Below are 115343 nucleotides of genomic sequence, written 5' to 3' on the forward strand. Positions count from 1 at the left end.
AAATTCCCTCGACATCAGGGTTTAAAGGTTTGTCCCTCTGAGGAAACTGTAAACAGACGAGCGCGCACTGCTATAACCCAGAATTTTCGGGGGGGGGGATTGACAAATCCTCCCAAATCTGCATCCCCCCCAATTCCCCATCTGCGAAAATCTGCGAAATCTGTGGATTGTGTAAGTATTCAAACGGACTTAATATCAGTCAGAGAAGCTGTGATTCGCTATCGCACTGAGGGGGAACAAATCTAAAAATCCCTAAAACTGATACACCGTCCCCACACTTTCCAATCCAATATCGGTATCCGGCGAACCGACGATCGCCCCCGTCCCGAAACCCGCCACGGCGGCGCCGAAACCCAAAACCCCGTCACCCGGACTCGGATTCGGGTGCAGGTAGGTGTCCAAAAATTGTCCCGTCCGCAGTTGAAATTGGAACGCCGCGCCGTAATCAAAGGGGCCGAAACCGGGTGCCCCGACGAGGACGCGGCTATTTCCCGTCATATCCAAAGACGTCCCGAAGCGATCGCCAGACCGCAATTTCGGCGGCGAATAATCCTCGAAAATCGTCCCGGTGATGCCGTCAAGCAGAAAAGCCGCCCCCGCATCCACTCCCCGCCGGTCGTCCCCCGGGGCACCGATGAGGATGTCCCGTCCGATCCCCGTCCCGGCGACAGCGTGGCCGAAACGGTCCGATCCGGGGTTGGGGTTGCGGAAGCTTTGGATCAACTCCCCCGTGGCACCGTTAAACATATAAGCCTCACCCGGACGGTTAGAACCCCCAGCACTCAGGCTTCCCGGGGCGCCGACGAGCACCCAGTCCCCCACCGCCGCGATCGCCGCCCCGAAATAGTCGTCCGGTTGGGGGTCGGGGTTGTTGAAGGTTTGCAATAATTCCCCCGTGGCGACATCAAATAAATAGGCAGTCCCCGATCGCACCCCGGAAGTGCCATCCGTCGGGGCTCCGATCGCCACCGTATTGCCGAAAGCCGCCACGCTGTAGCCGAAATTGTCAAAAGGATCGGGGGTGGGGTTGAGAAATTGCGCGATCGCCCCACCCGTAACCGGATTGTACAGATAAGCCGCACCCGTGGCGGGGGCGAGACTGCTATCCGCCGGCGCCCCGACGATCGGATTTCCCCCCCAAGTGGCAATAGACATCCCAAATTGAGAATTTCCGGCCAAGGACGAGGGATTGTTGAACGTTTGCAATAATTGTCCGCTAGGCACGTCAAACAGGTAAACGAGTCCCTGAGAACCGTTCCATCCCGGCGTTCCGACATAAACCTGGGTGCCCCCCGTTTCCACCGCCGCCCCAAAGCGGGAAAAGGCTTCCGCTGCGGGATTATCAAACGTTTGCACCGGATCGCGGGGCTCTTCGTCCGGGACAATTTCCAAAATGGCGGCGGCGGGTTCGACCAAAACGGCGGTTCCGGTGGGATCTTCCAGGGACAGTTGCAGGGTTTCGGGGTACTCCACCACGCTGTCATCCGCGATCCGGATTGGGACGGGTTTGGGGCCGAGTTCGCCGTTCTCGAAATTGACGATAATCGGGCCGAGATCCACGCCGTCGGGGGGGAGGGGTGTTGTGGGGGTGGGAACTACCGTGACGCCGACGGCGCCATCTTCGCCGCCGGAACGGACGACGGTGACGGGTTCACCGCTGCCGTTTTCCTGAATTTCAAATCGGGGGGACTCGAAGGCGAGGACACCGGGGACGAACAGATCCGATCGCGCAATATTATCTGGACGGACGCCCCGAACCACCGCGAGAATTTCCCCGCTTTCGGCTTCGAGGATCGTATTATTGGCGTTATCGGGTTCTTCGACAATATTTAACCCGTCGATGGGGGTGTCGCCGAGGAGGAAAATGGTATCTTCGCCGGGGGTAAAATCGAAGATCTGGTCCGCTTGGGCGATGGTGGTGACACCCAATCCGGCTTGGATAAAAAACGTGTCGTTGCCGACACCTCCGGCCAGGGTATCGCTGCCCAAATTGCCGAAGAGGCGATCGTTTCCGGCTTCTCCCAGGATGCGATCGTTCCCCCGTCCGCCGAATATTTCATCATCGCCGTCCCCACCCGTGAGGAAGTCGTCCCCCGCTTCGCCATAAATCAGGTCGTTTCCCTCGTCTCCGCGAATTGGGTCGCCCTCGGTTCCCCCGAATAGGGTGTCGTCCCCTTCCCCGCCGATCAGGTCATCTTCGCCGGCATCGCCGCTGATGCGATCGTTTCCTTCCCCCCCCGTCAAACTGTCCCCGTCCTGACCCCCGAAGATCACATCATTTCCGGTTTCCCCGTCTATTAAATCGAAACCCGTCCCCCCCGAGAGGGTATCGGCGCCGGGTCCCCCAAACAGCGTATCCGGGTCGAGTTCCCCCAATAGCTCATCACTGCCCTCATTGCCTTCTAAATAATCGCTTCCGAGTCCCCCGGAGAGAAAATCGTTGCCGCCATTTCCGAATAATTGGTCATCGCCCCCATTTCCCCGGATGGGTTCGGAATCTTGCGACCCCCGCACCGTGTCATTTCCCCCCCGCATGAAGACTCCGAGGGGGAACACTGCCAACTCGTTCTCAAAAAACGTCACATCTTCGGGGATGTCTTCCCCCACCAGGCGAAGTCGTCCGGTAATCGGGTCGGTTTCGGGTCTTAATACCATGTTAAAAGGGCGATCGCGGCTCATTAATCCACAGCAACCAACACGGTATCATCTTTGGGTGCCAATTGTCCGATCGCCCCCCCATCGCCCCGACTATTGCCTATTGCCTTTTGACTTTTACCTGTTTCCAAAACTCGTCAATACTGACAAAATTATACCCCCGCCGCAACAATTCTGGAACGATTTTATCGACCGAGGCGGCGACATCGCACCCGCCAAAGTAGCCGTCGTGGAGGACGACGATCGCGCCGTTTTTCGTCTGCCGCAACACCCGGGAAACCACCGCATCGACGCCCGGTTCCACCCAGTCTTCCGGCACCACCGACCACATCACCGTCCGGTAGCCCCATTCGGCGAGAAGTCCCAAGGTTTTCCAGGTGAAAAAGCCGTTGGGTGGGCGGACATATTGAAGCGTTTTTTGGTCGATGCCACAAGTTTTATGGATGGTTTCTTTTGTCCTTTCCAAAGTTTGTTTTAATTCCTCTTTTCTCAAACGGGTAAATGAGAGATGCTGGTAGCCGTGAATTCCGATAAAATGCCCCCGGCGATACACTTCTCGGGCGACTTCCGGATGGCGATCGACCGACACTCCCAGCCAGAAAAAGCTGGCTTTGATGCCGTATTTATCCAACACATCTAGTAGTTCGAGCGTGTACCGGGGATGGGGGCCGTCGTCAATGGTCAGGGCGATTTCTTTTCGCGATCGATTGCCCGTCCAGAGGCTGTTCGGAGAGATGAGTCTCAACAGGGGATAAAGGAGAGGATAGAAAAAGGCGAATTGGAGTTTGATTCTGGGTTTTAGCATTTTCGATGTTTCTCCAAATAGCCCTCGGGTCGATCGCCACAAATATTGGATTTGAAGATTTTCGCATTTAAAAAGTTAACAAAATGACCGATATTGTCAGCCGTATCGTTTTTGGGAGAGGCGCGAGTCGAGGGAAATGAGAGTGTGTCGTTTCATCCAGGCGCGGGAAAATTGGACCACATAGTTTTCCTGTTCGCGGGTTTCCACGGTATACTGGCGGACGCGGCGAACTTGGGCGATCGCATCTTCGGGGTCGCAGCCCAGGGCGACCAGACAGCAGGACGCCACCACCCCCGTCCGGCCCAGACCCCCCATGCAGTGGATGACCACCGTTTCACCGTCGCGCACGGCGCCGAGAATCTTCTCGACCAGATCCAGCAGGCCCTCCATCGAGGTGGGGACTTTCAGATCCGGGATCGGAAACCACCAACTTTCTATACCCCGGGCCCGCACTTCCGGCATCAAATCGGGGATGTGAACCCGTTCGAGTTCCGGCGCCTCGATCAGAGAAATTAAGATATCCGTTCGATACGCTTCTCCCAGGCGATCCAAATCTTTTTGCAAATTTCGTCGCCAGCAAAAGTGCATTCCCTGGTGTTGCTTTCCGGGGGCGAAGGTCATGCCAATTTTTCCCGGCAGTTCCACCCATTCGGAGGGCAAAAAATCGACGGCGATCGGGTCGTTTTCGGAGGTTCTGATACGGTTCATCGGCGGTTCGGGGGTGGATGTGAAACTTCCCCTCAAATTGTAATGATTTTCGTCAATTTGTCCACCTCCGTGGGGCGGTACTGTCGGGGGGACGTCGGCACCCCGGCGATCGCGTGGCGTCTAGGCCGGAATCGCCGTTACAATCCGCAGGCTTCGACCCGGGAGTAAAATAGGTGGCGAGCTTGAATTTCTTGGGTCGTGAGGGGGAGGGAATTAGGGGAATTTAACTGGAAGCCCGATTCCTCAATTTTTAAGCCCCGGTCTAGGTCATTTAAGCGGGGCAAGTGACCTTCCGGCGCCTCCAGAGAAAAGGTGAGTTTATCGTTGGGTCGCCAGCTTTCTTTTCCGTCCTCGCTGCCGGTTTCGATCCAGCGAATTAGGTCGATAAAATGAATGTACGAATCTAGATCGTATTTGCGGAGATTTTCCGGATTCAATTCGTTGCCAGTTTCCGTATATATTTCCTTCTGAACTTGGAAACCGAAGCGATCGCCAGAGGCCTCCCGCCACAGCATATCAATGACCTTGAGCTCCGGACAGGGAAAATTTCGGAGACTCTCGACATCCAGATAACCTTTCCGACCTTTGTCGCCAAATTCGAGCAGGATTTGATAGGTTTTTCTGTCGGCTTCTTTCCATTTTTTATTCCCCAGCATTTGTTCCAGAGATTGCAGCGATTCTGGCTGGCGATAACAGATTTTTTCGGGGCGCAGTAAATTGATTTCGACCCGGGCTACCTGGCCACCGACATCGACCAATTCCAGGGTTCCAAAGCCCTCGTTTAGCAGGGTATTAATTTGATTTTTAAAGGTCGTAAACTGGGCATCTTTTCTGATGCGATCGTCCTCGATTTCTTGATTCAGAGCGTCGATCTTCAAGCGATCGCCATCCTTGATGGCATCGCCGCAGGGGGAATTCGGCCACGTGTAAATCTCCAAGTTGTCCGGATTGACGGTAATTTCAATATCCTTGATATAGCCCCTGTACAGCTTTTGCCCTTCAAAATATTCCGGCGCAATTCCCAGCAACTCGCCGTAAAAATCGACCACATCTTCCGGGGAGTTGTCGCCCACATATCGATTCAAATTTACGTTTCTTAGCGTTCCATATACGGTGATCACAGATCCGAAAAATAGCCCCGCTATAAAAATCGGTAATGGGCTGAAAATTTGGTTGAAAAATGTTTCATTTTTTGTCGTTAATGACCGATATTTTTTCATGGGATATTGGGGTAGATGCAAACATCGCAGAATCGGGAATTTACTTGACATCAGTCCAATGAAAGCCAACCCCAATGCAGTCCGGTAAAACTCATTTTTTTAGGTGCTCCCCCCGGTCTTATCCCCACTCTCAAGGTCGAGTGATATGGGTCGCGGTGAGCTGGATTGAGATGAAGCATATTTCCAACCTCACGTTGAAAGGGAATTCACAAATTCGAGTTCCAGAAATCTTAGATTTGGATTGAGTCCCTGGGAATTAGACTGAATTGTAAACGCACCCTTCTCTGGCAAAATCTCAGATGACATCGCCCGTATTATACATATAACTCTAACATTTTGGAGATTTTTGTCTTCTACCTAAGAGTCGATTGTGGGGCGATCGCCACCCCCGGGGTCGATGCCGGGGGATTGTGGATTCGATCCATTTCCGTCACCTCATGAAAGATGCGATCGCCGTCCATGGGAGCGAGTACAATTGAAATGCCACCGCGTCCCCCGGACCCGCCAGTGTCGTGGCGGAAAATCACCCTTTAAAGGCGACGACCGACGATAATGAATTACCAGGGAAGTATCTCGCCGTTGGCGTGCCAAAACGTGCCACTATTCTCCAAATTGAGTTGCTCAATTCTCGCCAGCAATCCGTTGACGGACGCGGACGGGGTGATGCCGGTAAAATTGGTCATCCGCGTCTTCACCAACCCCGGGTGCAAAATGGCGACGGCAATTCCCCGGGGCTTCAAATCGTGGCAGAGGGACTTTCCCGCCATACTCACCGCCACCTTCGACATCCGGTAGCCGTAGGAACTGCCGGAGGTGTTGTCGTCAATGGAGCCCATGCGGCTGGTGATGATGGCGATTTTCGAGCCGGCGTGGAGGTTGGGGAGTAAGGCGTGGGTCACCCGCAGCGTCCCCAGGGCGTTGACTTCAAACTGGCGCCGAATACTTTCAAAATCGAGATTTTCCAGGGTGTTTCGCTTCAAAATGCCGGCATTGTTGATCAAAACATCGATCGCGGTGTCTTTCAACTGGCCGGCTAACTCGGCCACCGCCTCATCGGAGGTGATGTCGCACCCGGACTCAACCCGCACCCCCAGGCTTTCGAGTTCGGGGGTGGCTTGGCGGCAGACCGCGATCGCCGTGTCCCCCCGGTCCCGCAACTGCCGACAAAATTCCAACCCGATGCCGCCCGTGGCGCCCGTGACTACATAAGTTGCCATTGTGATCGATTTTTTTTTAACTCTCCTCTCCTGTTGTACCGGGTTTCGGCTGGTTGCGATCGCGCGATCGAGACAATTTGGCAAAGTGGCGACTTCGATGGGACGGCGGCGGACGGGCGCGACGGGGCTTTATGTTATTATGAATTCATTCTAGAATCCTACTGTTATCTCAACTCGGTTTCCACCTGGGCAACCATTCTCGCGCCACCGAGAGAGCGTCCGTAAATTTGCGATCGCTGAAAATCTCACCTTTTTCACAATTCTTTGTTACCCTAAAAATCGAAACCATTCCATCGCAGGTCCGACCGAACATGATCGAAACCGCAACATTCGGCGCCGGTTGCTTTTGGGGAGTCGAAACCGCATTCAAACAGGTCGATGGCGTCACCGAGACGGCCACCGGATACATGGGGGGACACTTCCCCAACCCGTCCTATTTGGATGTCGCCGCCCGGATCACGGGCCACGCGGAAGTTGTGCAATTGCAATACAACCCCGATCGCATTTCCTACGAACAATTATTGGAGATATTCTGGAAAATCCACGACCCCACCTCCCTCAACCGCCAGGGCCCCGATCGCGGCGAACAGTACCGCTCGGTGATTTTTTACCACACCCCGGAACAAGAACGGATCGCCCGACATTCCAAACACCGACTGCAACTCTCGGGCACCTACGATCGCGCGATCGTCACCGAAATTAAACCCGCGTCGGAATTCTACCCCGGCAAGGGGGGACCGTAGGGGGGCGGGGAAGGCGGAAGCAATTGATAATTATCAATTATCAATTATCAATTATCAATTGTCAGATTCGCGATCGCTGATCCGAATCACATAAGGATGATAGGTGTTGGGCTCGTAGGAACCGACCCAAATCTCATATTTCCCCGAAAGCCACTGGCCGGCAATGCCGGGGTTCATGTCCACGAAATCATCGTTACACCAACTGCCCCCCGGCCCCCGAATCACGATCACCGTGTCCTCGCTACTCTGAACCTGCAAACTCAGATAGCTAAAAAACTCGGTCAAAAATAGCGTGTGGTCCGGCTGCTCGTCCACGTAACCGATGCAGGGGCCCGTCGGCGTCTCCTCCCGGCCCGTGGTTTCTTGGGCGGATACCGGGCCGCCGCTGAGTCCCCGGATGGTCAGCGGGTCGGGGCTGAAATCGGGCGATAATGTCAGATTTTCAAACATCGGCGTCGCACTCGGCTGCTGCAATTGAGCCGCTCCGGGAGCGGCGATCGCCAACCCGAGGGTAACAATCATTGAGCCGAAGATGATCTTTTGCGTCTTCCCAACCTTCATTTTTTTGTATGTATTTACTGTAATGACCCAAAAATCGAGTCGAAAGCCTCCCCTTTTTAGGAGTGAGCAATGAGGAGTGAGAAAAAAGTTTCTCTATTCTCTTTTCTCAGGGGTAATACTTTTGACTTTTTCCTTTTTCCTTTTTCCTTTTTCCTTTTTCCTTTTTCCTTTTGCCTTTTGCCTTTTTAAAAGAATCCCCCATCTAGATTCAAGATAGGGGAATTCAATCCGGTGAAGTCCCGGGACTTTCACTTACGTTAAACAGAATTTAATGGAAGTGTAATGATTTAAGTGATACTCACTTCCACTCCATTTGAGAATTGGAAATGTGCGGGTGAGCCTCAAAGCCGAACGATTTCCATTTAGGATTCTTCCCCCAACACTTCCGCTTTTAAAGCGTTGAACTGGGTCACGAGTTCCTGGCGGGTTTCGCTGCGGAGCAAATAGCGGTAGACGAACCAGGCAGAAAATCCAATTCCCACTAATTCCAAGGTCGGTTGAACGAAAGGAATTGTGTTGATGATATCGATGACTCCCACCAAAACCCGCAGTGTCACCAACAACACCACGATCAGAATGACGGTGGTGAGGGGGCGAGAATATTCCCCGAAAAACTGGCCGAAAATTTGCGGTAAATTGGCGATAAATGCCATCACCCGATCCGTGATGGCGGCGACATCTGTGGCTGCCGTTTCCGGGGTTCCGGTCGTCGTTTCGGCGATCGCGGCTTTGGGTTCGGTGGCCGGTTCCAATGGGGGTTCGGGCGGTTTTGCCGCCGCTACGGGTTCGGGTTTGGGTTCGGGCGGTTTTGCCGCCGCTACGGGTTCGGGTTTGGGTTCGGCCGGTTTTGCCGCTACGGGTTCGGGTTGGGGTTCGGGCTTGGCTGGGGGCTCCATTTTGTTGGCAGTTCCCGATGTCGTCGGTTTTGCGGGGGTGGGTTCTGGATTTGAAGCGGGTTTTTGAGCCGCGGGGGAATTGGTTGTGGGCGTTGTTTTATCGTTTTCTGGTTTGGATTTAGAATCCGCCATAACATTCAGCCTCAATAAATTAACGGTCTAATATCTGTTGCAAGCGGGTCAGATCGACGCCGCGTTGGTGGAGGAGAACCCAAGATTCAACCAAATCCGGGCCGTGAACGGCCCCCGTGAGGGCGGCTCTGAGCGATCGCATGATCAGGCCCTTTTTCAGTTTCGTCTCTTTGGTCACGGTTTTGACGATCGCTTTCACCCCGTCGGTGTCGAGCGGCTCGTCGGGCTCCAGTTGGTCCCGGACGGCCTCCAGAACCGCGATCGCCCCCTCCTGTTCCAACTGCCGTTCGGCCTCTTCGTCGGGCGTCACCGTCGGGGCAAAGAACCCGGAAGCCATGTCCACCGCATCTTTGAGGCGGGTCAGACTCGGGCCGATCAGGGCGGTGAGCTGTTCCAGCCAGGGGCGTTCGCCTTCCGGATCGAACTCGTAGCCCGCCTCCTGCCAGTAGGGAATCAAGCGATCGGTCAACTCCGCAACGGGCAGATTGTGGATATACTGACTATTCAACCAATCCAGTTTATCCCAGTCAAATTTTGCCCCGGCTTTGTTGACGCGATCGAAACTAAACTGTTTTGCGGCCTCCTCCAGGGTAAAAATTTCCTGGGTGGAATCCGGCGGCGTCCACCCCAGCAGGGTCATGTAATTCGCCAACGCCTCGGCCGTATATCCCAGCTTTTGGAACTCGGAAATCGATGTCACCCCGTCCCGCTTGGACAATTTCCGCCCGTCCGGATTCAAAATTAACGGCGTGTGGGCGAACTCCGGAACCGTCCCCCCCAAAGCTTCGTAGAGTAGTATCTGTTTGGCGGTATTGGCGATGTGGTCTTCGCCCCGGATGACGTGGGTGATGTTCATGTCGATGTCGTCCACCACCACGGCCAAGTTGTAGAGGGGTTGGCCGACTTCCGTCCCCGTGGCGGCTCGGGCGATCACCATATCCCCGCCGAGGTCGCTGCCCTTCCAGACCACCGAATCCCGAACCCGGTCTTTCCATCGGATCTCGCGATCGTCGTCTATTTTAAAGCGGATCACCGGCTGACGCCCCTGGGCCTCGAACGCGGCCCGTTGGTCCGCCGTCAGGTGGCGGTGGCGGTTGTCGTAGCGGGGCGCCTGATTTTTCGCCTTCTGGGCCGATCGCATCTCGTCGAGTTCTTCCGGGGTACAATAGCAGCGGTAAGCGAGTCCCGCGTCCAACAATTTCTGGATCGCGTCCCGGTAGAGGTCGATCCGCTTGGACTGAAAGAACGGCCCCTCGTCCCAATTCAAGCCCAGCCACTTCAATCCATCTAAAATATTTTGGGTGAATTCGGGCCGCGATCGCTCCAAGTCGGTATCTTCGATCCGCAAAATGAACTGTCCCCCCCGATTTCGGGCGAACAACCAGTTGAACACGGCCGTTCGGGCCGTACCGATGTGTAAGTTACCTGTGGGACTCGGAGCCAGACGAACTCGGACACTCATATCGCAATTGTCTTTGAGTTGTGCTAAATATTTTATCGCAAAAGGTGGTAAGCCTAATTTATCGCCACCAAACTCAATTGACTAATTTGTTAGTCTATCGCATTCGGGGAGTTAAAGGAACCGGGAGTAGGGAATAGGTAATAGGGAATAGATAATGGGGAATCCCTGCCATCCGTGACGCGATTGGCAATAGGGAATTGCAGTCGGCAACCGGGGACGGTTGCCCCCACAGATCTGAGATCTGATCTCCTATTTCTTGGCCCCCAGGCGTAATAGGGAATTGCAGTCATAGGGAATTGCCGTCGGCAACCGGGGACGGTTGCCCCCACAGATCTGGGATCTGATCTCCTATTTCTTGGCTTCCGGGCGTAATAGGGAATTGCAGTCGGCAACCGGGGACGGTTGCCCCCACAGAAAGGTTTATTGACCCATGCTAGACAGGGATTATGAGTAACAAATGGGTAACGGTAGAGGACTGTGGCTCCTTCATGTGCGGGCTAAAGCCCCGGTATAAGGGGAATACTTTTGAACGGGACTGACGGGGCTCGAACCCGCAACTTCCGCCGTGACAGGGCGGTGCTCTGACCAATTGAACTACAGTCCCTTGCAGTTCGCTTTGCTTTTTCGCGCAGATTCTATTATTAACTCATTTTCCGGGATTGTCAACCCCCCCGGACAATATTTTTTGGATAAAGCTTGAAACCCTTTGAGAGAAAGCGTTTGGGCGACTGGAAAGGGGCCTGGCGATCGCGAAGGCGATGACCTGGGTTTGCTGGAGGGGGTTGAAATTGTTGTCGGCGACGAAAATGAGCGATCGCCGTCCGTCGGGTAAAATTGGCCCGAAGGTCAACCCCTCCACGTTGTCCACCGCCAGTCCCAAGGTATTGAAACTCAGCAGCAGGGTTTTGGATGCCGGGGAGACATCGCCGATGTGATTTTTCAGGCTATCGACAGATGCGATATCCGTCGCCGCCGCCAGGGACACCTCGAACAGGCGGATCGTGTTCCCCGTCCCCAATGCGAACGATCGCTCCAACGCCAGCAACCGGGTGTCACTCAACGCCAGCAAGTCCACCAACCCGTTAATTCGGAACCCGCCGGAAATGATCGAACTGGCGACAACCGATTCCGTCTCATAGAGAAATTCGCCCTCGGGCTCGGCTGCCGCCAAATTGTAGCGGAGGATGCGGCTGGGACTGCCCCGGTTTTCGTCGGCTTCCGGACCGTCCTGAATCAAGGCGTTTTCGGTGGCGGTGAACAGGGTATTTCCATCGGGGGTGAGGGTGAGACTTTCCAAAGCGAGGTTATTGCGAATTCCGATATTGCGATCGCCCGAAAAAAATTTGTCGGGAATCGGCAATTCCGCCACTTCTCGCCCTTGCAAAGAGAATTGTTTAACGAAGGGGGGATGCGATCGCTCCACGTTGCCCTCGGAAGAAATCCAAAGATGATTTCCATCGAATGCAATCCCCTCCGGATCGATGCTTCCGACGGGGAAAGATTGCCCCTCGGCATCCACTAAAAACGTCACCCCCACCACTTCGATGCTATCCAATTTTAGCGGCTCGGAATTCCAATTCAATTTGAGCGTATAAAATCGGGGGGGTCCGTTGTCGCCGCGGGAGTCGGAAACCGCATAAAACAGATCTCGCCCCGCGTCGTAGGTGATGCCCGAAAGTCCCCCCACCTCCGTCTGGGCAAATGTGAACCCCGTGGGAAGCGTCGCCGTTCCCAAAACCGTCAATTCCCCGATGCGATCGGGCGCCGGGGGTGTGATTGCGGGGGATTGCGTCAGTCCCAGAATTAGGGTGAGGGTGAGAATTGTGGCGATCGGAAATTTCAGGACAAACATGGGTGGGGATGGGAGTTTATTTTATTGTAAGGGGTGAAGTGCGATCGGCTTATCCGTCAATCAATCCGGCTCTGTCCAGGGTATATTTAAACGTCTGAAGTCTCTATCAAAAGAGGCGATAGATTCATTGGATTGGCGGGCAGTTTCGGCAAGATAAGCATCGACAAAATCAACATTTTTAGTCGCCATACTGTCGAGGGCAGCTATCACCCGTTCGGCAGATTCAAGGACAATCCCTTCCGACGTTAATAAAGAAATCAAAACATCCGCAACTTCCGTTTTAGAATAACCGTAAAAAGAGACGAGTACCCAAACCACTTCAGCCACCACCAGAGAAGAGACTTTGAGAAGCAATTCGCCCCGTTCGGCTTTCTCAATGAATTGGGTAGCTCGTTCGGCTAAATGGCTCGGATCGTTGGTGATAAACCTCAGTAAAACATTGGCATCCACCCAATAGCTATTCATCCTTCCGACTTTAAATTGTTAATGCCCAAAGATTCGGCGACAGTTTGTCGAATTTCCGCCTTTCCAGGATGGGGTCGGGTCGCCGGCAAAACTCCCCGAAATTCGCTCAGACGTTTTCTTTCAATTGGACGCAAATGGATTTCATTGCCGACAACAATAAAAAGTAACTCATCCCCCTCTTTGAGTCTCAAATGCTGGCAAATTTCGGGCGGTATTTTGATTTGCCCGTCGGATTCAATCTGTGTCTTCATAATTCGGCGATCGCTATCAATTACCCGAGGCTATTTTATCATATTTTTGCTAGTTCAGCAATTTTCCCGATTCCTTCAGTTTTGAGAAACCGGGTTTCTATGAATATTTTACATGGGAACTAGAGATCCTTCTAGAAACCCGGTTTCTTCCTCCCCATCGATAACTCTAGAAACCGGGTTTCTATGAATATTTTACATGGGAACCAGAGATCCTTCTAGAAACCCGGTTTCTTCCTCCCCATCGATAACTCTAAAAACCCGGTTTCTTCCCCCCATCTTTCGAGTCAACTCTGCACAAAATCCGCCAGCCACCGCTTCACATGATACGTCGCCCGACAATCATCTTCATTGTAGCGGACGATCGCATCCAATAAAGTGCGATCGCCCGTTTTCAACCATTGTTCGTACCAGCAGACGCACTGGGCGCCGTTCGCCTTCCCATCCCGCCATTCAAAACCGATCCAGCGGGCGATCGATTTGAGGGCGTAACTTTCCACCGGCAGCGTCACCGTCTGCACGACTTGATGATGAACGTCCACCAACCGTTTCATTAGCGGACGCCACAAATAGGATGGAGTCTTGTAGAGTTTAGCGAGGCGGGCGATGGTTTTGGCTTCATAGTCGCAAAAGTGAAAAATGGGGGCGATGGGATACCGCCAAACCAGCGTCAAAAATTGCTCCCAAATCGCCTCTTCGTCCGCCATCGTTTCCGCCAGCAGCGGATAAAATGTTTCGGTGTGCGATCGCCTGTCCACCACCAAAACGCCGTGCAGGTAATCCAAATTCAGATCCGGCTGGGCTTCGATATCGAAGTATAATTCCACCGGGGCTTGCAACCAAAATGGATCGGGTTCCGAACCGTTTCTGCTATTATTTTGATCGGGAATCGTTCCGTTTCCGTCGCCCTCCGATTCGCTCCGCAAAATTGCCCGATTTTGCCATACCGCCTCGGCTTGGCGGATGACTTGCTGGGCGATGCCGTTCTCGAATTCCGGATAGAGGTTCAAATCCTCCGGCGAGGTGCGGGCGAGGGATTCGACGGTGGTGAGATTCAATGTCTCAAGTCGGGTTTGGCGATTGGGGGTAATTCCGGGTAACAAACAGAGGTGATTTTGAGATTTTGCGATCGCGTGACAGTCGGCGTGCCACTGGCAGAGGCTGCACTTTTGGCGGCTGATAAAAATCTCCGGTTCCTGCCGCTCCTGCAGCATGGTAATATAGTCTAAAATCATGTCGTGAAGTTGGGGAAGTCGTTGTCCCAAATTCATCGAATAGGGTCTGCGATCGCGCAACAGTAAAACCGAGCGATCGGGCATCGTTCCTTGAACCCATGCCAAAATTTGGGCGTGCAGGGCGGCGACGAGTTGATAGTCCAATTTGGGGCGCTTTCCGAGGCGGATATCTTGGGGAATGTAAGTCCAATCTCCAAAGACGGAAACGCCGGGTATTTTTACCAACAAATCCGGGTGGCTGAGGAGGGTGATGCCGTCGGGGAGTCGGGATAAAAATTCGCGATCGCTATCTAATATTAGATCCGATTTGTGAGTCGAAAGATCCCCCCCCGCCCCCCCTTGAGAAGGGGGGGAGTAGAGATCCCCCGCCCCCCCTTGAGAAGGGGGGGAGTAGAGATCCCCCGTCCCCCCTTGAGAAGGGGGGGAGTAGAGATCCCCCGTCCCCCCTTGAGAAGGGGGGGAGTCGATCGCCCCCGCCCCCCCTTGAGAGGGGGCTTCTTCTGGGAGTTGGGCGGGGGGTCGGTTGGTGTGAAATAATAAGACGCCGCGATAGATGCGATCGGCGCCTTGTTTCATCAATTCCAGGGTGGCTTGAAATCCGGCTTCCCAGTCTTTGTAGGGGTATTCCGGCTGGGAATAGGTGCGATCGCCGAGAACGGTTTTTCGATAGGCGCCGCTATCGGCGATCAATTTCAGCAAAAAATCGCTGGGCGGTTCTTTCTGGGTGCGATCGCCGTACACATCCAAAAAAGCCCGTCGGTGGCAGCGTTGATAAAACAGAAGCTGTTGATCTTCGATGAGCATCAATACCCGTAGAGGATTCGGAGTCGAGGTTATCCGTTATAGTAGCACCAATCCCCGGAAAGGTGGGAAGTCGGGGATCGAGTCGGACCGTTGCCTATTGCCTTTTGCCTCTTCCCTGCTATACAAGTGGATTTGGCTGCAACCTCAAGAAGATGATGAACAATTTGCCACTCGAAACCCACCGACGAAAGTTCCCCGCCTTGGAAAATAAGGCCTATTTCAATTATGGCGGACAGGGACCGCTGCCGGGTCCCGCGATGGAGGCGATCGCCCGATCCTACGAATTCGTGCAGGTTGGCGGCCCTTTTTCCCAGAAAATCAACGGCTGGGTTCAGGAGGAAATCGCCCTGACGCGGGAGGCGATCGCGGCGGAATTGGGGGTAGAATCGGGAACCGTCACCCTCACCGAAGATGTCACCGTCGGCTGTAATATCGCGTTGTGGGGCATCGATTGGCAAAACGGCGATCATTTGTTAATCTCGGATTGCGAACATCCCGGGGTGGTGGCGACGGTGCGGGAAATTCGGCGCCGCTTCAATGTCGAAATATCCGTTTGTCCGCTGTTGGAGACGCTTAATGAAGGGAACCCCGTCGAAGCGATCGCGGCCCACTTGCAGGCGAATACCCGTTTATTCGTTTTCAGTCACATCCTCTGGAATACCGGCCAGGTGTTGCCCCTGAAAGAAATCGTCGAAACCTGCCACGCGAGAGGGGTGCGGGTGTTGGCGGACGCGGCCCAATCCGTGGGGGTGCTGCCGCTGAATTTGGCGGAATCCGGGGTGGATTTTTATGGGTTCACGGGTCACAAATGGCTGTGCGGCCCGGAGGGGTTGGGGGGATTGTACGTCAGTCCCGAGGGGCGATCGCATCTGAGTCCCACCTTTATCGGCTGGCGTGGCGTGGAGGTGGATGCCAAGGGGACGCCGTTGGACTGGCAACCGGACGGACGGCGGTACGAAATCGCGACATCCGCCTATCCGCTGTTGGGGGGGTTGCGGGAAGCGATCGCCCTCCACAACAACTGGGGGACGGCGGCGCAACGGTACGGGCAAATTTGCGACCTCAGCCGCTACCTTTGGGAACGATTGTCGGAACTTCCCCGGGTGGAGTGCCTGCGGACCGCACCGCCGGAAGCCGGGTTGGTGTCGTTCAAACTCACCGACGGCACCCCGCACAAACAGGCGGTGACGGCGTTGGAGGGGGAACAGATCATGGTGCGGACGATCCTCGATCCCGACTGCATCCGGGCTTGCGTGCACTATTTTACCGAAAAGTCGGAAATTGACCAATTAATTGCCCGGTTGAAATAGCAGCCAAATCGCAAATTTTCGTTACGAAATGGGGGCGAGTGGGCGATCGATTTGCCACAATAGAGGCGTCCGAGGCAGTTCGACCATCCCAAACTGGGGGAACATCATGACGACGCTATACATCATCTGCCTGACGGTCGGCGGCGTATTCGTGGCCCTGGCCGCTTTCGCGGGACTCGACGGCGCGGATTTTGAGTTGGAATTCGATCCGGATGTGGAACTGGCCGATCGCCGAAATCCGACCGAATCCGGCGGAGTCTTGCAACCCAAACGCCGGTCGCCGCGCCTGACGATCCCCTTTTTGAGCCTGCGCTTCTGGACGTTTGGGGTCTGTTTCTTCGGGCTGACGGGGACGATCCTCTCCTTTCTCAGTCCGAGTTTAACTCCGACGGCGATCGCGGCGATTTCCCTTGCCGTCGGGGTGTTTTGCGGGGCGGCGGTCGTGTGGATTTTCGATGTCCTGCGATCGCAGCAGGCCAACAGCATGATGCAATCCAACGACCTGATCGGCCTGGGGGGGACGGTGGAACTTCCCTTCGACCGCGACAGCCGGGGCAAAGTGCGGCTGTCCGTCAAGGGTTGCACCTTCGACATGGGCGCGATGACCGAGGAAAGCCGGGAATTCTCTCCGGGCGATCGCGTGCTGGTGGTCGGAATGGAAAAAAACCGGGTCTGGGTCGTCTCGGAAGATGCCCTGAAACAGTCCCCATCTTAACGGGCCCGCCACCGTCAAGGCGTCTGCTCACTCTTTCTGGAAACCGCCATGAACCAACAATTTGTCGCATCTTTCAACCGGGAAAACGAGGTCGTCGTCGCGGAAGTGGTGCAGGCTCAAGCCCCCTTTCCGGCGACCCGCAGAAATGACATCAGCGATCAGATCGTCACCGGCTTGCCCATCGCCCTCGGCATTTTCGGGGCCTTGCTGCTGCTGTGGTTCCTTAACACCTTCATGCAGATCTGCAAGCCCAACGAGATCCTGATCCTTTCGGGCCGCAAGCACCGCAGCAAAGACGGGCGGGAAGTCGGCTACCGGGTGATTTTCGGTGGTCGGGCGATCTGCTGGCCGATCCTGGAAACCGTCAAAACGATGGATCTGCGGACCATGCCCGTCCCTGTGGAGGTCAAAAACGCCTATTCCAAAGGGGGGACGCCGTTAAATATCCAGGCGATCGCCAACGTGAAAATTTCCAACGATCTGGAAGTGGTGGGAAATGCGATCGAACGGTTTCTCGATCGCGATCGCTCCGAAATCTCCCGGGTGGCGCGGGAAACCCTGGAGGGCAACCTGCGCGGCGTCGTCAGCACCCTCACCCCCGAACAACTCAACGAAGACCGCCTCCGCTTCGCCGAACGCATTGCCGAGGATGTCTCCCGGGATCTGGTGAAATTGGGCCTGCAGTTGGATACCCTCAAAATCCAGAGCGTCTCCGATGACGTAGATTACCTCAACTCCATCGGCCGGCGTCAGATCGCCCTGATCGCCCGGGATGCGGAAATCGCCGAGTCCAACGCCGTCGCCGAAGCCGAACAGGTGGAGGCCGACTGCCGCCGCCAGGCCGAAGTCGCCCAAACCCAGGCCCGCACCTTCATCCAGGAAAAGGAAAACGAACTGCGGAAAATTCGCGCCGAACTTGAACAGCAGGCGCGATCGGAGGAAGAACGCACCACCGCTGCTGGAAAAGAAGCCCGCGCCCGGGCCGAACAGGTACTGCAGACCGTGCGGGCGGAGTTGGAACGGCTGCGCCTGGAAGTGGACGAAGTGCTCCCGGCGGAGGCCGACCGCCAAGCCCGGGAACTGCGGGCTCGGGGCGAGGCGGCGGCCCTGGCCGAAGATGCCCGCGCCTCGGCTGAAGTCAACGACCTGATCAACGCCGTCTGGCAGGAAATGGGGGCGGATGCTTCGGAACTGTTCTACTTGCAGCAGATCGAGATGGTGCTGCGGGAAGCGGCCCAGATTCCCCGCCGGGTGGACTTGCAGAATGTCAACATCATCGACAACGGGGACGGGAAAGCGATCGCCGGGTTGGTGCAGGCCTACCCCGAAATCTTCCGCCAATTCCTCGAAAGCGTCGATCGCACCCTCGGCATCAACGTCTCCCGCACCCTCGGCGACCACCGCAACGGCAACTCCTCGCCCGTTGTCGAAACGCAAAAGTAAAACCTCCTGGAGAGTCGATTATGGGAATTGTCATCGCCATACTGGCTGCATTGGGTCTAGGTACGGGGGCGACGGTGTTTATCATCCGCAACCTCCTGTACATCTGTCAGCCCAGCGAAGTGCTGATTTTCGCGGGCGGACGCCGCCCCACCGAAGGCGGGCGGGATGTGGGCTACCGTCTGGTCAAGGGGGGTCGCAGCATCCGCAAACCCCTCCTCGAACGCGCTTTTCAGATGGATCTGACCAACATGATCATCGAGTTGAAGGTGTCCAACGCCTACTCGAAGGGCGGCATCCCCCTGCGGGTGGACGGGGTGGCGAACATCAAAATTGCCGGGGAAGAACCCACCATCCACAACGCGATCGAGCGCCTGCTGGGCAAGAGTCGCAACGAAATCGAGCAGATCGCCAAAGAAACCCTGGAGGGGAATTTGCGGGGCGTGTTGGCGAGTTTGACACCGGAACAGGTGAACGGCGACAAGTTGGCCTTCGCGAAAAGTTTGCTGGAGGAGGCCGAAGACGACCTGGAACAACTGGGGCTGATTTTGGATACCCTGCAAATTCAGAATATTTCCGACGACGTGGGATATCTCGACTCCATCGGACGCCAGCAGCGGGCGGAACTGCTGCGGGATGCCCGCACCGCCGAAGCCCAGGCGAAGGCGGACGCGGCGATCCGCACGGCGGAAAATCGCAAGATGACGGAGTTGAAGAAGCTGGAAACTGAAGTCGAGGTGTCCAGGGCCGAGGCCGATCGCCGGGTCAAGGATGCTATGACGAAACGGGGGGCGGTGGTGGCCGAGTCCGAGTCGGAAATCGCCTCGGAGGTGGCGAGGACTCAGGCGGAGGTGGCGGTCCAGAAGGAACGTATCAAACAGGTGGAACAGAAGTTGCAGGCGGATGTGGTGGCCCCGGCGGAGGCGGAATGCAAGCGTGCGATCGCCCGGGCGCGGGGGGATGCGTCTCAGATCGTGGAGGAGGGGAAAGCCCAGGCCGAGGGGATTCGACGGCTGGCTGAATCCTGGAAAGCGGCCGGCCCCAACGCCCGGGAAATTTTCTTGTATCAAAAATTGGAGGTGCTGTTGAAGACGATGGCTTCCACCATCCCCGAGGTGTCCGTGGATAACGTCACCATCGTCGATGCCAGCCAGGGCAATACCGCCACCAAAATGGCCGCATTTTTTGAAGAGTTGCGCCAAACTACCGGCATCGACGTGGCCGGTGCCGTGCAGAATTTTGGCGGTCGCGCCCCCGAACCTCCCGTTCCCCCGGCGACTCCCCCGAAATCCATCAAATCTTCCCGCACCAACGGCCAAGCCGTCCGCCACACCCCGGCCTCCCCCCCTCCCAAACCGGAGGAGGCGATCGGATCGCTGCAATTGGAAGTCAAACAACTGCTCGATCGCGTGGCACAAAATACGAAGAATAACGCCGAGGCGGAGCAAGCCGTCGAACGGGCACTCCAACAGTATCCCAATTTCAAACGCCGCCTGCAAACTGTCCTGAAAACTCACGGTTCCCAGGCGGTGCGGACGCTGTTCAACCACCCCACGGTTTACATCCCCACGGCGATGTTGGAAATGTGGCTGGAACAGGATTAGCGATGGCGTTTTGAGACACTGGGTTTTGACGAGAATTGTCGGGGGCGATCGCATTTTGAGAAACCGGGTTTTTATAACCCTTGTCGGGGGTTATCAAAAACTATCATAAAAACCCGGTTTCTTCCCCCGGGCGATCGCGTTTTAGTTCGAGTCAACAATGGAAAGTTCCGAGGAGTGCCGGCAGCGATTATATGTTACACTCGTCGAGTCTCGGCGCGATCGCCACCTTTCCCCCACCCTCACAACCCGACGACGGAGCCGACAATTTCCATGTATCTTCCCCCAGAGTATTTAGAAAAATACGATATCGACATCGACCGGGAAGCCATTCTCCGAAAGCGAAAAGCCTTTCATCCCCGCCTCTTCGATCGCAAACTGCAACCCTACCGAGAAGCGGTTGAAGCCGTCGCAGACCTGGGAAGCGATGAGTTTGACGCGGCCGGTTCCGTGGTGAAAGTCGGCCGCGCGGGGGAACTCTCCGCCGCGGATCGACAACGATTTGAAGCCGCCCTGAAAACCTTCTGTCCCTGGAAAAAGGGGCCGTTTGAATTGTTCGGAACGTTCATCGATGCGGAGTGGCGATCGGACTGGAAGTGGGAACGAATCCTGCCCCACATCAGTTCCCTAAAAGGACGAAAAGTTGCCGACATCGGCTGTCACAACGGCTATTTCATGTTCCGGATGGCGCACGAAAAACCGGAGTGCGTCGTCGGTTTTGAACCCTACGCCAAACAGTTTTGGAACTTTCAACTGATTCAAAATATCGCCCGACAGGATACCCTCCACTTTGAACTGTTGGGGGTGGAAGATATCGACGACTATGCCAATTTTTTCGATACGATTTTTTGTCTGGGCATCCTCTACCACCACACCGATCCGATCAGGTTGCTGCGGAAAATGCGGCGAGCCCTCGCCCCCAAGGGAGAAATTGTCATCGACTGCCAGGGAATCCCCGGAGAAGATGCGATCGCCCTCACCCCCCGCAAACGCTATGCCAACGCCCGGGGAATCTGGTTCCTCCCCACCCAATCTGGCTTGGAAACCTGGATGATTCGGGCTGGTTTTGCTAATATCCGCGCCATTTTCAGTGCCCCCCTCTCCCCGGAGGAACAGCGACGGACGCCCTGGGCGGATATCGACAGCCTGGGGGAATTTCTCGATCCCGGCGATCGCACCCGCACCGTCGAGGGCTATCCGGCCCCGTGGCGATATTATCTCATCGCCCGACGGGGGTGAGGGGGGCGATGGTGGGGGGCGTTCGCGGGGACGGCGGCGGCTGAATTTTAAAAGTTTTGTAAAAAATGTGGATCGATCTGAAAAATTACTGATGAATCGTGTATAAATTGTAGATATTAGTTCGCGAAAATTCTCCGTCGTGATGCGGAGAGCTGTCTTCTCGGGAAAGACAATGGAATCACCGATCGAGCGGTTTCGTTTGTCCGAAGCCGCCAAAGAACAACTGATTCGACTCAAGCGCAGTACGAAAATCGAACAGTGGAACATCTTGTGTCGCTGGGCATTTTGCCGGTCTTTGGCCGAGCCGAGTCTTCCTTCTCCCGTCTCCGACTCGACAAAGGGCGGTATCGAACTGACGTGGCGAGTATTTGGCGGAGAACTGTCCGACGTCTTGCTGATAGCGCTCAAGCAGCGCTGTCACGAGGACGGTTTGGCGACCGATCGCCCAACCCTGGTGGAGCAATTTCGTCTGCACGTCCACCGGGGAATCGGCTACTTGGTTGGGGATGCCGAATCGCAGACCATTGACACTTTAACTCATTTGCTGCCGCCACCAAATCCGTAACTCCAATTACCCGAACGACTCGGTTGCTGTTGTTGCCGGAAAAGATCGCCTTCTTGGCCTCAGATGTAGCACCAGACTCATGTCCTTTTGAATTCTAAAATAATCGGCATGGCACCATCTAAATCCAGAAAATATCATAACATTATGGAAGATCTGGTCGCCGAAGAAGTGCGGCGCCAGTTGGCATTGCTGTCTCCGCGGCTGACCCAGTACATCAAACGGGTGGAGGTGGAAACCTACGCCCTGAACCGTTTGCCCCCCCTCTACGCTTCCAGCAAAGAAGGGTGGCTGCACCAAAAGCGCAAGGCGGGGAACGAATTGCCAGATCAAATTAAACAGTCCGTGCGCCAGGCGATCGCGGCTGTGCAGCGGGATCTGTTGAGAAACTCCACGCCCCTGGTGCCAGAAGAGAATGATGCGTCGTCCCCTGCCACCGCCGCCAAGACGGCCGAAAGCCGGTCGAGATCGGGTTTCAAGTCCGCCAGCGACGAATACCTGTACTGGCGCCGCGCCCGACCTTCCCACTCGGGTTAATCGGGTGAATTAGGGAACCGCCCCCGCAACAGGGGGAAAAAATGTCCGACCGGCCCCTGGCCGCGGCCGATGTGGAGGGAAAAGGCGAGGGCTTCGGTGACGTACTCTTTCCCCCGTCGTGCGGCGATCGCGGGGGGACGGCCGAGGGCGAGGTGGGCGGCGATCGAGGCCGAGAGGGTGCACCCCGTGCCGTGGGTGTGGGGGGTGTCCACCATCGCGGTTTTCAGGGTTTGAAACTGTTCTCCGTCGAACCACAGATCCACCCCCCGCAGTTCGCCTTCCATCCCCCCGCCTTTGACCAAAACCGCCCGCGGCCCGAGGGCGTGAATTCGCGCCGCCGCCTCCCGCATCTGTTCCATCGACTCCACCGCCATCCCCGCCAAGATCTGCGCCTCGTAGCGGTTGGGGGTGGCGATCGTCGCCTGGGGGAGCAACTCGTGCTTGAGGATGGAGATGGCGCGATCGTCGATCAACTGCGCCCCCGTCCGGGACACCATCACCGGATCGACAACCAGCCCCGACACCGGCAGATCCCGCAACCGGCGGGCCACCGCTTCGATAATGCCCGCATCCAACAGCATCCCCGTCTTGACCGCCCCCACCCCGATATCGGCCGCCACCGCGTCAATTTGAGCCGTCACAGCCTCCGGGGGGAGCGCATCGACCCGCATCACCCCCGAGGTATTCTGAGCCGTCACGCAGGTGAGAGCGCAGGTTCCGTGGACGCAGTGAAAGGCGAAGGTCCGCAAGTCGGCCTGAATCCCCGCGCCCCCGCCACTGTCCGAGCCGGCGATCGTCATCGCCACCGGAACCCCGGACAATCCATTTTCGACCCTTTCCATCGCCACTTGATATCAAATCCCGACAATCGACCCCAAAACACCTGCGGGCAAGGATGCCCGGGAAAATGGAGCAATTTTGTTCCGCACCCCTCCCGAATACCGACTTCCGAGTCCCGATCTCGGGTCAGCCTGCGTACCCAATAACCGGATCTGATGATTACCGGGTCGGACGGCGGCGGCGCAGGAAATCGGGGATGTCGAGGTCCGGCTGCTTGGGTTGCTGCGGCTCGGGTTGCGGTGTCGGTGTCGTTTGGGGACGCTGGAACAGCGGGTTCGTCGGTTTGGGAACCGGCGCTTCCCGTCCCGGAGGCGGCATCGTCCCCTTGTTCTCGCCGCTGAATCCGGTGGCGATCACCGTGATCTTCACTTCCCCCTGCATCCGCTCGTCGATCACCGCCCCGAAGATAATATTGGCGTTGGGATCGACCACCTCGTAAATCGTCTCCGCCGCCGCGTTCACCTCGTGCAGGGTCAGGTCGGTGCCGCCGGTGATGTTGAACACCACCCCCTTGGCGCCCTCGATGGAGGACTCCAGCAGGGGCGAAGAAATCGCCGTCAGGGCTGCTTCCCGGGCGCGGGACTTGCCCGATCCGAGCCCGATCCCGAGCAGGGCCGAACCCGCGTCGGCCATCACGGCCCGCACGTCCGCGAAGTCCACGTTCACCAGTCCGGGGATGGTGATGATGTCCGAGATCCCCTGCACCCCCTGGCGGAGTACGTCGTCGGCGTAGCGGAACGCATCCTGCACGGGGGTTTGCTCGTTGATCACCGAGAGCAACTTGTTGTTGGGGATCACGATCAGGGTATCCACCCGGGTCTGGAGGGCCGCAATCCCCTCGTCCGCCTGGGAAATGCGCCGCCGGCCCTCGAAGGTGAACGGCCGCGTCACCACCCCGATGGTCAGCGCCCCGATTTCCTTGGCCACCTCGGCCACGATCGGGGCGCCGCCGGTTCCCGTGCCGCCGCCCAAACCGGCGGTGATGAAGACCAAATCGGAGCCTTCCAAAGCCTGGGCGATCTCGTCCCGGGATTCTTCCGCCGCCTTCTGGCCGATCGCCGGATTGCCCCCCGCACCCAAACCCCGCGTCAATTTCTGACCCACCTGCAACCGTTTGGAAGCCCGGGACTGGGTCAGGGCCTGGGCGTCGGTGTTGACGGCCCAAAATTCCACCCCCGAAACCTCGCTCTCAATCATGCGGTTGACCGCGTTGCCCCCACTTCCCCCAACGCCAATCACCTTGATCTTGGCCGCGTTACTGGGAACAATATCACTACTCCAGGACTCTTCGTGAGACATGGCGTTACCATCACTATTTAAGTTTCCTAATCCTTCGTTTTTGCGAAACGGATTGGCCGATTCTGCTGCCGTCCACAAGTTGGCTTTTCCTTCTGATTGTCGTTCGCTTGGGGTGGAACCCAGATTGCTCTTATGAAGCATGATTTGATTAAGCGGTTGGGGTAGATGAATCAGTTTCAATATTGAGGCAACTCAAATTTAACTATAGGGTAAGTCGGACGAGAAACCAAGACCGAAGGTCGGGCGAAAGGGGGATTCAATCCGAGGTTGACTCGGGGGTAGAGGTGAGGGATTCCGACTGACTATCCGAAACCATCAAAACCAGGGGAGAGCCGGGATTTTTTAAGTCAATGTAGTCGATTTGACTGACATCGAGTTGTTCCGGCAATTTTCTCATCCGATCGAGAACCTGTAATTGTTCCGAAAAGCGACTTCCGTAGGACCCCAAGTGGACTGCCCCGATCTCAGTCATCAAAATAATATTAGCCGGATCTTGCCAATCAATTTCATAAACGTCAACCGGGGAGCGGCTCAGGGTCTCGTACAGTTGTTTCCAGTGCGGGCGGTACTGTTCGACCGGGCCGACGACCTTTAAATCGGGCAGTTGGTCCGTTTGTTTTAGCTCAGTATAGCTCGAGAAGGGCATCCAATTCCCCTCGGCGTCGAGCCATCCCAGGTCGGCGTCGCCCCCCCTGCGGTTCGTGGCGATCGCCGAGGAGGCGATCGCCACGGGACGCCGTTCCGTCACTTCGACGGTCAGGCGGGGGGGGAACACCTGGCGGCTGACGATCGCCTCCTCGATGGGCTGTTCCCGCAACAGGGCCTTTTCCATCGCCCGGGGTTGGATCTGCCAGATGGACTGGGGGTAGGACAGGGGCAGGCTGGAGCGGATCATCCGGTCGGAGAGCAAATAGTTCCCCTCCACGTCCACCTGTTCGGGTTGTCGGATCTGCCAGATGGGTTGGCCGATCGCCCACACCACCCCCCCCGCCAAACTGCCGACGGCCAAAGTTTGCCAGAGGACCTGAACCAATTTCAAACGGCGCTGACGGCGCAGTTGCCGGCGGCGATTCCCCAATTCAGTTGTCGAAACGGATACGATATTGGTCATTGATCCACCGAATGTCTGGTCACATCTATCTCAGAAATCGCCGCGATCGCGATCATATGGGGGGCGAAGCCGATCGGCGACGGCTCCCTTCCCGACAGACCCCACCCCCCGAGGATTCGCTCCCCCGATGCCCATCTCCCCACATCCCCAGCGCTTCGGTGTCATCCTACACTCAAAGTGAGGCATCCTAACACGAGATAGTGAATTTATGGTTGAGCTGAACCTGAATCAATTTTACAAAGCTTGCAACCCCAGCAAAACCATCGACATGGCAAATCCGGAGGATCGGCAGTATTATATCGATTTTTCGGCGGTCCGGGGCAGCGATATCGTCCGGGAGTTGAGTCGCACCATCACGTTGCTCTCGGGGGACGAACCCACCTGCCAACTGTTCTCGGGCCACATCGGCTGCGGCAAGTCCACGGAATTATTTCGTCTCAAAGATGCCTTGGAGCGCCAGGGATACCACGTTGTTTATTTCGAGTCCTCCCAGGATCTGGACATGGCGGATGTGGATGTCAGCGATATCGTCCTGGCTATCGCCCGCCAGGTGAGCGAACAGATGCAGGCGGCGGGGATACGGTTGAAACCGGGATATTTCGGGCGGCTGTTCGGCGAAATTTCCGACTTTTTGCAGACCCCCATCGAGCTGGGAGCCGAAGCGGAAATCTCCGTCGGCATCGCCCGCATCACCGCCAAAACCAAAGACTCCCCCAAATTGCGATCGCAACTGCGGCAGTACCTCGAACCCCGGGTCAGCAGCATTCTGGAAGCGGTGAACTCCGAGCTGCTGAAACCGGCTACCGAGATGTTGCGACAGCGGGGGAAACGGGGTCTGGCGGTGATCGTAGACAACCTCGACCGGGTGGACAATTCCCCCAAATCCTGGGGCCGCACCCAGCCGGAATACCTGTTCGTCGATCGCGGTGAACAACTCCGGCGCCTGCATTGCCACGTCATCTACACCATCCCCTTGACCTTAATTTTTTCCAACGATTACGGCAGGCTTTCGAGTCGCTTCGGGGTAAAGCCGAAAGTGTTACCGATGGTCCCGGTCATCGCGCGCACCGGGGAAGATTACCCCCCCGGCCTGACCTTGCTCCGACAGATGGTTTTGGCGAGGGCGTTTCCCCAGATCCCCCCGGACGACCGCATGGCTCGCGTCCCGGAATTGTTTGAAACCCCGGAAGTGCTCGATCGCCTCTGCCGGATCAGCGGCGGACATATGCGCCGGTTGTTAATGTTCATGTACAGTTGTTTGCAGCAGGAAGATCCCCCCTTTTCCGCCGCCTGTCTAGAAAACGTGATCCGGGAATATCGGGACGATTTGCTCGGGGCGATCGCCGAGGACGAATGGAATTTGTTGCTGCAAGTGGTGGAACATCAGAGCGTGCGCGGGGAGGAAGAATGTCAGACCCTGCTGCGGAGTATGTTCGTCTTTGAATACCGCGATCGCTCCGGGCGCTGGTTCGGGATCAATCCCGCCCTGGCCGAAACCCGGCACTACCAAAATTGGCGTCGGAAACAGCCGGCCATTTCTCCCCCGTCCGAACTGGAAAAGGCCTGACATCAAAAAGACGATATTAAAAAATATTAAGTGGGGCTTGAAAAATCCCCTAAAATCATCGAAAATATTGGCAAAATCGGCGTTCCAGAACGTCAATTTTATCGGGGTTACTACGGGATAATTTTGGCAAAATTCCAGCTATCCCCAGATAGATATCGGGAAAATTTTGACCGGAACTGCCATCTTCGGGAAAAGGGATTCGGGAGTCGGTATTAGGGAGTCGGAGCGAGGGTTTTGACAATTAAGGTCTGTGACGACTCCAGCGCTCACTGCTATATTTCAGGGTTTTCAAAAAGTCAAAAGTGGGTGGGACAGATGGCTTGATCGAGCGGATTTTAAAACGGATCGGCTGGTCTTGTTTTATCCTTTCAAAGTGGGGGCTTTCGACCGGTTTATTCGGCTATTTTACCGGGAAATATCCTCCCACGCAAACCCTCATTTTTGGCAACAACGTGTCATGATAGACCAATTGACCCCTCCCCAAAGCCCGAGCCAAAACGAGCGATCGCTCGCCCGCCTGGTGCGCGCCATCTCCCTGTCCCAGGGACAATTTTCCCTGATTCTAGCCGGCTGCAACTACTCCGGCCTGCGGCGGCAAATGATCAGAAAACTCCAGGAACGGCTCTGCGAGCGCGAAACCGGACAAAAAAGCCTCGAAATTCAAACCCTGACCCTTTCTGCGGACGTCGTCACCCTCTACAGCACCCTAAAAGACGCGATCGCCGCTCCCCCCCCGTCGGCCCTGATGGTGGCGGGGTTGGACGGGGTGGAATCCCCCGACGTCCTGCTCAGTTCCACCAACCAAGTGCGGGACGAATTTCGCAAAACCTTTCCCTTTCCGCTGGTCCTGTGGGTCACAGATAATCTAGCCAAAAAACTGATCCGACTCGCCCCGGACTTCAAAAGTTGGGCGGCGGCCACCATCCACTTCGAGATGGCGACCCCCCAACTGCTGCAGTTCCTCACCTTACAAGCCCACACCCTCTTTTCCCTGGCGGAACTGCGAATCCGCGACTGGGAACCCGAAACTCCCCACCCCGGCGACCAGTCCGGCCCCCCCAAATACGACTTCGCCCCCGGTTCGAGCCGCCGTCGGGAACTCGAGGCGGCCTGGAAAGACCTGGCCGACCGTGGCGTCGAACTGGACCCCTTCCTAGAAGCGAGCCGCCAATTCATCTTCGGCCTCGACTGCGACGGGCTCGACGGGCCGGACCGGGCCCGCCAACATTACCGGCAAAGCTTGGCCCGCCTGCAAAACGCCGGCCCCGAAACCGGCTCCCGCCCCATCTCCCACCGAGAACGTCAGGGGATCATCAGATTCCACATCGCCCTCACCGACTGCCTCCAGGCCGCCCGCAGCCCCGCGGCCGACCGCCCCCCGCTCCTAAGCGCCAAAACCAACCTGGAACGGTGCCGGGACACCTTCGCCGCCGTCGGACGCCCCGACCTGGTGGCGGGGGTGCTCCCTCACCTGGGCGAAGTCCTCAAACGGCTGCAACAGTGGGAGGAGCTGCAAGTTTTGGCCGAAACGGGGCTGAAAATGCACCTCAGCTACGGCCCCGACCGCCAACTGGCCCGGGATTACGGCTTCATGGCAGAAGTCGCCCTCCGGCGCGGCGCCTGGAACGAAGCCCTGGAACTGGCCAAGCTGGCCCTGGCGATCCTCTCCGAGGGGGACTCCCAGAGCGAACGGGGAGCCTACCTGCTGCTGTCGGCCCGCAGTTGCAAACACTTAGATCGCCGGGAACAGGCCATCCGGGAATTGGAAACCGCCCGCCGTTCCACCTCCCCGGGCTACGACCCCCAACTCTACATCGACATCCTCGCCGAGCTGCGGGATCTGTACTACGAAAGCGGCCGATACCTGCAGGCTTTCCGGGTCAAGAAACGGCAGCGGGAAATCGAGCATCAATATGGATTCCGCGCCTTCATCGGGGTCCACCAACTGCAACCACCCAAACGGGTTCTCAACCCCGCCGGCGCCGGAGGTGAAGCCGAAATAGCGGTCGCCCGGGATCTGACCGTTTCCAGCCGCGAACGGGACATCGACAACCTGATCCGGCGGTTGGGGCGCGACGACCACAAATTGATCGTCGTGCACGGCCGGTCTGGGGTGGGGAAGAGTTCCCTGATCGACGCCGGGTTGGTGCCGGCCCTGGAACAAATCAGCCTCGGCGCCCGGAACCTGCTCCCCGTGGTCGTCCGCAGTTACACGGACTGGGTGCGGGAAGTCGAAGGCGCCCTAGCCTATGCCTTACTCCACCAAGATTACATCGAACTCGAAGATGTCAACCTGAAGCGGCTCTGGTACCGGACCGTCCGGGCTTCGCAATACGCCCGGGAGGAGTTCGGTGGCGACCGGGCCGCGTACATTTTGCACCCGGAATCCTTCGTGCCGGACCGGCTGCAAAAAAACGCCGACAAAAACCTCCTCACCGTTCTGATCTTCGACCAATTTGAGGAATTCTTTTTCGTGTCCCGGGAACGGGTGCACCGCCAAACCTTTTACGAGTTTTTGCGGCTGTGCCTGAACATCCCCTTCGTGAAAGTGATCCTCTGCCTGCGGGAAAGCTGCCTCCACTACTTGCTCGAATGCGAGACCCTGTGTCCTTTAGATGCTCTCAACAACAATATTTTGGACAAACGGGTCCGCTACCACCTGCGGGACTTTTCCCGGGCCGAGGCTCGGATCGCGATCGAGCGCCTCACCCGGCGGGCGAAATTTGAGCTCGAAAGCGCCCTGATCGACCAGTTGGTAGAAGATCTGGCCGACGAACGCTGCGAAATTCGCCCCATCGAACTCCAGGTGGTCGGGTCCCAACTCCAGGAAGAGGGGCAGGGGGGCATCCGGACGCTGCGGGACTATCAACGCCTCGGCCTGGACCCGAAAGCTACCCTGATCGGGCGTTCCATCGATGCGATCGTGGGAGACTGCGGGCCGGAGAACGCCGAGGCAGCCTGGGACGTGCTGTTCGCCCTCACCGACGACAAACTCGGCCGCCCGATCAAAACCCGGTCAGAACTCACCGCCGCGGTCCGCCACCCCCCGGCGGTCGGCCACTCCTTCATCGACGTCATCCTCGAATCCGGGCTGCTTTTGCGCCGCCGGGAGGAGCCGGAAGACCGCTACCAACTGATGCACGACTATCTCGTTGTGCCGATCCGATCGCGCTACGCGGTCCTCGATCGCCGGCGGCAGGGGACGATTCAAAAACGGCTCCGGCAGGCCCAGGTGGCCAAGAACGAGGCGGAAGCGGCTCGGAAATTGAGTCAGGAACAGCTCGTCCACCGCAACCGCCTCCTGAAACAACTGCTGTGCGTTGCCCTGGCGGCGGTGGTGGGGCTGGGGATCTCCACACTCGTCGCCTACCAACAGAAGCGCCTCGCCTACATCACCTCCCTGACGGCTACCTCCGACGCCCTGTTTTTCTCCCACTACCATTTCGACGCTATGCTCGAAAGTTTGCAAGCTGCCCGACAACTGCAGCGCCTGCGGCGGTTGACCCCGGGTTCGGCGGCCTTGCGGGATGCCCAAATGCGGGTCGCCGCCACCCTCGGACAGGCCGTCTACGGAACCCACGAGGGCAACCGCCTGGAGGGACACGGGGACGTGGTGTGGGACGTGGCCTTTAGCCCCTCGGGCGATCGCCTGGCCTCGGCCAGCGTCGATGGCACGGTGAAACTCTGGACGCGGGAAGGGGAGGCGATCGCGACCCTGGAAGGACACGGCGAAAGCGTGTCCGCCCTCGATTTCAGCCCGGACGGCCGGATGCTGGCCTCGGCCTCCCATGACCGGACGGTGAAACTCTGGAGTCGGGACGGGGAACTGTTGCAAACCCTGGCCGGACACGGGGATCTCGTCTCCAGCGTCCGCTTTTCCCCGGACGGTGAACTGCTGGCTTCGGCTTCCAAAGATGGCGCGGTGAAACTCTGGAGTCCGGGGGGGGAAGTCCTGAAAACCCTGCGATTTCCCGATTGGCCCCTCAAGTGGCTCGACTTGAGCCCCGACGGCCGGCTGTTGGCGGTGGCCGGGGACGGCCCGCAGGTGCAACTGTTCGACCGCCGGGGCCGGCGGCAGGGGCGCCTGAACCACTGTCCGCCCCAGCAGCAGGAATGTACCATTTACGCGGTCGATTTTTCGTCGGACGGCGATCGGATCGCTACCGCCGGGACGGACGGGACGGCGAAACTCTGGGACCGCCGGGGACGGCTGATCGGGGTTTTGGAGGGACACGAGGGGACTGTCTACAGCGTGGCCTTTTCCCCGGAAGCTGGGATGGTGGCGACGGGGGGAGATGACAAGACGGTGCGGCTCTGGAGTGGGGAGGGGGAATTGTTGCTGACGTTTCGGGGTCACGGGGACAAGGTGACGCGGGTGAATTTTTCCCCCGACGGGGGCACCCTCGCCTCGGCGAGTTACGACAAAACGATCAAGTTGTGGCGTTTGGAAAACAATCCCCTCGACATCCTGGAGGGACACCGACATCGGGTCCTGGATGTGAGTTGGAGCCCCGACGGCCGCATCGTCGCCTCCGCGTCTCAAGACCGGACGGTGAAACTGTGGAGCCGTTCGGGGCAGTTGCTGCAAACCCTCTCGGGCCACGGCGATCGCGTGGCTGAGGTCAGTTTCAGCCCGGACGGCAAGTGGGTGGCGACGGCCGGATATGACCACCGCGTGAAACTCTGGCGGCGCCTCGATGCCGACCAGGACTCGGGCCGGTGGGGCGATCGCCGGCCTTCCCGGGGGAGGCCGACCCGGGGGGTCGCTTCTTCCGCGATCGTTGCCCCCGAACCGGTGAAAACGTGGGTCGCCCACGGGGATAGCGTCATGAGCGTGAATTTCAGCCCCGACAGCCGATATATGGTCACGGGGAGCAAGGATCGGACGGTGAAGTTGTGGACGGCCGACGGCCGGCTGCTGCGAACCCTGCACGGACATCGGGGGTGGGTGAATCGGGTCTGTTTCAGTCCTGACGGCGACACCATCGCTTCGGCCAGCGACGATGGCACGGTGCGGTTCTGGAATTGGCGGGGAAAACAGTTGAAAATGATCCAGGTGTCGGACAGCTACGTTTTGGGCGTCAGTTTCAGTCCCGATGGCAAGGTGGTGGCGACGGCCGGATATGACAATAAAGTCAAGTTGTGGAGTCGGGACGGGGTCTGGCTCGACACGCTGTTGAAGGGAACCAGTGACAGCGTGACGGATGTGGCGTTCAGCCCCGACGGCCGGCTGGTGGCCTCGGCGAGTTACGACGGCTACGTCCGCATTTGGAGCACCCGCGACGGCACGTTATTGAAAACGTTGATGGCACACGGAGATAGCGTCATGGCCCTGAGTTTCAGCCCCGACGGCCGCATCCTCGCTTCGGCGAGTCGAGACCAGACCGTGATCCTCTGGAATTTGGATCTGGATGATTTGATGCGAAAAGCCTGCGACTGGCTCCGGGATTACCTGAAAACCAACCGCAACCTCGGCGATCGCGATCGGCAACTGTGCCGTCAGTAATTGAGAATTGACCGCCGACAATTGACAATTGTCAATTCATTTCCATACCCCGCCCCGGCGGGGTGCACTTCGGGGATTCTGTGTTGACATCCTCATAAAGCCGTCCTCTCAGGACGGGGTTTTAGACCCACACTTATGATAAAGTTAACAATTGTAACGAATATGAGTTTTCGATTATCTCCGGGTTAATAGCACTTCCCTATCGTTCACCTTTGAGAATTTGGTATAAAACATCCATGCAACAGACCTGGCCGCACAAACTCTTCCGATCGCTCGCCGCATTCTGTTTGGCCCTCTCGCTTTGGGCGATCGCACCCGCCGCAGGGGCCTACAACAATCCGGAACTGCTCCCGGACATCCAAACGCCGGTCATCGACCTGGCCGAAGTCCTCACCGACGTCCAGGAAAATCTCCTGGCCGAAGACCTGCAACAGTTTGAATCTGAGACGGGATGGAAACTGAGGGTCCTCACCCAATTCGATCGCACCCCGGGCCGAGCCGTCAAAGCTTACTGGGGACTCGACGACCGCAGTGTCCTCCTGGTCGCCGACCAGCGGGGCGGCAACATCCTCAATTTCAGCGTCGGCCGCGACCTCTACGACCTCCTCACCCGCACGTTTTGGGTGGAACTCCAGACCCGCTACGGCAACCAATATTTCGTCCGCGACAACGGCGAAGACCAATCCATCATCCAATCCATCGAAACCATCGAAGGCTGTCTGCTGCAAGAGGGCGGCTGCCGCGTCGTCCCCGGCCTGCCACAAGAACAGTGGATTTTGACATTAATTACTTCCGCCCTCGGCGGGGTCATTTGCGGGTTCGCCGCCATCCCCCGCAAACCCGGACAACTGGTGGCTTGGCAGTGGGCGTTAATTTTTTCTCCCCTCTGGGGCATCCTGTTTATCGCCTTCGGCATCGGTCCGGTGATCAGCCGCACGTCCGATTGGATTCCCTTGGTCCGCAATATTTCTGCTTTCTTGATCGGCCTCCTCGCCGCCTACCTGACCCCGATGTTCAGCCAGTCTTCGACCTCGGAATCGGAAACTTAAATCTCGATTTTAAAACTGTTGAAATTTTGCGATCGTCGGCGGGAGACTGCCGGCGATTTTGATTCGGGAATTTAAGAACCACAGAGGCACGGAGAACACAGAGAAGGAGTAGTGTACCGAATGAGTTGGGAATGATGAACGCTCCTCAACCCGTCTGAAAAATATTTTGCACCATTTTTTTATCCGTCCCCGCCGCCGCTTTATCCAGTTCCGCAACCTCCCCCGAGTCCAACTGCCAACCCAGAGCGCCGATATTCTGTCGCGCCTGTCCGACACTCTTCGCGCCGGGAATGGGAATGGCGCCCTTACAAATACACCAATTCAGGGCCACCTGAGCCATCGTTTTCTCCCGCGATCGCCCGATCTCTTCCATGCAGTCCAAAAGCGACCGACACCCCGGCAACAACCGTTTGAACAGCCAACCCCTGAGCCCTTTTGGAAACGGGCCGTTTTCGGAATATTTACCCGTCAAAATTCCCAACGCCAAAGGACTGTAAGCAATCAACCGGATGCCCAATTCGTCGCACACTTCTTTGACTCCCAGTTCCGTCACCGGATCAGTCGAAAGTAAGGAATATTGAACCTGTAGGGTGGCGATGGGAACGCCGCGATCGCCCAACCGACGATGCACCCACTTCAACCGTTTTGGGCCGTAGTTGGACAATCCCACCCCCTTAACTTCCCCCCGTTCGTACAGGTCCGCCAAACCGTCCAAAAGCGGCCCCTCCTGCCAGGGGGCGTAATTGGCGGTGGACCAGTGCATCTGTACCAAATCGACCTTTTTACCCAGGCGATCTGCGGAAGATAAACCGGCGGAAACCATAGAACCCCTCGTCAACCGCCAAGGATAGGCGGCGAGTTTGGTGGCGATACAAATATCCTCCTGATTCGGACCGACATACTCCCGGCAAAAACGCCCCAAAAGCATCTCGCTGCGACCGTTTAACCGACCGGTTCCGTAAGAGTCCCCCGTATCGAATACCGTCACCCCATTCTCGACACAAAGGTTAAAAACGGCTTGCAATTCTTCGTCCATCTTCGGGTCGTATCCCCACAGCAGTCGGTTGCCCCATGCCCAGGTGCCGCAACCCATTTTTGAGAGGTGGAGTTTTTGGTGATTCTGCATCATTAATTCCCTGTCGTTTTTGTTATTCCCTACTCCCTCCTCAAGCGATCGCATATCCGGTGTGGGGGCGAACTTCGGGGGGTTGAAATCCCAACACGATATCGGATTTGGGAATACCGGCTTCCAGCAATTCTTCGGTGATTCCGTCTTCGATGCCGTCCCGTTGAATCCAGATTTTGCCGTCGATAATCTGGACGTGGGTGATGCAGCCGTGGACGCGGCGTTTTTGCTGCCAACCGACATCGAATAATAAAAAATGATTGCGATCGCGATCGACGATCACATATTCATCGATTTCTCCGTAAGAATAGGGGATGGCGGCGTGTCGTTTGAGAATGTTTTCGATGGTGTCTCGATAGAATTTTAGGCGATCCATTCTGCGGCCTCCTCTGTTTCGGGATTGAAAATGAATAGGCTGATTTTATTTAACTCGATCATTAATTTCGGTAATTCCTCGGAAAAGAAATCCGAAAATACGGTTTCCGGGATGGCGAGATAAAGTTTGCGATCAGGTTCGAGTTTGGATAAAACTTGGGAATACATGATATATTGTCCCAGAGCTTGTTCCAAATCTTTGACGGGAGAAGGATTTAAAAAGCTTTTGACTTCGATCGCGACTTGATGTCCTTCTTTCTGTGCCGCCAACAACTTCTCGGCACCGAGATCCACATATGTCATCCGACCGCCAAACTTCAAACGGAGGGGATCGTGAGTGATCGTCCATCCGTCTTTGATCAAAGCGGTTTTGACCGTTTCGTGATAGATATCTTTCGCCATTCCACCACTGTCTGATTCGAGCCGATTTTGAGCGGTTTCTCTATTGTAGCGCGATCGCGGACAATTAAGCGATCGCATATCCGGTGTGGGGGCGAATTTCGGGGGGTTGAAATCCCAGGACGATATCGGATTTGGGAATACCCGCTTCCGGCACTTCTGCTGTCGCAACCGAACTCTCATCATCCACGACTCAGGGCAAATGTTCGGATCGCCCGGTCATCGAGAACGAAATGTTGGTTCAAGATAATTTTCAAGCGATCGCGCGTGTCAATAATCAGAATAATTGCTTCGTTAAAGTCGGGTAAAGTGGATGTGGTTGAACGCCATGTTCAGATTGGCGGGATAGACGGCGACAAACAGGGCGACTAAACCCCAGGCGGAAAGTCTGCGGGTGGCGGGTATCAACAGGCCGATGCCCAGCAAAATTTCGATGACACCGCTGATGTAAACCAGGGCGGCGGGGGCGGGTAAAAAGTCGGGGACGATGCGAATGAAGGGTTCCGACGCGGCGAAATGTAAAGTCCCCGCCACCAGCATACAAACCGCCAGAACGCCCCGCAGCGTCCGTTTATTTTGCTGAAATTGGTTTCGGATTTTGTCCAACATGGATAATTGTTCTCTCGGCTTTCTTTCAGTCCCCAGACGGCCAGTTTATATCGAGTCCGACGATGAAGAATCCCCCCCAGCCCCCCTTTGAAAGGGGGGAGAAGAATCCCCCCAGCCCCCCTTTGAAAGGGGGGAGAAGAATCCCCCCCAGCCCCCCTTTGAAAGGGGGGAGAAGAATCCCCCCCAGCCCCCCTTTGAAAGGGGGGAGAAGAATTCCAAGTCCACCTTTCCAAGGGGGATTTATGGGGATTTTCCCATCGCAAACTCCCAGACCCAACTTCCAGGTTGCCAAGAAACGCCCGATCCTTCATCCACCCCAAGTCATAAGATCAGATCCGATCATTTGCCCACATAATCTCCCCAATCCACGAAGCGAGGATTTTTGCTATTAGCTTGGGAATTAATTCCCAAGCGGTTTGGGTATTCGACTTTTCTCGAAGTCCCCCTTTTTAAGGGGGATTTAGGGGGATCGAACCGTATCGCAGCAGAACGAAAACTGCTATAATCGAGTTTGATAGAAGTCGCAGTTCGGCAATTCAAAAAAGATTCTATTTTTTCGGATAGTTGCCCCTGGCGGTCGTTCCGCCGTCAATGGTCAACACCTGACCCGTCATCCAGGCGGCGGCATCGGAACTCAAAAAAACGGCCAATTCTCCGATTTCATCGGTGGTTCCATATCTGCCCAGCAAAATTTTCGGCATCCAAAACTCGCGATTTTCTCGCAATCCGTCTTGATTTCTCTCCACCTCGACGGCGCCGGGGGCGATTGTATTGACTCGAATTTTGGGTTTGGAGGACTCCGTTATAATTGGTTTTATAATGGAGGATAATTTTAGTTTTGTGTCGGGCAAGCGATCGCGCAATCCCCGCCCCGATGCCGCTAGAGGCGCCCGTGATTAGAATGGTTTTATTGTTCAGTTCTTCGTACATCGCTAAATCTGGCAGTATCAAATAATTCGTAAACGTTATATCAGATCCGATTGTTTGACTGCAAATTGATCGTCATCCCCCCCAGCCCCCCTTTGTAAGGGGGGAGAATAGGTTTCAAAGTCTCCCTTGCCAAGGGGGATTTAGGGGGATTTTTCGATCCGGTTAAAGGTGTAGAATCCCCCCCAGCCCCCCTTTGTAAGGGGGGAGAATGGGTTTCAAAGTCCCCCTTTCAAAGGGGGATTTAGGGGGATTTTTCAGAAACTCAAATAGACTCAATTCAAGCTGATGGAGGAACAAACAGATGGAAATTCGACGGGCACGGACGGAAGATTTCGATCGCATTTGGCCGATCTTCAAAGAAGTGGTGAGTCGGGGCGACGCCTACGCCTTCTCCCCCGAAACCGATCGCGCCGCCGCCCATCAAATTTGGATGGAAATTCCCGCCGCCACCTACGTCGCCATTTCCGAGGGAAAAATCGTCGGCACTTACTACATCAAACCCAACCAACCCGGACTCGGTTCCCACGTCTGCAACGCCGGATTTATGGTCGCTTCCGACGCCAGGGGACAGGGGATCGGCCGATCGCTCGGACGTCACGCCATCGCCGAAGCGGTGCGACTCGGATTCCGGGCCATGCAATTCAACTTCGTCGTCAGCACCAACGAACCGGCGGTCAAATTGTGGAAATCACTCGGATTTGCGATCGCCGGAACCCTGCCGAAAGCCTTCCGCCATTCAACCCTCGGATGGGTGGATGTCTATGTGATGTACCAGTGGTTGGGGGATTAGGGATTTTTCGCCGCCTCCACCTGCCGCCGCAAGTCGGCGACTTTATCCAACAAATCGGATTGAGCGATCGCGCTCTGTTCCCCGGTTTTCAGCCATTTCAGGTTGACGGTCCCGGCTTCGGCCTCCGCATCTCCGAGCACCAGGCAAGCCGCCGCGCCGCTGCGATCGGCCCGTTTGAACTGCTTCCCGAAGGCGCTGCCGCTCAAATCCAGTTCCACGCGAAAACCCGCGCCGCGCAGCTTTTGAGCCAAAATCAAAGCCCGACTTTCGGCCTTTTCTCCCCGGGACACCAGATAAAATTCCGGGGCGAGATTGGGGGGCTCGTGGAGTTGCTGCAACAGGATGATCAGCCGTTCCAGACCGATCGCCCAACCCACCGCCGGGACCTGGGGGCCGCCGAGTTCCCGTACCAAACCGTCGTAGCGTCCGCCGCCGCACACCGTCGCCTGGGCGCCGAGGTCGTCGGAGATGATTTCAAACGCCGTGTGGGTGTAGTAGTCCAGACCGCGCACCAATCGGGGATTGAGGGTGTAGGAAATTCCCAATTCCGTCAATAAGTATTGGACGCGATCGAAGTGGGCCCGGGAGCGATCGCCCAGGTGGTCCAAAATGCTGGGGGCGTTTTCCGCGATCTCCCGAGTCCGCTTATCCTTGCTGTCGAGAATCCGCATCGGGTTGCGGGTGAGGCGATCGCGGGAGTCGGGGTCGAGTTCGTCTTGATAGGGAGTCAGATAGTCCACCAACGCCTGACGGTAACGCCGGCGATCTTCGGGATCGCCGACGGAGTTGAGGTCTAGGTGCAGATTTTGCAATCCCAACGTTTGCAGGATTTCCGTCGCCGCCGCGATGACCTCCACATCGGCCCGGGGATCGTCGCTGCCGAGCACCTCGACGCCGATCTGGTGAAATTGTCGCTGTCGTCCGGCCTGGGGGCGTTCGTAGCGGAACATCGGCCCGAAATACCAGAGCCGCTGCACTCCCCCGGCGGCGTGCAATTTCCGTTCGATGTAGGCCCGCACCACCCCGGCGGTTCCCTCCGGACGCAGGGTGATGGAGCGATCGCCGCGATCGGTGAAGGTGTACATTTCCTTGCCCACCACATCCGTCGCTTCCCCGATGCCGCGTTCAAATAAGGCGGTCTGCTCGAAGATGGGTGTCCGAATTTCCTGATAATTGGCCCGGGACAAGACGGCTTCGGCCACCGATGCCACCCGCTGCCAGTACCCCACCTCCTCCGGCAGGATGTCGCGGGTTCCCCGTAACGCTTGAATTGAGTCCATGTCTTCCTGAGTTGGCGATCGCGTCTGTTCAATAGAATACGACACACCCCCCTCCATAGAGAATGGGGCATGATCAATTGTCAATTATCAATTATCAATTTCCCAAGATCCGTGGCGATCGCCGTAATAGGTTAAAATTTCTTCGATTTGCCGGTCGATTTCCGGGTCGGCCGCTTCCGGAGACTCGATCCACAGGCCGGCGACTTGACTTTGGGTGTAGTCGAACGCTGACCATTCCGAATCGTCCGAAACGGCAGGCATGGGAAGCAAACCCGTCCGTACACCCCGCACCTGGCGGAGGTGGGCTGCAACTTCCCGATAGATAGCTAAGGGCAGGCGGGGACAGCGGAGGTGACGGCGGGGAGGGGTTTGTGCTATTGACATGGTGCTGAGTGAGGTTTGGTTTTCCTACTCAACCGAGGATACAGGATGTTCCGCACTTTCGGACGAGGGGGAGTCCGGCAACAGACAGCAGTTGATGCTGTCGATGCAGACTTTGCCCCATTGCAGGGCCCAGCGGACTAACTCTACCCGGTTGTCCGTCGCGGTTTTGGTCAGGATGTTGCTGATGTGGTTGTCCACGGTGCGTTTGCTGATTTCCAGCCGTTCCGCAATTTCCTGGTTTGTCAGTCCGATCGCGACGAGTTCGACCACCTGCAGCTCTCGCTCGGAGAGGGAAACCGGGCTCTTAGACTTACCATGCGACATGACGGTATCCTATCTCTGCATATTTACCTACTTATAATTCTAAATGGATCTTGACCAAAAACGTTATATAACGTGTTAGACCGGTGAGTTGGGGAGATGGAACTTTGAACCATTTGTAACGTCGGGGCGGGGGAATTTTAAGAATTAGGAACAGGACTGCAGGATTTTTTCGGTCTTTTGCCCGCCGCTCCCCGGGAGCTGCACCTGATTGAACTCTATTTTTTACAGTCAAGATGAATCATTCTCGCGTTCTTTGCCTCGGTGAAATTTTGTTCGATTGTCTGGCCGACGGATTGCATCAGTCCTGGGAGGCGGTGGAATCGTGGACGGCTTACCCCGGAGGTGCACCGGCTAACGTGGCCTGCGGGTTGGTGAAGTTGGGGACTTCATCCGCATTTGTCGGGGCGATCGGTTTTGACGAAGGGGGCGATCGCCTGGTGGCATTTCTCCGGGATGCGGGGGTGGACATTACGGGTGTCCAGCGCCACCCCACCGCCCCCACCCGGCGGGTTTTCGTGCTCCGATCGCCATCCGGGGAGCGGGAGTTTGCCGGCTTCGGAACCCTCGACACGACGGCCTTCGCCGACACCCGCCTGCAGGCGGACTGGATGCCCGAGTCATTGTTTCTCGACGCCGATTTTTTGGTGTTGGGGACTCTGGGGTTGGCTTACCCGGAAACCCGGGCTGCGATCGCCCGCGCCCTGAAATTGGCCGATCGCTACAATTTGAAAATTTTGGTGGATGTCAACTGGCGGCCGGTGTTCTGGCCCGATCCCGGGGCGGCCAAGCCGCTGGTGACGGACCTGCTCAAACGGGTGGATTTCGTGAAATTGTCGGAGGAGGAAAGCGAGTGGCTGTTTGACACGACCGATCCCGGCGCGATCAACTACCGCTTGGACTCCGTGGAGGGGGTGCTGATCACCCGGGGCGATCGCGGTTGCGCCTACTGCCTGTCCGACCGCGAGGGGTCGTTTCCGGCTTTCCCCGTGGCGGTCGAGGATACGACGGGGGCCGGGGACGGCTTCGTGGCGGGGTTCGTCCACCAGATCCTGGGGCGGGGTCTGGCTGGCCTGCGGGACCCGCAAACGGCGCGGGAAATCGTCGCCTACGCCAGCGCCGTGGGGGCCCTGACGGCGACGAAACCGGGGGCGATCGCGGCCCAACCCACCGCCGCCGAGGTGGAGGCGTTTCTCCAGTTCGGGGAGTAGGGAGTCGGGAGTCGGTATTAGGGAATTTTGACTTTCTCCACACCCGGCACCCGGCGCGAAGCGCAATATTTTGTAATCGGGAGGACACAGCGGCTTCCGAGTCCGCCGGAAACCAATCCGATGTTAGATGAAAAGAGCGTCCCGCCCCCGCCAGAAGAAGAGGTAGCCGAGACGATGGGAAAAAATGTCGAATCTTTGCAGATTTCCCATGCCGCCTCCCCGGTTGGGGAGTGGGTGACGTTGAGTCTGAGGGTGGTGGCGATCGCGCCCGCCCGGGACACCGAGCCTAAACATTTGATCGAAATAGCCGATCGCGCCCGATATCGCGCCCAAGCCGGTGGCTGAAATCCGGTCAGATCCGTTCTATGATATCCTGATAATTAAGCAGAATTTTCAGACGTCGGGAATTTCAGATTTGAGATTCTCCCTTGGGGACGGAGCTATCGGAATGAGGAGTGAGAAGTCATGGAGTTTCTCACTTCTCTTTTCTCGCTTCTCTTTTCTCCCTACACCCTACACCCCATCTTCACGATCTTACATCCGAGCCAAAGCCGCAATTTTGGCTCGCTTATCTGTCTCCAGACCCTGTAATTCCTCTAAAGTCAACCACTTCTCTTTGAGCAACTGAGCCAACACGAAAATTAGCACCGAATATCGACCGTCGTATTTACCCTCAATTTCGTGCCGTTTGGCACTCAAAAAATCGTGCAGCCGCCAAATGGCATCAATATCAGTAATTTCAACTGCTTTTTGTCGAACTTCATCCATCAACGTTTTAATTTCGCGATCGTAAGCTTTCTGCAAAGCTTCATCTGCGACTGTCTTTTCGGCTTCAGACCAATTAATTTCATTCACAAATCGTTACCCAAGCTGATCGTTATCTAGGGGTGCGTGTCCAGATATTGACAGATTAAAATCATCAAAAATAGCCCGACTCTTTGTTGAAAAAGCCGGCAATTTCAGTTTGCCTTTGATCCGGCACGAAGCACTTTAATCATTATAGAACAGTCAGTCATCCACTTCGCACCCCTCACGGCTTTGGGAGTTCGGTTTTGCCCGAACCGACGTTCATAGTGCGATCGAACAGGGAGCGTTCTGCAAAAGAAAACGTCTCCCTGTCCCCTCGTTCGATGAAAAACCTGATTCTAACGAACCAAATTGAGCAGTTCTTTGGGCGATGCCAACAGATCGATCGCCACGAAGAAAATTTGATTTTCCGGGTTGAGCAAGAATCGCCAAGCAATATTCATGCCGACGTTCCCTCCAAACCACGGCGTTTGCACCTTACCCGTCACTTTAACCTGGGTGTAGCCGTCTTCTGCGGGTTCCTCAACACCGCGCTCGGGGAGTAACTTGAGGTTCTGGCACTCCTCTCGGAAAAAGCGCAATACGTTCTCTTTGCCGACAATTGGTTTTTGGAAAGGAGGTTGCAGGGCGCCGTCAGAGACAAACAGTTCGATGAGCGTATCAAAATCGTTGGCATTTAGGTTGTTCATATATTCCAGCACGGTGGAATTGCTGACACCTTCAATTTTGACTGAAGTTCGCTGGGACACCTCTTGGGGGGGGACGACTGGCTCGGCAACGCGGGTAGAACTGCCTAAGTTACTCGCATCGAGGCCCATGCCAACGACGCAATTCCGCAACACCGTAATTTGCTGGCCGGGATCGAGTCCCTGAATCGTCGCTAAAACGGCAGTGGCATTGGCAGAAAGTTCGTAGCCTTCGGGAATCGGCGCCACACTGCCGTCATCCATCCACTGTCCGAGTTGATACCAGAATCCCAGTTTGATGTTGGGAGACCAGCTTCCGTAGGCGCGACAAATGGGGGTGTCGGCGCGGTTGGCGAGGTCGCACATCGCCTGGGTTTGTTGCATGGGGGTCATCTGCCGAATTTCATTGAGGGTATTCTCGGCAAACTGCATATTAGCCGCCCCGGGCGCCGCAATGGTGATAGTTTTACCCATTTCAAGATAGGCAAACCAGATCAGGGCCAGTTGATCTTCGGCATTGAGCTGCTTGAATCGGGCGATCGTCGCGGGAACGACATCGGCCGATAAGGTTTCGGGGAAAATGCCACGGGCCGAATCAATGGTAAATGGCATGGGGGTACCTCAATTGGTTGTAAAAAAATCCTACCACGGTTCGGTATCAAACCATGCAGAATCTTTTCAGGGACTCCAGTTACCCCGGGAAAGGGGAACTGAGGATGGTCACCGACTGGGGCGCGGGTGTTGCCCCACTGAATTGGGGGTGTTGATTTCCTATCCCCTCAAAGACAATTCAACACCCCTGAAAGCAAAACCAAAATTTTTCTGGGCGATCATCGCGGGCGTCGAAGCGCAACACCGATCGCCCAAAATTTTAAGCCCTCCTAAAACTGGAAGAAAGTTCGGATCACGACGACAAAAGTCGTATCATTTTGGAAATTGTCATCCGGGTTGGTGACGACGTATCCGTAACTCAAAAGATGACCTCTCCCGCCAGTTTTGTCGGGGTCGAAAATTGTTTGGCTTCCAGTTCCCCGGTGTCGGCGTTGAGGCGATCGCGGATCTGGGCTTCCGAATTCGGTTCCGGTTCGAGGGCTGTAACCGGTGCGCCGATGAAGCCGACGGACACGAGGGCTAATTTGACGGCCAAGAATTTTCCGAGGGTGTGTTTCACGTTCCGGGACACCGCCTGCCGGGGGGGGTGGCGATCCAGATTCGGTCAGTTTTCCGGCGGACGAGCGGATAGAATGGGGGCAAACGTTTAAAAATCAATAAAATATGGCTATCGAGATCGAGCGCAAATTTTTGGTGCGGGGGGACGGGTGGCGATCGCTGTCTGTCGGTAGCATTTATCGCCAGGGCTACATCACCAGCACCCCCGGAAAAACGGTGCGGGTTCGGGTTGTCGGCGATCGCGGGTATCTGACGATCAAAGGCACTACGGTGGGGTATCGGCGATCAGAGTTTGAATATCCGATCCCCGTCGAAGATGCGGAAGAGATGTTGGCGACGCTGTGCGATCGGCCGCTGATCGAAAAAAAGCGCTATAAAATTTCCCTGGGGGATTTGATTTGGGAAATCGACGAGTTTTTCGGGGATAATGAAGGGTTGATTTTGGCCGAAGTCGAGTTACTCGACGAAGGGCAAATCTTCGACCTGCCGGAGTGGATCGGCGAAGAAGTTTCCCACGATTCCAGATATTATAACGTCAATTTGATCCGGAATCCCTATCGTAATTGGTCTCTTCGGGAAGGATAAATATGATGAAATTTCAGACTAAAATTCAGCGGGAATGTTACGAACAAGTCGCCACCTGGATGGAAGAGATGTTCGACAAATATCCTTGGGAAAAACTCGACGAACCGGGGTTCGGCTTGTTCATGGGATCGGCTTGGGTGGAAGTGCGGATTCACCCCTGGCATCAGGATGCGGTGATCGAGACGCGATCGCCGGTCGTCAAAGGGGCCGAAATTACCCCGGAATTGATGCAATTTTTATTGTCTAAAAATGCTCAGATGGTCTTCGGCGCTTTTTCTTTGGATGAGAACGACGACATTTGTTTTGGCCATACCATCGTCGGCTCGACTTGCGACCCGGGGGAATTGGAATCTTCCGTTTTGTCCGTGTTAGAAACCGCCGACAAATTTGACGATCAAATTATCGGAAATTGGGGTGGAAAGCGGGCGCTAGATATCGCGCCTTAATCGCCACGTTGCGATTTTACTGTCGGGGCGAATCCGATTCGCCCTTTTCAATTTCTGCCGGCCGTTCGGTCAAATTTTAAAACGCCGCCAACCCCAAATATTTGACTCCTTCCGGACTCACATCAAACCGACAGGGTAGCACTTCCACACCCTTCAAGATCGCCGACCGCAACAGGTTCCCGTAAACCGGATCGGCTTCGTCCCCGGAGGCAAATTTAACGCAATCCCCGCGATTGATAAAATACAGCATCACCGCCCGAGATCCGGCTGCAACAATCCCCATTAACTCGGTCAAATGTTTCTGCCCCCGTTCCGTTACGGTATCCGGAAACAACGCCAACTGTCCCTGCGCCCAAGTCGTATTTTTAACTTCTACATAAATCGGTTTTTCGCCCCCTTCCAAAACAAAATCGACCCGACTTTTTCCCCCTAAGCCGTAGGGGACTTCCCGCCGAATTTTCCCGTACTCTCCCAACTCGGGAAAGAGACGCTGCTGGAGGGCGAGTCCCACAATTTTATTGGGCAAACTGGTGTTAACTCCCACCCAAGTCGGTTCGTTATCTTGAAGCTGAATTAACTCCCAGGTGTAAGCCAATTTTCGCTTGGGATTGTCACTTTTCGACACCCAAACCCGATTTCCGGGAATGCAAACCCCCGTCATCGGGCCGGTATTGGGACAGTGGGCGACGACCACTTCCCCGGAGGCGAGTTCGATATCCGCCATGAACCGCTTGTAGCGGCGGATGAGAGTTCCGGAAATTAGGGTTGGATAGGAGTAGAGAAAGGGTTCGGTCATTTTGGGGTGATGGATTTGAACGGGAGAGTCAAAAACTTGAAACCAAACTAGGGTATCATGTTAACAACCAGTTGGCTCGATGAGGATAAAAATTATGACCGCGACAGCATCTCCTTCTAATCTGCCGACTTTGGAAGAAATCCGCTCGGGTTGGCCCAATATTTGCGGTTGGGAGGCGGAAATCGCATCCGTCGTCAATCACGGCGATCGCATTTTCCAACCCGTCAACAACCTAAATCCAGACCAAATCACCGCCGGATTTGCCTGCGCCCTCCATCTGCACCAACCCACCGTCCCGGCGGGGGCAAATGGGGAACTCATCAGCAATCTCCAGTATATGTTTGAACATCCCAACGAGGGCGACAATCACAACGCCGAACCCTTCGCCTGGTGTTACAAACGCATGGGGGAATTTATCCCCGAATTGGTGGACAATGGCGACAATCCGCGCATCATGTTGGACTATTCCGGCAACTTGCTGTGGGGGCTGCGGCAGATGGGGCGAAATGACGTTCTCGACGCCCTGAAACGGATCGCTTGCGACCCCAAATATTGGCCCCATGTGGAATGGTTGGGGACGATGTGGAGTCACGCCGTTATCCCCTCGACTCCTATCCCCGATATCAAGTTGCACATCCGGGCTTGGCAACATCATTTTGCCTCTATTTTTGGCTTCGATGCCCTGGGACGGGTGAAGGGTTTTTCTCCCCCGGAAATGCACCTTCCCAACCATCCCGACAGTTTGTTTGAATACATCAAAGCCCTGCGGGAGTGCGGTTATCGCTGGCTGATGGTTCAGGAACATTCCGTCGAGCGTTTGGACGGTTCCCCCCTCCACCACGATGATAAATATATCCCCAATCGTCTGGTGGCGCGAAATTCCCACGGCGAAGAAATTGGCATTACGGCGTTAATTAAAACCCAAGGTTCTGACACGAAATTGGTGGCGCAAATGCAGCCCTACCACGAGGCGAAAAGTCGCGGACGGCAGCAGCTTGGAAACTGCGAAGTTCCCGGCTGCGTTACGCAAATCGCCGACGGGGAAAATGGCGGCGTGATGATGAATGAATATCCCCGGGATTTTAAACCGGTGTGGTCTGATATTAAGGACAATGGCCGGGGTTCGACGGGGGTTGTGGGGCTCAACGGAACGGAATATTTGGAATTGTTGGAAGTGGCGGGGGTGCGGCCGGAGGATTATCCCACCTGTCAGGCAGTTCACCAACATCGTGTCTGGGAAAAAGTCGATCGCGCCACGCCGGAAGCCGTCGAAAATGCGATCGCGCAATTGCGGGAAACTGACCCCCAATTCAACATGGATGGGGCATCCTGGACGAACAATTTGAGTTGGGTGAAAGGATATGAAAATGTGTTGGAACCGATGAACCAACTCAGCGCCGATTTTCACCGCAAATATGACCCCCTAGTTGCTGAAGATCCGACCGTGACGCGACGGCAGGATTATCAGGAAGCATTGCTGTATAATTTACTGTTGCAAACGAGTTGTTTTCGCTACTGGGGACAGGGAATGTGGACGGACTATGCCCGAGAAATTTACCGTCGGGGTGAGGCGATAGTCAAGGGTTAAAAAAAATCTCCCTCCCCTCTACCCGGGGAGGGTTCGGAATAGGCTTGACATTTTGAGGCTCAATCCGATAGGATGGACGGTGGTGTTGATTTGTGAAAAACTTTCCTTGAGAATGACAAAGAGTCCCCAAAAAACCGCCCAACCCTTTTTAAAGTGGGCGGGGGGCAAATCCCAACTGCTTTCACAGTTTGAAAATTTATATCCCCTCGAATTAAAGCAGGGTCAAATTCAACACTATATCGAACCCTTTATCGGCGGTGGAGCTGTCTTTTTTGAGGTTGCCCAGAAATATCAAATCGCCTCGGCATCAATTTATGATATTAACCCCGAGTTGATTCTAGTTTATCAGGTCATCCAAAAAGATGTAGAAAGGTTGATCGAGGAAGTTGGCAATCTTGCCAGGGATTACCATCAATGTCCGTTAACTGAGCGAAAATGTTTTTATTTTAAACTGCGCGATCGCTACAATTTACAGAAGCAAGAAATCGGCGATCGGCAATATGATAGCCATTGGGTTTCCAGAGCCGCTCTGTTAATTTTTTTGAATCGCACCTGTTTTAATGGCTTATTTCGCCTCAACAGCAAAGGGGAATTTAACGTTCCTCCCGGCAGCTATAAAAATCCTAAAATATTGGATGCAGACAATTTGCGATCCGTGTCGGAATTGCTACAAATTGCCGAGATCGCAGTGGGGGATTTTGAATTGTGCGAACCAGCCATCAAACCGGGAACGTTGATTTATTTCGATCCCCCCTATCGTCCCCTCAGCAAGACGGCTAATTTTACGTCTTATTCAACATTTACATTTTGCGATCGCCAACAGACTCGACTGGCTCAATTTTTTCGCCACTTGGACACCACCCATGATGTCAAAATGATGTTGAGCAATTCCGATCCCAAAAATGAAGATCCGACAGACGACTTTTTTGAGGAATTATATCAACCCTTCAAGATTCATCGCGTCTCCGCCAATCGCGCCATCAACAGCAATGGCAAAAAACGGGGTCAAATTGATGAATTAGTGATCACCAATTATTGATAGCCTCATGTCGGCGGGATCGTCAATGAGTGGCATTTGTTGTGATTTGGGTAACTGCAACAATCTAATCCATCAATCCGATATAAATGATCGGGTTTTAAGTGAAAATACTCAGATCACGCCGTGAGGCTGCAAAAATTGTGGCAGGTGGGCGAACTTGATCCCTCGTTTCTCCATTCTCCTTTGGGACATTTAATCTGGGGTTGACAATTTTTGATGATTAAGAACGGCAAAAATTGACCCTAGCATCTCTATCCAAATGGGCAGAATTGCTAGGGATAAAGCCGGTCAATCCATCCGATCAGCAGTTATGACTCACCGCTAAAATTCGCCTGTAGTTGTTCTTCCTGCTCGTTGGTCAAATTGGACTGAATCAGTTCGGCAGTTTCGCCTTCAAAAGCTTCTTGAACCTTATCCAAGGTGACATTACCCGTGAGTAAAAACAGGGCGGATGTTCCTTCCGTCACTTTGCTTTTGACATCTTTGATAAAATCATCATTGATACCGTAATCCGATAAAGAACCCGTCAAAGCGCCGACGGCGGCTCCGGCGACCACACCTAAAATGGGCACGAAAAAGAGAATGCCAAACAGCAGTCCCCAGAAAGCTCCATCTAAAGCTCCGGCGCCTGCCAAATCTACAGCTTGCTTGGTTTTGGGCTTTTTCTTGCCTGCGGGCCAAGACACGGTGGCAGCGTCTTTAATTTCAATGAGACGTTGTTTTTGTAGTTCGGCTAACTTGGCCAGGGCTTGCTTGGCTCCTTCGGCGGTGTCAAATTTCCAAACGGTTAATGTTGCCATAGTGGTTTTGATCCTCGATCAATTCAAACGCTACAATCATCGATTCTATCAGAAACTGGGCGAAAAGTTCTCTTTTGACGCGACCAGAATTTTGGGTGGATGTCATGGGTTCACGGGAGTGGGGACGCGCTTTTCACCCGTTGACTCGATCGAAAGTTGCGATCGCGTGTATAATGTTGGATTGGCAAAAAACATCAACTCTGAGCCTCAAAATCCAATCATTTCACAAAAGTCCATAATTCCGTTATCATGCGGGACGGTGAAATATTGATAAGGAGTCCCATGAAAATCCGGTGGAGGATTTTGCCTCTCACTTCGATCGCGATCGCCCTCACAATCCTGTCAAAACCGACACATTCCGAATCACCGCCCGCCAGTTCCTGTCAACCCCCCGCCTGTTTGGATTCCGCGTCGGAACCCGGGGAGATGCAACCCGAACGAGATCTCACCATCGAGGATGTCAAAACCGTCGGCAACTTCCGCAGCAGCTACGGTTCCCAGCCTCAAAAGCCGACTCATGTGCAATCCCGCAGACGCCGGAAACGTCAAATTACATCGGTGTCCCAACTCTCCGACGTCCAACCCACCGACTGGGCCTTCCAAGCCTTGCAATCCCTAGTCGAACGCTACGGCTGCATCGCCGGATATCCGAACGGAACTTTCCGGGGAAATCGCGCGTTAACCCGCTACGAATTCGCGGCGGGTTTGAACGCCTGTTTGGAACGGATAACGGAATTGATCGACGCTTCGACGGAGGGTTTGGTCGGCCGGGGCGACTTACTCGCGTTGCGGCGATTGCAAGAAGAATTTGCGGCCGAATTGGCATCTTTAGCCGGACGGGTTGATGTTTTGGAAGCCCGGACGGCGGAGTTGGAAGCCAATCAATTTTCGACCACGACCCAACTGAGCGGCGTGGTTATTTTTAATTCCATGAATTCTAACAACCCGGAATTTAACGGGAATCGAAAGAATTTCAGTCGCACGGACTCGGATTTAGACCAGGCGGTTTTTGGCAGTCGTTTCACGTTCGATTTTGACACCAGTTTTACCGGGACAGACCGCCTGCGAGTAGAGTTGCGGGGAGGCACGATTGTCCGACAACTCGGAGATCAAACCAACATGGGAGGGTTGGATTACGAATTTGACAGCACGAAAATCGTTCCCACTTCGGTCGAATATCGGAGAAACTTCGACGATCGCTCCTTCTTTTGGGTGAGTGCGTTTGGCGTGGGGTTAGATGCGGTCTTCCTCGACAACTTCAATCCCTACTTTCAACGCAACGGGGCGGCCTTCACCCAGTTTGCCGTCCGCAACCCCATTTATCGCCAACCCAGCGGCACTCAGTTGGCGGCGGGACACCAATTTAACGACTGGTTTGGAATGGCCGTCGCCTACACCCAGCAGGGACCGACAGCCGCCAATGCCAGACCGGGCGACGGTCTATTTAACGGCAGCTACAGTACGGGAGCAAATTTACGATTTACCCCCACGGAGAACTGGCGATTCGGTTTGACCTACATTTTTTCTTACTACAAGAAAGATGACTCATTTTTGCTGGGAAATACGGGAAGCGAACGGACCTTCGACCCCTTTTTTGGCAATCCCACAACCGCCCACAATGTCGGCTTTCAGACGACGGCATTGTTGACCCCCCACTTTAACATTGCCGGCTGGGTGGGTGCGACCTTTGCCCAAGATCAGCGCTCAGATAATAGCGCCAGAATTTATAATTGGGGTGTAGCTTTATCGTTTTTAGATCTGTTTCGGGAAGGGGATCAGATCGGCGTTTTTGTGGGAATGCCGCCGAAATTGGTGGACATCGATCGCGGGCCGGACGACCCCGATACAGCCCTGCAATTTGAGAGTTTTTACACCTTTCCCGTCAACGATTACATCACGATTAATCCGGGATTTTACGTCATTACCAGTCCCGAACACGACCGGCGAAATGATACCATCTTTGTGGGACTGATCCGCACGGTTTTTGCGTTTTAGCCGTTATAATATCGGAGATGATTTTGAAATTGGCGATCGCCGTCACTCCTGGGGGAACTTTAGAATGAAAAAAATTGTCCGTTTTCTGGGAATTTTATTGCTCGCGCTGTGCTTGACTTTAACTTGGGAATCCGAGGCAGTTGCCCAATTTCCGTTCCTTCCAAAAGCTCCCAATACGCGAAATCCCGAAACCCCTTGGTGGGATCTCAATCGGGCGAGGATTTGCGGTTCAAATTGGTGCAGCAATGTCGAACTCAGCGGAAATCTGAGAATCGGTACGGATTTGATCGTGGCAGCACCTCGAGATCTGAACAGCGACGATTATTCGACCGCGTTGAGTTTGGAAAAACGGGCCGTATTAATCGAGCAGTTATTTGCTCAAATCGTCAGGAATGTTACGCGATCGCAACCCTTACCCCAAGTCGCCCGGCAGGATGACTGGGACTTTTGGTGGCCCTACAGCTCGAAAAAAACCCTGCACCCCCTGACCCCGAAATTTAAAATCGGAACTCAAAATAAGCAGACCGTCATCTTTACTCCCGCACAACCCGAATTGGGGATACCAAAAGCCACATTTATAACGGTCAATCGTGCGGATGCGATCGCCAACGGTACGACGGTAAAAGCGCTGGCTCAAACTTGGCAAGATCGGATAGAACTGGCGGCAAGTCGGGCATTGTGGGGACGAGAATTTGACGCTCAATTTCCCTGGACGAGAGCCAATATTGCGATGATTATTGGCGGACTCGCCATCATGTCAATCGTGCTTCTCTCCGAATTTAGACATCTATTAAGTCGGTGGCAAGATCGGATCGAAAAAAAGCTGAATAGCCTGATTTTATCTCATCAATTTAATCCGGAAGCGGCATCTGGAGAAACGATCCCAAAGTCGGACGATCTGGGGGAAACGGAACCGACAGACTCTCCCCGGCAGATGGCGACGACCGACACCCCGATCGATCCCAAAGAGAAAAAGTACAATTTTTCGTTCGATTTCCAACAACCCATTGCCGATTTTCCAAAAGTGATCGCGACACATATCTACAGCCAAACTGCACTTCGGCAAGAAAAAAATGTGGTCGAGTTGTTGCGAAGATTTATTCTAGTTGGGAATCTATTTATTCTTTTGGTGGGCCTCATCGCGATCGGCTTTCTATTTCGCCAAACTCGCCCGTTTATGCTTCAGATTGCCATTCAAGCGACCGTTATATCTGCACTTTGGATCGGAATCGCCGTGATGGATAAACTGCTCGACTTTGCCATCGATTCCGCCCTGAATGACTGGGCAAGAGAAAAACAGAAAACCGATCTGAAATCGAACCGATACGCCATGCGGGCGAGTACCTACTCTCCGGCTCTTAAAAATGGAACGATGGCGATTTCTATCGCTTTGGGAGCTTACGGAACGATCCTTTTTCTCGGCATCAATCCGGCGATCTTGGCCGGGGCGGGAGCCTTCGCACTGTTGACCGCATTTCTGTCCAGACAGGGGATTCCCAGAAGACTCAGGACAAAAATTTTCAAAATGACGTGACTCAATCATAAATAATCCGCGATCGCCCCCCATTTCTCCGACAATTTTTGTGAGCTTGCACCGCATGGGGTTTGCGTTTGGGCCGGTATAATGTCTGAGGTTGTCTTTAAATTGGCGATCGCTGTCACTTTTAGGAGAACTGCCAAATGAAGAAAATTGCCCGTTTTCTGGGAATTACACTCCTCGCATTTTGCCTGACTTTCGCCTGGAAATCCGATGCGGTTGCACAATTTCCGTTTCTTTCCGCGGCACCCGATGTAGAAAATCCCGAAACCCCTTGGTGGGATCTAAATCGGGCTGAGATCTGCGGTTCCCATTGGTGCAGTCACGTTTATCTGAGTGGGAATTTACTCAAACACAATGGAGATTTGACGTTGGGAGCGGCTCGAAATTTGGAACGAGATGACCGGGAAATTGCCGTGAATTTGGAAAGACGCGCCAACCTCCTCGAAGAATCTTTCAACCGGGGCGTCCGCAACATCACCCGGGCGCAATCTTTGCCCCAGGTTTCCGAGCCCAAAGATTGGCACTTTTGGTTGCCTTACAATTCGGACAAACCCCTGCACCCTCTCACACCGAGAGCGGAAGTCGGAACTGAAAATCAGGAAACGGTCATCTTTACTCCCGAACAGCTCGACTTGGGAGTACCCAAAGTCACATTTGTAACCGTTACCCGCCCGGATGCAGTCGTCAATTCCACCACGGTTCAAGAGTTGGCTCTCACTTGGCGAGATGTGGTCCGACAATCGGCCAGCGAAGTCTTGTGGGGACGAGAATTTGATGCCCAATATCCTTGGGCGAGGTTACAAATTGCACTGGGTATCAGCGGGATTGCCATCATTGCAATTTTGATTCTGTCCCGGCTTCGAGAATTGCTGAGGCGATGGCGTCAGCGTGTGAAAAGAAAATTGGAAGCGCTGATAGTCTCCGCTCAATCGAATCCAGAAGCCGCGTCGGGGGAAACCCTTCCCGAATCTGACGGCGAAGAAACAGAGGGGGTCGATTCTGACCCACCCGAAACGGAGTCCGAGCCTCCACTGTCCGCCCCAAATAGAAAGGGAAAGTTCAATTTCGGTTTCAAACAAAAACTTGCCAAAGTTCCCCGAGCGATCGCGGCCCGTCTCAACAGCCAAACCTCGCTTCAGCAAGAAAAGAATTTGGTCGAATTGCTGCGGCGATTTCTCCTGGTCGGGTATCTATTTATCATTTTGTTCGGCCTGGGTCTGATCTTTTTTATCTTTCGTCAGACCCGCCCCTTTATGATTCTGATTGCGGTGCAGGCGATCGCCATCCCCGCCCTCTGGTTCGGAATAACAGTCATCGATAAGATCTTCGACTTTGCCATCGATTCCTCCCTGAACAGTTGGGCGATAGAACAACAAGAAGCCGACCCCAAATCCAACCGCTACACCATGCGGGCGAGTACCTATTCTCCGGCGTTGAAAAGTGGAAAGACCGTCATTATGGTTGTCCTCGGTATTTACGGGACGATTGTTTTGCTCGGCATCAATCCGGCGATTTTGGCGGGGGCGGGCGCCTTCGCACTGTTGACGGCATTTCTGTCTCGAAATATCGTCGAAAATATGCTGAACGGAGTTTTGATTTTGTCTACCGATCGCTATGCGGTGGGAGACGTGGTTGAAATCGGACAGTATGCGGGGGCGGTGGAAAGCATGAACCTTTACGTCACCAACCTCCGCAATTTGGACGGTCAGTTGATCGCCATCCCCAACGGTCAAATTTCGGCGGTCATCAACAACACCAAAGATTGGTCGCGGGTCAACTTCGGCTTGCAAATTTCCTGGGATGCGGACATCCGAAAAGCGATGGAAATTATTCGGGATGTCTCTCAAAAAATGCAAAGCGAACCGGAGTGGAAAGACAAAATTTTGGACCCTTTGGAAATTTTGGGGGTCGATGAAATTTCCCACGAAGGAACCGTGATTCGCTTTTTGATCAAAACTTTACCGGGCGAACAGTGGCCCGTGGGGCGGACGTTTCGATTTCGACTCAAAACGGCTTTGGATGAAGTGGGAATTGCCCTCGGCGTCCCCCAGCGATCGATCTGGTATTGTCAGGATTCGGGATATTCTCTGAAGTTGCCGAAGCGATCGGACTCCAAAGATACCCCGGACAAAAAGAGTCAGAACGAAGTGACTCAATCTTAAATGATCCTCTATTTTCTTTTGCCTTTTATGCCCTCTCCCAGACTCGATATCGGCTACATTCCCACCCCCCAAGATTTGCTGGGGGACGTCCTGACTTGGGCCGCAGTGTGCGAAGATGATATCCTCTACGATCTCGGCTGCGGTGACGGACGGGTGACGATCGCGGCAGCGAAACGATTCGGAGCCCGGGGGGTCGGCATCGACATCGATCGCGATCGCATTTCGGAAGCCGCCGAAAACGCCAAAATAGCGGGCGTTGGCGATCGCGTTCAATTCCGCCAGGGAAACCTATTTGAAAGCCATTTCGGCGAAGCGACCGTGGTTTTTCTCTACCTTTTACCCCACCTCAATCTCCGCCTGAAACCCCGATTATTCGAGCAACTCCAACCCGGAACCCGCATCGTTTCCCGAGACTTCGACATGGAAGATTGGAAACCCGATCGCACCCTACATTTACCCCATCCCGAAGAGGAATGCACCTTCTATTTTTGGCAAATTCCAATTCAGTAGGGAGTCGAGAGTCGGGAGTCGGGAGTCGGATTCAATTCTAAAAAAATGGATTCAAAATTATGACAAATAAAGCATTTAAATCCTATCGAGATTTGAGGGTATGGGGAGAAGCGATGAATTTGGCTCAGATGTGTTATCAGATCACTCAAGCGTTTCCGCCCGCTGAAATTTACGGAATGACTTCACAAATCCGCAGGGCAGCGGCATCGGTGCCAGCCAACATAGCAGAGGGATATGGTCGAGAGAACAGAGGAGAATATATTCAATTTTTGAAAATAGCTCAGGGCTCTCTAAAGGAACTCGAAACCCATTTGCTCCTGTCAGAAAGAGTGAAATCGATCGATAATCAAACGATTGAACCGCTTCTGCGACAATGTGATGTAGTGGGTAAAATGCTACGTTCTCTGATTCGCTCGCTCCAGAAAAAAACTAAAGAGGAAATCCTAAAAATGGATTTCGTATCGACGCTTTCCGACTCCCGACTCCCGACTCCCGACTCCCCACCCCACTCGGCGCGATCGGTGAGATAATAGTAGACGTTGAAGATAACCTGCGGGAGTCCAATGGCGTGGGGTTTCGGATGTTGGGGGAACGGACAAACTGGGGACGTTGTGACATCCTCCCGAACCGCTCGAAGCACGGTTGCTCCTCGTTCGATCTGCAACCCAGAAGACTTGAGATATTTGGATTATGAAAATCGCGATTCTGTCCCAAGATAGTTCCCTGTACTCTACGAAGCGACTCAAAGAAGCGGGAGAACAGCGGGGTCATGAGATGTACGTCATCGACTACCTGCGCTGTTATATGAATATCACCTCCCACAAGCCGATGGTCATGTACGGGGGGAAACCCCTGGAAGGCTTCGACGCCATTATCCCCCGCATCGGCGCCTCCAAAACCTTCTACGGCACGGCGGTGGTGCGCCAGTTCGAGATCATGGACGTGTTCACCGCCAACGAGTCCCAGGCGATCTCGCGATCGCGGGACAAGTTGCGCTGCCTGCAATTGCTGGCCCGGGAGGGGATCGGCCTGCCGGTGACGGGGTTCGCCCACTCCACCAAGGATATCGACGGGTTGATCAATATCGTCGGCGGGGCGCCGCTGGTGATCAAATTGCTGGAGGGAACCCAGGGGATCGGGGTGGTGCTCGCCGAAACCTACCAGGCGGCCAAGTCCGTGATCGAGGCGTTCCGGGGGTTAGATGCCAATATTTTGGTGCAGGAATTTATCAAAGAAGCGGGGGGAACGGACCTGCGCTGTTTCGTGATCGGCGATCGCGTGGTGGCCTCGATGAAGCGGCAGGGGGCCGAGGGGGAATTTCGCTCCAACCTGCACCGGGGGGGAACGGCCGAGAAGGTGAAATTGACCCCGGAGGAGCGATCGACCGCCGTCCGCGCCGCCAAGATTATGGGGTTGAAGGTGGCGGGGGTGGACCTGCTGCGATCGAACCACGGCCCGGTGGTGATGGAGGTGAACTCGTCGCCGGGACTCGAAGGCATCGAGAAGGCGACGGGGGTGGACGTGCCGAGGAAGATCATCGAATATCTGGAAAAACACGCCGGAAAAGGCAACCCCCGCGATCGCACCCAAGGTTAAACTGTGATTATGGGGTCAAGACGGTCAATCTAATGATATCCTGGGGAAGTGATAGTCGCTTTAACAAGGCTGGATAGTTATGGACGTTAATGACCTCGGATTTGTTGCCAGCATCCTTTTTGTGCTGGTTCCTTCCGTATTTCTTCTGATTCTGTACATTCAGACCCAGAGTCGCGAAGGAAAGGAAGGGTAAACCTGATTTTTCCCTTTTTTATCAACCCCAAAAAAAGCGCTGTCGGCAATTTGCTCCAGCGCTTTTTTATTTAGGGCTGTCTGAAAAAGTCGCCTCGTTGAATTTAGAGGCTGTACAGATGAAAAGTCGGGTCGGGAGTGGCAGTCACGTCCAATCGGGCGTCAAAATACGGTGCCGGAGTATTTCCACCAATTGCCTTTGACGGGCGAAGCGGTGATAGAGTCCATGTACCGGGTGGTCTGGACGCAGGCTTCCTTGCCGTCCGGGACGTAGACGTAGCCCGCCTCGCCGAAGAATTCTTCGGTGACGAAAAAGACGCAGGTTCCCTCCCCCTCCAGGTTGTGCCCTGCCTTCCAGATGTAGTGGACGCGCAGCCAGCCGATGTGATCGTCTTCCCGGCAAGACGACGGGTTTCCCGCGCACTTTAACAGAGCCGCTTCGGAGCGATCGAATTTCATCGATTCGATGTCGGGAACCGCCACCAGGAAGGTGAGCGCGATCAGTGCGGGGATGCCGAAGATTTTAGTCAGGGTTTTGAGTGGCGGATACTTCCACCGGGAAATCATCACCCGATCCAGGAGAATCAATCCCACCTCTCCAACCCAGAAGACGAGAGCGGCGGCGAAAGCGAGCAGGAGGATGAATCCTTCGAGAGAGTAAGCCAGGGACAGCCAGCGGCCGACTTGTGAGAAGCTGCCCCATCGCACGACGGCATACATCAGAAAGTGGACGGCCAGCGACGCGACGATGATCAACAGCAGCAGTATCTCCTGCCAGTAACCGCAGGCGGACCCGAGTTGGGATTGGGATTGGGACTTGGATTTGGATTTGCGTTCCACGGCGATAACTCCGAAAAATGTTTCCACCCCACCTGTTCCCAAAATTGCATCCAAATTTCCCGGTCCTATTCGTCCGTCCCCCCCAACCCGCGATCAACGTCCAGTTGCACGGAAAAACCGAACCGGCGATCGCTGTACTTCAGCCACAATCGATCAATAGTGCGGAGGTCTTCGCAGGGGAAGTTGTAGACGCCGAGCAGTCCGGCAATCAGCCCGATGGCGAAGCTTTCCTCCCGATTGCCGATCGCCGAGATCAGGCGCCTTGTCTCCGCGTCCGCTTCTTCCCACCGCCCCGCCGCCAGCAAGTCGCGCAGTTCGGTGTAGTCCATCCCCACCGCCGATTCGAGTTCGACGGTTTCCAAAAAGTCGGGTTCGGCTTTGGACTCCCAGTCGGCTTCGGATTCCAACCGCCCCCAATGATCGAGGGCGATCGCGGTAGACAACAGCGACAACAGCGAGATGGCGGCTGCCGAGTGCAGTAATTTTTTCCGCTTCATGATGCCCTCCGATGAACGGTGCATGGTGCGCCCGTCCCCCCTCACAGTCCGCAGACAGTCCGCAGGTATCGAGGCGTTCGACACGGCCCGCGATACGCAGACCGCGATCGTCGCGCCCGGCGGTCTATCAAATTCACGGTTCCTCTGCCACCCAGACCCCCGAAACCCCTAAACCCTCGGCGTCGCGATCGCTTCCCGCTGATAGCGGATGTTCGCCTCTTTGAGCCGTTTGACCGCTTCGGCGAGGCGATCGCAATCCGCGATCAGACTGATGCGGACGTACCCTTCGCCCCCCGCACCGAAGGCATTTCCGGGCGTCACCACCACCCCCGTCTGCTGCAACACGGAGAGGGCGAAATCCGTGGAATCCATCCCCGGCGGACAGGGTGCCCACAGGTACATCGCCGCCTTCGGTTTGGGGATATTCCAGCCCAACTGGGCCAATTCGTCCACCAGAAAATCCCGGCGCGATTGGTAACGTTCTTGAACCTGATGCAGGTAGGAATCCGGCAGATTCAGGGCCGTTTCCGCCGCGCACTGCAGAGCCGCAAATAAGCCGTAATCCAAGTTGGTTTTCAGGGTCCGCAACCCCTGGATAATTTGGGCGTTCCCCACCACGAACCCGACGCGCCAACCTGCCATGTTGTAGGTTTTGGACAGGGTGTGGAATTCCACGCCGATCGCCTTGCCGCCGGGAATTTCCAGCAGGCTGGTGGGTTGGTAGCCGTCGAAAGCCAACTCCGCATAGCAGAGGTCGTGAACCAGCAAAATCTGGTGTTTGTGGGCGAAGGCGACCAGATCCTCGAAAAATTCCCGGGGCGCCGTGGCACCGGTGGGGTTATTCGGGTAGTTGAAATAGAGCATTTTCGCCCGTTCCGCGATGCGATCGGGGATGTCAGCCAGATCGATGATCCAGTCGTTTTCCGGCTTCAGGCGGACTCTGTAAATCTCCCCGCCGGAAATCACCGGGCCGCGAAAGTGGGCGGGGTAGGCGGGATCGGGGGCGATCACCACGTCTTCGGGGTTGACGTAGGCCAGGGCCAGGTGGGTCAATCCTTCCTTCGATCCCAACAACGGTAACGCCTCGCTGTTGGGGTCGAGGCTGACTCCGTAGCGGCGGTTGTACCAGTTGGTGATGGCGGCGCGAAATGTCGCCGTTCCTTCAAAGGGCGGGTAGCCGTGGTTGGCGGGATTTCTCAATGCTTGCACTGCCGCTTCCACAACCGGCTCGGGGGTGGCGCCGTCGGGGTTTCCCATCCCCAGGTCGATCAAATCCAGTCCCTGTTCCCGGGCGCGGGCTTTCAATTCATCCAATCGGGCGAAAACGTAGGGGGGAAGCTGTTTGACCCGATCTGCGGGGCTAATCCAATCTAAAGTCATATTCGATCCGTCGTAAATAGGTTGTTGAGTCGTCGGGGGTATGCCAGGAGAGCAGACAGACGGCAAGCCCATTTCACCGGTTCCGAGCCGGAGTCAAAGAGATGAACAAATGAGAGCATCCGCGATCGCCCGGTCGGTAGATTTACTTAACCTAATTGTCGGGTTAAAGTTGACTCTCCCGGAAATTGTTAACCTTTAATTTTTAATTCTTCAATCGGTGCAGTTGTAGACACCATCGCCGCCATGAGCGATTCCGGACAAACTTTAAAGGGCAGTCGGTGAATGTCGGATCGATCGCCGCAGGCCAGTTCCGCCGACCGCCGCAACTGGGCCAGGGTCGCTTCTCCCAGCCCGAGATCGGCGAGGGTTTGGGGCAGGCCGATGCCGTAAAATTTCAAGAGTTGCTGTCTGGCGGAGGCGGCGAGTTGATTGCCCTGAAGCATCTCTTCGAGGCGCAACTGTACCAAAATGCCATAGGCGACTTTTTCTCCGTGAAGGGTTTTGTGACTCGCGGGCAGGTGGGTGAGGCCGTTGTGGACGGCGTGGGCGGCGACGGTGCGGCACTGCGCCCCCCCCAGGCCCCCGATCGCCCCCGCCAGGAGTACCGTGGCGTCCACCACTTCCCGCCAGGTGGCCCCGCCCGGTTCGCTGAGGGCGGCGACGGATTTTTGAAACAGGATGTCCCGCAGGACTCGCGCCTGTTGCACCGCCGCCACGATCAGGGTTTGCTCGGAATGTCCGCTGCTGACCGAGGCTTCGTACCACTTGGCGATCGCATCCCCAATGCCGGCGATCAAGGTGCGCTGGGGCGCCGTCTGAATGAGGCTGTAGTCGAGGATGAGCAGATCCGGACATTTGGCTAACCCCACATCATACAGGAACTCCCCCCGATCTGTATAGATGTTGGAGAGGGCGGTCCAGGCGGCGCAGGTGGCGCCGGAGGTGGGGACGGTGACGATGGGACATTGAACCCGGTGGGCGAGGAGTTTGGCCGCGTCCAGGGCCTTGCCGCCCCCCACCCCGATGACGAAATCGGCTTGATGTTCGGTGAAGTGGTGCTGGAGTTGTTCTAAACTGGCTTCGCTACAGTCGGGACGGTAGGAAATCCAGGCCGCTTCCAGGGGGTGGCGGTCGAGGATCGGTTGCAGGGGGGTGCGGATCAATTCTAAGGTGCGATCGCCCCCGACAATTAAGGGACTCGAGCCCAATGCCGCGATCGCCTCCCCCGCCGCCGCCAGCGCGTCGATTCCCCGCATCACTCGGGCCGGCGCAATGCTCAACACTGCGGGGGGTGCGAGTTCGCAGGGATTGGCGGACAGGTCGGGGGAGGATAATGGTTGCATGGAGGCTCCTCGCAGAAGTGACTAAATTTTTGATTTTAGCGTAATTTTACCCGGGTGGGGGCAGATCCGATCCGGACGGGGAGATTTTTGTCGCGGCCCCCTTCACAAGTCAAAATTCAAAATTCAAAATTCAAAATTCAAAAGCCGAAAGTCTGACTTTTTGATGAATTCGGCGGAGTGAACGAGGAATGGGTGATTTTTTGCTGCAATTTTTAGGATTTTTAACCGATTTTTTGACCTAAAATTGATCGGTGATTTTTTTTATTTTTTCCTTCGTCCACCGGTTGCCCCGAGCCGCGATCGCCTTCAAATTCAAACCATTTCCGAACTTATTGTTTCCAGCAATTTTATCGATTTTCCGAACGATCGTCCCGGCATCCGGGGGGCGGTTGCCCGGAAAGGGATCGATCAAATGATCGATCAAATCCATAAAATCCCGGGATAAATCGGACGTTTTCCGCCGCCACGACAGGCGGCCGTTGCGGGGACTTTCCGGAATTTGAGAGGGGGAATAGCCCGTCAGTAAATAGACGAAAGTCCGTCCCAATGCGAAAAAGTCGGATTGGGGGCAGGCGTTCAAATTCGTCTGTTCGGCGGGGATGTAGCCGGGGGTGACGATGCGGGTGGCGTAGGTGTCCTGTTGCCGTTCCGACCAGTTTTGTCGTTCCAGCCAGAAGTTAATTAATGCCAACTGTCCGTCCGGTTTCAAGAGAATATTTTTGGGTTTGATATTTTGATGAATGAAGTTGTGGTCGTGGACGATCGCCAATATTTCTACGATCTGCTTCAACCAAGCGATCGCCACGTCTTGGGTGATGGGTTCCCCTCCTCGGGATTCCATCCACTCCGTGAGGGGGATGCCCTCCATTTTTTCGACGATCAGGTAATGTAAAAATGGGTCGGATTCTTGGAGTTCTTCTTGCAGGGAACGGGTGTCGTCAATTTCGGGAATTCCGGGGTGGGAATCGATATCTTTGAGTAATTCGGCTTCTTCCTCAAAGAGTCGGACGGCTTTGGGTTGTCGGGAGGGTTTGGGGTTGAGGACTTTTAACAGTTTCGGCGTTTCTCCCACAACCATCTCAAATGTCGTGTCGAACGGGTTGCTGTCGAGACATCCGACAATTTGATAGTGGGCGGATAAAAGCGCCAAGGTGCGATCGGCGATGGGATGGGACGGGGACTGAACCTGGGAGGGTTCGGGTTGCGGTTGAGGTTGGACCATGATCGGTTTAAATCATCTCTTCAATTTGTCATAACCTAAATTAGCGCAAAGTGACAACTGACGGAAGTTTGAGTTGTCCGGAGTGCGATCGCCGTCTCAATATGAGATGATGGGAGTTGATGCGCGCTCGCTGTCACTAATAATGACAAGCGAAAACCCCCGCATTTTGAAGCCGGGGGTGTTAGTCGAGTAGCTCTCTTAAACTGTAGGTTACTGCTTAGTTTGCCGGTTGCAACGACAATTTTTTAGAGGTTTCCAAAGCTTGTGCGAGAATGCGATTGATGGACTCTTTGTCAGAGACGAGAGTTTGGACATATTCTCTAACTTCGCCTTGGAATTTTTGAAACTCAGCCGGAACAGTGAGAATTTGTTGACGTTGTGTTTCAGGCAGTGCGAAAAACTCGCGTGCTGCATAACCTGTAGCAAAAAACATAACTAGATTTGTCGTTGCGTCAATCAACCCAGTTGGGGCGGGTATGTTCTTGCTCAAGAAACCTAGCCCTAACGCTGTCAGTGTGTTGGTTCCAAAGGCAAGTCCAAAGACAGCCAGAATTTCTCCTTTCTCTTCCGAAGATTTTAGGTCGTTTCCGTAAATATGTGAAATTTCATAACAAAGTTGAATCAAAAGAGGTGTAGTTTGAAAAAAATCAGCTAAAAAAGAAGCGGCGGGAACGGAGACAGAACCTGAAAGTAATCCGACACCAGCAGCCCAAACGGCTTTTTCAAAAATCAAATTTTCGGCAATTGTTGAGTTGTCTGCATTGGGATACATTTCCCGCTCTTTCCGGACATTTTTTTTGATTGTGTCAGGGTCGATTACTTTTAAAGAGTCGATTATGCGATCGAGCCAATGTCGATCCCACAAGTCGATAATTGTCTTTTGCAAGCGTCGATCGCACCCCCGATTTAAGTAATTTTACGGAGAGCTTTCGCAGAAAAAGGATGGTTTCCCTTCCCTCTGGGAGATCGGGGAGATTGAAATAATGTTCCGAGTCGGGCGGGATATGAGATGATGGGGGGTGACGCGCTGTGAGATTGGCCATGTCAATGCAACCGCCCCCCCCTCCGTCAATTACCCCCCGCCAAATGAACTTGCTGCGGGTCGTCGCTTCGATGGCCTGGGCCGATGGCGAACTGGCTCAGGAAGAAGTGGATGTGATGCTGCGGGAATTCGGCAGTCTGTTCGCCAGCGGAGAGCAGCAGGAACAGATCGCCCAAGAACTGCGGGATTATCTGATGCAGAATATTCCCTTGGAGGAGTCGATTCCCAAATTGCAAACCCAGCAGGAACGGGAACTGGTGTTGGCGTTGGGTTATGAAGTGATCGCATCGAGTTCTCGGGTTCCCGACGAGCCGAAAATTAATGACGATGAAGCGATCGCCTATCAGAAATTGAAACAATTGTTGAACCTCCCGGAAGCGAGGGTAAAGGAACTCGAAGCCGGGGTTGACGCCCAGTCCAATGACTCCGAGGGATTGGTAGATTCCATCAGCCGCAAGTTGGGCGAATTTATTCGGGAGATCGGAAAATAAGATCGGGTTTTTGACCCGTCCTTTCATCATCCCCCCCAGCCCCCCTTTGTAAGGGGGGAGCCAGATTAATAAGATTGGGTTTTTGACCCCCGATCCCCCCCAACCCCCCTTAATAAGGGGGGAGGTAGATTAACCGGATTTAATATGGAAAAAGATGGTCGATCAAATTGATGATATTGCTCGGCAGGCTCACCAGGGCAGTGTGGCCGCCATCATTCAGGTGCTCAACGATCGCCTCGCGGAAACCGGGGTGAAAACTCGGGCGGTGTGTTCGGGCGGCGTCCTGCAATTGTTGTGCGAGGCGAACCGGGCGGAACATCTGGAAAAATCCGATTTGGTGGGGCGGGTAAAGGAGATTTTGGAGGCGATCGCACCCCGAAATATTCGCCGCGTCCGCGTCAACAGCCGCATCCTCCAAAATCAAAGGTTGCTGTGGTTGGAAGATATCATCCGCGACCCGGATAATCAACTGCTGTGGTCCGAAGATATTATCCTCCGACAGCCGAACCCAATTCAACAGTTTATGGCGGATTTTAAAAGCAACAAAAATCGCCCGATCGCAGTCAATTCGACGGAACGCATCCGGGAAGAACGGCAGTTTCGGCGGGGGTTGCTCATCGGCGGCATGAGCATCTGTTTGCTGTTGATTATCGGGGGATTTGCTCTCTATCAGTGGTGGAATTCGCAACTGCCGGAGGGATTCGAGACGCAGGAACCCGGCGTCTCGTCCCCCCAGAGTCCCCCGCTGGACTCCCTCTCCGACGAGGAATTGTTCAAACGAGCCGTGGATCTCGCCCAGGAAGCCGTCGCCTTGGGAAAAGGGGCGGATACCGAGGCTCAATGGTCTGAAATTGCCGACAAATGGGGGGAAGCGGCGGATTTGATGGCGGCGGTTTCCCCGGATTATCCCCGCCACGCCACCGCCCAAAATCGGGTGGCATTGTACCGCCGCAACCGGGATGTCGCCCAAGAAGAGGCTCAAAAGCGTCAAAACAATTAATAATTAATCATTAACAATTAATCATTAATAATTATAAAAAACAGATTTAAAATTGCCGGTGGGGGCAACCGTCTCGGGTTGCCCGATGTCAAAACAATCTCGGGTTGCCCGATGTCAAAACAATCTCGGGTTGCCCGATGTCAAAACAATCTCGGGTTGCCCGGTGTCAAAACAATTAAGAATTAATCATTAATAATTATAAAAAAAACGAATTTAAAATTGCCGGTGGGGGCAACCGTCTCGGGTTGCCCGATGTCAAAACGAGCCGATTTCTGAGTATTTAACCCGATTTAATATCAGGATAAAACCGGACTAAATATCAGGGATTGACTGCGACTTGATTCTGGACGGTGGCGACAACTTGGCTGGCGATCGCTTCCGGAATGCGGGTATATTCTAACCCTTGATTGAGGGTTTGACCCTGACCGAGAACCCACCCCACCATATCTTTTACCGCCTCGGCTTTTTCGGGGTTTTCATACTGCTGTTTCACCAGCAGCCAGGTGATCCCGATGATGGGATATCCGCCGTCGGGATCTTGGAGGTTTGCGGCTTTAAAATCCTGATAAAAACGCACTTGGGAGAGGGCGCGGTTCGCCTCATCCAGGCTGGGCGCGACGAATTCGCCGGCTAAATTTTCGAGTTGGGCGGTGAGTAGATTTTGTTGACGGGCGAAGGTGTCTTGAACGTAACCGATCGCCCCCTGCGTTTGTTTGACGGTGTTGGCGACACCCTCATTTTGAGCACCTTTTAGGGGGGTTCCCGGCCAGTTGGGAGCGGTGGAGACGTTGACATTATTTTTGAAGGTGGGACTGATGGCGCTCAGGTGGCGGGTAAAAATGAAAGTGGTACCGCTGGAGTCTTCCCGAACCACGGGTTTGATGGGGAGATCGGGCAAGTTGACGCCGGGGTTATCTTTGGCAATTTTTGGGTCATTCCATTTTGTGATTTTCCCCAAAAAAATATCGGAAAGGGCGGTTCTGGACAGTTTGAGATCGGAAACACCCGGCAGGTTGTAGACGACGGCAACCGCACCCCCGGCGGTGGGAACGCGGACCATACCTTTGGGCATTTGGTCGATTTGGGATTGACTGGGGGGGGCGTCCGAACCCGCAAAGTCAATGCTGTCGGCGATGAAGCGATCGATGCCGCCGCCGCTGCCGATCGCGTCGTAGGTGACGGTGATTCCGGTGTCTTGTTTGAAGGCGGAAAAGTATTTTTGGTACAGGGGGGCGGGGAATGATGCCCCGGCTCCTTTTAATGTCACCGCGATCGCCGAACTGGCGGAGGTAAATGCCAGGGCGAGGGTCGCGATCGAGGCAGAAAGCACTCGTTTTGTTAACACCATGATTGTCTTCTCCTCCCGGGGAACGAGAATCGTATTTAATCTGGGCTAACTATACCAAAGTTGCGATTCGTCTAGGCGGTGCTTAATGTTTTTTTACACCCTTAAACTGCCCTTAACCTTCGCAACAAAAATACAACATCGGTCGAGTCTGTGCCGTCTATTTTTTGTCTGGATTATTAATTTTATCATAAATTAGAGCTTTTCTTCAATCTCGGTCAATCCGAAAATCGCTCCCAAAAAGATCCGTTAAAAAAATACGTTGTTGCGCTTTAGCGCCCCAGCAACTGATATGGATTCAACTCACAACTCAAAAGAAGAATGAACCCTGTTTCCGCCTTGACTTGCGATCGCTTGTCAATTTCTGTCAAAATAATACAGACAAAAACTGAGGGCATAAAATGCGACAATACTATAACAAACTCGTCCGCGATCGCATCCCGGACATCATCCAGAAAGCCGGGTGTCAGTGCGAGACACAAATTTTGTCCGATTCGGAATATCGTCATGCTTTGCGGAACAAACTGCTGGAAGAAGCGGAAGAAGTCCGGACAGCAGAAAATTCAAAATTGCGAGAAGAATTGGCGGATCTTCTGGAAGTGGCGGAAGCGTTGATGGAGAGTCATGGCATCTCGGCAGAAGACATCAGATTAGAACGCGATCGAAAACGTGCGGAACGGGGCGGGTTTGAACGGAAGATCCTGTTATTGTGGACGGAATAACATCTTCTGAAAATGAATAATATCTTTTCCGACATTCAAAATCACTGGGCAAAAAATGGCATTTTAAAACTGGCAGAACGGGAACTGGTGAAGGGATATCCGGATCGCACCTTTCGCCCCGACGCTCCCATCACCCGCGCCGAATTTGCAACTTTGATGTGTGGGGTATTTCCGGAAGCGGAACGGGTTAAAAATGCCGTCGATTTTGTGGATGTTCCCGGGAGTCACTGGGCGATCGCATCCATTCAGACGGCTTCCGAAAAAGGCTTTTTCGCCGGATATCCAGACCGCACCTTCAAGCCGGAACAGAAGATTCCGAGGGTGCAGGCGATCGTCGTTTTAGCCGCCCATCTCAAAGCTGATATTCCCGACAATCCTGATTCTATTTTACAACAATTTTATGACGATTTCAACGATATTCCAGCCTATGCAAAATCCCCCGTCGCCGCCGCCACCCTCGCCGCCCTGGTGGTCAACTATCCGCAATTACGACAACTCAATCCCAACCGAAACGCGACCCGGGGAGAGGTCGCCACGCTACTCTGTCGGGCCTTAAATTATCCCGTCATCCCCGGACGCTACATCGTCGGATTCGACGTCATTCCGATGGAATTGCGGCCCCTGACGGGTGGGTTAAATAATACCCCTACCTTCAACAGCAACAGTCCGGAATTGGTCAAAACGGAAGGCATTTTACTCTCCACATTTCCCCCCGCCGGAAAGCGGGTCGGTTCCGCCCATCTCGACTTTGCCTTCGAGGGTCAATTCGATATTTTTTCTCACCATATTTATCGCGCCGAAACGGAGGCGGAATTGCAGTCCTGTTACCAGGGCATTCTCCTCCACAATCCCACGGCGGAGACTGTCACCGTCCGGGTGTCGGCGGCGGCGAGTTATTTGGGGACTCCCGACGCGCCATTTATCGACCTACCCGAACAAAAAGATAATTCGGATGGCGACATCTATTCCGGGCCGGGAAGTCGCACGACGGGGGCGATTTTGCGGGGGGAAAGAATGGAACAATTCCCGGCAGAATTTATCATCGAATCCGGAAAAAATTACCTGTTGATGAACGAAGCGATTCCCCTTCCCGGAGTCCCCGCATCCAACGGGCGATCAACTTTAATCCGATTGGAAACAACGGGAAAAATTCATATTGCAGATTTGATAAAATTGGGGGATTCTCAACCGCCGAATTTGGCAGACTGGATCGCATTATTAGAAACGGGAGATTTGGCGAAACCGAGGGACGCGACCCCCACGCCATTGGAACCGGAAATTGTGTTGCCGATTGTCTTCAGTCGGGTGGCTGGCGTGTCTCGGGGAACCCGCTGGGAAGCCACGCTAACGGACAAGCCGGAGTTCCAAGATTTGAGTCTTCCCCCAGTCGGAAAGGCGTTTTCCTATGTGTTGGGAACGATTCATAAAATTACCCTGGGAACCGGACAGATTCAAAGCGCAAAGATGATGTCTCGGTATCCCGACACGGCTTATTTTGCCCATGCGAATTACGGCGTAGAGTATGATATTACTATACCCTTCTACAATTCTCTCAGCGAAACCCAGACCGTCGAAATTATTGTCTCTTCCCCGGTTAAGAATAATGAAATTGACGGCGTTCAAACGGAGTTGAAATTCTTGAAAAATCGCGATCGCATTTTCTTCCGGGGCACCGTCCGCCTCAGTTATGAAGACGAAGGCGGAAATACCCGGACTCGCGACATCCATTTGACGCAATATCGCGGACAGCAAGGTTCGCCTCTGCTGAGTTGGGAAATGCCACCCCTGTCTCGGCGCCGTATCCGCCTACAATTCATCTACCCCCCCGACTCTACGCCGCCCCAAGTCCTGACGGTTCGGACTGTCCGATAGAGACATATTGGATGAATGGGCAAAGGGTGGTATAATCGGCACGAATTGCCGGAAATGTAAATGGTGCGATCGCTTGCCAAACATTGGGATCGCGATCGCAGTTAATCTATCAGAATTGACCGATGCTAAACTACTATCTTTTGATGCCGAAAATGATGGCTTATTTTTATTTGCCCTACGCCTATATGGGCATGATATGGATGCCGTGGATGTATCCTTACTTTGCCTTATTTTACAAACAATCCGACGGCGATCGCAAGGCATCTCTAAAGCCACATCAAACCCCCCCCACCGCATCCCAAAATCACCGATTGAAAACCGAATACCCGAAACCAATATCCGTCCCCAAAAACAATCACAAATCCGCACAAAATTTGCCCGCAACTTCAGAAGCGGAAACCACAAAACCGACGGTGGAAACGGTTGATAAAATTGACAATAATCAAGTCAAAGAAGTTGCGGAAAAAGAACCCGAACCGAAACCGATCGCATCCGTTCAACCCCCCGAAGTCACTCCCCCTCCGCCGGTAACACAAACCCCGGAATATCCGCCACCTCAAACCGAGAACGTTGCCACACCCATCCAAGGCAATGAGGATTTAAAAACGGCCCGCCGCCTGGTGAATTTGATGGCGATCGCATCCCTAGAAGATGTCGATCGCCTGACGTTGATGCGGGCGAAACCGCTGCTAAAATCCCTCGGTATCTCGCAATCCACCAACGGGAAGAAAAAGAAGGTGGGAGAATTGCGGGATGAACTCAAACAAAAGTTATTGGCTTTTGAATTGGTGTAATTTCACCTATCGACAATCGGAAGGCTTCAGGGTTTCGGTGAAGATTTCCCAGTCCGCCTCGACGCGATCGCCGTATTCCGTGGCGATCGAACTCACCAATCGGCGAAATTCCTCGTGGTTGCCGTCCGTCAACTCGCCGACTTCCGCCTCCAAGGAATGGGGGATGTATTGGGGATCGAAATCGCGATCGCTGCGGGCGTGATCGGTGGCGATAATTTGCCCCCACTGTTGTGACATTTCAATCATTTCCTCCGTTTTATTAAGTTTGTCGGTGGAGATATCATCTTTGTAGGGCGACATTTCCCGAACCGAATAAAACCCGTCGGCAAGTTGCATCCAACCGAGATAATTATCCGCCGTTCCGAGAAGGGCTAAATAGCCGATTTGGTGGCGTTGGGCATCATTTTCAAACAGGCGATCGTACTGTTGGCGATCGCCCTCCGAGAGATAGTCGTAGGGGGTGGGTTTGGACTGCTGTTTGACATCCAACAGGCGATCGTCATCGTCGGATTTTGTTTCCCCTTCAATTAATACATAATAACGCGGCGTTCCCAAGGAACCCGTCCCCGCAAAAAGCCGGCGGGCGACATCTTTCATTTGGAAATGTTGGGGATTGTATTGCAGATCTCCCGACAGGGTTTTGCCGTAATTTTCAATCGCCGTTTGAAATTGCCCCCTTTCCTCCGGCGTGAGGGCTTCGAGGCGATCGCGTTCCAGGGTGAACCGCCGCCCTGCTGCGGTTTTTTCGGTAAATAGAGTTAACAGTTTTTCGCGATTTCCTTTCTCTTCGACTGTTTCTAAAAGTTTCGACAGCCGGGGGTTGGTGTTGTCTTTGGTGAACTCGGTTTTCGTTTCGTCGTCGTTCCCCCGATATTCCTCCAAGGTGTCGAGGTAAGATGCCGCAAACGCATCGACGATCTCTTTTTCATCCTCAACAGAAAGGTCATTTTGACGGGCGACTAAAACCAAGCTTACGGCAAATCTCCAGACATCATATTGATAGTCGGCGAGGGTGGTTTCGTCGAAATCATTGACGTTGTAAATAATGTCGCCTTTGCCGGTATTGAAAGACCCGAAATTGTCCGTGTGGAGGTCGCCCTGTATCCAAGTTTTGGTGTTTTCATTGCCGAATTTTTGCCGGCGATCGTCCCCGGCGAAATCCATCCAAAACAGGTGGTTGGTTCCCCGATAAAACATGAACGGAGAGGCTGCCATTTTGCAATATTTAGCCTCCCGATCGCGCTCCGAAATGTTAGCGTTGCGATCGGTTATCGCCTCGATGACAGTGGTTTCGCGATCGCTTCCGGACAGGGGGGAACAGGCGACGGCGAACAGCAGCAGGGCGATCAGGTGATGTGAGGTTTTCATTGGGGTCAATTTCGGCTTAAACTAGAAATATAAAAGAACGTGCGATCGCAATGTCTATCAATCGAATTCGGGTGGCAAAAGATAAGGCGGAGTTGGTGCGGGCACTGACGGAATCGGAGGACAGAACCGGCCCCTTCCAAACCTACGCCGATGTCGTCGTCTTTGCGGCGGCGTTGGGGATACGGCGGAAAAAACGGATTCCCCTCGACGGCTTTTCCAAGCGAGATCCCGCCCCCATTTCCCTGGAAATTTTTATTTCCAGGGGTTACGACTGGGTGATTAAATTGATCGCGATCGCCCAAACTCGGACTACCAAAATTATCTCACCTTTTGACGCGGAATCGGAGGCGGAACGGGTGAAAATTTTCGAGGAATTTGCCAACGGGGGGCTGGAAATTTTGCGGGAAGAATGTCGCGGGGCGGTGGACTATTCCGATCGCCTGTTATTGCTGTTACTCTCGGAACGCGATCGCGGCGAGGAACCCCAGGAAGACTTCGATCTGAGTCGGTTTTTGGGGTGATACCGCCAGAGCCCATCCACGGGAGTCGCCTTCGCGATCGCCCCCGGTTCCAGAACGGCGGGATCGACGGCAATAAATCCGTTGTCGATCGGGTTATTTTGGCCGTCGAAAACCTGATAGTTGACCCTCAAGTTTCTCAGTGTATTGCAGGTTTTGTTGACGACCGTTCCCCGCAATATTTTGCCGTCGTCTTCGACTTCGGAAATCGAGATATTTTCGGGATTCATCTCAAAGCCCCCAGGATTGGGGGTTTGGGGGCGAGATCATTTTCAAATTATTTCTGATAGCGACAACTACCGCTGCACGCTTCTGGGATCGAGGGCATCCCGGAGGCCGTCGCCGAGTAAATTAAAGGCTAAAACCGTCAGAATAATTAACAGCGCGGGGGGCCAAATCAACCAAGGTTGCAACACCAAAATTGAGGCGTTTGTCGCCGAAGATAATAAGTTTCCCCAGGAGGGATCGGGCTGTTGAATTCCCAATCCGATCAGACTCAATACCGACTCGGAAATGATGAAACTCGGAATCGTCAGCGTCGCCGAAATAATCACGTAGGTCGCCGTCTGGGGAAGGACGTGGCGGACGATGGTATAAAATGAATTGGCACCCATCACCCTGGCCGCCTGTACGAATTCCCGCTCTTTGATCGAAAGCACCTGTCCACGAATCACCCGCGCCAACCCCGACCAAGTGATAAATGAAATAATAATTGTAATCAGTAAAAATCGCTGGGTACTCGTAATTTGGACGGGGAGAACTGCCGCCAAAGCCACCAGCAAATACAGCCCGGGAATGGTCATCAACACTTCCACGAGTCGCATGGCAATGGTATCCACCCAGCCGCCGAAATAACCCGAAATGCCGCCGACGATCATTCCGATGGGGAAAGAAATGGAAATTCCCACCAAACCGATGCTGAGGCTAATTCGACTGCCAAAAACCAGGCGGCTGAACTGATCTCGGGCCTGTTCGTCCGTGCCCAAAACGTTGATGTGCGCCGGCCCCACCGCGCCGAATAAGTGGCGATCAAAGGGGATCAAACCGAAAATTTTGTAGGGTTCTCCTTTAACAAATAATCGCAGTGGGGAGGGGTTGTCCCAATCCACCATCACCTGCCGCTCTCCGGTGTCGATATCGACGGGACCTTGGGTGGTGGGGTAGACGTGGGGGCCGATCCATTCGCCCTCGGGATTGACCCAATAAATTTCCGTGGGGGGGAGGAGGGACCCGTCCATTTGGGTTGTATAGGGGCTGTAGGGTGCCACGAAATCCGCCGCGATCGCCACCACATAGAAAAATATCAGCAATCCCGCACCCAACTGCGCCAGGGGATTTTTCCGAAGTCTTTGCCACCATTTCATAGGCTGTTTGTTAAAAGGGAAATTCGTTCGGTCAATTCAAATATAATTGTACCCGAAAATCTGCATTTAAACCACGTTCCGATCCGCCAATTTTTCCGGGGCGGATGCGCGATCGCCGTTTTGGGGCAGTTCCGAGAAAAATGAACCCGTCTGCGGCGGCAATTCGGGGTTGAGAACCACTTCGACGATACTCTTGATCACTCCGGTGATGGGAATTGCCAAGACCACGCCCAACAAGCCACTCACTTTTCCACCCAGCAACAGGGCCGACAAAATAACCACAGGGCTGAGGCCGGTCAAATTCCCCATAATTCGGGGGGCGACGACGTTATCTTTCACCTGCTGAACCGCCACGGCGATCGCCAACACCTGCAAAGCCAACCACCAATTCAGAAATGCCACGATAATCGTGACGCTGCCGATTCCCAACGTGGCGCCCACGAACGGGATGACTTCCATCAAACCAATAAAAACGGCGAACAACAGAAAATACGGCACGCCCAAAATAAAAAAGATCGGCGCGAGGACGGTGGTCATAAATAACCCCAGGAGGAACTGTCCGGAGACAAATCGTTGCAGATTTCGCTTCAAAGATTCGGTCAATACCGATCGCAGCGGGGGAGACAAAATTTTCGTCAATCCCGACCACAGCCGCTCGCCGTCGATGAGCATATAAAAGGAAATGACGACGATCAAAATCAGGTCGATCACCCAGTTAAACGTCCCCAAAACTAAACCCAAACTCCGGCCGGCGATCGCCTCGGCTTGTCCCTGCAATTTATTGAGGAGTTGCTGCTGCAAAATACCCACGTCGAAGGGCAGATTTCGCTCCGCACTCCAGCCTTGAAACACTTCCAACTGTTGCCGTCCGGACTCCCCCAACTCGGGCAGTTTGGCGATGAACTGGCGGGTCTGATTGAAAATGGGCGGCGCCACCGTCAAGACCGCGATCGTCACCACCACCGCCGCGGCTAAATACACCAAAGCGGCCGCAATTCCCCGGGGAATAAAGCGCTGAAGTCGGGCGACGGCCGCATTCAAAATAAAGGCGATTAATCCGGCGACAATTAAGATGGTGACTAACTCGCCGACATACTCGACGGCTTTCAAAGTCAGTCCCCCCGCCACCAGAATCAATACCCAGGTAATTAAAAATTTTTGCAATGGCGAAAAAATTGAGTTCATGACTGTCCTCAATATCGGGTCATCGGGAAGGCGAACAATCTATCATTATTAATTTTTAATTGTCAATTCTCTTCAGACAACCATTGCGGGTTCCGTCGTCTCGTCATGTTCGACGACAAAAACGTTGGAGTAGAGGTTGGCGACGATCTGCTTTCCGTGCTGGGTGAGGGAGAGGTAATTCAACCCGTCTTTGACGTAGGGATAGACCCCGTTCCAGTAGAATTGCGGATAGTTTCTTCGCAGATCTTCGGGGCTTTTGTAGCCGACTTTTTGGTTGAATCCCGTTTCCTCGAATTCGTAAAATAGGGCGCTAATTTTTTTCAGGTAGCGGGGGTCGGAAAGCTGACCGATCAGGTCTGCAGCCCTCACCAAACCGGGGTAGTTGACGGTATCTTGATGGTCGGATTCTTTGGGTACTGGAAACCGAGTCAACTCGATATTTCGCTTGATCACTTCGGCATCGATCAGTTTGTGGCCGCCGAATCGCTCCTCGATAAATAACTTGGCGCGATCGACGTGATAGGGCGTCAAACTCGCGTCCGTACAGCCCTCCGGCAGATCCACCATCGCCCCCCGCCCCGTGGCAAAAGCATTCTCTCGATCTTTCCGGCAGACACCTTTGACGTAGCCGATATCGTGACAGACGAGGGAGATGATATAGTGGAGCCAATCTTCGCAGGAAACCCCCCCTTCGCGGATGTGTTTTCCCCGCAAAATTTCCTGGCCGACCAATGTCACCAAAATTGTGTGTTCTACGTTATGATATAAAGCGTCGCTGTTGGCGATATTTTCGAGAGCCATATTTCCGGCCCATCCCACAATATCCTCATAGTTGGATTTGTAACCGCCGTAGGTGCGACGGTAGCCGTCCCGGATCAGTTCGACAAAGGCGTCAATCAAAAATTCTGTTGCATTAAAAACCATCTGGATGAATCCCGGTTGCTACTGAATGGATAGAAAACATCGTTCGGAAAAGGAGGAGAGTTTGGGAACCCGGATTTCAGTTTCAAGCCGACTCGTTTGGGAGGACTCGGAAACTCCCCGCCCAATGGGATGCGATCGCGGCCGTGAGGAATCTTTCCCCGACGTTATCGCATTTCTAGCATACCCAATGCTCCCCGCGCTATCGGAGCCGATGCGGGCCGGGTGCGGCGGGGCCGATCGCGTCCGAAAAAATGAGAAAATGTAACGATAAATCAAGAAATGTAAATATCAGACCCGGGGCCGCGATCGCGCCGATTCGCCGAACAAAATCGCGGAAATCTATAAATGGCGGGGCATACGCCGTCCGAACCCCCGATCACCCGGTCGGAAAATGGTAACGAAACGGCTCCGAAAACCAGCCGGAAACCCCGAAACTGTGCAACTTTTCTTTACAATGGAGTTAAGGATTGGCGGGAGGATCGCTTGTGGTTCATAAAGATATATTATCAGAGCTGGAAAACCAATATCAAGAAGCATCGCCAGATGAAAATGAGGTCTACCTTCCGGAAACAGACCCGGACCGGGACCCTCCCCTCGCGCCCCCCCCACCTCCCCGAGGCGGCGGTTGGCGACAAATCGCGATCGGCATCGGAGTCGGGGTCGCCGCCACGTTAGCCGTCCTCCACTTCGCCCCGGACGCTCTCAACTCGAACCCGGAAGAAACCCAGACCCCCGCAGCGGAAGCCGTTCCCGAGGAAACTGCGATCGCCACCCAGACCGTGACCGTGGCCCCCGTCGAGCTCGCCTCCGTCGAACGCACCCTGGACGTGACCGGAAGCGTCGAAGCCTACGACCTGCTGCCCGTTCTGCCCCAGGCCACCGGGCTGCAAATTCAACAGGTGTTGGTGGATGAGGGCGACATCGTGTCCGAGGGGCAGGTGATGGCGATTCTGGACGATTCCGTGGTGCGAACCCAGATCGCTCGGGCCGAAGCCGAAGTCGAGTCCGCCCGTTCCGGCGTCCGCCAGCGAGAAGCCAACCTCGGACAAGCCGAAGCCGCCCTCGCCCAGGCCCGGGCCAACCAAGCCGAAGCCGAGTCCCTCCTCGTCCAAAATCAGGCCCGCGTCGCCGAAGCCAAAGCCAACCTGGAACAGGCCCGCCGGGAAGTTGAACGCTACCAAGAACTGAGCGCCGAGGGCGTCGTCAGCCGCCAGGAACTCGAAACCCGACTCACCACCGCCAAAACCGCCGAAGAAGCCGTGCGGGTCGCCGAGGCCAACGTCGCCGCCGCCCGGGCCAAAATTAGCAGCGCCCAGGCCAACGTGGGCAGCGCCCAGGCCAACGTCGAAAGTGCGCGATCGGACATCCGCACCGCCGAAGCCGGAGTCCGCAGCGCCCAAGCCCAGGTGGAACAGTTGAACACTCAGCGATCGCAGAGCGTCGTCCGCGCCCCCATGAGTGGCATCGTCGCCGAACGCACGGCACGGGTGGGGGACGTCACCGGCGGCAATAAAGAACTCTTTTCGATCATCGCCGGCAGCCAATTGGAACTGCACGCCAAAGTCCCCGAAACCCAACTTTCCCAGGTCAAAATCGGTGCCCCCGTCACCGTCACCTCCGACGCCGATCGCAATTTAAATGTCCGGGGAACCGTGCGGGAAATTGCCCCCCTCATCGACCCGAACAGCCGCGAAGCCACGGTTAAAATTAACCTTCCTCCGGTGGGTGCGATTCCCGATTCTTTCCTGCGTCCGGGGATGTTCCTGCGGGCGGCGATCGCCACGACCCGGACTCAGGGGATGAAAGTGCCCGCCAAGGCGATCGTCCCCCAGGCGGACGGCACGTCGATCGTCTACCGTTTATTGCCGGATGAAACGGTGGAGGCGACAACGGTGGAAGTGGGGAAACTCGAAGGCCGTCCGGGCGATTTGGGTAACGCCACGGTGGAAATTAAACGGGGGTTGGAAGTGGGCGATCGCGTCGTGATTTCCGGCGCGAGTTACCTGAAAGACGGCGATCGCGTCAATGTCGTTTCTCGGTGAATTGGTCGAGATATCCCCCCCAGCCCCCATCCCCCCCAGCCCCCCTTTGTAAGGGGGGAGAAGGGGGGAGAATTGTTCTCGAACATGGCGATCGCCATCTCCGGCACGAGTCGCCCGGAGGATTGGGAATTTTGCTAAAATGCGATCGGTATTGTGGTGAGAAAAAGCGAACATGGTTGTCAGCAATTATCCCCGGAGCGATCGCGTCGTTCTCTACAATCTCAATTGGGAACAATTTAACCGACTTCTGGAGGATCTGGAGGAGTCGCGATCGCATCGTTTGGCTTACGATAACGGCAGCTTAGAAATTATGACACCCCTCCCCGATCACGAACGATATAAAAACGCCCTCAGCCTCGCCATTCAGGACATGGCAGATCTCCTAAATCTCGAATACGAATGTCTGGGCTCAACCACCTGGAAGCGGGAGGCGAAATCGGCGGGAGTGGAACCGGACGATTGCTTTTATTTCCAAAATGAACGGCAGATTCGCGGGTTATCTCGATTCGACTTAGATCGCGATCCGCCCCCGGATTTGGCATTGGAAATCGATTTGACCAACAAATCCATAAACCGCCTGCCGATTTACGCCCGCCTCGGAGTTCCCGAGGTGTGGAATTACGATGTCGAACGGGGGGAATTGACCATTTATCGGTTGCGGGAGGGAGAATATAGAATAACCGAAAATAGCGAAATTTTCCCACCAATCCAAATCCGAGAAATCCCCGCCATTCTCAACCGCAGCGGCGACGAAGGGCGACTCGCCAGCCGCCGCCGGTTCCGAGACTGGTTACAACAACAATTATAAACATCCGTTGTTGGACTTCAGCCCTTTTAATGCTATCCAAAAAAAGCAGATTCTATTTTTATATAAATCGAGGATTTATCAAGATGCAAGTTCAACTCGAACAATTGGTTGTCAACCCCGGCCAACAACTGCTTCTCAAAGATGTCAGTTGGCAAATGTATGAAGACTTGATAGAAGAGTTTGGAGAAAAACGCGGTTCTCGGATCAATTACAGTCATGGATTATTAGAAATTATGGTGCCTCTGCCAGAACACGAAGATGATAAGGTGATTATCGGAAACTTTGTCGAGATGTTGTTAGAAGAATATGATATCGAGTTTCGCAATTTGGCTTCGACAACATTTAAAAGTCAAAACATGAATCAAGGCATCGAGGCAGACCAGTGTTTTTATATCGAAAATGAATCGCTGGTTCGGGGAAAACAACGGATCGATTTAACCGTCGATCCGCCCCCGGATTTGGCGATTGAAATCGATATCACCTCCCGGACTCGGTTCGACAATTATCGGATATTGGGGGTGAGGGAATTGTGGCGATTTGACGGGGAAAAATTGGAAATCAATGTTTTGCAGGATGGCGAATATATACAATTGCAAGAAAGTCCGCATTTTCCGGGAATTCCAATTATTACAGCCATTCCCGATTATTTGAACCGCAGTAAAATTGAAGGGAGGAATAAAACAATGAAAGCCTTTCGCGCTTGGGTGAGAGAACAAATTCAATTCAGTCAAACGTCAAATAATAAACCGGAAAGCCGACCGTAGTAGTAGGGGCAACCGTCTCCGGTTGCCTCGTTTCTGAAGGGACGGGTTGCCTTTTTGAAAGGAGTTCTCCGGTATCAACATTGGCGATCCCCCTAAATCCCCCTTCCAAAGGGGGACTTTGAACTCGGTTAGCCGCTTTCCGGGTTTCTCACGATCGCTAGAAACCGGGTTTCTATCGAAATTGTAGATGACAACTAGAGATATTCCGAGAAACCCGGTTTATTCAAACTATTCTTGAAAACGGATTATTGCAAATTAACGATGAATCAAAACAGCTTTAACCTTTCCGCCTGGTCGATCCGAAAACCCGTCCCCACCCTGGTGATGTTTTTGATCCTCACCTTGGTGGGATTGATGTCATTTTTCCAACTGGGAATCGACGATACACCCAACATCGATATTCCCGCCGTCACCGTCACCGTGACACAACCCGGCGCCGGTCCCAACGAACTGGAAACCCAGGTCACGAAAAAGGTAGAAGACGCGATCGCGGGATTGGGAAATATCGACCAACTCACCTCTACGGTGACAGACGGCGTATCCAATACCACCGTCAGTTTCGTACTCGGAACAGATAGCGATCGCGCCACCAACGACGTCCGAAATGCGATCGCCCAAATTCGCCAAAGCCTGCCCTCAGATATCAACGATCCCGTCGTCCAGCGGCTGAGATTTGCCGGCGGTCCAGTGATGACCTACGCCGTCACCTCCGAAAAGCGATCAGTCGAAGAACTCAGCGATCTCGTCGATCGCACCATCAGCCGCGACCTCCTCAACGTCCCCGGCGTGGCCGAAATTCAGCGCTTGGGAGGCGTTGATCGCGAAATCCGCATCGAACTCAACCCAGACCGCCTGGAGAGTCTCGGCCTCACCGCCACCCAACTCAGCGACCAAATCCGCGCCTTCAACATCAACCTCCCCGGGGGGCGATCGCAAGTCGGCGGCAGCGAACAGAGTATCCGCACCCTCGGCAGTGCCCGAACCGTCGAAACCCTGCGGGATTACCCCATCATCCTCCCCTCCGGAAATTCCGTCCCCCTCTCCAGCGTCGGGACCGTCACCGACGGGGTGGCGGAAGTCCGACAAGTCGCCCAATTCGCCGATTTTCCCCTCTCCTCCCCGACCGATCAAATCGGCAATTCCGTCGTCGCCTTTTCCGTGTTGCGGAGCACCGGCAGCACCCTCGTCAGCGTCGAAGAAGGAATCCGCGATCGCGTCAAAACCCTCGAAACCACCCTCCCCGAAGACGTCGATTTAGAACTGATCGTCACCGACGCCGACTCCATCCGCGAATCCTACCAAGCCTCCATCGACGCCCTCGTTTTGGGCTCCATCTTAACCGTCGTCGTCGTCGGACTCTTTTTGCGGGACCCGCGGCCCACCCTGATCACCGCGATCGCCCTGCCGCTGTCCATTTTGCCCACATTCATGGTCATGCAAGCCTTCGACTACACCCTCAACGGCATGACCCTGCTGGCCCTCGCCCTGGCGATGGGAAACCTGGTCGATGACGCCATCTGCATGATGGAAAATATCGACCAGCACGTTCGCATGGGGAAACACCCGTTTCGGGCCGCACTGGACGCCTCCCGGGAAATCGGACTAGCCGTCGTCGCCACCACCGCCACCATCGTCGCCGTCTTCATTCCCGTGGCATTTATGGGCGGCGTCCCCGGACAATTTTTCCAACCCTTCGGCGTGACGGTAGCCACCTCCACCATGTTCTCGACCCTGGTGGCCTGCACCATGACCCCGCTGCTGGGGGCGAGATTGTTGAAACCCCGGAAACGGGACAAAATGCCCCAAAATTCGCCCCGTCCCCGGCGCCGATTTTCGCCCTACCGCCAGTTATTGACCTGGGCACTCCGGCACCGGATCACCACCTTATTATTGGCGATCGCATTTTTTATCGGCAGCTTGCAGTTGGTACCCCTGATCCCCAAAGGGTTATTTAGCAGCGGCGATACCGGGTTGAGCACCGTTTCCATCAACCTGCCGCCGGGTTCGACCCTGGCGGACACGGAGGCCACCGCCCAGGAAGCGATGGGACTGCTGGCCGAAAGTCCCGCCGTCGATAACGTCCTGGCTGTGGTGGGAAGCCGCGGGAGTGGGGCGACGGAAGTCAACAAAGGCACCCTTTACGTCAACCTGGTGCCCCGCGACGAACGGGAGATGTCCCAGGGCGAATTTGAAACCGAAATGCGATCGCGGTTCGGGCAGATTCCCGGGGCGAGGGTCAGCTTCCAATCCCAAGGGGCCGGCGGCAGCAGCAAAGATTTGACCATCGTCCTCACCGGCGACAACCCGGAATCCCTGCTATCGACCGCAAACGCCCTCGAACGGCAGATGCGGGAACTGCCCGGACTCGTGGAAGTCACCTCCTCCGCCAGTTTGGTGAAACCGGAGATCCTGATCCGCCCCGATCCCAAGCGGGCCGGGGATTTGGGCGTATCCGTGCAGGCGATCGCCCGGACGGCGTTATTGGCGACTTTGGGAGATAACGAAGCCAATTTGCCCAAATTCGACCTGCCGGACCGCCAGATTCCCATCCGAGTCCAGTTGGCCGAAGAATTTCGCAACGACTTCGAGGCGATCGAAAACCTGCAAATCCCCGCCAACGACGGGCGCCTCGTCCCCCTCTCTGCCGTCGCCGACATCACCATCGGCAGCGGTCCGGCGGCCATCGATCGCTATTTCCGATCGCGGCAAGTCCAGTTGGAAGCCAACCTGGACGGCCTTTCCCTCGGGGATGGGGTAGCAAAAGTCCAGTCCCTCCCCGCCATGAACCCCCTCCCCCCCGACGTCAAACAGCAGTCCGAAGGTGACGCCAAAATCATGATCGACATCTTCACCCGCTTCGTGGGGGCCTTGGGATTGGCCGTCCTGGGAATTTACGCCATTTTGGTCCTGCTGTACAACAACTTCATCATCCCCATCACCATTTTGATGGCCCTGCCGCTATCTCTGGGCGGTGCACTATTCGCCCTGATGATCACCCAAAAAGAGTTGGGATTATTCGCATTAATCGGCATCGTCTTATTAATGGGACTCGTCACCAAAAACGCCATCCTTTTGGTGGACTGTTCGATGGCAAATCAGCGGGAAGGAATGCCCCGATTTCAAGCCGTCCTCGAAGCCGGTGTTTCCCGACTTCGCCCCATTTTAATGACCACCTTTTCCACCATCGCCGGAATGCTACCCATCGCATTAGAATTGGGGGCGGGTTCCCAAGTCCGCAGTCCGATGGCGATCGCCGTTATCGGCGGCATGACCACATCCACCCTGTTAACATTGGTGGTGGTCCCCGTGTGGTTCACCTACGTCGATAGTTTCCAAACCTGGATTCGCAACCCGTTCAAACGGCGGCGGCGGGAGAAAGCGTTTCGGGAGGCGACAGATATCGCGCCCTTGCAGGAATGATAATCTCAGAAACCGGTTATAATAGGCTGTATCAACGTTAAAACGCTCTGATGCAGCCCACCGCATTTCAATTCGTTGACAGCCTTGTGACATCAAATTTGATGCGATCGGATGCTGTCAGAAGATGAAATGATACATCACATCAAATAATTGAGATCTGTTCTGAAGCTAAAATCGCAAAGGAAATAGTAGATTATGGTTCGCAAATTTTACTTACCAAATCAGTTGATAATTCCGTTTGGAACGGACAAGAATTGGGATATTGAAAAGATAAATATTGAGCTGCCACGGAAATGAATTTCAAGGCTGATAGCAAAAGTCCACTCAAGTGGACTCGGCTTCGGTAATTGTGTCCTCATCGCCTTAGTAGTTGCTATAATATTAGCTCCGGTTATTTGCCCGCATCGCCTCCCCAATCCTCTTTAGAGGATTTGTGCTATGAGCTTGGGAATTGATTCCCAAGCGGGCTGTCAATTAAAACCGATTTCGAGCAACTCCGAGTCAGAGTATCAGATGTTTAATTGACGAAATCGATAATTTCTTGGTGAAGGAAACTGACCGTCAATAATTTTTCAGGGATCATGATATAATACGATGGGAAGTAATCGACCATAAAATTACTGTCAAAGCCATGATGATTCGAGCGATTATCGAATGGGATGAAGAATGCCAAGCTTATTCGGCAACCTGTCCCGAACTGAATTTTGTCTCATCCTTCGGGGAAACGAAAGACGAGGCGATCGCTAATTTAAAAGATGCCATCAATCTCATGTTAGAACCCATTCCGGATGAGTTTTTATAAACCGGCAATACCAAAGAAGTCGTGAAACTGGCGCTGTAGAAAAATTATCATGTCGCCAAAAGCACCCCGATTGACAGCGAAACAGGTTATCAAGCGTCAGATTCGCCAATTTCTCGATCAATTTATAAAACGTTGTTTTGATAATATATCCTTGCCGCTATCAAGTCAAATGGAGTCAATATCGGAAAATTTTCCAAGATTTCTCCATCGCCCGCCCCTTGATTTTGTAAAGAAATAATTGTCCAAACCGGAATGCGGGTATTGCGAATTCGGGCGTTTCCCCCACAAACACCCGCAGTTTTTTGAATGATTCTGCCGGTCAATTTTTGTTGAAACAAGGCATAATCTTCTGCGGACAGCGATTCGACCATTTGAACCAAAGATTCGACGAGTTTTGTATTCATTGGTAATAGAGAAAAGTTGGAAATTTTGAGATTCAGTTCAATCGACTGTCGTCAAATACAAACAATTATCACGATCTGACGGGACAGCTCAATTGAACCTCAGAATCTATTATACTTTACACCCATCACTGTCACCCCTACGGTTCCAACTCTTAACCCTCCCTCTCTGCGTCCTCTGTACCTCTGTGGTGACACCCAAAATATAGTAAAATATTCCCCGTCAACTGACCCCCGAAGCCGCCATGAATCCTTACACCATCCTCAGTCAAACCCGACGCCAGCGAGTCAGCGATCGCGCCACCCTCCCCATTTTAACCGGCTGCGAATCGGGCGATCGCATCCTCATGTTAATCTGGCCGCAACTGGGGGATTTTGACAGCCTCGAATATGCCTGGTGGCTACAGCGAGAAGCCGAAAAAATTCGCTCCCAAGGAATCACCATTCGGGCCGTCGGAATCGGCGATCGCGACTCCGGACTGAAATTTTGCGAATACACCGAATTTCCCCCCGAATGGCTATTTGTCGATCCCACAGCCGAACTCCACCGACAATTGGAACTCTACTCCGGATTATCCTTCAAATTGCCCCTCCTTTCCCCCGGTCAAAATGCCTGGGCAAACCTGATGTTGATGTGTGCGGGGATCGGCAGTCCCGGAACCCTGGCGGAAGTGTTTCGGGGTTACAGAGGCGATCGCGACGCCCCCCAATTATTCGGCGAAAAAGAAGTCGTAAAAGCCAAACCCTTACCCGCCTTCAAAGGCTCATTTTTCAACCTCGCCGGCGGCGAAGGCTTTCAACGACCCTTCGAGCTCGCCACCCTGCGACTGCGGAACATGACCGAAGTCCTCGGACACTGGAAAACCTACGTCCCCAACCCAGTTTACATGACCCAGCGGGGCGGAACCTTCTTATTTGACAACCCAGGAAACTTACTCTACGAATACCGCGATCGCGGCATCCTCGGTTTCGCCGAAAACATGAGTTATCCCCTATCATTTTTATCGATATGATCCGGCATTCAATCGGATTTGATATTATGGCACTACGGGAATACGTTGGGACAGTTTTGAATTTTCACCACAGAGGCACAGAGAACACAGAGAGAGGATCTGTCCTAACCTAAATGCCTACTGCTATAAAAGATCTCTAATGAAATCTTTGCTGTGGGGGCAACCGTCCCCGGTTGCCCATCAATTTCAACTCAACAAAAACGTGGGGGCAACCGTCCCCGGTTGCCCATCAATTTCAACTCAACAAAAACGAAATATCTACAACTTCACAAAAGGACACCCCAGCCAAGCACTGAAATTTCGCTCCTGTTCCGGCGTCGGTTCCGCCACAGAAGCGATCCGGTAACTGGTGGGACGGGGAGACGCCAGAGTCGCCCGACGGGTTTGCAATTCATCTTGGTGGAAAAACGTCAATTCCACCATATCCCCCGCCTCAAAATCCTTGAGCCGATCGCCCCAAGTTTCAGCAGTAATCCGGAAACCGTTCAACGCCAAAATCTCATCTCCCGCGTCAATTCCCGCCGACTCGCCGCCGCTTCCGGCCTCCACAAACTTGACGATCGCCTTCCCATTTTCCGCCGCCAATTTCAAACCCAAATCCGGCGTATCATTCCCATTTTCCGCTTTCAATTGTAAACCGAAAGGCTGCAAATATTCATCAAAAGGCAATTCTTCCAACCCGTCAACATAAAGGTCGAAAAACTCGTCCAAATTCGTTTCCGCCACCGACGCGATCGCTTCCCGCAACTCAGCCTCCGTATAGCCGATTTCGTCCTTGCCGAATTTCTCCCACAGGTGCACCATCACGTCATCGAGCGATCGCCGATTGTTGCTCCCATTCCGAATCAGCAGATCCAGCAAAAACGACACCAATTCCCCTTTCAAATAGTAGGAAATTTGATTATTGTCGCTGTAGGCATCCCGGCGATACAACTTGATCCAAGCGTCCCAACTCGACTCGCTCAACGGCTGCACCAGCCGCCCCGGCGTGGTTTGGAACCGGGAAATATCTTTGCTCAACCCCTTGAAAAACGTTTTGACATTGAAAATACCCGCCCGGAACGGAATCGCCAGATCGTAATAACTCGTCGTCCCCTCGCAAAACCACAGGGACGGGGTGTAACATTCCCCCTCGTAGTTGAAAACTTCCAGCTCTTTGGGGCGGAGACGTTTGACGTTCCACAGGTGGAAAAATTCGTGGGCGACCAACTGCATGAAGCGGTTGTATTTATCGCGATCGCGCAGTCCGAAACGGGGATAATTCAAAGAACAGGAATCTTTGTGCTCCAAGCCGCCGTAACCCTGCCCCGACAAATGCAGCAAAAATAAATAGCGATCGTAGGGGAGTCCGCCGAACAAGTCCGCCTCCACCTCGATGATTTTCTCCATATCCCGGAGCAGGCGATCGGGTTGGGCATTTCCCCGACCCCAGATCGCCAGTTGGTGGGGTTTTTGGCGCACTTCAAAATCATAAATTTCGTGGGTGCCGATCTCGAAGGGACTGTCCACCAGGGTATCGAAATCCGTCGCTTCAAAGGTATTTTCTGTACCCGCAACGGCCGGCAAACTCGTCGTCACGACCCAATTTCGCGGCGGTGCGATCGCTACCCGGATCGGCTGTTTTTCCGCCCCCGGGACGTAGAAAAACATCGCCGCCCCGTTGAAATAGCCGTGGGTTCCGTCCAGGTGGTTGGTTCGCACCGTCAACTCGTTGGCGTAGATGCGATAAGTCACCGTGACAGTTTCCGCGTCCCCCGCCTCGACGCGCCAATGATTTTTGCTCACCTTCATCCAAGGCAGGGATTGGCCAGAGCGATCGCAAACCCGAAAATTCTGCAAATGTCGGGCATATTCCCGCACCAGGTACGATCCCGGCGTCCAGACCGGCATTTTCAAATCGATCACCGACGACTCCGGGGCCGTTCCGCACAGATTTGGGCGCGACAAGTCCAAGCGCACCTCGAACAGGTGGGACTCCGGTTGGGGCATCGAAACCCGATAATGTAGGGCGGGAATGGGAGCACGAGAATGGCGCGGTGGGGTTTGAATGGCTTCTCTCATCAGGATGGTGTAAAGTGACAACATCGCACCCGACCCGCACAACCGCCCCCCGAAGGCGACGGGAAGACCCATCTACTGATTCGCCAACTGATTCAGGTGTTTGAGGTTGAGCAAATGGATCGCCTGCCGTTCCGGATCGATATTGATCCAGCCCTTGCTGTGGAGCTTCTCCATAATTTTGCTCGTCTCCTCCAAACTGATGTCAGTGACGTCGGCCAGATCCTGTTCAGGAATGTTGAAGATGTCAGTCCCCTTTTCCGTCAACTGGCCGTAATTTTCGGCCAACTCCACCAGGGTATTGGCCAATTTCACCGCCGGGGGGCGGTGGCGGATCTGGTAGCGCTGGTTGGTTTGGCGCAGGCGTCGCACCATCAGTTGCAGCATTCGATGGTGCAGTTGTGGATCTTTGAACAGGGTTTGGATGAACCGCTGCGCCGAGACGCTGATCAGGCGCACAGCGGACAGGGCGATCACGTCATTTGATCGCGGGGACTCGTCCAAAATCGCCATCTCGCCGAAAAAATCGCCCCGCCCCAAAATCGCCAGGGTGACGACATTATCCCCCGACAGGCGCCGCACCTTGACCCAGCCGGAAACGATAAAATAGACCGCGTTTCCCCAAGCATCTTCCATCACGACCGCCCGATCTGCCGGATACTCGTGCTTCACGGCGACGGACAACAGCCATTCCAGAGTTTCTGGGTTCGCCCCTTTAAAAAGGGGAAAAAGCTCACTAAAAGCTTCAGTCTGCATGAGAATTCGCTACAGTCCAAATATTGATGTTGACACGCTCCCCCGGGAACCGCAAGGTTCCGGATGGCTCTCAAAGAGATCCGGTTGACACCGATGGGCGGGGAAACGATGCGGTCAGCCGGCCGTCAATCCCTGGGAATCCAGACCCGGTGTCCGAGTGAACCTCCCGCGCCGCCTTCTCCAGACCGCTGTTGCGGTCGGGCATTTTAATTATACTAGCGCGATCGGCAACCTCGGGTTGCACCGATTGTATCAAAACCCGGCCCGCCGTCGCCCCTGTCGTCCCCCACCGCCACCGATCTCCATCTGCCGCTCCGGCAAACGGATAAAAATCCCCCTCCCCGGCTAAATTGGTACAAACTATAACAGACATTTACCAAGGCGAGTGCAACACTTATAATTAAGTGCAACCTCCTTTGCGAATCGAGCCGTCGGCCGCCATTCGCCGTCAGCTCGGCAAAAGTTATTAAAATTTTGCAGACTTTCCGCAAGCCGACCATCGCATCTCGACGCTCCCAAACCGATAGTCCCCAACACGACCACAGTTCCAGCCTGTTTGGTAAAGGTTTATGAACTCTGCATCTCCAAACAATTCGATGCCTCAAAATCCTGCCGTCTCCGTCACGGTCGATGTCGATATCATCGCCGGAGAGGGCGGTAACTCGACCCACCCCCGCCGTCCCATCCGGCGCATGGGGGGTGAAACCCCCGATGTCGTCCCCCCATCATCTTCAGGCTTGGCCCGTCGCGGCGGCAGTTTTTCCAACCTGTTGGCTCCCCTGAAAAAAGAAACATTTGTCGAAGCCGTCAAAGATGTCGAGGAAAAGCTGAAAACTGTCAATCAAACCCTCTCGATGCTCGACAACCTGCTCGACGCCCAGGGGTTTGAAGCGATCCTCAACGAAATGCTCTCCTCGATCACGTTCAAAACCGGGGAACTGCTGAACGCCGATCGCACCACGATCTGGCTGATGGACGAGGAGAAACACGAACTGTGGTCGATCGTCGCCAAAGGGGAAGACGGACAACCCCTGGAACTGCGAATTCCGGCCGGGGCCGGCATCGCCGGAGAAGTCGCCACCGAAAAGGAAATCGTCAACATCCCCTACGACTTCTACGACGACCCGCGATCGGCCGCGGCCAAAAAATTCGACGAAAAAAATGGCTATCGCACCTACACCATGATCGCCATGCCGCTGCTCAACAACGACAGCGGGGAGCTGGTGGCCGTCGTCCAACTGCTCAACAAACTCAAGCCGGACATCGATCCGGCCACCCCGCTGTCCGAAAAAGTCGATCGCGAAGGATTTACCCGCAAAGACGAACAACTCTTCGACGAATTCGCCCCCTCCATCCGGTTGATTTTGGAGTCCTCCAAATCCTTCTATTCAGCCACCCAGCGCCAGCGGGCCGCCTCCGCCCTCATGAACGCGGTCAACGCCCTGAGCAAGAGCAGCCTCGACCTGCAAGACACCCTCACCAACGTCATGGGGCAGGCGAAAGAACTGATGAACGCCGACCGCTCCACCCTGTGGCTCCTCGACGAAGAGGCGGGGGAACTGTGGACGAAAATCCCCATCAACGGGGAACTCACCGAAATTCGCATCCCCCGCACCGCCGGTTTCGCCGGCATCGTCGCCGAAAGCCACGAACCCCTGCTCATCCCCTTCGACGTCTACAACGACCCGCGATCGGAACAGTCCCGAAAAACCGACCAAAAAACCGGCTACCGCACCTGCAGCCTGCTGTGTATGCCCGTCTACAACGCCGACGACCAACTCATCGGCGTCACCCAACTGATCAACAAGAAAAAACAGGGCGAGTATCCCCCCTACGACCCCGCCACCTGGCCCGATCCCCCCGAGCAGTGGAAAGCCAGCTTCAATAAAAACGACCTGGAATTCATGCGGGCCTTCAACATCCAAGCCGGGATCGCCCTCCAGAACGCCAAACTGTTCCAAAAAGTCAAAGAGCAGGAACAGCGCCAAAAAGACATCCTCCGCAGCCTCACCAACGGCGTCATCTCCGCCGATCGCGAAGGCCGCATGATCGCCACCAACGAATGCGCCATGCAACTGCTCGGCCTCACGGAAGCCGACGTGGGACAGCGCCCCTCGGTGCGGGATCTGATCCACCTCAAGGACGGCGACTTCGCCCGCTGGTTCGACCTGGCCCTGCAGCCCAAAGAATCCAAAGACCGCCAGCAATACTACCCCGACCAAACCCTCCTGTCCGGAGCCTCCGAAGACCCCCAGAGCATCAACCTCTCCATCAACTCCATGTCCGACATCAGCGACCCCGAAAAGGTCAGCGGCGCCCTGGTGGTCATGGAAGATATCAGCGGCGAAAAAGAAGTCAAAAACTTGATCTACCGCTACATGACCCCCGCCGTCGCCGAATCCCTCCTGGCCAGCGGCGAGATCAAACTGGGGGGGACCCGCAAGCACGTCACCGTCCTGTTCAGCGACATCCGCAGCTACACCACCCTCACCGAAAAGCTGCAGGCCGAAGAAGTCGTCACCATGCTCAACGAGTATTTCGAGGAGATGGTGGATACGGTCCTCAACTACCACGGCACCCTCGACAAGTACATCGGCGACGCCCTGATGGCCGTGTTCGGGTCGCCGGCCCCCCTGGAAGACCACCCCTGGATGGCCCTGCAGGCCGCCGTGGAGATGCGCCACCGGCTGGCCGAGTTCAACCAACACCGGGTTTCTCAGGGGTTGATGCCGATCAAAATTGGCATGGGCCTGCACTCGGACGAGGTGGTGAGCGGCAATATCGGCTCCAGCAAGCGCATGGAATTGACCTCCATCGGGGACGGGGTGAACCTCGCCTCCCGCCTGGAAGGCACCAGCAAGCAGTACGGAACCGATATTATCATCAGCGAAAATACTTACCACCCCTACGCCAGCCGCCTGGTCGTCCGGGAACTCGACTTCATCACCGTCAAGGGCAAGAGTCAGCCGGTGCGGATTTACGAATTGGTGGGCATCCGGTCCGGGAAACTCGCCCGCCCCATCTCCGAGGAACAGCAGCAGATCATCGACCACTATCACCGGGGCCGGGAATTTTACCTGAAACCGGCTAAGGACAAGCTGGCCGACGCCGACCTCGTCCCCCTGTTGGAGGAGTTGGAAACCCTGTCCGAAAGCCAGTTGAAAAAGCTCTCCTACAGCGATCGCGAACTGCTCGGCCAAATGTTGGAAGAACTGCCCCTCAAGGACTTGGAAGCCATTCTCGGCGAAAATACCCTGCGACGGCTGTCCCTGGCCGAGGCGCGGTTGGCCCCGCCGGACGAAATTTGGGATCGGATTCTGGAGGCCGTCAAAACCCTCACCCCCCGGGAGGCGAAAAAGTTGCTGGCCGCCAAAGTGCAACACTTCGCCGGCCGCCCGGAAACTCAGCAAATGTTGGCCGACGAAGCCGCAGAACTCTCACTTCCGAAGCTGCGGAAACTCATCGACCTGTGCCGGAAACGATTTGCTGCCACGGCGAAAGATGCCTTCCGGGAAGCTAAACACGAATTTTTGGAAGTTTTGAAGCTCGACCCGCAAAATAAAGCGGCGAAACTTCATGTGGATCGGTGTATACTGTATGAGACCACAAAGCCCCCGAGTGAAACCTGGGACGGTGTTTGGAAGCTCACGGAAAAGTAGTCCCCGGTCAGGGATTTCTCTTCTCTGAGAGCCCCTTGTCAGTCACGGCTTCGAGTCCAAAACTCGCCGAATCGCGCCCCTCGGTCTGTTCGGTTGACCTCTCGAAGTCTTCGCCCCACCCGACCCTCACTTTGATATCATGTCCGCTCAAATCGTTTTTCTAAAAACGATTTTTGTCATTCAGTCATCAGAAATCTGTATGAGAACTGATGAACCGAACTGGATGGGACGGGCGCGCGCGGCCGCACTCCACGACTTTGCCGGTTTCTGTTGATTCGGCCGGGGGGGGTACTCGGGGGCAGATGCGGCTTCCGGAGTCCTCCCACCGGGGCACGGAAACGACCTCGGGGCGACGACGCCTTGCGATCGCGTCGCTCTCGGGATTCCCGGGCGATCGGTTCCACCCCGCCCCTGTTGTATTCGATCTCGAAGTTTGCGTTGAAAATGACTGAGTTGAACTCTCCATCCTCCGACCGCAGATGGATCGAACAGGTGAACGACCTGTTGATCCAAGTTGCCCGGGCATCTCTGGCGGACATCCCCACATTGCCGACCGCAGTTTCCACCTCCGCCCTCCCCCTGGCCCGACAGGCCCAGGCGATCCAAGACCAAGTCGCCACCTCCCCCGCCGCTGGCGCCAACTGGCGGGGAACACAGCAAGACTGGCTCGAACAGGTGCGGCAGTTTCTGTTGGAATTGTCCCGCATCGCCCTCTCGGACCGCCCCAAACTGCCCGAAAATATCGCCCACCGCGCCCTCAGCCTAGCCGAGACCGCCCAAGATATCCAGGAAGCCCTGGAAAATGGCGACGAGGGATCGGACGGCCCGGGGGAATCCCACGATCGCAAGGGCGCGACGGATGTCAATACCCGGTTCGACCAGTTGCGCGAACAGTTGAAGGCGGAATGGGGCAACAGCACCGAGGCCGGCAACCCGGGCTGGCAGCAAGTGCTGACCCTGCTGGACGTGGCGCAAACCCAGTACAACGATTTGCGACAGAAATAATCGGGCGGGTGCGGGATGCCGATCGCTTTGGCGTTGGCGATCGGGTGTGATATAATGCGGGAGCGATTGTTCTCTCTCAGTCCGACTTCGCATCCTCCGTGCAAAAATTTTAAATATGGAATCAGACAGTCAACCTGTCAGTTCGCCTGGCAGTTCGACCCACCGATTTGCAGATTTGGTTGGGACGGTTATCGCCCTCGTAACACTCATCTTCCCCCTGCTGGCGATCGCGCGCTACTCGCCGAGCCAGGTCGAAACGCTGCAACCGACCTCCTATTCGATCCGGACGCTGCGCGATCGCCCCTCGCCCCCCTGAAGCAAAAGTCGAGAATGGGTTGGAGGATCGTGCGATCGCGCCTAGAATCTTATAGGGGGAAACCCGCCAACTCGCGCCCGGTTTCCCCCCAACCCAACACAAGCTTGGAGAACGACTCAGATGGATCTATCGCTGATTCCCCCCGAACCCAAACCCGGATTGCTCAACATTTTGATCGAGATTCCGGGCGGGAGCAAAAATAAATACGAATTCGACAAAGACCTGCAGGCCTTCGCCCTCGACCGCGTGCTGTACGCCTCCGTCGAGTACCCCTTCGACTACGGCTTCGTCCCCAACACCCTCGCCGACGACGGCGACCCCCTTGACGGTATGGTGATGATGGACCAGCCCACCTTCCCCGGGTGCGTAATTGCCGCCCGCCCCATCGGGATGCTGGAAATGATCGACGGCGGCGATCGCGACGAAAAAATTCTCTGCGTCCCCGCCAAAGATCCCCGCTACGCCGAGGTCAAGTCCCTGAAAGACGTCGCCCCCCACCGGCTCGACGAAATTGCCGAATTTTTCCGAACCTACAAAAACCTCGAGAAAAAAGCCACCGAAATTCTCGGCTGGAAAGACGTGGACCAAGTGAAACCCCTCGTCGAAACCTGCATCAAAGCCGGTTCAAAATAACTGGATTTCAGGACAAAACGTCCGTAACCCCCCAATCCCCCGCCTTCCGGCGGGCGGATTCTCAAATCGGCGATCCTTTGAATTTACAATATGCACCGCACCCTGTTGTCCGCTAAAATCCATAACTGTACCTTGACGGAAGCCAACCTGAACTACGTCGGCAGCATCAGCATCGACCAACATTTGCTCGATGCGGCCGGAATTCTCGTTCACGAACAGGTGCAGGTGGTCAACACCACCAACGGGGAACGACTGATCACCTACGTCATTCCGGCCCCGGCTCACTCGGGCGAGATCCAACTCAACGGCGCCGCGGCCCGTCTGGCCATGCCGGGGGACCGCCTGATCGTGATGGCCTACGCCCAACTGACGCCGGAAGAAATCTCAACCCACCGGCCCACGGTGGTTCTGGTGGATGAAAATAACCGGGTCGTTGAAATTCGGGGCTACAATAATCCTAGTGAGACACTAACTTGGGCTTAAGCAATTCTGGAAACTGCGGTGCAATTCTAGACGATCGGTCGATCGGAACTTAACGATCCCAGAAGGTTCGGTCTCAAGTCTCAAGTCTTTCACCTACTGTAAAACGTCCGCCGTCAACCAAGATGTCAGTTTCAGATCCGCCCGCTCGGAATCCCCAGATTTCCAACGAAAACACGATGAATGACAATTCCAGTTCTCCGGAATTTTGCGTGCAGTTTTGGGGCGTGAGGGGGAGCGTTCCCACCCCGGGCCGCCAAACGATCCGATACGGAGGCAACACCTCCTGCGTGGAAATGCGCCTCGGGAACCAGCGCTTAATTTTTGATGGGGGGACGGGATTGCGGGTTTTGGGCCTGGACTTGCTCAAGCAGATGCCCGTCGAAGCCCGCGTCTTCTTTTCCCACACCCACTGGGACCACATCCAGGGGTTTCCGTTTTTCGTGCCCGCCTTTATTCCCATCAACCGCTTTCACATCTACGGGGCGATCGCTCCCGACGGGACGACCATCAAAGAACGCCTCTCCGACCAGATGGTACACCCCAACTTCCCCGTCCCGATGCACGTCATGCAATCGGATATGAAATTTTACGATATCGTCCCCGGCGACGCGATCGCCCTGGACGGGGGAATCAAAATCGAGACGGCCCCCCTCAACCATCCCAACGTCGCCATCGGCTACCGCGTCACCTGGGAAGGCCGCACCGCCGTCTACTGCAGCGACACCGAGCACTTTCTCGATCGCTTCGATGAAAATGTCCTCCACCTGGCCCGCGATGCCGACCTGCTGATCTACGACGCCACCTACACCAACGAGGAATACCACGACCGCGAGTCCCCGAAACTCGGCTGGGGACACTCCACCTGGGAAGTGGGGGTGGAGGTGGCTAAAAAAGCCGGGGTGAAGCAGGTCGTCATGTACCAGCACGACCCCTCCCACGACGACGACTTTCTCGATGCGATCGAAACCCAAGTCCAAGCCCATTTCCCCAGCGGAATGGTCGCCCGAGAAGGTATGATCCTCACGTTAGACTAGGGCGGCGATCAATGCCCCCTCCACCGATGTTTGATTCCAAATTCTCCCACCCGCAGCGATCGCGGCGACGGTCCCTACTGCTGCGATGCTTCTGCATCCTGATTGCCGTCTGCCTCGCCGTCGGCATCACTTCCCGTGGCACCACTCAAACTCCCAACACCTCAATTGGAACGGTCGATTGGGTCCCGCCACAATATCAACTCGGCCAGGAACTCTACCTGGAAAACTGCGCCACCTGCCACATCCCTATCCCGCCACAAGTCCTGCCCCGACAGACCTGGCAGCAAATCCTCCAAGATACCGATCATTACGGCGTCCAAATCGACCCCCTCATCGACCCCCCCAGGCTCCTGATCTGGAACTATCTCCGCACCTTTTCCCGGTCAATGAGCGTCAACGAGGAACGCATCCCCTACCGGATCGAGCGATCGCGCTTTTTCAAAGCCCTGCATCCCCAGGTGGAATTTTCCAAACCCATCACCCTCAATAACTGCCAGACCTGCCATCCCGGCGCCTCGGATTACGATTTTCGCAGTTTGAGTGCACAATGGGAAAGAATTGATCATTGATAATTGATCATTGATAATTGTAGCAACGATCGCGACAAGTTCAATGCCCGAACCCCTGGGAAATCAATTTTCCAGCTAACAGCTCAAATCATATTCAGAGGATTGCAGAGTCTGTTCGATCAAAAAAACACACCTCATCTTAAATCCGGTTGAATACTCGCAACAAAACGGGTTGGATATAAACACACGAGCGCGATACTTGCGATATTAGCAAAAATCATATCAAGTCCTGTCGATCGCCAACAGCTTCATATCAACCCATATCGCCGTATATCAGGAGTTTGAGCCGATTGACGGTTTGGATTTATTTCTGGTGATCGAGCGGATTTTATATGATATAACAGTTGGGTAGCACGGGCATCCGGCCTGTATTGAATGACAGAAATCATTTTTATAAAAACGATTGTTGCGGACATGATATCATTTTTCATTTTTCACTCTTCACTTTCCCCACTCCCCACTTCAAGACTTGTTCGGACGGTTGATGGGTTCTCCCGCAACCCAAGTAATTCCGTCTTTCTCTTCGGGTTTGGGGAGGCGTTTGTCGAGCAGGGTTTCGATGTTTTCCAACTTGTTATTCATCCCACGCAGTTCTTTCGCCACCTGCTCCATGCTGTGGGCTATAATTTGCAGGGATTCTTGTTTGCCAAATTTTCCGCCGATCATATTTTTGACTCCAATTATTCGACTCTTTTTCGAGTCTCTCACGGCTCTCGGCCGGAAAACGACCCCCCAGAGACAGATTTTTCGCCGGAAGCCACCGCACGAAAGCAGAATTCCTTTTTCTCGTATTCGCGACAACAGGGGTGGGGGCGATCGATGAACCAGTGCTCGCATCCCCGCCGAGACAGGCTTGAAATCTGGCTTCCGGCACTCTCAAACGCTCCGTGCATACAAATATTGCCTTCGTGTTCTCTCAAAATAGCCTTCGCCACATCGATGGTAAATTCTCCCTCACGGCGCCGACACAGCGTCCGGACGCGACTTTCCCGCGAGTTGGGAGATGCTTCGTAAAATCCCCCTTCCGAGAAAATGCGGGCAAAATCGAAATCTTTTATTCCCTCACATAATCCCATCGCGATCGCGCGATCAACGACTCCGGGATGTCGCAAATTTCCCGCCGTTCGGATACTGAGATTGTTGGAAATCGATCGCGTCCCGTGGGTGACTCGTTCGGCAATCCAAAATTCTCCCGCCGTTTCCAATACCCAGGCTTCCGTGGCATCGGCAATCAGAAAAGAATTGTGATAATTCATCGGGAACGCTTCGGCACAGTTTCCCCCCTGTCCGTAGTGATTCAAAAGCTCGATCATACAGTCTAAAGCGGCTTTCGCCGTCTCGCCCCGTTCCAATCCTAACCGCACTAAATCCATTCCCAATAACCCATCGCTGCGATAGGGTTCCGTCGTCCAAACGGCTTCGTTGCCGATAACAACCCCGCACTCATTGGCACCCATTTCCGCCCCCCACATCCATCGCGGTTTGGAGAGGATGACGGCGAGGGTTTTCTCGACTTGGGGGATTTCGATATAAGTACACCGCAGACGATCGCCGGGGGGATAATACATTCTGGGGAGGGCGATCGCATCTTGCAGTTCTCCGGCGGGGCGATCGCTATTTTTTCCGAAAATAACGTGACCGTCGGGGGTCGCATCCGGCAGAGCAACGAAAGTATCGCACATGGTCTGATCTGAGCCACACTCTGTCAATTATGATATCAAAAACTTCCAGAAAAATCAATCCTTTTCGCCGAAAATACCTATCAAAATTTCGAGTCATGGTGTCAACTCTTCTGGGACGAGATAGCGTTTGGGATCGGGCTGGATGTAGCGATCTTGGCGGTGGAAAATACCGAACCGCCAATCCTCTACCGTGGTGACGATGCCCTATCATATCGGTGTATCGGATTGCGTCCAGCGTTCGAGGGCTAACAATGCGATCGCCAGTTGTACGATAACGCATTAATTAAGCTCGATTTTTTAACCACAGAGACACAGAGAAACACAGAGAGAGGATTGATTGCAATCTCCATGGTTTCTGATCGAAATCAGGGAGTTGTAAAAAGCAAATTTTTGGATTCGATCATTATGTTGATCGCCCCTCACTTTTCTCGCCCGCCCTATTCGGACTCTCTCGATTTTCCGTATCGGTAAAAACGACATCTTCATACAGTGCATCAAAGCTGATCCGAAAATCGATGCTTTGAAACTGAATTTCCTCGTCTGGCGTGTAGAATTTTACCCTCCAAACTCCATCGGATTGACGTTGAAAACAGTCCGCCCGCTTTTTGGTTTGATCGATCACAACATATTCTTGCAAGGTTTTCAGTTTCCGATAGTCGGCGAATTTATCGCCGCGATCAAATCCCTCGGTTTTCTTGGATAAAACTTCGACAATTAAACAGGGATATTTTTTAAAGGTATTCAATTCGCGATCGCGATCATCGCACGTCACCATCACATCGGGATAAAAGAAACGATTAGCCGCATCCACCTGGGCTTTCATATCCGTCATACATTTGCGATTTTACTGATGATAAATACTGCCGTAATTCTTTCTGTATTTAAAAGGCTAAATCAGCAATTAAGCAAAACAATCAGTACAGAAAATATGCAAATGTCTGGTGATACGGATTTGACGAAAAAGCGGGAACTGATTAATCAATATGCCGACCTCTTCGCCCACTGTCTGGAAGTCGCCCAAACCCGGTTTAAGGGCAAAGTTTCAGAAGCCGAACTGGAGAAATTGGCGATCGCATTTTTTGAACGTTCCTTGAATTCAGATGAGTCAAAAAAGGGGGGTTAAGAATTGTTTTAAAGGGATATTATGGCAACCGGAGAGGGTTGCTTCTACTGGATTGTCTGGGTTGGTTGTTGTGGGCGATGCCTACCCGACTGGATTCACAGGTGATGTGGGCAAATCAACTGTTTATATAAGCTGTGCTAATCAAACTGTCGAAATTATTTTAATTTACAAAATTTTTTCAGAAAATAATAAAATTTTGACTGAAAATTGTTCTCAAAGACTTGACGGCAGAATGGGGGTTCTGGTAGGATAGAGGAAACGCCTCCCAAGGGGTTCTCGTGTCTACTCGCCAAAATAGAGGCTCAAACCCCGATTATTTCGTGAAAAATTCGGATTTTTTGGAAAAATCGAAACACTGCGACGCACCAATTTTCCGAGTCCCCCGGGAGGGGGGCTTGACAAAATGGTAATTTTGTGGGTTGGGGAAAATGCGATCGCAAAATCCCCCCAAATTTTCAAGATTTCCGATTGACAAATCCCCCGACTTGACCGATGATTAAAGAATGGGAAAGTGTGCCGACATATATAGTCGATTTTAGGGCTTTCGTTCTTGATATCATTCCCCATTCCGAACGCGGATGAATGGGATTTCACAGATGACACTGTTGATTGATTCCCGACTTTATTAAGATTCCCACAGCCGCCGTCCGGTTCGCCCCCCGAGTCGTTCGTGGGTGTCCCGCAGCAGGCGGGGGATGTCGAGATTTTCGGGGCATCGGGGCAGGCAGTCGCCGCAGTCCGTACAGCGATCGCCGCGTCTTCCGGGAAACCAATGTCCGGCATTCTCAAACATACCGTAGCGGTATTTTCCGAATTCCACCATATCGTAGGCGATCGCCAGATTTCGCAGCCGCAACACTTCCGGGATATTGATCACTTCCGGACAGGGCAGACATTCGTAACACTGTCGGCAGGTGTCGGTTCCTAACGTCGTTTCTAAAGCCGTTTCCAGGCGTTCTAAGGCGGTTCGTTCGGCATCCGTGAGGGGGAGGTCACTGTCGCACACCCGCAGCGGTAAATCCAATTCTGGCGGGCTGGCGGGTCCGACGCTGAGGGTTCCGATGCGACGATCGCCCAACAGAAACCGATAGTTGAGTTCCAGGGGAGAAAAGGGGCGGCAGAGTTCGGCCAGTTTGGGGGGCGGGGTGTAGAGTCGTCCCCCCTTGTCCGCCGGGGAAATAATGAAAATGCCCATATCCTTTTCGTGGGCCCGGGCGATCGCGGGGGCGTTGCGTCGGAAAAAATAGTAATAGTGGAGGTTGATAAACTCGAAGCGATCGGTTCGGATGGCGTTTAAAATTACCTCCAGGGGGGCGTGGGTGGAAAAGCCGAGGTGCCGCACCCGTCCGTCCGCGATCGCCCGATCAATACCTGACATTCCCGCGATCGCCCGTTCGAGATGTTCAGCGGTATTGATGCCGTGGATAGCCAACCCGTCCAGAACATCCAGGTTCAGCCGCGCCAGGGAATCGTCGATCGCCCGTTCTAAAGTATCCGGATCGGGCGTCGGGGGGATCTTGGTGGTGATGTGAAGTGGCGATCTGGCCGCGGGCAAACCCGCCTTCAAAGCCGCACCCAGGTATTCTTCGCTCTTTCCGTAGCCTTGGGCGGTTTCGATGTGGTTGATCCCCATTAAAATAGCCCGTTCCAAAGTGTTGCGGGCATTTTCGGGAGATGCCAAGAACCGCATCGTTCCCAGAGAAAAAACGGACAGGTTCAAATTGGTTTTGCCAAACCGCCGGTAATGCATGGGACTCCAAGAATGGGGCGATCAGGTTGTCGCTCCGGGACGGAACGGGGATCGGACGATTTCACCGCCTATTGGGCTTCATCTTTGCGGACATCAGCCCGTCGAATCAGTTCTTCGGGACTGAGGTTGGCGACAAATTCTCGGAACGCCCGCCGTTCGGCTTCGTCGGCATCGCGATCGACGGGAATCGAAGCATCGGCGATCACCTCTTCCATGACCCAGATCGGGCTGTCCGTGCGGAGGGCAATGGAAATTGCATCGGACGGACGGGCGTCGATCTCCTTTTTCATCTCTCCTTGACGGACGACCAAGACCGCATAGAATGTATTGTCTTGGAGGGAGTGGATCACGATCCGCTCCAGAACCATATCCCAGGTTTCGATGAAGTTGACGAAAAGATCGTGAGTGAGGGGTCGGGGAGGTTTATGATTTTCGAGGGCGCCAATTATGGATTTTGCTTGATCCTGACCGATAAAGATGGGCAAGGCTCGTCGCTCCGTCGCGTCCCTGAGCAAAACGATGGGACTGCGGGTGGTAGCATCTAGTGCGATTCCGGCGACTTTCATTTCAATCATCGGTTCAGCCTCGATAAAATACGGTAAGCAAACGACTCGGTAGACCTGCAGACAGACATCCTGATTTCCAGTATGCCTCGATTTCGACTGGAATTGACAGCGGATTTGTCCCGAATTCCTTGAGAGGGGGGGATCGAGTGGGGGCGGTAGCCGGCGGGCGGGGGGCGATCGCAGGGCGTGAGATGTCCCGGCATACAACGGCGGGGAGCTAGAACGGGCAAGGCGGAAATAGACCGGATTTGACAAGGTATCAAGGGCGATTCTAGCTCACCAAAGGCAAAACGGGCATCGATGCTGGGGGTCGCGTCACCCGACGGGGGTGGCTCGGAAAATATAGCAGTGCGCGATCGTGTAGTTACAAGGTCTAGAAACGGGAGTCGGTATGAGGGAGTCGGGGGATTGAGAATTCTCACCCATCCGGTGTTTAACTACGCGGCTCGCACAGCGCTATATTTCTTAATCAAACTTTAATCGCATACGGGAAAAATGCCATGTTCACCGGATTAATTCAAGCCTTGGGAACCGTCGAACCCCTGGGGGACGATCGCTTCGGGATTGCCTGCGCGGCGGGGGATTCAGATGCAATTTTGACCGATCTGGCGATCGGCGATAGCGTCGCCGTGGACGGGGTGTGTCTGACGGTGGTGGAAATCCTCCCGGAGGGCTTCGTGGCGACGGCCTCCCCCGAAACCCTGAGCCGTACCACGTTGGGGGAAAATTTGCAAGCTTACGCCAATTTGGAAACCTCCCTGCGGGCCGGGAGCAAGTTGGGGGGACATTTCGTGACGGGCCACGTCGATGCGATCGGCTGTTTGGACTTCGCAGTATCCACCGGAAATTCCTGGGAAATGCGCTTCGTCGCCCCGAGCACCTCCCCCTTCTGGCATCAACAGATCGCCCCCTATCTCGTCCCCAAAGGTAGTATCGCCGTCAATGGCGTCAGTCTAACCATTGCGAATTGCGATCGCGGCGGCCGCTGGTTTCAAGTCGCTGTCATCCCCCACAGCTACGAATCCACCAACCTCCGCCACCTGCAACCGGGCAGTCCCGTCAACCTCGAAGCCGACATCCTCGGCAAATACGTCGCCAAATTCCTCGGCAACCACCCCGGTTCGCCCACAGACATCACCCCCGAATTTCTCGCCGAACACGGGTTTGGATAATTAACAATTAACAATTAATAATTAACAATTAATAATTGTTAATTTATTTTTTTAGAGCAACGAGCGCTCGCGTGGTTACAGTTGAAATGGGATCGGAAATCTTCAAACCCTTATAGAAAAGCAGTTTCAGTTCCCGACTCCCTAATACCGACTGCCGAAGACCGCGCGCAGCGCTATACCCACTGCTGCAGGGCTGTTTCATTCTCGGCTAAAGATTGTCGAAGATGACGAGGAAAACCGTTTATGGGAGACAGGGACAAGGGTTTTTTTCGGTCAAAAATACCGGGTCATTCCGAAACATCTCCCTCTGCTCCCCCTGCTCTCCCTGCTCCCGGTCGCCCCCTCCGCTCCCCCTGCCATTTTTCTGCGGAAAATGAAACGGCCGGGCCTACTGCTGGGCTTTTTCCACATTCTCTTTGAACCCAAAATTGAGAGTCGGGGGCTCGATATTGGGGACGACGATATCCATTCCCGGTGGGAGGGGGGGGAGTTGGGGCAAGCCGGTTTCCAGGCTCATCGTTTTTTCCGGGAGGGTGGCGATAAAGTCATCCGAGGGCACTTCGGTGACTCGCAGGGTGTTGATCAGTTGGGAGAGGGCGAATTCGACCTCCAATTTCGGATCGAGGGCCACCCAGCCCTGATCGGTCAATTTCCGCAATTCAAAGTGCAGGTGCGGTCCGGTGGACAGGCCCGTATTGCCCACCCGTCCGATCACGTCCCCCTGACTGACAAATTCTCCGGGTTTGACGAATAATTCCGACAGGTGAGCGTAGAGGGTTTCTTTGGATTTCTGCTCGTGGTTGAGCACCACCGACAACCCGTATCCTCCCAGCCAGTCGGCTAGGGTCACTTGGCCGGAATAGGAGGCGACGACGGGGGTGCCGGTGTCCGCCCCGAAGTCGATGCCGGTGTGGAAGCGGCCCGAACCCAAAATGGGGTGCTGCCGCCAGCCGAATAAAGATGTGATCGGGGCGGGGATGCTGAGGGGGAACAGCAGGCTGGTATCTCCGTTGCCGGGGACTTTGGGGGGACGCATGGTGCGGTTGTAGTAGGCCATGCCGGAGTTGGTCATGGAACTGAAGCTCACCGGGCCGACGGGAACGGGTCCTAATCCCGCCACCGGAACTTGGTAGGAATAATCCCCGGTCCAACCGCTATTGGCGGCGGCTGGATATTGTTGCCAGGTGGAATGGCCGCCGCCATAGGTGGGTTGGGTTCCCCCGGTCCGGCCGATTCCCCCGGTGCGACCGATCGCGCCAGGTGCCCCGGAGGTTCCAGGCCCCCCGGTGGCGTAGATGGGTTTGCCGTCGGCTTGGTAGGCGGGGGGAGTGGCGGGGGGGGCGCACAGTCCGGAAACGTTTTCGCCCACTCCGACAGCGGTTTGGCATCCCGTGGAGCGATCGGAGAAAATTACCGCGTCGGGGGCCTGGTAACTGTCGGTTGCCCCGATGCTGTAGTCGGTGGGGTCGATGAAGCTATTGGCGGGACTCCCGGCCGCGTTATTTAAATTGGCATTGGGTGCGGGCTCTGGTGAGGCGAACTGCTTCTGTGGCAGCTCGATGGGTTTTTCTGGCGGTGTGATGGAGTAACCGGAATTGTCAACGGCCGGGGGTTCGTAGTAGGGTTCCGGTTCCGCGTAGGATTCCTGAACCGGGGGTTCGTAGTAGGGTTCCGGTTCCACATAGGATTCCTGGGGGGCCGGTTCGTAGTAGGGTTCCGGTTCCACATAGGATTCCTGGGGGGCCGGTTCGTAGTAGGGTTCCGGTTCCATATAGGATTCCTGGGGGGCCGGTTCCCAGGTTTTGGCGGGTTCCGGCTCAGGGGTGTAGGTGGTCGCGGGTTCGGATGCCCCGGTATCGAGGGGGATGGAAAATTCTTCGTAGGCGATCGCTCGGTTGGCGATCGCACCGAGTACCCCCAGGAAGCTCAATCCCAGCGCCAGGGAACGCCGGGGAAGGCGGTTCGACGAGACGGCACGGTTTTCGGGTGTCAAATTGGGATTAGAGTAATTGGATTCGGTCATTTCCTCACAACCAGGAAGATAAATTGGGCAGGTTTGAAAAAAATCAGTCCGTCTGAAGGGGAGAGCCGGTTCGACGGCAGCAATCGCCGCCCGATCGCCGATTGAAAAGCTTGTTCCGTTGCCTGTCGGCTGTTTTCTATTGCCGAGCTTCGGCGTTGTCGCCGTAGCCGAGTCTTATTGTACCGGGAGCCAGAGCAATTTCCGACCCGATCGTCCCGGGGCGATCGGCTTCGAGTCGCACCCTCAATTCCCCCGCGGCCGTCACGCCGACGACCGTCCCGGGCCGTCCGCCCGCCATGACCCGACGTCCGATGTCGCCGAGCAGTTTCCGGTAAGCAGACCCGAACCCATCCGTTCCGAGTTGTCTCCATTGCCGGAACCCCAGTTGAATGCCCCACAGGACGAGGGCGGCTAACAGTTCGACGGAGTTGACCCCCGGCGATGTCGGATGGTCGGTGAAAAAATCCTCAAGGTTGATGCCCGTGGGGGGGACGGGGTTGCTCCAGTTCAAGCCGACGCCGATGACGGCTTGATTGATGCGCCCATTTTTAACTTTTGTTTCTGTCAGGATACCACCCAATTTCCGTTCTGTCAGGAGCAGGTCGTTGGGCCATTTGAGAACGACGGGAATCCCGCGATCGCGCAATGCCACGGCGATCCCCCAGGCGCTACACTGGGTCAACCCGGCCTGCTCCCCCGCCGGGATGTCCGGGGCGACGGCGTGGGACAGATACAGCCCCCCCGGGTCGGACTCCCACCGCCGCCCCCACTGGCCCCGCCCCGCCGTCTGTCGGGCCGCGATGACGGCGGTTCCCGGCGGCGCCCCCGAGGCGAGGAGTTCCCACAGGGTTTGATTGGTGGAAGCGAGGGTATCGAACGTTAAAATATTGACGGGATGTAAAGAATCGGAAGCGCTCGTTTGCAAGGTTTGTAAGGCGGCGAGGATGCGATCGCGGTTCATAGACTCGGGAATGGGGAATGGGGAATCAAGTCGCCCTGAAAGGGCGAGGCTTGAAACCCAGACTGGCGGTCAAAAATCGAATCTGATCTAACATGGGAAGGGCTGACTGGCGAGACCGACATCCCCCATGCACATCTGGACTTGGCAGGAGTGGCAGGGATTGCCCTACCTGACCTGTAGTATTTTAAGCCCGTGGCGACACGGTTTTTTTTCGAGACACTTCGGCCCGGGCTCCCCGGCCGATCTGGTGGAAGTCCTGCAACCGGGTGCCCCGGCTTACCGCACCAGACAGGTTCACGGCAACGAAGTGTTGAAGACCACCCAGGTGGCTCCCCTCTCTTCCGGGGCCGAAACCCCCCTCGCCGAGGCCGACGGCCTACTGAGCCACAAACCCCTGGAATCCGTCTGGGTGGCCAGCGCGGACTGCGTGCCGGTGCTGATCGGGGACGGGGTGACGGGGCGGGTGGCGGCCGTGCACGCCGGGTGGCGGGGGACCGCCGCCAAAATTTTACCGGAGGCGATCGCACAATTTAAACAGCAGGGGAGCCAGATCCCCGATCTGCGGGTGGCGATGGGTCCGGCGATTTCGGGCAAGGTTTATCAGGTGTCGAAGGACGTGGCGGTGCAATTGGCGGCTACCCTGCTGCTCACCGACACGGCGACTTCCCTGGCGGAGATTTGGGACCCCCTCTACCACCTGCCGAACCCGCCCCTGCTGCCGGACCCGGAACCCGACCGCGCCCGGGCGGACGTCCGCCGGTTCAACGCCCTGCAACTGGAACGCCTGGGGTTGGGTCCGGATCAGGTGGCCGTCTCCTCCCACTGCACCTACAGCCAGCCGGAGTTGTTTTTTTCCTACCGGCGCGATCGCCTCAAGTCCGTCCAGTGGTCGGGAATCGTCAATTCATCCCCCGGATAGCCCCACTTCCGACGGAGATTGAGTTAAGCTTTAAGCGTGTGCCCCAAAAGTCGGGCGTCACCCCCTTTCCCGGAGATTGGGGGACGCCCCGATCGCGGCGCAGCCAAGTATAATGTAAAAACCCAAAGCCCAACCACCGTTGATCTCGGTCAGTGGAGGGATGGCTTGCGAAACTTGAAACCCACCCTCGATTGTCCGGCAACGAGGGGCGGGCTGACAAAAGAGACTAGATTGCAGTTGATAAAGTGCGATGAGCGAGCAAAGTCCCTATGAACAGCTTGGGGTCGCGATCGATGCATCCTTTGACGAAATCCAGGATGCCCGCGATCGCCTCAGACAACAGTACAGCGGCGAGCGCCGGGTTCTAGAATCCATCGAAGCCGCCTACGATGCGATTCTCATGGACCGTCTCAAAATGCGCCAGGAGGGGAAAATTAAAGTTCCCGAAGGCATCCGTTTCCCCCCCGAACCCACTGCCAAAGCCCCACCGAAAGAAGTCAAAGCCCAAAGTAGTCCCAAGACCACCTGGCTCACCCAACTGCTCGACACCCCGAGCCGTTCAGAGTTGCTCTGGCCTTCGCTCATTTACCTGGGCCTGGGCGCTGTGAGCCTGTACCCGGGGATGAACGTGTCCCTGCTGCAACTTCCCCTCGCCCTGGGAGTGGCCGGTGCCCTCTATTTCCTCAACCGCAAAGAGAACAAGTTCGGCCGAGCCGTCCTGTTGACGGTGGGCGGGTTGATTTTGGGCCTGATCCTGGGAAGTGCCCTCACTTCGATAGCCGGTGCCATCTCGGTGGAGCGATTTATCACGCTGGTGACGCTCATCGTCCTCTGGTTGACGAGCGCCTTCCTGCGGTAGGACACCGGTCCGACTGTGGCGGTTTCCGGACGATTCAATTTCTTTTTTTGCCCCCGACCGATGGGCTTTGTGCCTCGGGTGGTCACGGCTTTTCCCCGTCGGCGCCAGTCTCCGGGACTCAGGGCGGGGTCGCTGCTCCTTGGTTGCCTCGCGGCCGTCGGGGGGTGGAGTGTCCCCGTGCGATCGCAGAGCGTGCCGTCCCCCAACCTCAACATCGCCAAAAGTGCCAAACCCTGTTTTCCGGATAACGCCGTCCTGCCGAATCCCCCCCTCTCCCAGACGGGACTGAGCATCCCCAACCTTTGGTTAGCCCAGGAGCGCTACGGGGGGAAAACCCTCAAACATTGGTTCGTGGAAGAGAAGTTGACCCGCCTCCTCCCCGACGTCTACCTGGAGCGATTCGTGACCTTGGTCGTCGATCGCCCGTCCTGGAATCAAAAAAGCTATCTCGACCAATACGTATTCGTCAACCATTTTGCCGACGCCGCCCGGGACTACGGATATGACCTGCGCGTGTGCGGCCCCTCGGGTGAGCTGTTGGGCTATTATTCCTGCGATTTCCAGACGGCCCCCCTCTCCTGCGACGTGCAACTCAAGTCCGGCGGGTTTCGCCTCCGGGATTTTAAACCCTTCGACGGCATCCCGGAGCAGTGAGGAAGCGGAGGAAGCTTCTGTGTCCCTACACCCTACACCCTACACCCTACACCCTACACCCTACACCCTACACCCTATTCCCCATTCCCCATTCCCCATTCCCCACTCACAAATTCAGCCACTTTCGGGTTTCTTCCGACAGGCCGGAATTGTTGCCAAATTTCGCCCCCGCCACCGTCGCCTCGGTGATGTTGCTGCCGAAGAGATTGGCCTGCCGCAAATTCGCGCCGGACAGGTTCGCCCGAGCGAGTTGGGTGTGGCGGATGGCGGTCTCCATCAGATGGGTTTCGGTGAGGTTGGCATCGGCCAAATTCGCCCGGGTCAAGTCGCTCCGCTGCAGGTCGGCCCGGGTGAGGTCGGCCTCCCGCAGGGAGGCGTAGCGGCATTGGGTGGCAAACAACTTCGCACCGCAGAAGTTCCCCCCGTCCAGGATCGCCTCGTTGAGTCGGGCCCGGGAGAAATTGCTGTTCTGGAACCTCCCCCGGCTCAAATTGGCGCGATCGAGCCGCACCCGATACAACTTCGCCCCCCGAAGGTCGGCGGCCGTCAGATCCACTTCCGTCAGGTCCGCGTCGCTCAGGTCCGCACCTTGCAAATTCACCCCCCGCAAATCGGCGCCCCGCAGCTTGGCCCCCCGCAAATTGGCGTTTTGCAACTTCGCCCGGGTCAGGCAGGCCCGTTCCAGATTCGCAAACTGGAAGTCGGCCCCTTCGAGGTCGGCGTTTTCTAAGTTGGTTGACTCCAGGGCCGCTTCATAACAATTGGCCTCCCTCAAATCGGTGCGGTGGAGGTGGGCGCCGGCGAGGTGGGCGCGGGTCAAATTGGCCCGCCGCAAGTCGGCCCGCCCCAAGTTGGCGTCGAGGAGGCGGGCTTCCGAGAGGTTGGCGCCTTTCAAATTGACGATGAATAACTGCGCCCCATTTAACGTGGCCCCGTGCAGGTCGGCCCCTTCCAGGTTGGCCAGCCGCAGGTCGAGTTCGCTCAAATCGATCGCAGCCAGATCCGTCCCCCGCAGGTCAGCCCCCTTGAGATCCAGGCTTCTCAAATTGACCTGTTTGAAGTTGACCCGGCGCAGGTCCGGTCCTTTCAACTGACAGAACAGGCGGTAGGCGCTCAGGTCGTCGATCAGCGGCCCGGACACTTCGTCCCGGTCGATCTTGACGAGGTGGTACTGGACGTTTTCGGTGAAAATGGTGAAGACGAGGTTGAAGATTTCCAGGAAGAGGATGAAGTGGCGACAGCGCTCTTCTTCGTGTTTTTGATAAAACTGGATCAGTCGGGAGATTTTTAGCTCCAAGTGGGTGCGGGAGGAATGGCAGAGTAAAATCAGTTTCAACAGCAGGATCGCCAGGGTGAGGGCGCTGCCACGACCCATCATCAAGTTAAAAATAAAAGATGGATGGCGTCCATCTTCCGTGGTCAAAAATTCGATCAGCCGGTTGCAGGTGCGAATTTTTAAGCTTTTATCGAGGGGGTTTTCGTCGTAGTTTGGATAGATCTGGTCGAGTTTTTCGGAGATTTTTTCCCGCAATATTTTGATGGGATACTGTTCCCCCTGATGCAGCGCGAGGTACTCGGGTAAGGCGGTTTTGAAGTTCCAGTAGCTGACATTGGCGGTGGCTTTGAGAAACAGTTCCGCCTGGTGGGTGTAGCTGTAAATGCGCTGGGTGGAAATGGTTTTTTTGAGGAGTTCGAGAACGGCGTCGCCGAGTTGGGTGGGATTTTGAACCGGACGGACGGATGGGCTGCTGACGTGCGATCGCGCGATGTACATGGCGAGATCGAATTTGTACTGCTCCCGGAGCTGTTTGGAGAGTTTTCGCGCTACCTCCTGCTGTTCCGGCGAGTTTTTCGGGTTCATGTACTGGGGCACTAATAAATAGCTCCTGTAACGGCTGCTCCAGCCCTGACCGTGTTGGAAGGCGCAGTGGCGGATATCCTGATAGTCGGAACCCTTGAGAAAGTCTCGAACCCGGTTCCGGAGCTGCCCCAGTTGCGGGTCGATGATTTCGTATTCGTCCTCCGGGGCCGTCTCTATTTGTTTGAGTAACGTCTCCGCCGCCTGATAATTGCGGTTGATATACCAGTTGTTGATCAGGATGTAAAAACTGCGCTTGAGCAGCAGGTTAAAAGCGCCTTGTTCATCTCTCAGGTAAAACTGCAGGGCGCGATTGACGGGATCACAACTACTGTCCCCATTCCAAAAGGTCGCAAAAAATTCTTTCAGAACTGCCTCGGCATCCCAATTTTTGACAATTTCGATCCAAAAATCGCAGACGATTTCCTCCAATCCTTCCGGACTTTGAGGAGAGAATAGGTTTCCAGAAGAATCCATTGTCGAATTCTCGGCGGTACACCCTTTGGTCATGATCTGGTGTTTGAAAATGAAATGACGAACAGGTTACACTATAGCTTATCAAATAAAATCGTCGGTGTCAATTGACCCGCCACGATCCCGGATGCGATCGCCCGTTTACGACCCCCTCCATCCCACCCCGTTACCGCCCCAAACGGGGGTTTATTTCTCCAATTATAAGGACTCCAGCCACAAATTTTCAAAGCCGATTTTCCGCAGTTTCGCAACCGTTAATTTTTCCAAATCGTCGGTTTAAAATGTGTCAAAAAAACCGGTCGGTCGGCCGCGATCGCCATATTTTTAAATTAAACTAAAGTTTTGCCCCCTCTTCCGACAACTTTGGCACAATTGCGGTAAATCCACTGTAACCGCCGAGGAAACCGCCATGAATGCAGAAGAACTCTTAAATCGCTACGCGGCCGGAGAGCGCAACTTCCGGGATACGGACCTATTTCGGGCCGAATTGAGCAATGTCAATCTCAGCGGGGCTAACCTGTTCCGGGCTAACCTATTCCGGGCCAACCTGTTTCGGGCCAACCTCCTGGGGGTGAGTTTGTTCAATTCCACCTTGATCGGGGCGAACCTCTACTGTGCTAACTTGAGTGGAGCGGACCTGAGCGGGGCCAACCTCACCCGCGCCGACCTGACGGGCGCCGACCTGAGCGGGGCCGACCTGAGCGGGGCGGACCTGAGCGGGGCTATCCTCACCCACGCCAACCTCAGCTACGCCGACCTGACCCGAGCGAACCTGATGCGGGCGGAATTGGTGGACGCGGCCCTCAGCCACGCCAAATTTCAGGGGGCGAACCTGAAGGGGGCGAACTTTGCCGGGGCACTATTGCAGAATGCCAAACTCACTCAGATTATCGGTCTGACTCCGGCTCGCATCCTGGAATTGAAGGAACAGGGCGCTATTTTTGACGCGGCTCCGACTGCGGAGGTCAATTCTAAAGTCGGGAGTCGGGAGTAGGGAGTCGGGAGTCGGGAATGGAAAGCAGAGTGCCTCTGTTTCCTCTATTTCCTCCGCTCCCTGCCTGTCGAATTGAGATTGAGACGATTACTATGGCTGCATCCAAACGAAAGTCTTCGAGTCAGCACCGCACGGTTTACTCGGAGTTCGGCAATTCCTCCCGGTCGGAGGCGACGGAACGGGGGACTCCGGAGTTGCCCCCGAACCAGCAAAACGTGCGGGTGCAAGCCACCCGCAAGGGGCGAGGGGGGAAAACTGTGACGGTGATTTCCGGGTTTCAATGCAGTTCGGAAACTCTGGCGAAGTTGCTCAAACAACTGAAAAGTCAGTGCGGCACGGGGGGGACAGTGAAAGACCAGACCCTGGAAATTCAGGGCGACCACACCCAAAAGCTGGTGGAGGTGCTGACGAAATTGGGATACAAGGCCAAAAAAAGCGGCGGATGACGGAAATTCCCATTCACGAAACGTTTCAGGAAACGGTCCAGGGCGAGGGCTACTGGGCGGGGACTCCGGTGGATTTTATCCGCTTGGCGGGGTGTCCGGTGGGGTGTCCGTGGTGCGATACGGGATATGCGGACGGGGGGAAGGGGTTGCCCCGGCGGGTGCGGCGGTTTGAGGAGTTGTTGGCGGAGTTGCGATCGCCCCGGGTGGTGATTTCGGGCGGCGAACCGTTTATTTATCCGCAATTGCCGGATTTGGTGGAGGCGGTGGAAGAGACGGGGCGGCGGGTATCAATTGAGACGTCGGGGGCGTTTTGGCAGGCGGTTCCGGCTTCGACTTGGGTGACGCTGAGTCCGAAAGAACACGTCAGCCCCCGCTATCCGGTGGTGTCGCAGATGTGGGATCGGGCGGATGAGGTGAAGTTGGTGATCGAGACGGGGGAGGAGTTGGCGTATTACCGATCGCATTTGGTTGAATTGGGCGAGATTCCGGTGTTTTTGCAGCCGGAGTGGACCCGGCGCGATCGCACCTTGCCGCTGGTGTTGGAGTTGTTGAGACGGTTTCCCCGCTATCGGCTGTCGGTTCAGTTGCACAAGTATATCGGGGTGGAGTGACGGAAAAAGGGTGTATCGAATTGCTGAAAACTGACTGCTAATTGCTATACATGATATTATTTTTGAGGTTGCCAGTCATCGGTCGCCGCCAATTTTTCGGCAATTTCATCGGCGATCGCCCGATTTCCTGCGGGAGTCAAATGCAAGCCGTCATCGAAATAGCTTTCGAGGAGTTCCGGAGAACGGCCCGACCACACCCGATAAAAGTCGATAACCGGAACATTCATCCCGTTTAACTGTTTCAAAAAATCGGATTTGCGGGGAAATGTGTAAGCCGGATCGGTCAACTCCCGGAGTTCCGGGATCAAGATGACGACCGCCGGAATATCTTCGCGCTCTGCCAACTCGACAATGGTTTGTAAACTGGTCAAATTGTCCTGAAACTGGGCATCCAACTCCGATCGCGTCGGCGGTTCGGCATCGGCGGGAGTCGAATTGGATTGAGGTGCCAATCGCGGCCACAAGTAGCGATTCCAGGCTTCTGATAAAGCCGACCGGGGTTTGCGATCGGGAAAGTTGGGGTCTCGTCCGACGGGCTCGCCGGTACGGGTCGGTTGCGTCAAATCGTGGCTCCCAATTTCCACGATCAACAGGTCGCTTTCAAATAAACCGAATTGGAGCAAATATCCCAATTGGTTTCCGATCCCCCACGACCCGGCGGACGCATTCAAAACTTCGATCTTTTGATTGTCTTGGTCGGCCAACTGACGTTCCAGAAATTCCGAAATCGTCTCGGATTGATCGACGGAATTTCGGCCGTTCAAAATGGAATCGCCGGTCATCAAGATCCGAAAGGTATCGGGCGGTTTTTCTGAAGTGGTCGGTTCGGATCTTTGAGAATACTGGTTGTATTGCACCCGCCTGAAAAATCGGGTGATATTTTGATCGGGTTTAAAGCGATATCCGGTTTTCGGATCGGCCTGAAAGAGGACGGGATTTCCCAGCCCCAAGACGAATCGTAACAGGATTTCCGCCGCGACGATCGCCACAAATGCGGACCCCATTAACCCGATGAGTTTCGAGCGTTTCATTTTGATGAATCTCCGATTTAACTTGTCCGAATTTGAGATGGGGTCATCTGGAAAATGCGCCCCCCCTACCGCCGCCAAATCCAAACCGTTCCATCCTCATCCCCCCCCACCAACGTCTGACCGTCGATCGCGAATTGGAGAGAATTCACCGGCGCCGTGGCATCGGTTAAAGTATTGAGCAATTCCCCGGTTTGAACGTCCCAAATTTTCACGGTGCGATCGCGGCTGCCGCTGGCGATTTGTCGCCCGTCGGCACTCACCGCCACCGCCAAAACCTCCCCCCGATGACCCGTCAACGTCCTCACCTCTTCCCCCGATCGCAAATTCCAAAGTTTAATCGTATTGTCCGCACTGCCGCTCACCACCTGTTTTCCGTCCGGCGTAATAGCCACGGACCGCACCGCCCCCTCGTGCCCCCGCAACTGATACCGCAACTGCGACATCTCCAAATCGACGACATTGACCGTGCGATCGGCCGAACCGCTGGCCAACCAGCGACCGTTGGGACTGAAGGCCACCGAATACACCGTATCCGTGTGGGCGAGATCATTATAGAGAATCTGCCCCGTCTTCCGATCCCACACCCGCACCGTCGTGTCCGCGCTCCCCGTGGCGATCGCCTTATTATTCGGACTAATTTCCACCGCAAAAATCGGACCGGCGTGCTCCAGGGGCGAATACAACTCCCCGGTTTGCAAATTCCACTCCAAAACCCGCCAAAACTCCGTCCCCGACGCCAACTCCGTCCCGTCGGAACTAAAATCCACGGCGAGGATAGCCGAGGTGTCGCCCAACAGCGTCTCCGCCACCTCCCCGGTTTCCAAATTCCACAGCTTGATAGTATTGTCCCGGGAAGCGCTGGCGACCGTCCGTCCGTCGGGACTGACAGACACCGACTCCACCGCCGCCGTATGGTCCGCCAACGCCGTCGCCGACGCATTTTTCCAGTAGACCACCCCCTGGCACTGCCGCAGCAAGTCTTGAGCTTCGACGTACTGGCTGGAAGACTTAGGCACCGCCTTGGCCCGGGCGATGCACTCCTCGTAATTTTCCGCCGCCAGCAGACCGCCGATCTGCCGCACCTGTTCCCCCTCGAGTCGTTCCTGCCGTTCCCGGGCGACCTGTCCCTGCCTCCACTTTTGATACTCGTAAAACACGAAGGCCAGGATCGCGATCGCCAGGGAAATCGCCGCCAGGACGAACCAAAAATAAACGGGAGGGCGGGACCCGGATGCCGGTTTCGCAGGGAGTCGCGACCGTTTCCGGCGCCGGTCGATCCCCAGCCAAGCCGAGATCCCGTCCAGCCAGGTGCGGGGCAGGATGTGGCTCTCGATCAGGGCCACATCTTCGTCCGAAATGCCCAACATCTGTTGCAGGCGATCGAGTTCGGACCGGGTTTCCTCGCTGAACGGATATTGCTGCTGCACCGCCGCCGCCAGAGCCCGTTCGTAGCGTTCCCCCTTCTGGCGATATTTGCGGTAGGGGTTGAGAATTTCATCTTCGACCGCCTCCGCCTCCTCCTCGGTCAGTTCCAAATTCTGCCGCAATTCCTCCAAAATTTGCTGTCCGACCACCGAAATGTCCCCCCGGTGGTCGGCGCAGCGTTTCACCTCGTCCCGGTAGGTTTCCAATTTTTGCAGGTTTGCCGGGGTGCGATCGCGAAGCCACCGCTGGCCGATTTTTTCCAGGTCCGCCAACACCGCCTCCGCCGACTGATACCGCCGCCGGTAGTCGGCCTCGACCATCCGATCCACGATGTCCCCGAATTCGGAACTGACGATCGCCAAATGCCGCCAGACCAATTCCCCGGGGTTGCCGTGGTGGTTTTCCCGCAGTTTCCGCAATTCGTAGGGGGGGAGTCCGGTCAACGCTTGGATGGCGATCGTCCCGAGGGCGTAGATGTCGCTGTTGAGGTGGGGGTCGCACTCGAACTGTTCGACCGGCATATATTCCATCGTCCCGATCCGGCCCGTGGGGGGGTTGTTGTTCTGGCTGAAGCTGATTTCTTTCACCGCCCCGAAGTCCAGCAGCATCAACTTGCCGTCCGAGTCCCGCCGGATCAGATTCCCCGGTTTGATGTCCCGGTGGATCACCCCCTGGCCGTGGACGTAGCCGAGAATTTCCAGAACTTCTTTGACGATGGCGATGACCCGCTCCTCCGGCAGGGGCTGGCCGGGTAAGATCTCGTCGTTGAGGGAGTGGCCGCAGACGTAGGACTCGACGAGGTAAAATTCCTGGTTTTCTTCAAAATAGGCCAGCAGTTGCGGAATTTGGTCGTGTTGGGAGAGTCGCTCCAACACCTGGGCTTCCTGCTGGAACCGGCGGCGGGCAAGGTTGACCAGTTGGGGATCTTCGGCGAACAGTCGCAAATGCTTGACGAAGCAGAGGGACTCGCCGGGACGCCGGGTGTCTTTCGCCAAACTGGTGCTGCCGAATTCCCCCGATTCGATCACTTCGACAATTTGATAGCGTCCGTCTAAAAGCTGGTCAGTCATATTGCGGGGAATGGGGAATGGGGGATGGGGGACGGGCGTGAAAAGAGTTTGCTATCTGGGTTGCGGGATGGTGTCTTCTCCGTCGCGGCGATCGCTCTCAAGTCAGACCTCAACTCCACTGTGCTTGATTATGCCATTTTCTCATCTTCTCATTTTTGACGGGACGGGCCGGGTTCGGTTCGGGTGGGTTCGATTGGAAAGGGGGCGGGGGTTTGTGCGATCGCCCCCCGCCGCCGAGTGCGGATTTTCGGGGCGGGGGACTCGCTCCCCGGGGCGAAATTCGGAGCGGGCGATCGCCTCAAAAGCCTGACAAGGAAACGGTTTCGGGATTTGTTAAAAAATGTCAAAGGTTTTTTATTAAAAATTGTTGCACAAACTTGATCCCGTTGCTAAAGTGTGCGTATGAGTGAACGCTCGTAAAAAGGAGACGTATGAGCCATGTTCTACGCTACTGCCGTATTTGACCTCTCGTCGGCGATCGACTGAGTTCAGGTCTGATTGAAGATTGTCTCCCAGCGACCCGGGTCAGCCCTTCTCGACTTGTTTGCCGGAGATAGAGCCATCGCCCTTTCTCCAGACTGCTCAACCCAGAATTTAGGAATTTGGGTTTCCCTTCGGAACCATTGAAGACGCTCCAATTGAGTCCCATCCATCACTGACGAAAACACTACGCTTCGTTTCACCGCCATTTCGGATAGCGAGCCGTGCGATTGAATTCGCTGGCTCTCGGCTTCCCTGGGGTGAACTCCACACAGGAGGTATTTTATGGATATCAAAGGCATTACAGCTCTGATTACCGGGGCTTCCCGTGGCATCGGGCGAGCGATCGCCTGGGAGTTGGCCCGCAACGGCGCCCGTCGCCTATTGTTGGTGGCCCGCGATCGCCAAAAATTGGCGGAACTCGCGGCCGAACTGACGGCGATGGATGTCGAAGTCGTC

At 55.0% G+C, this 115343-nt stretch carries 111 protein-coding genes and 1 tRNA gene (1 of these 112 running past the window's edge); 56 read left to right on the forward strand and 56 right to left on the reverse strand.

The window, feature by feature from the left end:
• Positions 1-252: 252 nt before the first annotated feature.
• From LKE08_RS24760 to LKE08_RS24780, 5 genes are all read right to left on the reverse strand, one after another.
• Positions 253-2655, reverse strand: coding sequence for a hypothetical protein (locus LKE08_RS24760; RefSeq protein ID WP_324706954.1), 2403 nt, complete (start codon positions 2653-2655; stop codon positions 253-255).
• A 100-nt stretch (positions 2656-2755) separates the two neighbouring features.
• Complete coding sequence (locus LKE08_RS24765; protein WP_324706955.1) at positions 2756-3460, reverse strand: polysaccharide deacetylase family protein; 705 nt, start codon at positions 3458-3460, stop codon at positions 2756-2758.
• 96 nt (positions 3461-3556) lie between these two features.
• Complete coding sequence (locus LKE08_RS24770) at positions 3557-4204, reverse strand: cyclin-dependent kinase inhibitor 3 family protein (protein ID WP_324706956.1); 648 nt, start codon at positions 4202-4204, stop codon at positions 3557-3559.
• A 101-nt stretch (positions 4205-4305) separates the two neighbouring features.
• Positions 4306-5253 carry a GUN4 domain-containing protein gene (locus LKE08_RS24775; RefSeq protein WP_324706957.1) on the reverse strand — a complete coding sequence of 316 codons (948 nt, stop codon included), beginning with the start codon at positions 5251-5253 and terminating at the stop codon, positions 4306-4308.
• Between the two features lie 692 nt (positions 5254-5945).
• Positions 5946-6605 (reverse strand): SDR family oxidoreductase, encoded by a 660-nt coding sequence (locus tag LKE08_RS24780; protein WP_324706958.1) that lies wholly within the window; start codon positions 6603-6605, stop codon positions 5946-5948.
• A gap of 33 nt (positions 6606-6638) precedes the next feature.
• Between LKE08_RS24780 and LKE08_RS24785 the strand changes: the two genes are divergently transcribed.
• Both LKE08_RS24785 and msrA read left to right on the forward strand, forming a co-directional pair.
• On the forward strand, positions 6639-6830 hold the full coding sequence (locus LKE08_RS24785; RefSeq protein ID WP_324706959.1) for a hypothetical protein: 192 nt from the start codon (positions 6639-6641) through the stop codon (positions 6828-6830).
• Between the two features lie 89 nt (positions 6831-6919).
• Positions 6920-7348, forward strand: a complete 429-nt coding sequence (gene msrA / locus LKE08_RS24790) for a peptide-methionine (S)-S-oxide reductase MsrA (RefSeq protein ID WP_324707088.1) — start codon at positions 6920-6922, stop codon at positions 7346-7348.
• 54 nt (positions 7349-7402) lie between these two features.
• On the opposite strand, the gene LKE08_RS24795 is transcribed toward msrA, so the two are convergent.
• The 8 genes from LKE08_RS24795 to LKE08_RS24825 all read right to left on the reverse strand — a co-directional run bounded on the left by LKE08_RS24795 (position 7403) and on the right by LKE08_RS24825 (position 15003).
• A complete protein-coding gene (locus tag LKE08_RS24795) occupies positions 7403-7870 on the reverse strand; it encodes a hypothetical protein (RefSeq protein WP_324706960.1) in 468 nt (155 codons plus the stop codon).
• A gap of 401 nt (positions 7871-8271) precedes the next feature.
• Positions 8272-8937 carry a CAAD domain-containing protein gene (locus tag LKE08_RS24800; RefSeq protein ID WP_324706961.1) on the reverse strand — a complete coding sequence of 222 codons (666 nt, stop codon included), beginning with the start codon at positions 8935-8937 and terminating at the stop codon, positions 8272-8274.
• 19 nt (positions 8938-8956) lie between these two features.
• Positions 8957-10399 (reverse strand): glutamate--tRNA ligase, encoded by a 1443-nt coding sequence (gene gltX / locus LKE08_RS24805; protein WP_324706962.1) that lies wholly within the window; start codon positions 10397-10399, stop codon positions 8957-8959.
• A 530-nt stretch (positions 10400-10929) separates the two neighbouring features.
• A tRNA-Asp gene (locus tag LKE08_RS24810) sits at positions 10930-11003 on the reverse strand.
• 42 nt (positions 11004-11045) lie between these two features.
• Positions 11046-12251, reverse strand: coding sequence for an esterase-like activity of phytase family protein (locus tag LKE08_RS24815; RefSeq protein ID WP_324706963.1), 1206 nt, complete (start codon positions 12249-12251; stop codon positions 11046-11048).
• Between the two features lie 60 nt (positions 12252-12311).
• Positions 12312-12716, reverse strand: a complete 405-nt coding sequence (locus LKE08_RS24820) for a PIN domain-containing protein (protein WP_324706964.1) — start codon at positions 12714-12716, stop codon at positions 12312-12314.
• A complete protein-coding gene (locus LKE08_RS29345; RefSeq protein WP_375341465.1) occupies positions 12713-12967 on the reverse strand; it encodes an AbrB/MazE/SpoVT family DNA-binding domain-containing protein in 255 nt (84 codons plus the stop codon). The genes LKE08_RS24820 and LKE08_RS29345 overlap by 4 nt, the downstream gene beginning before the upstream one ends.
• A gap of 284 nt (positions 12968-13251) precedes the next feature.
• Entirely contained in the window at positions 13252-15003 is a 1752-nt protein-coding gene (locus LKE08_RS24825) for a TM0106 family RecB-like putative nuclease (protein ID WP_324706965.1), read from the reverse strand.
• A gap of 155 nt (positions 15004-15158) precedes the next feature.
• On the opposite strand from LKE08_RS24825, the gene LKE08_RS24830 reads away from it, so the two are divergent.
• The 7 genes from LKE08_RS24830 to LKE08_RS24860 all read left to right on the forward strand — a co-directional run bounded on the left by LKE08_RS24830 (position 15159) and on the right by LKE08_RS24860 (position 22407).
• Positions 15159-16313 carry an aminotransferase class V-fold PLP-dependent enzyme gene (locus LKE08_RS24830; protein ID WP_324707089.1) on the forward strand — a complete coding sequence of 385 codons (1155 nt, stop codon included), beginning with the start codon at positions 15159-15161 and terminating at the stop codon, positions 16311-16313.
• Positions 16314-16419: 106 nt separating this feature from the next.
• On the forward strand, positions 16420-17028 hold the full coding sequence (locus LKE08_RS24835) for an NfeD-like protein (RefSeq protein WP_324706966.1): 609 nt from the start codon (positions 16420-16422) through the stop codon (positions 17026-17028).
• A 48-nt stretch (positions 17029-17076) separates the two neighbouring features.
• Positions 17077-18471, forward strand: coding sequence for an SPFH domain-containing protein (locus LKE08_RS24840; protein ID WP_324706967.1), 1395 nt, complete (start codon positions 17077-17079; stop codon positions 18469-18471).
• A gap of 20 nt (positions 18472-18491) precedes the next feature.
• Positions 18492-20072: an SPFH domain-containing protein gene (locus tag LKE08_RS24845; RefSeq protein ID WP_324706968.1), complete on the forward strand. Its 1581-nt coding sequence runs from the start codon at positions 18492-18494 to the stop codon at positions 20070-20072.
• A 174-nt stretch (positions 20073-20246) separates the two neighbouring features.
• The gene (gene cmoB / locus LKE08_RS24850; protein ID WP_324706969.1) at positions 20247-21308 is read left to right on the forward strand and encodes a tRNA 5-methoxyuridine(34)/uridine 5-oxyacetic acid(34) synthase CmoB; all 1062 of its coding nucleotides are present in this window, start codon (positions 20247-20249) and stop codon (positions 21306-21308) included.
• Positions 21309-21480: 172 nt separating this feature from the next.
• Entirely contained in the window at positions 21481-21873 is a 393-nt protein-coding gene (gene dndE / locus LKE08_RS24855) for a DNA sulfur modification protein DndE (RefSeq protein WP_324706970.1), read from the forward strand.
• A 144-nt stretch (positions 21874-22017) separates the two neighbouring features.
• Positions 22018-22407, forward strand: a complete 390-nt coding sequence (locus LKE08_RS24860) for a late competence development ComFB family protein (RefSeq protein ID WP_324706971.1) — start codon at positions 22018-22020, stop codon at positions 22405-22407.
• Here the strand turns inward: LKE08_RS24860 and thiD are convergent.
• The 3 genes from thiD to LKE08_RS24875 all read right to left on the reverse strand — a co-directional run bounded on the left by thiD (position 22404) and on the right by LKE08_RS24875 (position 25657).
• Complete coding sequence (gene thiD, locus LKE08_RS24865) at positions 22404-23249, reverse strand: bifunctional hydroxymethylpyrimidine kinase/phosphomethylpyrimidine kinase (protein ID WP_324706972.1); 846 nt, start codon at positions 23247-23249, stop codon at positions 22404-22406. The two genes, LKE08_RS24860 and thiD, sit on opposite strands and share 4 nt — an antisense overlap.
• A gap of 157 nt (positions 23250-23406) precedes the next feature.
• Positions 23407-24687 (reverse strand): cell division protein FtsZ, encoded by a 1281-nt coding sequence (ftsZ, locus tag LKE08_RS24870; RefSeq protein ID WP_324706973.1) that lies wholly within the window; start codon positions 24685-24687, stop codon positions 23407-23409.
• Between the two features lie 115 nt (positions 24688-24802).
• Entirely contained in the window at positions 24803-25657 is an 855-nt protein-coding gene (locus tag LKE08_RS24875) for an FtsQ-type POTRA domain-containing protein (protein WP_324706974.1), read from the reverse strand.
• Positions 25658-25865: 208 nt separating this feature from the next.
• Here LKE08_RS24875 and LKE08_RS24880 point away from each other — a divergent pair, with 208 nt between their 5' ends.
• The 3 genes from LKE08_RS24880 (at position 25866) to LKE08_RS24890 (ending at position 33779) form a co-directional block, all read left to right on the forward strand.
• A complete protein-coding gene (locus LKE08_RS24880) occupies positions 25866-27224 on the forward strand; it encodes an ATP-binding protein (RefSeq protein ID WP_324706975.1) in 1359 nt (452 codons plus the stop codon).
• 457 nt (positions 27225-27681) lie between these two features.
• A complete protein-coding gene (locus LKE08_RS24885) occupies positions 27682-32730 on the forward strand; it encodes a WD40 repeat domain-containing protein (protein WP_324706976.1) in 5049 nt (1682 codons plus the stop codon).
• 236 nt (positions 32731-32966) lie between these two features.
• Positions 32967-33779, forward strand: a complete 813-nt coding sequence (locus LKE08_RS24890; protein ID WP_324706977.1) for a TPM domain-containing protein — start codon at positions 32967-32969, stop codon at positions 33777-33779.
• 145 nt (positions 33780-33924) lie between these two features.
• Here the strand turns inward: LKE08_RS24890 and LKE08_RS24895 are convergent, their stop codons facing one another.
• From LKE08_RS24895 to LKE08_RS24920, 6 genes are all read right to left on the reverse strand, one after another.
• Positions 33925-34905, reverse strand: a complete 981-nt coding sequence (locus tag LKE08_RS24895) for an aldo/keto reductase (protein WP_324707090.1) — start codon at positions 34903-34905, stop codon at positions 33925-33927.
• A 40-nt stretch (positions 34906-34945) separates the two neighbouring features.
• Positions 34946-35281, reverse strand: coding sequence for a XisI protein (locus LKE08_RS24900; RefSeq protein ID WP_324706978.1), 336 nt, complete (start codon positions 35279-35281; stop codon positions 34946-34948).
• Positions 35269-35682, reverse strand: a complete 414-nt coding sequence (locus LKE08_RS24905; protein ID WP_324706979.1) for an element excision factor XisH family protein — start codon at positions 35680-35682, stop codon at positions 35269-35271. Before LKE08_RS24905 ends, LKE08_RS24900 begins: the two co-directional genes overlap by 13 nt.
• A 64-nt stretch (positions 35683-35746) precedes the next feature.
• Positions 35747-35869 carry an element excision factor XisI family protein gene (locus LKE08_RS24910; protein ID WP_324706980.1) on the reverse strand — a complete coding sequence of 41 codons (123 nt, stop codon included), beginning with the start codon at positions 35867-35869 and terminating at the stop codon, positions 35747-35749.
• Positions 35870-35973: 104 nt separating this feature from the next.
• Positions 35974-36288 carry a DoxX family protein gene (locus LKE08_RS24915; RefSeq protein WP_324706981.1) on the reverse strand — a complete coding sequence of 105 codons (315 nt, stop codon included), beginning with the start codon at positions 36286-36288 and terminating at the stop codon, positions 35974-35976.
• A 548-nt stretch (positions 36289-36836) separates the two neighbouring features.
• Entirely contained in the window at positions 36837-37139 is a 303-nt protein-coding gene (locus tag LKE08_RS24920; protein ID WP_324706982.1) for an SDR family oxidoreductase, read from the reverse strand.
• A 380-nt stretch (positions 37140-37519) separates the two neighbouring features.
• Here LKE08_RS24920 and LKE08_RS24925 point away from each other — a divergent pair, with 380 nt between their 5' ends.
• Positions 37520-38008, forward strand: a complete 489-nt coding sequence (locus tag LKE08_RS24925; protein ID WP_324706983.1) for a GNAT family N-acetyltransferase — start codon at positions 37520-37522, stop codon at positions 38006-38008.
• Here LKE08_RS24925 and hisS read toward each other — a convergent pair.
• The 3 genes from hisS to LKE08_RS24940 all read right to left on the reverse strand — a co-directional run bounded on the left by hisS (position 38005) and on the right by LKE08_RS24940 (position 39996).
• Positions 38005-39288 carry a histidine--tRNA ligase gene (gene hisS / locus LKE08_RS24930; protein WP_324707091.1) on the reverse strand — a complete coding sequence of 428 codons (1284 nt, stop codon included), beginning with the start codon at positions 39286-39288 and terminating at the stop codon, positions 38005-38007. The genes LKE08_RS24925 and hisS overlap by 4 nt on opposite strands.
• A gap of 87 nt (positions 39289-39375) precedes the next feature.
• Positions 39376-39672: a hypothetical protein gene (locus LKE08_RS24935; RefSeq protein ID WP_324706984.1), complete on the reverse strand. Its 297-nt coding sequence runs from the start codon at positions 39670-39672 to the stop codon at positions 39376-39378.
• 24 nt (positions 39673-39696) lie between these two features.
• Positions 39697-39996 carry a helix-turn-helix transcriptional regulator gene (locus tag LKE08_RS24940; protein ID WP_324706985.1) on the reverse strand — a complete coding sequence of 100 codons (300 nt, stop codon included), beginning with the start codon at positions 39994-39996 and terminating at the stop codon, positions 39697-39699.
• 233 nt (positions 39997-40229) lie between these two features.
• Here LKE08_RS24940 and LKE08_RS24945 point away from each other — a divergent pair, with 233 nt between their 5' ends.
• Together LKE08_RS24945 and LKE08_RS24950 are read left to right on the forward strand one after the other, a co-directional pair.
• A complete protein-coding gene (locus tag LKE08_RS24945) occupies positions 40230-41204 on the forward strand; it encodes a carbohydrate kinase (protein ID WP_324706986.1) in 975 nt (324 codons plus the stop codon).
• Between the two features lie 120 nt (positions 41205-41324).
• Positions 41325-41549 (forward strand): diguanylate cyclase domain-containing protein, encoded by a 225-nt coding sequence (locus LKE08_RS24950; protein WP_324706987.1) that lies wholly within the window; start codon positions 41325-41327, stop codon positions 41547-41549.
• Between the two features lie 189 nt (positions 41550-41738).
• Here the strand turns inward: LKE08_RS24950 and LKE08_RS24955 are convergent, their stop codons facing one another.
• The 3 genes from LKE08_RS24955 to LKE08_RS24965 all read right to left on the reverse strand — a co-directional run bounded on the left by LKE08_RS24955 (position 41739) and on the right by LKE08_RS24965 (position 43844).
• The gene (locus LKE08_RS24955; RefSeq protein WP_324706988.1) at positions 41739-42059 is read right to left on the reverse strand and encodes a hypothetical protein; all 321 of its coding nucleotides are present in this window, start codon (positions 42057-42059) and stop codon (positions 41739-41741) included.
• 290 nt (positions 42060-42349) lie between these two features.
• Positions 42350-43309, reverse strand: coding sequence for an orange carotenoid-binding protein (locus LKE08_RS24960; protein ID WP_324706989.1), 960 nt, complete (start codon positions 43307-43309; stop codon positions 42350-42352).
• Between the two features lie 358 nt (positions 43310-43667).
• On the reverse strand, positions 43668-43844 hold the full coding sequence (locus tag LKE08_RS24965; protein WP_324706990.1) for a hypothetical protein: 177 nt from the start codon (positions 43842-43844) through the stop codon (positions 43668-43670).
• 128 nt (positions 43845-43972) lie between these two features.
• Between LKE08_RS24965 and LKE08_RS24970 the strand changes: the two genes are divergently transcribed.
• Both LKE08_RS24970 and LKE08_RS24975 read left to right on the forward strand, forming a co-directional pair.
• Positions 43973-44452: a CYTH domain-containing protein gene (locus LKE08_RS24970; protein WP_324706991.1), complete on the forward strand. Its 480-nt coding sequence runs from the start codon at positions 43973-43975 to the stop codon at positions 44450-44452.
• A 2-nt stretch (positions 44453-44454) separates the two neighbouring features.
• Positions 44455-44898 carry a YbjN domain-containing protein gene (locus LKE08_RS24975; protein WP_324706992.1) on the forward strand — a complete coding sequence of 148 codons (444 nt, stop codon included), beginning with the start codon at positions 44455-44457 and terminating at the stop codon, positions 44896-44898.
• 76 nt (positions 44899-44974) lie between these two features.
• On the opposite strand, the gene sfsA is transcribed toward LKE08_RS24975, so the two are convergent.
• A complete protein-coding gene (gene sfsA / locus LKE08_RS24980) occupies positions 44975-45694 on the reverse strand; it encodes a DNA/RNA nuclease SfsA (protein WP_324706993.1) in 720 nt (239 codons plus the stop codon).
• A 94-nt stretch (positions 45695-45788) separates the two neighbouring features.
• Here sfsA and LKE08_RS24985 point away from each other — a divergent pair, with 94 nt between their 5' ends.
• Entirely contained in the window at positions 45789-47282 is a 1494-nt protein-coding gene (locus tag LKE08_RS24985; RefSeq protein WP_324706994.1) for a glycosyl hydrolase family 57, read from the forward strand.
• 112 nt (positions 47283-47394) lie between these two features.
• The gene (locus tag LKE08_RS24990) at positions 47395-48321 is read left to right on the forward strand and encodes a DNA adenine methylase (protein WP_324706995.1); all 927 of its coding nucleotides are present in this window, start codon (positions 47395-47397) and stop codon (positions 48319-48321) included.
• A 308-nt stretch (positions 48322-48629) separates the two neighbouring features.
• On the opposite strand, the gene LKE08_RS24995 is transcribed toward LKE08_RS24990, so the two are convergent.
• On the reverse strand, positions 48630-49121 hold the full coding sequence (locus tag LKE08_RS24995; protein WP_324706996.1) for a DUF1269 domain-containing protein: 492 nt from the start codon (positions 49119-49121) through the stop codon (positions 48630-48632).
• A gap of 303 nt (positions 49122-49424) precedes the next feature.
• Between LKE08_RS24995 and LKE08_RS25000 the strand changes: the two genes are divergently transcribed.
• The 7 genes from LKE08_RS25000 to psbM all read left to right on the forward strand — a co-directional run bounded on the left by LKE08_RS25000 (position 49425) and on the right by psbM (position 57117).
• On the forward strand, positions 49425-51116 hold the full coding sequence (locus tag LKE08_RS25000) for an iron uptake porin (RefSeq protein ID WP_324706997.1): 1692 nt from the start codon (positions 49425-49427) through the stop codon (positions 51114-51116).
• Positions 51117-51180: 64 nt separating this feature from the next.
• Positions 51181-52650 carry a mechanosensitive ion channel family protein gene (locus LKE08_RS25005; RefSeq protein WP_324706998.1) on the forward strand — a complete coding sequence of 490 codons (1470 nt, stop codon included), beginning with the start codon at positions 51181-51183 and terminating at the stop codon, positions 52648-52650.
• Between the two features lie 146 nt (positions 52651-52796).
• Positions 52797-54818 (forward strand): mechanosensitive ion channel family protein, encoded by a 2022-nt coding sequence (locus LKE08_RS25010; RefSeq protein ID WP_324706999.1) that lies wholly within the window; start codon positions 52797-52799, stop codon positions 54816-54818.
• Positions 54819-54845: 27 nt separating this feature from the next.
• Entirely contained in the window at positions 54846-55328 is a 483-nt protein-coding gene (locus LKE08_RS25015; protein WP_324707000.1) for a class I SAM-dependent methyltransferase, read from the forward strand.
• Between the two features lie 59 nt (positions 55329-55387).
• Positions 55388-55858, forward strand: a complete 471-nt coding sequence (locus LKE08_RS25020) for a four helix bundle protein (RefSeq protein ID WP_324707001.1) — start codon at positions 55388-55390, stop codon at positions 55856-55858.
• Positions 55859-56018: 160 nt separating this feature from the next.
• Complete coding sequence (gene rimK / locus LKE08_RS25025; RefSeq protein ID WP_324707002.1) at positions 56019-56924, forward strand: 30S ribosomal protein S6--L-glutamate ligase; 906 nt, start codon at positions 56019-56021, stop codon at positions 56922-56924.
• Positions 56925-57003: 79 nt separating this feature from the next.
• Complete coding sequence (psbM, locus tag LKE08_RS25030; protein WP_324707003.1) at positions 57004-57117, forward strand: photosystem II reaction center protein PsbM; 114 nt, start codon at positions 57004-57006, stop codon at positions 57115-57117.
• A 161-nt stretch (positions 57118-57278) separates the two neighbouring features.
• On the opposite strand, the gene LKE08_RS25035 is transcribed toward psbM, so the two are convergent.
• The 6 genes from LKE08_RS25035 to LKE08_RS25060 all read right to left on the reverse strand — a co-directional run bounded on the left by LKE08_RS25035 (position 57279) and on the right by LKE08_RS25060 (position 63284).
• Positions 57279-57956: a hypothetical protein gene (locus LKE08_RS25035; RefSeq protein ID WP_324707004.1), complete on the reverse strand. Its 678-nt coding sequence runs from the start codon at positions 57954-57956 to the stop codon at positions 57279-57281.
• Between the two features lie 65 nt (positions 57957-58021).
• Positions 58022-58477 carry a GUN4 domain-containing protein gene (locus tag LKE08_RS25040; RefSeq protein WP_324707005.1) on the reverse strand — a complete coding sequence of 152 codons (456 nt, stop codon included), beginning with the start codon at positions 58475-58477 and terminating at the stop codon, positions 58022-58024.
• Between the two features lie 144 nt (positions 58478-58621).
• On the reverse strand, positions 58622-59833 hold the full coding sequence (locus tag LKE08_RS25045; protein WP_324707006.1) for an aspartate aminotransferase: 1212 nt from the start codon (positions 59831-59833) through the stop codon (positions 58622-58624).
• 188 nt (positions 59834-60021) lie between these two features.
• The gene (locus LKE08_RS25050; protein WP_324707007.1) at positions 60022-61176 is read right to left on the reverse strand and encodes an iron-containing alcohol dehydrogenase family protein; all 1155 of its coding nucleotides are present in this window, start codon (positions 61174-61176) and stop codon (positions 60022-60024) included.
• A gap of 238 nt (positions 61177-61414) precedes the next feature.
• Positions 61415-62398 carry a protein kinase gene (locus LKE08_RS25055; RefSeq protein WP_324707008.1) on the reverse strand — a complete coding sequence of 328 codons (984 nt, stop codon included), beginning with the start codon at positions 62396-62398 and terminating at the stop codon, positions 61415-61417.
• A 217-nt stretch (positions 62399-62615) separates the two neighbouring features.
• The gene (locus LKE08_RS25060) at positions 62616-63284 is read right to left on the reverse strand and encodes a hypothetical protein (RefSeq protein WP_324707009.1); all 669 of its coding nucleotides are present in this window, start codon (positions 63282-63284) and stop codon (positions 62616-62618) included.
• Positions 63285-63445: 161 nt separating this feature from the next.
• Here LKE08_RS25060 and LKE08_RS25065 point away from each other — a divergent pair, with 161 nt between their 5' ends.
• Complete coding sequence (locus tag LKE08_RS25065; RefSeq protein ID WP_324707092.1) at positions 63446-63931, forward strand: TerB family tellurite resistance protein; 486 nt, start codon at positions 63446-63448, stop codon at positions 63929-63931.
• Positions 63932-64085: 154 nt separating this feature from the next.
• Positions 64086-64931 (forward strand): hypothetical protein, encoded by an 846-nt coding sequence (locus LKE08_RS25070; RefSeq protein ID WP_324707010.1) that lies wholly within the window; start codon positions 64086-64088, stop codon positions 64929-64931.
• 319 nt (positions 64932-65250) lie between these two features.
• Here LKE08_RS25070 and pstS read toward each other — a convergent pair whose 3' ends face one another.
• Positions 65251-66279 carry a phosphate ABC transporter substrate-binding protein PstS gene (gene pstS / locus LKE08_RS25075; RefSeq protein ID WP_324707011.1) on the reverse strand — a complete coding sequence of 343 codons (1029 nt, stop codon included), beginning with the start codon at positions 66277-66279 and terminating at the stop codon, positions 65251-65253.
• A 398-nt stretch (positions 66280-66677) separates the two neighbouring features.
• On the opposite strand from pstS, the gene LKE08_RS25080 reads away from it, so the two are divergent.
• The 3 genes from LKE08_RS25080 (at position 66678) to LKE08_RS25090 (ending at position 69664) form a co-directional block, all read left to right on the forward strand.
• A complete protein-coding gene (locus tag LKE08_RS25080; RefSeq protein ID WP_324707012.1) occupies positions 66678-66998 on the forward strand; it encodes a nucleoside triphosphate pyrophosphohydrolase in 321 nt (106 codons plus the stop codon).
• A gap of 12 nt (positions 66999-67010) precedes the next feature.
• Positions 67011-68870 carry a DUF3370 family protein gene (locus tag LKE08_RS25085; protein ID WP_324707013.1) on the forward strand — a complete coding sequence of 620 codons (1860 nt, stop codon included), beginning with the start codon at positions 67011-67013 and terminating at the stop codon, positions 68868-68870.
• Between the two features lie 122 nt (positions 68871-68992).
• The gene (locus LKE08_RS25090; protein ID WP_324707014.1) at positions 68993-69664 is read left to right on the forward strand and encodes a hypothetical protein; all 672 of its coding nucleotides are present in this window, start codon (positions 68993-68995) and stop codon (positions 69662-69664) included.
• Positions 69665-69670: 6 nt separating this feature from the next.
• On the opposite strand, the gene LKE08_RS25095 is transcribed toward LKE08_RS25090, so the two are convergent.
• A complete protein-coding gene (locus LKE08_RS25095) occupies positions 69671-71032 on the reverse strand; it encodes a DUF2252 family protein (protein ID WP_324707015.1) in 1362 nt (453 codons plus the stop codon).
• A gap of 50 nt (positions 71033-71082) precedes the next feature.
• On the opposite strand from LKE08_RS25095, the gene LKE08_RS25100 reads away from it, so the two are divergent.
• Positions 71083-71553 (forward strand): DNA phosphorothioation-associated protein 4, encoded by a 471-nt coding sequence (locus LKE08_RS25100; RefSeq protein WP_324707016.1) that lies wholly within the window; start codon positions 71083-71085, stop codon positions 71551-71553.
• Here LKE08_RS25100 and LKE08_RS25105 read toward each other — a convergent pair.
• The 4 genes from LKE08_RS25105 to LKE08_RS25120 all read right to left on the reverse strand — a co-directional run bounded on the left by LKE08_RS25105 (position 71460) and on the right by LKE08_RS25120 (position 75023).
• Positions 71460-71780 (reverse strand): FxLYD domain-containing protein, encoded by a 321-nt coding sequence (locus tag LKE08_RS25105; protein ID WP_324707017.1) that lies wholly within the window; start codon positions 71778-71780, stop codon positions 71460-71462. The genes LKE08_RS25100 and LKE08_RS25105 overlap by 94 nt on opposite strands.
• Positions 71781-71846: 66 nt before the next feature.
• Entirely contained in the window at positions 71847-72914 is a 1068-nt protein-coding gene (locus LKE08_RS25110; protein WP_324707018.1) for an ABC transporter permease, read from the reverse strand.
• 66 nt (positions 72915-72980) lie between these two features.
• Entirely contained in the window at positions 72981-74099 is a 1119-nt protein-coding gene (locus LKE08_RS25115) for an AI-2E family transporter (protein ID WP_324707019.1), read from the reverse strand.
• Between the two features lie 72 nt (positions 74100-74171).
• Entirely contained in the window at positions 74172-75023 is an 852-nt protein-coding gene (locus LKE08_RS25120) for an Npun_R2479 family HD domain-containing metalloprotein (RefSeq protein ID WP_324707020.1), read from the reverse strand.
• Positions 75024-75508: 485 nt separating this feature from the next.
• Here LKE08_RS25120 and LKE08_RS25125 point away from each other — a divergent pair, with 485 nt between their 5' ends.
• From LKE08_RS25125 to LKE08_RS25145, 5 genes are all read left to right on the forward strand, one after another.
• Positions 75509-77065, forward strand: a complete 1557-nt coding sequence (locus LKE08_RS25125; RefSeq protein ID WP_324707021.1) for an efflux RND transporter periplasmic adaptor subunit — start codon at positions 75509-75511, stop codon at positions 77063-77065.
• Between the two features lie 172 nt (positions 77066-77237).
• On the forward strand, positions 77238-77873 hold the full coding sequence (locus tag LKE08_RS25130) for a Uma2 family endonuclease (protein ID WP_324707022.1): 636 nt from the start codon (positions 77238-77240) through the stop codon (positions 77871-77873).
• Positions 77874-77956: 83 nt separating this feature from the next.
• Positions 77957-78637 (forward strand): Uma2 family endonuclease, encoded by a 681-nt coding sequence (locus tag LKE08_RS25135; RefSeq protein ID WP_324707023.1) that lies wholly within the window; start codon positions 77957-77959, stop codon positions 78635-78637.
• 261 nt (positions 78638-78898) lie between these two features.
• Positions 78899-82057, forward strand: a complete 3159-nt coding sequence (locus LKE08_RS25140; protein ID WP_324707024.1) for an efflux RND transporter permease subunit — start codon at positions 78899-78901, stop codon at positions 82055-82057.
• Between the two features lie 631 nt (positions 82058-82688).
• Positions 82689-82859 (forward strand): type II toxin-antitoxin system HicB family antitoxin, encoded by a 171-nt coding sequence (locus tag LKE08_RS25145; protein WP_324707025.1) that lies wholly within the window; start codon positions 82689-82691, stop codon positions 82857-82859.
• 122 nt (positions 82860-82981) lie between these two features.
• Here LKE08_RS25145 and LKE08_RS25150 read toward each other — a convergent pair whose 3' ends face one another.
• Positions 82982-83230 (reverse strand): DUF433 domain-containing protein, encoded by a 249-nt coding sequence (locus LKE08_RS25150; protein ID WP_324707026.1) that lies wholly within the window; start codon positions 83228-83230, stop codon positions 82982-82984.
• Positions 83231-83505: 275 nt separating this feature from the next.
• Between LKE08_RS25150 and LKE08_RS25155 the strand changes: the two genes are divergently transcribed.
• Complete coding sequence (locus tag LKE08_RS25155; RefSeq protein WP_324707027.1) at positions 83506-84273, forward strand: peroxiredoxin-like family protein; 768 nt, start codon at positions 83506-83508, stop codon at positions 84271-84273.
• Between the two features lie 258 nt (positions 84274-84531).
• On the opposite strand, the gene LKE08_RS25160 is transcribed toward LKE08_RS25155, so the two are convergent.
• The 3 genes from LKE08_RS25160 to LKE08_RS25170 all read right to left on the reverse strand — a co-directional run bounded on the left by LKE08_RS25160 (position 84532) and on the right by LKE08_RS25170 (position 87460).
• Positions 84532-86334 (reverse strand): M61 family metallopeptidase, encoded by a 1803-nt coding sequence (locus LKE08_RS25160; protein ID WP_324707093.1) that lies wholly within the window; start codon positions 86332-86334, stop codon positions 84532-84534.
• Positions 86335-86406: 72 nt separating this feature from the next.
• Positions 86407-87087 carry a Crp/Fnr family transcriptional regulator gene (locus tag LKE08_RS25165; RefSeq protein WP_324707028.1) on the reverse strand — a complete coding sequence of 227 codons (681 nt, stop codon included), beginning with the start codon at positions 87085-87087 and terminating at the stop codon, positions 86407-86409.
• A gap of 70 nt (positions 87088-87157) precedes the next feature.
• On the reverse strand, positions 87158-87460 hold the full coding sequence (locus tag LKE08_RS25170) for a hypothetical protein (protein WP_324707029.1): 303 nt from the start codon (positions 87458-87460) through the stop codon (positions 87158-87160).
• Positions 87461-87683: 223 nt separating this feature from the next.
• Here LKE08_RS25170 and LKE08_RS25175 point away from each other — a divergent pair, with 223 nt between their 5' ends.
• The 7 genes from LKE08_RS25175 (at position 87684) to LKE08_RS25205 (ending at position 94786) form a co-directional block, all read left to right on the forward strand.
• Positions 87684-90746 carry a GAF domain-containing protein gene (locus tag LKE08_RS25175; RefSeq protein ID WP_324707030.1) on the forward strand — a complete coding sequence of 1021 codons (3063 nt, stop codon included), beginning with the start codon at positions 87684-87686 and terminating at the stop codon, positions 90744-90746.
• A 444-nt stretch (positions 90747-91190) separates the two neighbouring features.
• Positions 91191-91751, forward strand: coding sequence for a hypothetical protein (locus LKE08_RS25180; RefSeq protein ID WP_324707031.1), 561 nt, complete (start codon positions 91191-91193; stop codon positions 91749-91751).
• Positions 91752-91866: 115 nt separating this feature from the next.
• Positions 91867-92067: a hypothetical protein gene (locus tag LKE08_RS25185; protein ID WP_324707032.1), complete on the forward strand. Its 201-nt coding sequence runs from the start codon at positions 91867-91869 to the stop codon at positions 92065-92067.
• Between the two features lie 120 nt (positions 92068-92187).
• Positions 92188-92700 carry an inorganic diphosphatase gene (locus LKE08_RS25190; protein ID WP_324707033.1) on the forward strand — a complete coding sequence of 171 codons (513 nt, stop codon included), beginning with the start codon at positions 92188-92190 and terminating at the stop codon, positions 92698-92700.
• Between the two features lie 90 nt (positions 92701-92790).
• Entirely contained in the window at positions 92791-93183 is a 393-nt protein-coding gene (panD, locus tag LKE08_RS25195) for an aspartate 1-decarboxylase (RefSeq protein ID WP_324707034.1), read from the forward strand.
• Positions 93184-93305: 122 nt separating this feature from the next.
• Entirely contained in the window at positions 93306-94217 is a 912-nt protein-coding gene (locus tag LKE08_RS25200) for an MBL fold metallo-hydrolase (RefSeq protein ID WP_375341466.1), read from the forward strand.
• Positions 94218-94243: 26 nt separating this feature from the next.
• Positions 94244-94786 carry a cytochrome C gene (locus LKE08_RS25205; protein WP_324707036.1) on the forward strand — a complete coding sequence of 181 codons (543 nt, stop codon included), beginning with the start codon at positions 94244-94246 and terminating at the stop codon, positions 94784-94786.
• 462 nt (positions 94787-95248) lie between these two features.
• On the opposite strand, the gene LKE08_RS25210 is transcribed toward LKE08_RS25205, so the two are convergent.
• The 3 genes from LKE08_RS25210 to LKE08_RS25220 form a co-directional block, all read right to left on the reverse strand.
• Entirely contained in the window at positions 95249-95452 is a 204-nt protein-coding gene (locus LKE08_RS25210) for a hypothetical protein (protein ID WP_324707037.1), read from the reverse strand.
• A gap of 38 nt (positions 95453-95490) precedes the next feature.
• Positions 95491-96468, reverse strand: coding sequence for a C69 family dipeptidase (locus LKE08_RS25215; RefSeq protein ID WP_324707038.1), 978 nt, complete (start codon positions 96466-96468; stop codon positions 95491-95493).
• A 403-nt stretch (positions 96469-96871) separates the two neighbouring features.
• On the reverse strand, positions 96872-97300 hold the full coding sequence (locus LKE08_RS25220; RefSeq protein WP_324707039.1) for a Uma2 family endonuclease: 429 nt from the start codon (positions 97298-97300) through the stop codon (positions 96872-96874).
• Between the two features lie 102 nt (positions 97301-97402).
• On the opposite strand from LKE08_RS25220, the gene LKE08_RS25225 reads away from it, so the two are divergent.
• Both LKE08_RS25225 and LKE08_RS25230 read left to right on the forward strand, forming a co-directional pair.
• Positions 97403-97591 (forward strand): hypothetical protein, encoded by a 189-nt coding sequence (locus tag LKE08_RS25225; protein WP_324707040.1) that lies wholly within the window; start codon positions 97403-97405, stop codon positions 97589-97591.
• Positions 97569-97844 carry a hypothetical protein gene (locus tag LKE08_RS25230; protein WP_324707041.1) on the forward strand — a complete coding sequence of 92 codons (276 nt, stop codon included), beginning with the start codon at positions 97569-97571 and terminating at the stop codon, positions 97842-97844. Before LKE08_RS25225 ends, LKE08_RS25230 begins: the two co-directional genes overlap by 23 nt.
• 372 nt (positions 97845-98216) lie before the next feature.
• On the opposite strand, the gene LKE08_RS25235 is transcribed toward LKE08_RS25230, so the two are convergent.
• Together LKE08_RS25235 and LKE08_RS25240 are read right to left on the reverse strand one after the other, a co-directional pair.
• The gene (locus LKE08_RS25235; RefSeq protein ID WP_324707042.1) at positions 98217-99341 is read right to left on the reverse strand and encodes an aldo/keto reductase; all 1125 of its coding nucleotides are present in this window, start codon (positions 99339-99341) and stop codon (positions 98217-98219) included.
• A 68-nt stretch (positions 99342-99409) separates the two neighbouring features.
• A complete protein-coding gene (locus tag LKE08_RS25240) occupies positions 99410-99916 on the reverse strand; it encodes a bifunctional nuclease family protein (protein WP_324707043.1) in 507 nt (168 codons plus the stop codon).
• Between the two features lie 491 nt (positions 99917-100407).
• Between LKE08_RS25240 and LKE08_RS25245 the strand changes: the two genes are divergently transcribed.
• A complete protein-coding gene (locus LKE08_RS25245) occupies positions 100408-101079 on the forward strand; it encodes a riboflavin synthase (RefSeq protein WP_324707044.1) in 672 nt (223 codons plus the stop codon).
• Positions 101080-101467: 388 nt separating this feature from the next.
• Here LKE08_RS25245 and LKE08_RS25250 read toward each other — a convergent pair whose 3' ends face one another.
• Positions 101468-103102, reverse strand: a complete 1635-nt coding sequence (locus LKE08_RS25250) for a peptidoglycan DD-metalloendopeptidase family protein (RefSeq protein ID WP_324707045.1) — start codon at positions 103100-103102, stop codon at positions 101468-101470.
• A gap of 136 nt (positions 103103-103238) precedes the next feature.
• Complete coding sequence (locus LKE08_RS25255; protein ID WP_324707046.1) at positions 103239-104063, reverse strand: biotin--[acetyl-CoA-carboxylase] ligase; 825 nt, start codon at positions 104061-104063, stop codon at positions 103239-103241.
• A 127-nt stretch (positions 104064-104190) separates the two neighbouring features.
• Here LKE08_RS25255 and pgeF point away from each other — a divergent pair, with 127 nt between their 5' ends.
• From pgeF to LKE08_RS25270, 3 genes are all read left to right on the forward strand, one after another.
• Complete coding sequence (pgeF, locus tag LKE08_RS25260) at positions 104191-104982, forward strand: peptidoglycan editing factor PgeF (protein ID WP_324707047.1); 792 nt, start codon at positions 104191-104193, stop codon at positions 104980-104982.
• A 250-nt stretch (positions 104983-105232) separates the two neighbouring features.
• A complete protein-coding gene (locus LKE08_RS25265; protein ID WP_324707048.1) occupies positions 105233-105841 on the forward strand; it encodes a CPP1-like family protein in 609 nt (202 codons plus the stop codon).
• A 60-nt stretch (positions 105842-105901) separates the two neighbouring features.
• The gene (locus LKE08_RS25270; RefSeq protein WP_324707049.1) at positions 105902-106495 is read left to right on the forward strand and encodes a hypothetical protein; all 594 of its coding nucleotides are present in this window, start codon (positions 105902-105904) and stop codon (positions 106493-106495) included.
• A 106-nt stretch (positions 106496-106601) separates the two neighbouring features.
• Here the strand turns inward: LKE08_RS25270 and LKE08_RS25275 are convergent, their stop codons facing one another.
• The gene (locus tag LKE08_RS25275) at positions 106602-108830 is read right to left on the reverse strand and encodes a pentapeptide repeat-containing protein (RefSeq protein ID WP_324707050.1); all 2229 of its coding nucleotides are present in this window, start codon (positions 108828-108830) and stop codon (positions 106602-106604) included.
• A 406-nt stretch (positions 108831-109236) separates the two neighbouring features.
• Here LKE08_RS25275 and LKE08_RS25280 point away from each other — a divergent pair, with 406 nt between their 5' ends.
• The 3 genes from LKE08_RS25280 to LKE08_RS25290 all read left to right on the forward strand — a co-directional run bounded on the left by LKE08_RS25280 (position 109237) and on the right by LKE08_RS25290 (position 110878).
• A complete protein-coding gene (locus LKE08_RS25280) occupies positions 109237-109821 on the forward strand; it encodes a pentapeptide repeat-containing protein (RefSeq protein WP_324707051.1) in 585 nt (194 codons plus the stop codon).
• Positions 109822-109913: 92 nt separating this feature from the next.
• Complete coding sequence (locus tag LKE08_RS25285; RefSeq protein WP_324707052.1) at positions 109914-110267, forward strand: translation initiation factor; 354 nt, start codon at positions 109914-109916, stop codon at positions 110265-110267.
• On the forward strand, positions 110264-110878 hold the full coding sequence (locus tag LKE08_RS25290) for a radical SAM protein (RefSeq protein ID WP_324707053.1): 615 nt from the start codon (positions 110264-110266) through the stop codon (positions 110876-110878). The genes LKE08_RS25285 and LKE08_RS25290 overlap by 4 nt, the downstream gene beginning before the upstream one ends.
• A gap of 56 nt (positions 110879-110934) precedes the next feature.
• Here LKE08_RS25290 and LKE08_RS25295 read toward each other — a convergent pair whose 3' ends face one another.
• Together LKE08_RS25295 and LKE08_RS25300 are read right to left on the reverse strand one after the other, a co-directional pair.
• Complete coding sequence (locus LKE08_RS25295; RefSeq protein ID WP_324707054.1) at positions 110935-111909, reverse strand: SGNH/GDSL hydrolase family protein; 975 nt, start codon at positions 111907-111909, stop codon at positions 110935-110937.
• 65 nt (positions 111910-111974) lie between these two features.
• Positions 111975-114404: a serine/threonine-protein kinase gene (locus LKE08_RS25300; protein WP_324707055.1), complete on the reverse strand. Its 2430-nt coding sequence runs from the start codon at positions 114402-114404 to the stop codon at positions 111975-111977.
• Between the two features lie 130 nt (positions 114405-114534).
• Between LKE08_RS25300 and LKE08_RS25305 the strand changes: the two genes are divergently transcribed.
• Both LKE08_RS25305 and LKE08_RS25310 read left to right on the forward strand, forming a co-directional pair.
• Complete coding sequence (locus LKE08_RS25305; protein ID WP_324707056.1) at positions 114535-114714, forward strand: hypothetical protein; 180 nt, start codon at positions 114535-114537, stop codon at positions 114712-114714.
• Positions 114715-115169: 455 nt separating this feature from the next.
• On the forward strand, positions 115170-115343 hold the 5' portion of the coding sequence (locus LKE08_RS25310) for an SDR family NAD(P)-dependent oxidoreductase (RefSeq protein ID WP_324707057.1). The gene runs 642 nt beyond the window's last position; 174 of the gene's 816 nt are visible here — the first part of the coding sequence; the start codon lies at positions 115170-115172; its stop codon lies off the right edge, out of view.

The sequence above is a fragment of the Lyngbya sp. CCY1209 genome, assembly GCF_035615495.1.
Classification (GTDB): Bacteria; Cyanobacteriota; Cyanobacteriia; order Cyanobacteriales; family Microcoleaceae; genus Limnospira.

Coding starts and splice junctions, on each gene's coding strand:
- LKE08_RS24760 (WP_324706954.1), bottom strand. CDS start 2,655: ATGGTATTAAGACCCGAAACCGACCCGATTACCGGACGACTTCGCCTG.
- LKE08_RS24765 (WP_324706955.1), bottom strand. CDS start 3,460: ATGCTAAAACCCAGAATCAAACTCCAATTCGCCTTTTTCTATCCTCTC.
- LKE08_RS24780 (WP_324706958.1), bottom strand. CDS start 6,605: ATGGCAACTTATGTAGTCACGGGCGCCACGGGCGGCATCGGGTTGGAA.
- LKE08_RS24795 (WP_324706960.1), bottom strand. CDS start 7,870: ATGATTGTTACCCTCGGGTTGGCGATCGCCGCTCCCGGAGCGGCTCAA.
- LKE08_RS24800 (WP_324706961.1), bottom strand. CDS start 8,937: ATGGCGGATTCTAAATCCAAACCAGAAAACGATAAAACAACGCCCACA.
- gltX (WP_324706962.1), bottom strand. CDS start 10,399: ATGAGTGTCCGAGTTCGTCTGGCTCCGAGTCCCACAGGTAACTTACAC.
- LKE08_RS24815 (WP_324706963.1), bottom strand. CDS start 12,251: ATGTTTGTCCTGAAATTTCCGATCGCCACAATTCTCACCCTCACCCTA.
- LKE08_RS24820 (WP_324706964.1), bottom strand. CDS start 12,716: ATGAATAGCTATTGGGTGGATGCCAATGTTTTACTGAGGTTTATCACC.
- LKE08_RS29345 (WP_375341465.1), bottom strand. CDS start 12,967: ATGAAGACACAGATTGAATCCGACGGGCAAATCAAAATACCGCCCGAA.
- LKE08_RS24825 (WP_324706965.1), bottom strand. CDS start 15,003: ATGCTCATCGAAGATCAACAGCTTCTGTTTTATCAACGCTGCCACCGA.
- LKE08_RS24830 (WP_324707089.1), top strand. CDS start 15,159: ATGAACAATTTGCCACTCGAAACCCACCGACGAAAGTTCCCCGCCTTG.
- LKE08_RS24835 (WP_324706966.1), top strand. CDS start 16,420: ATGACGACGCTATACATCATCTGCCTGACGGTCGGCGGCGTATTCGTG.
- LKE08_RS24840 (WP_324706967.1), top strand. CDS start 17,077: ATGAACCAACAATTTGTCGCATCTTTCAACCGGGAAAACGAGGTCGTC.
- LKE08_RS24845 (WP_324706968.1), top strand. CDS start 18,492: ATGGGAATTGTCATCGCCATACTGGCTGCATTGGGTCTAGGTACGGGG.
- dndE (WP_324706970.1), top strand. CDS start 21,481: ATGGAATCACCGATCGAGCGGTTTCGTTTGTCCGAAGCCGCCAAAGAA.
- LKE08_RS24860 (WP_324706971.1), top strand. CDS start 22,018: ATGGAAGATCTGGTCGCCGAAGAAGTGCGGCGCCAGTTGGCATTGCTG.
- thiD (WP_324706972.1), bottom strand. CDS start 23,249: ATGGAAAGGGTCGAAAATGGATTGTCCGGGGTTCCGGTGGCGATGACG.
- ftsZ (WP_324706973.1), bottom strand. CDS start 24,687: ATGCTTCATAAGAGCAATCTGGGTTCCACCCCAAGCGAACGACAATCA.
- LKE08_RS24875 (WP_324706974.1), bottom strand. CDS start 25,657: ATGACCAATATCGTATCCGTTTCGACAACTGAATTGGGGAATCGCCGC.
- LKE08_RS24880 (WP_324706975.1), top strand. CDS start 25,866: ATGGTTGAGCTGAACCTGAATCAATTTTACAAAGCTTGCAACCCCAGC.
- LKE08_RS24885 (WP_324706976.1), top strand. CDS start 27,682: ATGATAGACCAATTGACCCCTCCCCAAAGCCCGAGCCAAAACGAGCGA.
- LKE08_RS24890 (WP_324706977.1), top strand. CDS start 32,967: ATGCAACAGACCTGGCCGCACAAACTCTTCCGATCGCTCGCCGCATTC.
- LKE08_RS24895 (WP_324707090.1), bottom strand. CDS start 34,905: ATGCAGAATCACCAAAAACTCCACCTCTCAAAAATGGGTTGCGGCACC.
- LKE08_RS24900 (WP_324706978.1), bottom strand. CDS start 35,281: ATGGATCGCCTAAAATTCTATCGAGACACCATCGAAAACATTCTCAAA.
- LKE08_RS24905 (WP_324706979.1), bottom strand. CDS start 35,682: ATGGCGAAAGATATCTATCACGAAACGGTCAAAACCGCTTTGATCAAA.
- LKE08_RS24915 (WP_324706981.1), bottom strand. CDS start 36,288: ATGTTGGACAAAATCCGAAACCAATTTCAGCAAAATAAACGGACGCTG.
- LKE08_RS24925 (WP_324706983.1), top strand. CDS start 37,520: ATGGAAATTCGACGGGCACGGACGGAAGATTTCGATCGCATTTGGCCG.
- hisS (WP_324707091.1), bottom strand. CDS start 39,288: ATGGACTCAATTCAAGCGTTACGGGGAACCCGCGACATCCTGCCGGAG.
- LKE08_RS24935 (WP_324706984.1), bottom strand. CDS start 39,672: ATGTCAATAGCACAAACCCCTCCCCGCCGTCACCTCCGCTGTCCCCGC.
- LKE08_RS24940 (WP_324706985.1), bottom strand. CDS start 39,996: ATGTCGCATGGTAAGTCTAAGAGCCCGGTTTCCCTCTCCGAGCGAGAG.
- LKE08_RS24945 (WP_324706986.1), top strand. CDS start 40,230: ATGAATCATTCTCGCGTTCTTTGCCTCGGTGAAATTTTGTTCGATTGT.
- LKE08_RS24950 (WP_324706987.1), top strand. CDS start 41,325: ATGTTAGATGAAAAGAGCGTCCCGCCCCCGCCAGAAGAAGAGGTAGCC.
- LKE08_RS24960 (WP_324706989.1), bottom strand. CDS start 43,309: ATGCCATTTACCATTGATTCGGCCCGTGGCATTTTCCCCGAAACCTTA.
- LKE08_RS24970 (WP_324706991.1), top strand. CDS start 43,973: ATGGCTATCGAGATCGAGCGCAAATTTTTGGTGCGGGGGGACGGGTGG.
- LKE08_RS24975 (WP_324706992.1), top strand. CDS start 44,455: ATGATGAAATTTCAGACTAAAATTCAGCGGGAATGTTACGAACAAGTC.
- sfsA (WP_324706993.1), bottom strand. CDS start 45,694: ATGACCGAACCCTTTCTCTACTCCTATCCAACCCTAATTTCCGGAACT.
- LKE08_RS24985 (WP_324706994.1), top strand. CDS start 45,789: ATGACCGCGACAGCATCTCCTTCTAATCTGCCGACTTTGGAAGAAATC.
- LKE08_RS24990 (WP_324706995.1), top strand. CDS start 47,395: ATGACAAAGAGTCCCCAAAAAACCGCCCAACCCTTTTTAAAGTGGGCG.
- LKE08_RS24995 (WP_324706996.1), bottom strand. CDS start 49,121: ATGGCAACATTAACCGTTTGGAAATTTGACACCGCCGAAGGAGCCAAG.
- LKE08_RS25005 (WP_324706998.1), top strand. CDS start 51,181: ATGAAAAAAATTGTCCGTTTTCTGGGAATTTTATTGCTCGCGCTGTGC.
- LKE08_RS25010 (WP_324706999.1), top strand. CDS start 52,797: ATGAAGAAAATTGCCCGTTTTCTGGGAATTACACTCCTCGCATTTTGC.
- LKE08_RS25015 (WP_324707000.1), top strand. CDS start 54,846: ATGCCCTCTCCCAGACTCGATATCGGCTACATTCCCACCCCCCAAGAT.
- LKE08_RS25020 (WP_324707001.1), top strand. CDS start 55,388: ATGACAAATAAAGCATTTAAATCCTATCGAGATTTGAGGGTATGGGGA.
- rimK (WP_324707002.1), top strand. CDS start 56,019: ATGAAAATCGCGATTCTGTCCCAAGATAGTTCCCTGTACTCTACGAAG.
- psbM (WP_324707003.1), top strand. CDS start 57,004: ATGGACGTTAATGACCTCGGATTTGTTGCCAGCATCCTTTTTGTGCTG.
- LKE08_RS25040 (WP_324707005.1), bottom strand. CDS start 58,477: ATGCACCGTTCATCGGAGGGCATCATGAAGCGGAAAAAATTACTGCAC.
- LKE08_RS25045 (WP_324707006.1), bottom strand. CDS start 59,833: ATGACTTTAGATTGGATTAGCCCCGCAGATCGGGTCAAACAGCTTCCC.
- LKE08_RS25050 (WP_324707007.1), bottom strand. CDS start 61,176: ATGCAACCATTATCCTCCCCCGACCTGTCCGCCAATCCCTGCGAACTC.
- LKE08_RS25055 (WP_324707008.1), bottom strand. CDS start 62,398: ATGGTCCAACCTCAACCGCAACCCGAACCCTCCCAGGTTCAGTCCCCG.
- LKE08_RS25065 (WP_324707092.1), top strand. CDS start 63,446: ATGCAACCGCCCCCCCCTCCGTCAATTACCCCCCGCCAAATGAACTTG.
- LKE08_RS25070 (WP_324707010.1), top strand. CDS start 64,086: ATGGTCGATCAAATTGATGATATTGCTCGGCAGGCTCACCAGGGCAGT.
- pstS (WP_324707011.1), bottom strand. CDS start 66,279: ATGGTGTTAACAAAACGAGTGCTTTCTGCCTCGATCGCGACCCTCGCC.
- LKE08_RS25080 (WP_324707012.1), top strand. CDS start 66,678: ATGCGACAATACTATAACAAACTCGTCCGCGATCGCATCCCGGACATC.
- LKE08_RS25085 (WP_324707013.1), top strand. CDS start 67,011: ATGAATAATATCTTTTCCGACATTCAAAATCACTGGGCAAAAAATGGC.
- LKE08_RS25090 (WP_324707014.1), top strand. CDS start 68,993: ATGCTAAACTACTATCTTTTGATGCCGAAAATGATGGCTTATTTTTAT.
- LKE08_RS25095 (WP_324707015.1), bottom strand. CDS start 71,032: ATGAAAACCTCACATCACCTGATCGCCCTGCTGCTGTTCGCCGTCGCC.
- LKE08_RS25100 (WP_324707016.1), top strand. CDS start 71,083: ATGTCTATCAATCGAATTCGGGTGGCAAAAGATAAGGCGGAGTTGGTG.
- LKE08_RS25105 (WP_324707017.1), bottom strand. CDS start 71,780: ATGAATCCCGAAAATATCTCGATTTCCGAAGTCGAAGACGACGGCAAA.
- LKE08_RS25110 (WP_324707018.1), bottom strand. CDS start 72,914: ATGAAATGGTGGCAAAGACTTCGGAAAAATCCCCTGGCGCAGTTGGGT.
- LKE08_RS25115 (WP_324707019.1), bottom strand. CDS start 74,099: ATGAACTCAATTTTTTCGCCATTGCAAAAATTTTTAATTACCTGGGTA.
- LKE08_RS25120 (WP_324707020.1), bottom strand. CDS start 75,023: ATGGTTTTTAATGCAACAGAATTTTTGATTGACGCCTTTGTCGAACTG.
- LKE08_RS25130 (WP_324707022.1), top strand. CDS start 77,238: ATGGTTGTCAGCAATTATCCCCGGAGCGATCGCGTCGTTCTCTACAAT.
- LKE08_RS25135 (WP_324707023.1), top strand. CDS start 77,957: ATGCAAGTTCAACTCGAACAATTGGTTGTCAACCCCGGCCAACAACTG.
- LKE08_RS25140 (WP_324707024.1), top strand. CDS start 78,899: ATGAATCAAAACAGCTTTAACCTTTCCGCCTGGTCGATCCGAAAACCC.
- LKE08_RS25145 (WP_324707025.1), top strand. CDS start 82,689: ATGATGATTCGAGCGATTATCGAATGGGATGAAGAATGCCAAGCTTAT.
- LKE08_RS25150 (WP_324707026.1), bottom strand. CDS start 83,230: ATGGTCGAATCGCTGTCCGCAGAAGATTATGCCTTGTTTCAACAAAAA.
- LKE08_RS25155 (WP_324707027.1), top strand. CDS start 83,506: ATGAATCCTTACACCATCCTCAGTCAAACCCGACGCCAGCGAGTCAGC.
- LKE08_RS25160 (WP_324707093.1), bottom strand. CDS start 86,334: ATGAGAGAAGCCATTCAAACCCCACCGCGCCATTCTCGTGCTCCCATT.
- LKE08_RS25165 (WP_324707028.1), bottom strand. CDS start 87,087: ATGCAGACTGAAGCTTTTAGTGAGCTTTTTCCCCTTTTTAAAGGGGCG.
- LKE08_RS25170 (WP_324707029.1), bottom strand. CDS start 87,460: ATGTCTGTTATAGTTTGTACCAATTTAGCCGGGGAGGGGGATTTTTAT.
- LKE08_RS25175 (WP_324707030.1), top strand. CDS start 87,684: ATGCCTCAAAATCCTGCCGTCTCCGTCACGGTCGATGTCGATATCATC.
- LKE08_RS25180 (WP_324707031.1), top strand. CDS start 91,191: ATGACTGAGTTGAACTCTCCATCCTCCGACCGCAGATGGATCGAACAG.
- LKE08_RS25185 (WP_324707032.1), top strand. CDS start 91,867: ATGGAATCAGACAGTCAACCTGTCAGTTCGCCTGGCAGTTCGACCCAC.
- LKE08_RS25190 (WP_324707033.1), top strand. CDS start 92,188: ATGGATCTATCGCTGATTCCCCCCGAACCCAAACCCGGATTGCTCAAC.
- panD (WP_324707034.1), top strand. CDS start 92,791: ATGCACCGCACCCTGTTGTCCGCTAAAATCCATAACTGTACCTTGACG.
- LKE08_RS25200 (WP_375341466.1), top strand. CDS start 93,306: ATGTCAGTTTCAGATCCGCCCGCTCGGAATCCCCAGATTTCCAACGAA.
- LKE08_RS25205 (WP_324707036.1), top strand. CDS start 94,244: ATGTTTGATTCCAAATTCTCCCACCCGCAGCGATCGCGGCGACGGTCC.
- LKE08_RS25210 (WP_324707037.1), bottom strand. CDS start 95,452: ATGATCGGCGGAAAATTTGGCAAACAAGAATCCCTGCAAATTATAGCC.
- LKE08_RS25215 (WP_324707038.1), bottom strand. CDS start 96,468: ATGTGCGATACTTTCGTTGCTCTGCCGGATGCGACCCCCGACGGTCAC.
- LKE08_RS25220 (WP_324707039.1), bottom strand. CDS start 97,300: ATGACGGATATGAAAGCCCAGGTGGATGCGGCTAATCGTTTCTTTTAT.
- LKE08_RS25225 (WP_324707040.1), top strand. CDS start 97,403: ATGTCTGGTGATACGGATTTGACGAAAAAGCGGGAACTGATTAATCAA.
- LKE08_RS25230 (WP_324707041.1), top strand. CDS start 97,569: ATGAGTCAAAAAAGGGGGGTTAAGAATTGTTTTAAAGGGATATTATGG.
- LKE08_RS25235 (WP_324707042.1), bottom strand. CDS start 99,341: ATGCATTACCGGCGGTTTGGCAAAACCAATTTGAACCTGTCCGTTTTT.
- LKE08_RS25240 (WP_324707043.1), bottom strand. CDS start 99,916: ATGATTGAAATGAAAGTCGCCGGAATCGCACTAGATGCTACCACCCGC.
- LKE08_RS25245 (WP_324707044.1), top strand. CDS start 100,408: ATGTTCACCGGATTAATTCAAGCCTTGGGAACCGTCGAACCCCTGGGG.
- LKE08_RS25250 (WP_324707045.1), bottom strand. CDS start 103,102: ATGACCGAATCCAATTACTCTAATCCCAATTTGACACCCGAAAACCGT.
- LKE08_RS25255 (WP_324707046.1), bottom strand. CDS start 104,063: ATGAACCGCGATCGCATCCTCGCCGCCTTACAAACCTTGCAAACGAGC.
- pgeF (WP_324707047.1), top strand. CDS start 104,191: ATGCACATCTGGACTTGGCAGGAGTGGCAGGGATTGCCCTACCTGACC.
- LKE08_RS25265 (WP_324707048.1), top strand. CDS start 105,233: ATGAGCGAGCAAAGTCCCTATGAACAGCTTGGGGTCGCGATCGATGCA.
- LKE08_RS25270 (WP_324707049.1), top strand. CDS start 105,902: ATGGGCTTTGTGCCTCGGGTGGTCACGGCTTTTCCCCGTCGGCGCCAG.
- LKE08_RS25275 (WP_324707050.1), bottom strand. CDS start 108,830: ATGGATTCTTCTGGAAACCTATTCTCTCCTCAAAGTCCGGAAGGATTG.
- LKE08_RS25280 (WP_324707051.1), top strand. CDS start 109,237: ATGAATGCAGAAGAACTCTTAAATCGCTACGCGGCCGGAGAGCGCAAC.
- LKE08_RS25285 (WP_324707052.1), top strand. CDS start 109,914: ATGGCTGCATCCAAACGAAAGTCTTCGAGTCAGCACCGCACGGTTTAC.
- LKE08_RS25290 (WP_324707053.1), top strand. CDS start 110,264: ATGACGGAAATTCCCATTCACGAAACGTTTCAGGAAACGGTCCAGGGC.
- LKE08_RS25295 (WP_324707054.1), bottom strand. CDS start 111,909: ATGAAACGCTCGAAACTCATCGGGTTAATGGGGTCCGCATTTGTGGCG.
- LKE08_RS25300 (WP_324707055.1), bottom strand. CDS start 114,404: ATGACTGACCAGCTTTTAGACGGACGCTATCAAATTGTCGAAGTGATC.
- LKE08_RS25305 (WP_324707056.1), top strand. CDS start 114,535: ATGCCATTTTCTCATCTTCTCATTTTTGACGGGACGGGCCGGGTTCGG.